The organism is Bradyrhizobium sp. SZCCHNRI3052, assembly GCF_032484895.1.
Taxonomy (GTDB): Bacteria; Pseudomonadota; Alphaproteobacteria; order Rhizobiales; family Xanthobacteraceae; genus Bradyrhizobium.
In genome coordinates this window covers 344,016-459,358 of the sequence record NZ_JAUETW010000003.1, presented here as the reverse complement: position 1 = coordinate 459,358, position 115,343 = coordinate 344,016, and the positions used below count along the sequence as shown (strand labels likewise).

99 protein-coding genes (2 of these 99 cut by a window edge) are annotated in these 115,343 nt (G+C 65.6%); 37 read left to right on the top strand and 62 right to left on the bottom strand.

Annotated features, from left to right (window positions below; genetic code table 11):
- Positions 1–332: the end of an L-histidine N(alpha)-methyltransferase gene (gene egtD / locus QW887_RS12490; protein WP_315826306.1), read on the top strand. It extends 640 nt beyond the left edge of the window; only the last 332 of its 972 coding nucleotides appear in the window; its start codon lies beyond the left edge, outside the window; the stop codon is at positions 330–332.
- On the opposite strand, the gene QW887_RS12485 is transcribed toward egtD, so the two are convergent.
- Complete coding sequence (locus tag QW887_RS12485) at positions 308–1,510, bottom strand: low temperature requirement protein A (RefSeq protein ID WP_315714833.1); 1,203 nt, start codon at positions 1,508–1,510, stop codon at positions 308–310. The genes egtD and QW887_RS12485 overlap by 25 nt on opposite strands.
- Before the next feature lie 32 nt (positions 1,511–1,542).
- Positions 1,543–1,782, bottom strand: a complete 240-nt coding sequence (locus QW887_RS12480; protein WP_315714834.1) for a BolA family transcriptional regulator — start codon at positions 1,780–1,782, stop codon at positions 1,543–1,545.
- A gap of 255 nt (positions 1,783–2,037) precedes the next feature.
- On the opposite strand from QW887_RS12480, the gene QW887_RS12475 reads away from it, so the two are divergent.
- Complete coding sequence (locus tag QW887_RS12475) at positions 2,038–2,403, top strand: DUF427 domain-containing protein (protein ID WP_315714835.1); 366 nt, start codon at positions 2,038–2,040, stop codon at positions 2,401–2,403.
- Between the two features lie 82 nt (positions 2,404–2,485).
- Here QW887_RS12475 and QW887_RS12470 read toward each other — a convergent pair whose 3' ends face one another.
- Positions 2,486–2,659, bottom strand: coding sequence for a DUF1328 domain-containing protein (locus QW887_RS12470; protein ID WP_012045337.1), 174 nt, complete (start codon positions 2,657–2,659; stop codon positions 2,486–2,488).
- A gap of 434 nt (positions 2,660–3,093) precedes the next feature.
- Here QW887_RS12470 and QW887_RS12465 point away from each other — a divergent pair, with 434 nt between their 5' ends.
- Entirely contained in the window at positions 3,094–4,290 is a 1,197-nt protein-coding gene (locus QW887_RS12465) for an acyltransferase (protein WP_316194581.1), read from the top strand.
- Between the two features lie 190 nt (positions 4,291–4,480).
- On the opposite strand, the gene purL is transcribed toward QW887_RS12465, so the two are convergent.
- Positions 4,481–6,691 (bottom strand): phosphoribosylformylglycinamidine synthase subunit PurL, encoded by a 2,211-nt coding sequence (purL, locus tag QW887_RS12460; protein ID WP_316194580.1) that lies wholly within the window; start codon positions 6,689–6,691, stop codon positions 4,481–4,483.
- A gap of 197 nt (positions 6,692–6,888) precedes the next feature.
- Between purL and QW887_RS12455 the strand changes: the two genes are divergently transcribed.
- Positions 6,889–7,371, top strand: a complete 483-nt coding sequence (locus QW887_RS12455) for a PaaI family thioesterase (RefSeq protein WP_315714838.1) — start codon at positions 6,889–6,891, stop codon at positions 7,369–7,371.
- 231 nt (positions 7,372–7,602) lie between these two features.
- Here QW887_RS12455 and QW887_RS12450 read toward each other — a convergent pair whose 3' ends face one another.
- From QW887_RS12450 to QW887_RS12430, 5 genes are all read right to left on the bottom strand, one after another.
- Entirely contained in the window at positions 7,603–8,340 is a 738-nt protein-coding gene (locus QW887_RS12450) for a tetratricopeptide repeat protein (RefSeq protein WP_315826311.1), read from the bottom strand.
- A gap of 176 nt (positions 8,341–8,516) precedes the next feature.
- Positions 8,517–9,377 carry an amidohydrolase family protein gene (locus QW887_RS12445; protein WP_316194579.1) on the bottom strand — a complete coding sequence of 287 codons (861 nt, stop codon included), beginning with the start codon at positions 9,375–9,377 and terminating at the stop codon, positions 8,517–8,519.
- Between the two features lie 16 nt (positions 9,378–9,393).
- Positions 9,394–10,194 carry an SDR family NAD(P)-dependent oxidoreductase gene (locus QW887_RS12440; protein WP_316194619.1) on the bottom strand — a complete coding sequence of 267 codons (801 nt, stop codon included), beginning with the start codon at positions 10,192–10,194 and terminating at the stop codon, positions 9,394–9,396.
- Between the two features lie 2 nt (positions 10,195–10,196).
- The gene (locus QW887_RS12435) at positions 10,197–10,745 is read right to left on the bottom strand and encodes a carboxymuconolactone decarboxylase family protein (RefSeq protein ID WP_316175504.1); all 549 of its coding nucleotides are present in this window, start codon (positions 10,743–10,745) and stop codon (positions 10,197–10,199) included.
- Positions 10,746–10,758: 13 nt separating this feature from the next.
- Positions 10,759–11,574, bottom strand: a complete 816-nt coding sequence (locus QW887_RS12430; protein ID WP_316194578.1) for an alpha/beta fold hydrolase — start codon at positions 11,572–11,574, stop codon at positions 10,759–10,761.
- A 98-nt stretch (positions 11,575–11,672) separates the two neighbouring features.
- Between QW887_RS12430 and QW887_RS12425 the strand changes: the two genes are divergently transcribed.
- Entirely contained in the window at positions 11,673–12,617 is a 945-nt protein-coding gene (locus QW887_RS12425; protein ID WP_315729347.1) for a LysR family transcriptional regulator, read from the top strand.
- Between the two features lie 2 nt (positions 12,618–12,619).
- Here the strand turns inward: QW887_RS12425 and QW887_RS12420 are convergent, their stop codons facing one another.
- From QW887_RS12420 to purC, 7 genes are all read right to left on the bottom strand, one after another.
- Positions 12,620–13,930 (bottom strand): cation:dicarboxylate symporter family transporter, encoded by a 1,311-nt coding sequence (locus QW887_RS12420; RefSeq protein WP_315714843.1) that lies wholly within the window; start codon positions 13,928–13,930, stop codon positions 12,620–12,622.
- A gap of 165 nt (positions 13,931–14,095) precedes the next feature.
- The gene (locus QW887_RS12415; protein WP_316185390.1) at positions 14,096–15,358 is read right to left on the bottom strand and encodes a DUF1236 domain-containing protein; all 1,263 of its coding nucleotides are present in this window, start codon (positions 15,356–15,358) and stop codon (positions 14,096–14,098) included.
- A gap of 214 nt (positions 15,359–15,572) precedes the next feature.
- The gene (locus tag QW887_RS12410) at positions 15,573–16,148 is read right to left on the bottom strand and encodes a hypothetical protein (RefSeq protein ID WP_316185389.1); all 576 of its coding nucleotides are present in this window, start codon (positions 16,146–16,148) and stop codon (positions 15,573–15,575) included.
- A gap of 157 nt (positions 16,149–16,305) precedes the next feature.
- Entirely contained in the window at positions 16,306–17,007 is a 702-nt protein-coding gene (gene purQ, locus QW887_RS12405; RefSeq protein ID WP_316185238.1) for a phosphoribosylformylglycinamidine synthase subunit PurQ, read from the bottom strand.
- Positions 17,008–17,011: 4 nt separating this feature from the next.
- Positions 17,012–17,191, bottom strand: a complete 180-nt coding sequence (locus QW887_RS12400; protein WP_316185236.1) for a hypothetical protein — start codon at positions 17,189–17,191, stop codon at positions 17,012–17,014.
- A 3-nt stretch (positions 17,192–17,194) separates the two neighbouring features.
- Positions 17,195–17,437 (bottom strand): phosphoribosylformylglycinamidine synthase subunit PurS, encoded by a 243-nt coding sequence (gene purS, locus QW887_RS12395; protein WP_315706343.1) that lies wholly within the window; start codon positions 17,435–17,437, stop codon positions 17,195–17,197.
- Positions 17,438–17,450: 13 nt separating this feature from the next.
- Positions 17,451–18,218 (bottom strand): phosphoribosylaminoimidazolesuccinocarboxamide synthase, encoded by a 768-nt coding sequence (gene purC, locus QW887_RS12390; protein ID WP_016843454.1) that lies wholly within the window; start codon positions 18,216–18,218, stop codon positions 17,451–17,453.
- A 310-nt stretch (positions 18,219–18,528) separates the two neighbouring features.
- Here purC and QW887_RS12385 point away from each other — a divergent pair, with 310 nt between their 5' ends.
- Positions 18,529–18,852, top strand: a complete 324-nt coding sequence (locus QW887_RS12385; protein WP_315714845.1) for a DUF1476 domain-containing protein — start codon at positions 18,529–18,531, stop codon at positions 18,850–18,852.
- Between the two features lie 74 nt (positions 18,853–18,926).
- On the opposite strand, the gene cynS is transcribed toward QW887_RS12385, so the two are convergent.
- The 7 genes from cynS to QW887_RS12350 all read right to left on the bottom strand — a co-directional run bounded on the left by cynS (position 18,927) and on the right by QW887_RS12350 (position 25,698).
- Positions 18,927–19,415: a cyanase gene (gene cynS, locus QW887_RS12380; RefSeq protein WP_315749292.1), complete on the bottom strand. Its 489-nt coding sequence runs from the start codon at positions 19,413–19,415 to the stop codon at positions 18,927–18,929.
- Positions 19,416–19,465: 50 nt separating this feature from the next.
- On the bottom strand, positions 19,466–20,368 hold the full coding sequence (locus tag QW887_RS12375) for an ABC transporter ATP-binding protein (RefSeq protein ID WP_316170534.1): 903 nt from the start codon (positions 20,366–20,368) through the stop codon (positions 19,466–19,468).
- A gap of 158 nt (positions 20,369–20,526) precedes the next feature.
- Positions 20,527–21,366, bottom strand: a complete 840-nt coding sequence (ntrB, locus tag QW887_RS12370) for a nitrate ABC transporter permease (protein ID WP_316185231.1) — start codon at positions 21,364–21,366, stop codon at positions 20,527–20,529.
- 211 nt (positions 21,367–21,577) lie between these two features.
- On the bottom strand, positions 21,578–22,963 hold the full coding sequence (locus tag QW887_RS12365) for a CmpA/NrtA family ABC transporter substrate-binding protein (RefSeq protein WP_316185230.1): 1,386 nt from the start codon (positions 22,961–22,963) through the stop codon (positions 21,578–21,580).
- 96 nt (positions 22,964–23,059) lie between these two features.
- A complete protein-coding gene (locus tag QW887_RS12360; protein ID WP_316175490.1) occupies positions 23,060–23,935 on the bottom strand; it encodes a sulfurtransferase in 876 nt (291 codons plus the stop codon).
- Positions 23,936–23,984: 49 nt separating this feature from the next.
- The gene (locus QW887_RS12355) at positions 23,985–25,121 is read right to left on the bottom strand and encodes an acyl-CoA dehydrogenase family protein (RefSeq protein WP_409998605.1); all 1,137 of its coding nucleotides are present in this window, start codon (positions 25,119–25,121) and stop codon (positions 23,985–23,987) included.
- 34 nt (positions 25,122–25,155) lie between these two features.
- On the bottom strand, positions 25,156–25,698 hold the full coding sequence (locus tag QW887_RS12350; protein ID WP_172113730.1) for an OsmC family protein: 543 nt from the start codon (positions 25,696–25,698) through the stop codon (positions 25,156–25,158).
- Between the two features lie 257 nt (positions 25,699–25,955).
- Here QW887_RS12350 and QW887_RS12345 point away from each other — a divergent pair, with 257 nt between their 5' ends.
- Positions 25,956–26,639, top strand: coding sequence for a TetR/AcrR family transcriptional regulator (locus tag QW887_RS12345; RefSeq protein ID WP_315714852.1), 684 nt, complete (start codon positions 25,956–25,958; stop codon positions 26,637–26,639).
- A 31-nt stretch (positions 26,640–26,670) separates the two neighbouring features.
- Here QW887_RS12345 and QW887_RS12340 read toward each other — a convergent pair whose 3' ends face one another.
- From QW887_RS12340 to QW887_RS12325, 4 genes are all read right to left on the bottom strand, one after another.
- Positions 26,671–26,886, bottom strand: coding sequence for a hypothetical protein (locus QW887_RS12340; RefSeq protein WP_315714853.1), 216 nt, complete (start codon positions 26,884–26,886; stop codon positions 26,671–26,673).
- Between the two features lie 39 nt (positions 26,887–26,925).
- Positions 26,926–28,044 carry a DUF2336 domain-containing protein gene (locus QW887_RS12335; RefSeq protein ID WP_315826317.1) on the bottom strand — a complete coding sequence of 373 codons (1,119 nt, stop codon included), beginning with the start codon at positions 28,042–28,044 and terminating at the stop codon, positions 26,926–26,928.
- Between the two features lie 186 nt (positions 28,045–28,230).
- The gene (locus QW887_RS12330) at positions 28,231–29,076 is read right to left on the bottom strand and encodes a hypothetical protein (RefSeq protein ID WP_316175488.1); all 846 of its coding nucleotides are present in this window, start codon (positions 29,074–29,076) and stop codon (positions 28,231–28,233) included.
- A gap of 255 nt (positions 29,077–29,331) precedes the next feature.
- Positions 29,332–30,531 carry a TrmJ/YjtD family RNA methyltransferase gene (locus QW887_RS12325; RefSeq protein WP_315749285.1) on the bottom strand — a complete coding sequence of 400 codons (1,200 nt, stop codon included), beginning with the start codon at positions 30,529–30,531 and terminating at the stop codon, positions 29,332–29,334.
- A 299-nt stretch (positions 30,532–30,830) separates the two neighbouring features.
- On the opposite strand from QW887_RS12325, the gene QW887_RS12320 reads away from it, so the two are divergent.
- Both QW887_RS12320 and QW887_RS12315 read left to right on the top strand, forming a co-directional pair.
- On the top strand, positions 30,831–32,045 hold the full coding sequence (locus QW887_RS12320; RefSeq protein ID WP_315714857.1) for an NADP-dependent isocitrate dehydrogenase: 1,215 nt from the start codon (positions 30,831–30,833) through the stop codon (positions 32,043–32,045).
- Positions 32,046–32,144: 99 nt separating this feature from the next.
- Positions 32,145–32,651 carry a DUF3455 domain-containing protein gene (locus tag QW887_RS12315; RefSeq protein WP_315826318.1) on the top strand — a complete coding sequence of 169 codons (507 nt, stop codon included), beginning with the start codon at positions 32,145–32,147 and terminating at the stop codon, positions 32,649–32,651.
- A 6-nt stretch (positions 32,652–32,657) separates the two neighbouring features.
- Here the strand turns inward: QW887_RS12315 and QW887_RS12310 are convergent, their stop codons facing one another.
- Both QW887_RS12310 and QW887_RS12305 read right to left on the bottom strand, forming a co-directional pair.
- Entirely contained in the window at positions 32,658–34,316 is a 1,659-nt protein-coding gene (locus QW887_RS12310) for a copper resistance D family protein (RefSeq protein WP_316194577.1), read from the bottom strand.
- Between the two features lie 2 nt (positions 34,317–34,318).
- Positions 34,319–34,684: a copper resistance protein CopC gene (locus QW887_RS12305; protein WP_316176612.1), complete on the bottom strand. Its 366-nt coding sequence runs from the start codon at positions 34,682–34,684 to the stop codon at positions 34,319–34,321.
- 319 nt (positions 34,685–35,003) lie between these two features.
- Here QW887_RS12305 and ilvD point away from each other — a divergent pair, with 319 nt between their 5' ends.
- From ilvD to QW887_RS12290, 3 genes are all read left to right on the top strand, one after another.
- Positions 35,004–36,845: a dihydroxy-acid dehydratase gene (gene ilvD, locus QW887_RS12300; RefSeq protein WP_316194576.1), complete on the top strand. Its 1,842-nt coding sequence runs from the start codon at positions 35,004–35,006 to the stop codon at positions 36,843–36,845.
- Positions 36,846–37,061: 216 nt separating this feature from the next.
- Positions 37,062–38,027, top strand: coding sequence for an amidohydrolase family protein (locus QW887_RS12295; RefSeq protein WP_316194575.1), 966 nt, complete (start codon positions 37,062–37,064; stop codon positions 38,025–38,027).
- Between the two features lie 413 nt (positions 38,028–38,440).
- A complete protein-coding gene (locus tag QW887_RS12290; RefSeq protein ID WP_316194574.1) occupies positions 38,441–38,944 on the top strand; it encodes a hypothetical protein in 504 nt (167 codons plus the stop codon).
- A gap of 104 nt (positions 38,945–39,048) precedes the next feature.
- Here the strand turns inward: QW887_RS12290 and QW887_RS12285 are convergent, their stop codons facing one another.
- The 3 genes from QW887_RS12285 to QW887_RS12275 form a co-directional block, all read right to left on the bottom strand.
- Positions 39,049–40,215, bottom strand: a complete 1,167-nt coding sequence (locus tag QW887_RS12285) for a fatty acid desaturase (RefSeq protein WP_410052605.1) — start codon at positions 40,213–40,215, stop codon at positions 39,049–39,051.
- A 299-nt stretch (positions 40,216–40,514) separates the two neighbouring features.
- Entirely contained in the window at positions 40,515–41,594 is a 1,080-nt protein-coding gene (locus tag QW887_RS12280; protein ID WP_316194573.1) for an AI-2E family transporter, read from the bottom strand.
- Positions 41,587–41,976, bottom strand: a complete 390-nt coding sequence (locus QW887_RS12275) for a hypothetical protein (protein WP_316194572.1) — start codon at positions 41,974–41,976, stop codon at positions 41,587–41,589. Before QW887_RS12275 ends, QW887_RS12280 begins: the two co-directional genes overlap by 8 nt.
- On the opposite strand from QW887_RS12275, the gene QW887_RS12270 reads away from it, so the two are divergent.
- Positions 41,948–42,529 carry an ATP-binding cassette domain-containing protein gene (locus QW887_RS12270; RefSeq protein ID WP_316194571.1) on the top strand — a complete coding sequence of 194 codons (582 nt, stop codon included), beginning with the start codon at positions 41,948–41,950 and terminating at the stop codon, positions 42,527–42,529. The genes QW887_RS12275 and QW887_RS12270 overlap by 29 nt on opposite strands.
- On the opposite strand, the gene QW887_RS12265 is transcribed toward QW887_RS12270, so the two are convergent.
- The 5 genes from QW887_RS12265 to QW887_RS12245 all read right to left on the bottom strand — a co-directional run bounded on the left by QW887_RS12265 (position 42,526) and on the right by QW887_RS12245 (position 54,331).
- On the bottom strand, positions 42,526–45,648 hold the full coding sequence (locus QW887_RS12265) for a CusA/CzcA family heavy metal efflux RND transporter (protein WP_315714866.1): 3,123 nt from the start codon (positions 45,646–45,648) through the stop codon (positions 42,526–42,528). The two genes, QW887_RS12270 and QW887_RS12265, sit on opposite strands and share 4 nt — an antisense overlap.
- A gap of 42 nt (positions 45,649–45,690) precedes the next feature.
- Positions 45,691–46,929 carry an efflux RND transporter periplasmic adaptor subunit gene (locus QW887_RS12260; RefSeq protein ID WP_409977890.1) on the bottom strand — a complete coding sequence of 413 codons (1,239 nt, stop codon included), beginning with the start codon at positions 46,927–46,929 and terminating at the stop codon, positions 45,691–45,693.
- A gap of 1,181 nt (positions 46,930–48,110) precedes the next feature.
- The gene (locus QW887_RS12255) at positions 48,111–51,722 is read right to left on the bottom strand and encodes an error-prone DNA polymerase (protein WP_316174653.1); all 3,612 of its coding nucleotides are present in this window, start codon (positions 51,720–51,722) and stop codon (positions 48,111–48,113) included.
- 331 nt (positions 51,723–52,053) lie between these two features.
- Complete coding sequence (locus QW887_RS12250; RefSeq protein WP_315826328.1) at positions 52,054–53,643, bottom strand: DNA polymerase Y family protein; 1,590 nt, start codon at positions 53,641–53,643, stop codon at positions 52,054–52,056.
- Positions 53,537–54,331, bottom strand: coding sequence for a DNA repair protein (locus tag QW887_RS12245; protein ID WP_316164413.1), 795 nt, complete (start codon positions 54,329–54,331; stop codon positions 53,537–53,539). Before QW887_RS12245 ends, QW887_RS12250 begins: the two co-directional genes overlap by 107 nt.
- A 183-nt stretch (positions 54,332–54,514) precedes the next feature.
- Here QW887_RS12245 and QW887_RS12240 point away from each other — a divergent pair, with 183 nt between their 5' ends.
- Both QW887_RS12240 and QW887_RS12235 read left to right on the top strand, forming a co-directional pair.
- Positions 54,515–55,753: a putative DNA modification/repair radical SAM protein gene (locus QW887_RS12240; protein ID WP_316194570.1), complete on the top strand. Its 1,239-nt coding sequence runs from the start codon at positions 54,515–54,517 to the stop codon at positions 55,751–55,753.
- A 114-nt stretch (positions 55,754–55,867) separates the two neighbouring features.
- A complete protein-coding gene (locus QW887_RS12235; protein WP_316194569.1) occupies positions 55,868–57,349 on the top strand; it encodes a UdgX family uracil-DNA binding protein in 1,482 nt (493 codons plus the stop codon).
- A gap of 48 nt (positions 57,350–57,397) precedes the next feature.
- Here the strand turns inward: QW887_RS12235 and QW887_RS12230 are convergent, their stop codons facing one another.
- The 7 genes from QW887_RS12230 to QW887_RS12200 all read right to left on the bottom strand — a co-directional run bounded on the left by QW887_RS12230 (position 57,398) and on the right by QW887_RS12200 (position 65,755).
- Positions 57,398–58,753, bottom strand: a complete 1,356-nt coding sequence (locus QW887_RS12230) for a TfuA-like protein (RefSeq protein WP_316164410.1) — start codon at positions 58,751–58,753, stop codon at positions 57,398–57,400.
- Positions 58,750–60,039 carry a YcaO-like family protein gene (locus QW887_RS12225; protein ID WP_315714874.1) on the bottom strand — a complete coding sequence of 430 codons (1,290 nt, stop codon included), beginning with the start codon at positions 60,037–60,039 and terminating at the stop codon, positions 58,750–58,752. The genes QW887_RS12230 and QW887_RS12225 overlap by 4 nt, the downstream gene beginning before the upstream one ends.
- 39 nt (positions 60,040–60,078) lie before the next feature.
- The gene (locus tag QW887_RS12220) at positions 60,079–61,194 is read right to left on the bottom strand and encodes an aKG-HExxH-type peptide beta-hydroxylase (protein ID WP_316164409.1); all 1,116 of its coding nucleotides are present in this window, start codon (positions 61,192–61,194) and stop codon (positions 60,079–60,081) included.
- 93 nt (positions 61,195–61,287) lie between these two features.
- The gene (locus QW887_RS12215; protein ID WP_316170547.1) at positions 61,288–62,493 is read right to left on the bottom strand and encodes a radical SAM protein; all 1,206 of its coding nucleotides are present in this window, start codon (positions 62,491–62,493) and stop codon (positions 61,288–61,290) included.
- Complete coding sequence (locus QW887_RS12210) at positions 62,490–63,521, bottom strand: aKG-HExxH-type peptide beta-hydroxylase (protein WP_315714877.1); 1,032 nt, start codon at positions 63,519–63,521, stop codon at positions 62,490–62,492. Before QW887_RS12210 ends, QW887_RS12215 begins: the two co-directional genes overlap by 4 nt.
- A 239-nt stretch (positions 63,522–63,760) precedes the next feature.
- Positions 63,761–64,108, bottom strand: a complete 348-nt coding sequence (locus tag QW887_RS12205; protein WP_316194568.1) for a hypothetical protein — start codon at positions 64,106–64,108, stop codon at positions 63,761–63,763.
- A 477-nt stretch (positions 64,109–64,585) separates the two neighbouring features.
- Positions 64,586–65,755, bottom strand: coding sequence for a M20 aminoacylase family protein (locus QW887_RS12200; RefSeq protein WP_316194567.1), 1,170 nt, complete (start codon positions 65,753–65,755; stop codon positions 64,586–64,588).
- Between the two features lie 173 nt (positions 65,756–65,928).
- Between QW887_RS12200 and QW887_RS12195 the strand changes: the two genes are divergently transcribed.
- On the top strand, positions 65,929–67,548 hold the full coding sequence (locus QW887_RS12195) for a GMC family oxidoreductase (protein WP_316194566.1): 1,620 nt from the start codon (positions 65,929–65,931) through the stop codon (positions 67,546–67,548).
- Between the two features lie 156 nt (positions 67,549–67,704).
- Here the strand turns inward: QW887_RS12195 and QW887_RS12190 are convergent, their stop codons facing one another.
- Positions 67,705–68,877 (bottom strand): acyltransferase, encoded by a 1,173-nt coding sequence (locus tag QW887_RS12190; RefSeq protein ID WP_316194565.1) that lies wholly within the window; start codon positions 68,875–68,877, stop codon positions 67,705–67,707.
- A gap of 223 nt (positions 68,878–69,100) precedes the next feature.
- Between QW887_RS12190 and QW887_RS12185 the strand changes: the two genes are divergently transcribed.
- The 4 genes from QW887_RS12185 (at position 69,101) to QW887_RS12170 (ending at position 71,818) form a co-directional block, all read left to right on the top strand.
- On the top strand, positions 69,101–70,045 hold the full coding sequence (locus QW887_RS12185; RefSeq protein ID WP_316194564.1) for a metallophosphoesterase family protein: 945 nt from the start codon (positions 69,101–69,103) through the stop codon (positions 70,043–70,045).
- Positions 70,046–70,059: 14 nt separating this feature from the next.
- Complete coding sequence (locus QW887_RS12180; protein WP_316194563.1) at positions 70,060–70,377, top strand: cupredoxin family copper-binding protein; 318 nt, start codon at positions 70,060–70,062, stop codon at positions 70,375–70,377.
- A gap of 97 nt (positions 70,378–70,474) precedes the next feature.
- Positions 70,475–71,023, top strand: a complete 549-nt coding sequence (locus QW887_RS12175; protein ID WP_315714997.1) for a sigma-70 family RNA polymerase sigma factor — start codon at positions 70,475–70,477, stop codon at positions 71,021–71,023.
- Between the two features lie 3 nt (positions 71,024–71,026).
- Complete coding sequence (locus QW887_RS12170; RefSeq protein WP_316170555.1) at positions 71,027–71,818, top strand: anti-sigma factor; 792 nt, start codon at positions 71,027–71,029, stop codon at positions 71,816–71,818.
- A 110-nt stretch (positions 71,819–71,928) separates the two neighbouring features.
- On the opposite strand, the gene hpnO is transcribed toward QW887_RS12170, so the two are convergent.
- Positions 71,929–73,320, bottom strand: a complete 1,392-nt coding sequence (gene hpnO, locus QW887_RS12165; protein ID WP_315714885.1) for an aminobacteriohopanetriol synthase HpnO — start codon at positions 73,318–73,320, stop codon at positions 71,929–71,931.
- 101 nt (positions 73,321–73,421) lie between these two features.
- Here hpnO and QW887_RS12160 point away from each other — a divergent pair, with 101 nt between their 5' ends.
- Complete coding sequence (locus QW887_RS12160; protein WP_409977889.1) at positions 73,422–74,048, top strand: DUF2147 domain-containing protein; 627 nt, start codon at positions 73,422–73,424, stop codon at positions 74,046–74,048.
- A gap of 62 nt (positions 74,049–74,110) precedes the next feature.
- On the opposite strand, the gene QW887_RS12155 is transcribed toward QW887_RS12160, so the two are convergent.
- On the bottom strand, positions 74,111–76,711 hold the full coding sequence (locus tag QW887_RS12155) for an MMPL family transporter (protein ID WP_316194562.1): 2,601 nt from the start codon (positions 76,709–76,711) through the stop codon (positions 74,111–74,113).
- 486 nt (positions 76,712–77,197) lie between these two features.
- Between QW887_RS12155 and ispH the strand changes: the two genes are divergently transcribed.
- The gene (gene ispH / locus QW887_RS12150) at positions 77,198–78,124 is read left to right on the top strand and encodes a 4-hydroxy-3-methylbut-2-enyl diphosphate reductase (protein WP_315714888.1); all 927 of its coding nucleotides are present in this window, start codon (positions 77,198–77,200) and stop codon (positions 78,122–78,124) included.
- Positions 78,125–78,158: 34 nt separating this feature from the next.
- Entirely contained in the window at positions 78,159–79,307 is a 1,149-nt protein-coding gene (gene hpnH, locus QW887_RS12145) for an adenosyl-hopene transferase HpnH (RefSeq protein WP_315714889.1), read from the top strand.
- A 108-nt stretch (positions 79,308–79,415) separates the two neighbouring features.
- Here hpnH and QW887_RS12140 read toward each other — a convergent pair whose 3' ends face one another.
- The 5 genes from QW887_RS12140 to QW887_RS12120 form a co-directional block, all read right to left on the bottom strand.
- A complete protein-coding gene (locus QW887_RS12140) occupies positions 79,416–80,180 on the bottom strand; it encodes a phosphorylase (RefSeq protein ID WP_409977888.1) in 765 nt (254 codons plus the stop codon).
- 343 nt (positions 80,181–80,523) lie between these two features.
- Entirely contained in the window at positions 80,524–81,774 is a 1,251-nt protein-coding gene (gene hpnE, locus QW887_RS12135) for a hydroxysqualene dehydroxylase HpnE (RefSeq protein WP_315714891.1), read from the bottom strand.
- Positions 81,774–82,613: a presqualene diphosphate synthase HpnD gene (gene hpnD / locus QW887_RS12130; RefSeq protein ID WP_315714892.1), complete on the bottom strand. Its 840-nt coding sequence runs from the start codon at positions 82,611–82,613 to the stop codon at positions 81,774–81,776. Before hpnD ends, hpnE begins: the two co-directional genes overlap by 1 nt.
- Entirely contained in the window at positions 82,610–83,488 is an 879-nt protein-coding gene (gene hpnC / locus QW887_RS12125) for a squalene synthase HpnC (protein ID WP_315714893.1), read from the bottom strand. The genes hpnD and hpnC overlap by 4 nt, the downstream gene beginning before the upstream one ends.
- Positions 83,489–83,710: 222 nt before the next feature.
- Positions 83,711–83,947: a hypothetical protein gene (locus QW887_RS12120; protein ID WP_315714894.1), complete on the bottom strand. Its 237-nt coding sequence runs from the start codon at positions 83,945–83,947 to the stop codon at positions 83,711–83,713.
- 476 nt (positions 83,948–84,423) lie between these two features.
- Here QW887_RS12120 and QW887_RS12115 point away from each other — a divergent pair, with 476 nt between their 5' ends.
- On the top strand, positions 84,424–84,918 hold the full coding sequence (locus QW887_RS12115; protein ID WP_315714895.1) for a hypothetical protein: 495 nt from the start codon (positions 84,424–84,426) through the stop codon (positions 84,916–84,918).
- A gap of 250 nt (positions 84,919–85,168) precedes the next feature.
- On the opposite strand, the gene QW887_RS12110 is transcribed toward QW887_RS12115, so the two are convergent.
- Together QW887_RS12110 and QW887_RS12105 are read right to left on the bottom strand one after the other, a co-directional pair.
- Positions 85,169–87,526, bottom strand: coding sequence for an efflux RND transporter permease subunit (locus tag QW887_RS12110; protein WP_316194561.1), 2,358 nt, complete (start codon positions 87,524–87,526; stop codon positions 85,169–85,171).
- A gap of 394 nt (positions 87,527–87,920) precedes the next feature.
- On the bottom strand, positions 87,921–89,507 hold the full coding sequence (locus QW887_RS12105) for a B12-binding domain-containing radical SAM protein (protein ID WP_315714897.1): 1,587 nt from the start codon (positions 89,505–89,507) through the stop codon (positions 87,921–87,923).
- A gap of 580 nt (positions 89,508–90,087) precedes the next feature.
- On the opposite strand from QW887_RS12105, the gene QW887_RS12100 reads away from it, so the two are divergent.
- The 9 genes from QW887_RS12100 to QW887_RS12060 all read left to right on the top strand — a co-directional run bounded on the left by QW887_RS12100 (position 90,088) and on the right by QW887_RS12060 (position 100,776).
- A complete protein-coding gene (locus QW887_RS12100; RefSeq protein ID WP_315826346.1) occupies positions 90,088–91,824 on the top strand; it encodes a methyl-accepting chemotaxis protein in 1,737 nt (578 codons plus the stop codon).
- Positions 91,825–91,914: 90 nt separating this feature from the next.
- Entirely contained in the window at positions 91,915–92,535 is a 621-nt protein-coding gene (gene folE, locus QW887_RS12095; RefSeq protein ID WP_316188174.1) for a GTP cyclohydrolase I FolE, read from the top strand.
- A gap of 205 nt (positions 92,536–92,740) precedes the next feature.
- On the top strand, positions 92,741–93,286 hold the full coding sequence (locus tag QW887_RS12090; protein WP_315826481.1) for a sigma-70 family RNA polymerase sigma factor: 546 nt from the start codon (positions 92,741–92,743) through the stop codon (positions 93,284–93,286).
- Complete coding sequence (locus QW887_RS12085) at positions 93,283–93,933, top strand: ChrR family anti-sigma-E factor (RefSeq protein WP_315749232.1); 651 nt, start codon at positions 93,283–93,285, stop codon at positions 93,931–93,933. The genes QW887_RS12090 and QW887_RS12085 overlap by 4 nt, the downstream gene beginning before the upstream one ends.
- A gap of 155 nt (positions 93,934–94,088) precedes the next feature.
- Positions 94,089–94,685, top strand: coding sequence for an RNA polymerase sigma factor (locus QW887_RS12080; RefSeq protein WP_316194560.1), 597 nt, complete (start codon positions 94,089–94,091; stop codon positions 94,683–94,685).
- A 30-nt stretch (positions 94,686–94,715) separates the two neighbouring features.
- Positions 94,716–96,242, top strand: coding sequence for a cryptochrome/photolyase family protein (locus QW887_RS12075; RefSeq protein ID WP_315826348.1), 1,527 nt, complete (start codon positions 94,716–94,718; stop codon positions 96,240–96,242).
- A gap of 113 nt (positions 96,243–96,355) precedes the next feature.
- On the top strand, positions 96,356–97,639 hold the full coding sequence (gene nhaD, locus QW887_RS12070) for a sodium:proton antiporter NhaD (protein WP_315749228.1): 1,284 nt from the start codon (positions 96,356–96,358) through the stop codon (positions 97,637–97,639).
- 13 nt (positions 97,640–97,652) lie between these two features.
- Complete coding sequence (locus QW887_RS12065; protein WP_316164396.1) at positions 97,653–99,701, top strand: PQQ-dependent sugar dehydrogenase; 2,049 nt, start codon at positions 97,653–97,655, stop codon at positions 99,699–99,701.
- Positions 99,702–99,882: 181 nt separating this feature from the next.
- The gene (locus tag QW887_RS12060) at positions 99,883–100,776 is read left to right on the top strand and encodes an SMP-30/gluconolactonase/LRE family protein (protein ID WP_316185201.1); all 894 of its coding nucleotides are present in this window, start codon (positions 99,883–99,885) and stop codon (positions 100,774–100,776) included.
- A 733-nt stretch (positions 100,777–101,509) separates the two neighbouring features.
- On the opposite strand, the gene QW887_RS12055 is transcribed toward QW887_RS12060, so the two are convergent.
- The 4 genes from QW887_RS12055 to QW887_RS12040 form a co-directional block, all read right to left on the bottom strand.
- Positions 101,510–101,890 carry a hypothetical protein gene (locus tag QW887_RS12055; protein WP_315714907.1) on the bottom strand — a complete coding sequence of 127 codons (381 nt, stop codon included), beginning with the start codon at positions 101,888–101,890 and terminating at the stop codon, positions 101,510–101,512.
- A gap of 99 nt (positions 101,891–101,989) precedes the next feature.
- The gene (locus QW887_RS12050) at positions 101,990–102,868 is read right to left on the bottom strand and encodes a transglutaminase family protein (protein ID WP_316194559.1); all 879 of its coding nucleotides are present in this window, start codon (positions 102,866–102,868) and stop codon (positions 101,990–101,992) included.
- Entirely contained in the window at positions 102,865–105,396 is a 2,532-nt protein-coding gene (locus QW887_RS12045) for a circularly permuted type 2 ATP-grasp protein (RefSeq protein WP_315826352.1), read from the bottom strand. Before QW887_RS12045 ends, QW887_RS12050 begins: the two co-directional genes overlap by 4 nt.
- A gap of 30 nt (positions 105,397–105,426) precedes the next feature.
- A complete protein-coding gene (locus tag QW887_RS12040) occupies positions 105,427–108,741 on the bottom strand; it encodes a transglutaminase family protein (RefSeq protein WP_316188173.1) in 3,315 nt (1,104 codons plus the stop codon).
- Between the two features lie 433 nt (positions 108,742–109,174).
- Here QW887_RS12040 and QW887_RS12035 point away from each other — a divergent pair, with 433 nt between their 5' ends.
- Entirely contained in the window at positions 109,175–109,372 is a 198-nt protein-coding gene (locus tag QW887_RS12035; protein ID WP_008964013.1) for a hypothetical protein, read from the top strand.
- Between the two features lie 207 nt (positions 109,373–109,579).
- On the opposite strand, the gene QW887_RS12030 is transcribed toward QW887_RS12035, so the two are convergent.
- The 4 genes from QW887_RS12030 to hpaR form a co-directional block, all read right to left on the bottom strand.
- Positions 109,580–111,103, bottom strand: coding sequence for an altronate dehydratase family protein (locus QW887_RS12030; RefSeq protein WP_316185197.1), 1,524 nt, complete (start codon positions 111,101–111,103; stop codon positions 109,580–109,582).
- 116 nt (positions 111,104–111,219) lie between these two features.
- Complete coding sequence (locus QW887_RS12025; RefSeq protein WP_315749218.1) at positions 111,220–111,999, bottom strand: HpcH/HpaI aldolase family protein; 780 nt, start codon at positions 111,997–111,999, stop codon at positions 111,220–111,222.
- A gap of 131 nt (positions 112,000–112,130) precedes the next feature.
- Positions 112,131–113,216, bottom strand: coding sequence for a malate/lactate/ureidoglycolate dehydrogenase (locus tag QW887_RS12020; RefSeq protein WP_316185195.1), 1,086 nt, complete (start codon positions 113,214–113,216; stop codon positions 112,131–112,133).
- 158 nt (positions 113,217–113,374) lie between these two features.
- Positions 113,375–113,830, bottom strand: coding sequence for a homoprotocatechuate degradation operon regulator HpaR (hpaR, locus tag QW887_RS12015; RefSeq protein WP_409977900.1), 456 nt, complete (start codon positions 113,828–113,830; stop codon positions 113,375–113,377).
- 186 nt (positions 113,831–114,016) lie between these two features.
- On the opposite strand from hpaR, the gene hpaH reads away from it, so the two are divergent.
- The 3 genes in view from hpaH to hpaE are tightly spaced (at most 24 nt apart) and all read left to right on the top strand, a layout consistent with a single transcriptional unit that may run on beyond the window.
- Positions 114,017–114,823: a 2-oxo-hept-4-ene-1,7-dioate hydratase gene (gene hpaH, locus QW887_RS12010; protein ID WP_316164391.1), complete on the top strand. Its 807-nt coding sequence runs from the start codon at positions 114,017–114,019 to the stop codon at positions 114,821–114,823.
- 24 nt (positions 114,824–114,847) lie between these two features.
- The gene (locus QW887_RS12005; protein WP_315826358.1) at positions 114,848–115,246 is read left to right on the top strand and encodes a 5-carboxymethyl-2-hydroxymuconate Delta-isomerase; all 399 of its coding nucleotides are present in this window, start codon (positions 114,848–114,850) and stop codon (positions 115,244–115,246) included.
- Positions 115,239–115,343: the 5' portion of a 5-carboxymethyl-2-hydroxymuconate semialdehyde dehydrogenase gene (gene hpaE / locus QW887_RS12000; RefSeq protein WP_316164390.1), read on the top strand. 1,434 nt of this gene lie beyond the right edge of the window; only the first 105 of its 1,539 coding nucleotides appear in the window; the start codon lies at positions 115,239–115,241; its stop codon lies beyond the right edge, outside the window. The genes QW887_RS12005 and hpaE overlap by 8 nt, the downstream gene beginning before the upstream one ends.

Below are 115,343 nucleotides of genomic sequence, written 5' to 3'. Positions count from 1 at the left end.
TGACCGCGCGCTTCAATCTCAATCTGCTGCTGCGGATCAACCGCGAACTCGGCGGCAATTTCGACCTGTCCGCCTTCGTCCACCGCGCGATCTACAATCGCGAGCAGCACCGCATCGAGATGCATCTGGTGGCGCGGAAGCCGCAAACGGTGCGGCTACTCGGCACCACCATCTCGTTCCGGGCCGGCGAGAGCATTCACACCGAGAACAGCTACAAATACAGCATCGCGCGCTTCGGCGCGCTGGCCCGCGGATCCGGCTGGAAAGTCCAGACCGTGTGGACGGATGCCGAGAAGATGTTCTCGGTTCAGGCGCTCGTCGCCGAGGCGTGAGGCTCCGGCTTCGACCGCAACGACAGCGTCTCCCACAGCGCGACGATCGCCAGTAGCGCGCTCGTCAGCGCCGAAAGCACGAGAGGCGACAGTTCGGTCGCGAACCAGCCGAGCCCGATCAGTGCGAGCAGTCCGGCGCCGTGCGACAACTGCAGGAAGCCGCGGATGTTGAACTTGAAGAGGATGGTCCCGAGCAGAAACACGAACGGACCGCCGATCGTCGTCGCCGCCGTATTCAGGTCGGTATGCCCGAGCGGGTGCTTCAGGACGATCTCGTCCGACACCGCCGAAACGATGATGCCGGCGACAATCGGCATGTGCAAGTAGGTGTAGGCCGAGCGCGCCATCAGCCCGGATTGGGCCGACTGCGAAATCACTTCCGATCCCGCCTCAGCGCCGCGGTTGAAATACACCGCCCACATCGCCACCGTGCCGATGAAGGCGCTGGCGAAAGCGGCAATGTTGGCTCCAGTCCAGTCGAGCTCGGCAAAGGTCGCGCCGGTGACGACGATGGATTCGCCGAGCGCGATGATGATGAACAGCGCACATCGCTCCGCCATGTGGCCGCCTTCGACCATCCAGTCCTCGACGGTGGATGCACCCAGCCCGGGCACCCAGAAGCGGACGGCCGGCGACACATATTCCAGGGTGAGCGCCGCCCCCCACAGCCCCATCCGCGCCGGGCCCTCGGCAAGGCCGCCGAGCAGCCAGAGCACGGCGGAGGCACTGAGCCAGGAGAGAATGCGGCCGGCGTTGCGGCGGACGGCAGATCGCTGCGGCGGCGTCGCGGTCAGCCAGAACGCGGTCCGGCCGACCTGCATGGCGGCGTAGGCCATGGCGAACCACAGGCCGCGGTCCTCGAACGCCCGCGGGATCGACATCGACAGAACGAGGCCCGCCAGCATCAGCGCGAACAAGAGACCTCGGACCAGCGCCTTCTCGGGATCGAGCCAGTTGGTAACCCAGGCGGTGTAGACCCACACCCACCAGACCGCGAGAAACAGAACGGCCGTCTGGGCGGCGCCGAGCGGCGAGAAATGGCCGATCAGATAATGCGAGATCTGCGTGACCGCGTAGACGAAGACGAGATCGAAGAACAGCTCGACGAACGTGACCCGGCTGTGCCGGTTCGGCTCGATGACGCGAAACAGCGCACCACGCGGATTGTCCACCGCCATCTCCCCCGGATGAGCGATCTCCCCCTAAGCAGTCAGCGCTGGTCCGGCACCCCGGTCTGCAGGGCCAGAGCATGCAGCACGTCACCCATCTGGCCGCGCAGCGATTGATAGACGAGCTGATGCTGCTGAACGCGGGATTTGCCGCGGAACGATTCCGAGATCACCGTCGCGGCGTAATGGTCGCCGTCGCCAGCGAGATCGCGAATCGTCACCTGTGCGTCAGGGATGGCAGACTTGATCATCTGCTCGATATCGTGGGCATCCATGGGCATCCCGGTGCATCTCCTTGTGTCGGGCAGGCGCCGCATCCCGTGGACGATGTAGCCCGCAGGGCCCGCGGCTTGGCTGCAGCTCCCATCAGTGGCCCGCGGAGCGCGGCGAATCAAGGCGTTCTCGCGGGACCGTGATAGTGAAATCTAGCGCGAACCGCTTTCGAGGTCACGCGCGGAACCACTATATACCGGGACCAGACGAGATGCGTCGGACTGGGTGACGCACCCAAATGGCCGAATCGCGAGGACGACGACATGAAGCTTCCAGGACCGGATCATCCGATCACCGTCACCCCCAATCCGAAACGCGTACGGGTGATCGCCGACGGCGTCGTGATTGCCGACACCACCCGCGCGTTGACGCTGAAGGAAGCGAGCTACCCCGCGGTTCAATACGTGCCGCGGGCCGACGCCAACATGGCGGCCTTGCACAAGACTGATCGTGTCACCCATTGTCCGTACAAGGGGGATGCGAGCTATTTCAGCGTCATCGCCAACGGCAAGACATTGGACAATGCGATCTGGAGCTACGAGGCGCCCTTCCCGGCGATGACCGAGATCTCGGGCCACCTGGCGTTCTATCCGGACAAGGTACGGATCGAGGAGGTCGCAGCTGATTGAACTGCGGTGACAGCCCGCCGCGCGGCCGGCACGAGGCCCATACCGGCGCGGCGGTCGTTTCGATCACTGACCTGATGGCGTGCTACACTCTAAAAATCGTAAGCCCGAGAATCAGCAGCACGAGGAAGATCACCAGGAAGATATAGAACAGGATCCGCGCAATGTCGGCGGAAGCTGCCGAGATGCCGGTGAAGCCGAGAATACCGGCCACCACCGAGATCACGAAGAACAGCAGCGCCCATTTGAGAATAGTCACGGTATGGTCCTCCGGTTCTGCGCCATGCCGGCGCGGCGCCTCACTAACGATGACGCGGGGAACCGGTTCCTTCGGCCATCGGTCCCGGTGCCGAAGAAATGCGCAACCCACGACAGTCCCGGCCGTAACTTCGTAGGTCGTTGGTTCGTAAGGATATCGGGAGCGGAAATCGGCAGAGTGTGTGAGAAACCGGCTTGCGGACCGCGGCACTTGCTGATTTGCAGCACCAACGACGACATCTGGTAGTCCGGCGCCGTCATTCGCTCGCTTTTGGGCGACTCCAGCGAATGGCGGTGCCAGGGGGTCACACGAGCTCATCCACTCATTCCAGCTCGCGCAGCCTGGACGACGTTTGCATGACGCCCCGCGGCGAAGGGGGGATGCGATCGTCACATCCGCTGCACGGGCCGGGCAGCAGCGACGCCGGGGGGCGTATGGTCATATCGGTTACACAATCGGCGGCGGCCGCAAAGGTCGAGCTTCAGGCCCGCCCGCGCGCCCGGGCACGCAACGCCGCGCTCGATCACGCCCGGACATTCCTGACGCTGGTGGTGCTGCTCCACCACGCCGTGATTCCCTATACCTATTTCGGGCACACCGATCCGACGTCCTTCCTCGGTTTCGACGCCATCGTGCTGGCCACCGACAGCTTCTTCATGGCCATGTTCTTCTTTCTGTCGGGCCTGTTCGTGTGGTCGGGCCTTGCCCACAAGTCGACGCTGCAGTTCCTGCGTGACCGGCTATTGCGCCTTGGCCTGCCCTTCGCCATCGCGGCCCTGACCGTCATTCCGCTTGCCTATTACGCGATCGAGCTGCGCGCCAATCCCGACGCCAGCTTCGCTGCCTTCTGGTGGAAGACGGTCACGGTCGGTCCATGGCCGAGCGGACCGATCTGGTTCATCTGGGTGCTGCTGGCGTTCGACACCTCGGCAGCCCTTTTGTACCGCGTCTCGCCGCGCCTGCTGGATCCGATCAATCGGCTGTCGCAGCGCGCCTTCGAGCATCCGCGCGACTTCTTCTTCGTCTTCCTGCTGATCACGGGCGGGCTCTACATCCCGTCCCGGCTCTATTTCGGCCCGACGTTGTGGTTCGAGGCAGGACCGCTCTCGGTGCAGGCCAGCCGCGTCTTGCTCTACGCCGCCTATTTCTACGTCGGGGCTGGCATCGGCTCGGCCAATTTCGAACGCGGCCTGCTGGCCGCAGAAGGGCAGATGTCGCAGCGCGGACTCGGGGCCTGGATCGTGGTCACGCTCGTGCCCTATGCGCTGCTCTGGGTGCTCATCACGATCAAGCGCCAAGTGCTGGGCAATCCGCCCGTGTTGCCGCAATGGTACGAGGCGGCCTATGGCTTCTTGTTCGTCATCTTCAGCGCCGCGATCCTGTTTGCGATCCTGTCCTACTTCCTCAACAACCGCCGCTCGGAATTCTCCGTGCTCGATCGCATGCAGGCCGATGCCTATGGCATGTTCCTGGTGCACTATCCGATCGTGCTGTGGATCCAGTACTGGCTGTTCGACTTCGGCCTGCCAGCCATCGCCAAGGCGACAATCGCCTTTGTCGGCAGCATGCTGCTGAGCTGGGGCGCGACCTGGGTGCTCAGGCAGATTCCGGGGGCGAAGAACGTGTTGTAGGACGGTCCTGCCTCCTCCGTCATTGCGAGGAGCGCAGCGACGACGCAATCCAGACCGCATCCGCGGATGGCCGTCTTGGATTGCTACGCTGCGCCCGCAATGACGCTGGGCGAGGCCAACGCTCTCACGACGAACTCCGTCGTCGTCGGCCAGCGTGCCTGACTGTGACAGCCGTGGCGTGCGTCCGGGGTCAGGCGGCTGACCCGCCCATGTATTTGGGCAGCCAGCTTTCGAATCCCGTCCTGAGCGCGGCGACCTCGACGGCACCATCGCCGGCGATCGCCAGCGCAGTGCCGCCTGTCGTGCCGATGCGCGTGCACGGCACGCCGGCGCCGCGCATCTTGGCGAGCACGCGGCCAGCCTCGGTCTCCGGCACCGTCACGAGATAGCGCGCCTGGTCCTCGCCGAACCAATAGGCATGCGGCACGATCGAGGCAGGCGCGGCCAGCAGCCGCGCGCCGATGCCGGAGGCCATCGCCATCTCGGCGAGCGCGACGAGCAGACCACCGTCGGCCAGATCATGCGCAGCTGTCGCCGTGCCCGCATGGATCATGCCGCGGACGACATCGCCGATGCGCTTCTCGGCGGCGAGGTCGACAGGCGGCGGAGCGCCCTCCTCCCGGCCGCAGACGTCGCGCAAGTAGACCGACTGGCCGAGCCAGCCATGGGTCTCGCCGATCAACAGGATCGCCTCGCCCTCGGCCTTGAAGGCGATGCTCGCCGACTTGGTGAAATCATCGAGCAGCCCGACGCCGCCGATCGAGGGAGTCGGCAGGATCGCGCGGCCGTTGGTCTCGTTGTAGAGCGAGACGTTCCCAGAGACGACGGGGAAGTCGAGCGCGCGGCAGGCCTCCGAAATGCCTTTCAGGCAGCCGACGAACTGGCCCATGATCTCGGGCCGCTCCGGGTTGCCGAAATTGAGATTGTCGGTGATCGCAAGCGGCCGGCCACCGACTGCGGTGATGTTGCGCCAGGCTTCGGCGACGGCCTGCTTGCCACCCTCGAAAGGGTCGGCCTCGCAATAGCGGGGCGTGACGTCGACGGTGAGCGCAAGCCCCTTCGGGCCATCCTGCACGCGCACCACGGCGGCATCGCCGCCGGGGCGCTGCACGGTGTTGCCGAGGATCACATGGTCGTACTGCTCCCAGATCCAGCGCTTGGAGCACAGATCGGGCGTTGCGACGAGCTTCTCCAGGGCCGGGATGATGTCCAGGGGCGGCTTGACCTCGCGGGCGTGGATCACCGGCAGCGCCGATGAGGCCACGTGCGGACGGTCGTACAGCGGCGCCTCGTCGCCGAGCTCCTTGATCGGCAGGTCGGCCATGACGTCGCCGCCATGCTTCACCACGAACCGCTTGCTCGGCGTGGTGTAGCCGACCACGGCGAAGTCGAGCCCCCATTTGCGGAAGATCGCTTCCGCCTCCTTCTCCTTCTCCGGCTTCAGCACCATGAGCATGCGCTCCTGACTCTCGGAGAGCATCATCTCGTAGGCGCTCATGCCGATCTCGCGGGTCGGCACGGCATCGAGATCGAGATCGACGCCGAGGTCGCCCTTGGCGCCCATCTCGACCGCCGAGCAGGTCAGGCCGGCCGCACCCATGTCCTGGATCGCGATCACGCAATCGGCGGCCATGATCTCCAGGCACGCCTCCAGCAGCAGCTTCTCGGCGAAGGGGTCGCCGACCTGCACCGTCGGGCGCTTCTCCTCCGAGGAATCGTCGAACTCGGCCGAGGCCATCGAGGCGCCGTGGATGCCGTCGCGGCCGGTCTTGGAGCCGAGATAGACGATCGGCATGTTCACGCCGGAAGCCGCCGCATAGAAGATCTTGTCGGCGTCGGCGAGGCCGACCGCCATGGCGTTGACCAGGATATTGCCGTCATAGCGGGTGTGGAAGCGGGTCTGGCCGCCGACCGTCGGAACGCCAAACGAGTTGCCATAGCCGCCGATGCCGGCCACCACCCCGGACACCAGATGCCGGGTCTTGGGATGCTCCGGTGCGCCGAACGACAGCGCGTTCAGGCAGGCGATCGGGCGTGCGCCCATGGTGAACACGTCGCGCAGGATGCCGCCGACGCCGGTGGTCGCACCCTGATACGGCTCGATGTAGCTCGGGTGGTTGTGGCTCTCCATCTTGAACACGACCGCCTGGCCGTCGCCGATGTCGATCACGCCGGCGTTCTCGCCGGGGCCCTGGATCACCCAGGGCGCCTTGGTCGGCAGTCCCCGCAGATGGATGCGGGACGACTTGTACGAGCAGTGCTCGTTCCACATCGCCGAGAAGATGCCGAGCTCGGTAAAGGTCGGCACCCGCCCGATCAGCTTCAGGATGCGCTCATATTCATCGGGCTTCAGCCCGTGGGCGGCGACGAGCTCGGGGGTGATCTGCGGTTCATTGCGCATGGAGAAATGCCTTTGCCCGTGGGCCGCTGGTCCCTTGAAGCCTGCTTCATAGAAAGATCGCCAGGGCGGGAAAAGGCCTTTTACGGCCCTATTCCGCCCTGTCCAGAGCTTTGGCCCGGACCCGCAGAGCGGGATATTTGCAGATTGGCGACCAATCGGATTTAAGACGGTAAATCAACAGTTAAAGGCCCTGACACGTGCACGACCTGTCCCGTTCCGCCTTCGAGAACCGCCCTGGCATCCACATCGCGACCGACGGCGAGTTCGCCGGCTGGCGGACCTGGATGCGCGACAGCTACGAATCCCACACCGGGCCATTCTGGCACCGGATGGAGGACGATGGCTCGATCCGCTGCGCCTTCCGGGTCGAGAAGAAGCACCTCAACGGCGGCGGCAATGTCCATGGCGGCTGCCTGATGACATTCGCCGATTACTGCCTGTTCGCCTTCGCCGCGCCGATCATGCAGGGCCCGGGTGTCACGGTCTCGTTCTCGAGCGAATTCCTCGACGCGGCGCGCGAGGGTGAATTGATCGAGGCCACAGGCGAGGTCACCCGCGCCGGCGCGTCGCTGATCTTCCTGCGCGGCATGCTGCATTCCGGCCCAAAGCCGCTGTTCTCGTTTTCCGGCACCATCAAGCGCATCAGGCGGCGGACACCGGAGGCGGCGAACTCGCCGTAGGGACGGAGCAAGGGGGATCGCGCTCAACTCTCTCCGCCGTTCCGGGGCATTCGCGCGCAAAATGGCGTAGCCATTTTGAAGCAGCGCGAATGAGCCGGCAGCCGCAAAATGGTCGAAGAACAGCGCCACGCGCATCCCGCCTCCCAAGACATGCGTGGTTATGGATTCCGGGCTCGCGCTTCGCGCGCCCCGGAATGACGCGCGGAGAAGATGTACCCTGCCGTTGCGGAGCTACCCCGCGATCTGCTTCTCGGCGATCGCGATCCACTCGGCCTGCGCCTTGCGCACATGTCGTGGCGCGCGCTTCATCTGGATCAGCAGCTCCGTGAACACGACCTTGGCTTCATCGATCCGGCCGACCAGCTTGAGCAGCGTGCCGTAGCGGACCTTCGCCTCGCTGCCCGGCGCATAGTCCAGCAGCGCCTGGTACTCCTCGATGGCCTCATCGATGCGGCCGGCTTCCTGCAAAGCCCGTGCATAGAGCAGATGCGCCTCGGCCGAATTGTAGTCCGGCCAGCTCTTCTGCAGCTCGTCGAGCGTCGCCAGCGCATCCGCTGGGCGGCGGCGCGCGAACTGCGCCTTGGCCTTGCCCAGCGCGAACAGCGGCTCGTGGCCCATCGGCAGGCTCAGGATGTGATCGTAATGCTGCTCGGCCTCGTCATAACGCCCGACCGCAACGCATTCCTCGGCCAGCGCCGCGCGGTTGGCGATCGTGTCCGTGATCGCGACACGATCGGACAGCTCGCGGTAGTCTTTCTCGGGGTCCAGCTTGTTGGCGACGCGCTTGCGCGCCTTCTGGACGTCGTGGCTGCCGAGCCATTCAGGCACCAGCTCGACGACGATGTAGGCGAGCGCGCCGATCATCGGCACCATCAGGATGATGAAGGCCCAGGGCTGCAGACGGCCGGTCCGCGACGCATGGTAGATCAGCGAAATGTCGAGCAGAAGTACGACGAGCGCGATAGGCACGGCAGATCCCCAACTCACGGCGAGATTTTACACGCCGACGTTGATAGCGTGGCCGGCCAGCCCGGACAATCCCGCGCTCACGCAGGCCGTTGCGGACGATCCCGTTTTGACGCATCACGGCCACAGCAGGTTCAATGGACGCACGCCTGTGGCGTCGGCCTCCGCGACGCTCGTGGCTAAGCTCCCACGGGGCCCCGGCGAGATTCATCGAAGCGAAAGAACGCCGAGGGATTGTCGACCAGAAGCCGCTGTCGCGCCGTCTCCGACGGCGCGATCTCGGCCACGAGGTCGGCCAGCACCGCATCGTCCGGCATTTGTCCCTTGATGTTGACGTGCGGCCAGTCGCTGCCCCACAGCACGCGCTCAGGGGCGTGCGCGGCAAGGCTTCGGGCGAACGGCACAACGTCATGATAGGGCGCGCCCTCGCGCGAGATGCGATCGGCACCGCTGAGCTTGATCCAGACCCGCCCGCTGTCGAGCAAGCGGCACAGAATCTCCTGACAGGCGCCGAGATTCCGGCCGAGGTCCGGCCGGGCCATGTGGTCGATCACCACACGCACCTCGATGGCCGCGATCAGCTCGGCATAGCGGATGAGATCGGCGCCCGTGACATGAATGGCGACATGCCAGTCGAGCGGCCTCACCAGCGCGAGCACGGCCCGCATGTGCTCCGCCGACGGCGCGCCGCCGAGATGCGCAAGGAAGTTGAAGCGGGCACCGCAGACGCCGGCTGCATCGAGGCGCGCGACCTCCGCAGCCGTGACCTCTGCGCCGAGCACGGCGACGCCGCGGTAGCGGCCTTCTCCAACAGCCAGCGCATCGAGCAGCGGGCGATGGTCGCGGCCATGACCCTGGCTGTGCACGATGACGGCGCGATCGGTGCCCAGCCGATCGTGCAGACGGCGCAGCGCCGTTTCCGACGCCTCCGGCGGCGTGAAGCTGCGATCGTCGGGCAGCGGAAAGCGGTCGAACGGACCGAAGATGTGACAATGCGCATCGCAGGCCCCTGCCGGCCATGCGCGGGAAACGGCAGCCATGCCCGTGCTCATGGGTTCAGTCACAGCGGGCGCTCATGCCGCCATCGACAACGATCTCGGTGCCGGTGACGAAGCGCGCCTCGTCGCAGGCGAGGAACAGCGCGGCGTGGGCGGTGTCGCGGCCGTCGCCCATGAAGCCGAGCGGGATGCGAGCCTGCCGCGTCCGCAGCAGCGCCGCGACATCGCCGCCGGCGCGCTGCCCAGCGAGGCGCGCCTCGACCATCGGCGTGTGCATCTGGCCAGGCACCACCGTGTTCACGCGCACGCGCTGCGGGGCATACTGCACGGCAACGACGCGCGAGAACTGGATCACCGCGGCCTTGGCCGAGGCGTAGCCGACCTGCGCCGATCCGGTCCAACGGATGCCCGAGGTGGAGGCCGTGTTGACGATGGCCCCGCCGCCCTGCGCCGCCATGTGCGGCAGCACCGCCTTGCAGGTGAGGAAGACGCTCTTCACGTTGAGATCGAGCTGCGCGTCCCAGCCCTGCTCGCTCAGCTCGACCGGGCCTCCCGGCGCCGAGCCGCCGACGTTGTTGACCAGAATATCGACGCGGCCGAACGCTGCGATACAGGCGTCGACCATCGCGGCGACATCCGCCGCATCGGTGACGTCGCAGCGGTGGGCCTGGATGATGCCGCCGTGGTCCCGGGCGCGCGCCAGCGTCTCGTCCATGCGGCCGCCATCGCGGTCGACGGCGAGGACCCTGGCGCCCTCGCGCGCGAAGATGACCGCCGCGGCGCGGCCGTTGCCCCAGCCCGGACCGACGCAGCCGGCACCGGTGATGATCGCGACCTTGCCCTCCAGGCGCTTCGTCATGGTCATGGCTCCAGCTCCGGCGTCTCGCCATCGGGCAGGCCGATGTCGAACGCGTTGAGGGTCAGCGCCACCAGCCCGTAGTAGCCGATGATGCCGACGAGATCGACGACGCCGCGCGTGCCGAGGGTTGCGGCCGCCAGCGCGTGCAGATCGTCCGGCACGCGGCCGCTGGCGAGCAGCAGCCGGGTGTAGTCGTGAACGAGCTTCGCGGCGGGATCGGTGAACTCTGGATCACACCGTTGCGCGATCGCGTCGATGACCGACGGGGCGATGCCCGCCGCGAGCCCATCCCGCTTGTGGGCATACCATTCGACATGCGAGGTCCAGTGACGTGCCGTCACGAGGATCGCGAGCTCGGACAGCGCAGGCGGCAATGACGTCTCGTAGCGGGCGAACTCGCCGAGCTTCTGGGCCCGGCGTCCGAGCTCCGGACTGTGCAGCCAGGCCCGCAGCGGCGCCGGGATCCGGCCGCGCCGGCCGGCGATGGCCTCTTCGGCCACCGCGCGCTGCGTCTCGTCCATCTCGGCCGGGGCAAGGTCCTTGATGCGCATGCGATGCTCCTGGTCACGAGGCGCGAGGAATCGGCTGTGTCGCGGGCGTGGCAAGAAAAGCCGTCAGCCGCCCCGCCAGCTCGGCCGGGGCCTGCACCTGCATCAGATGACCGGCCATGTCGATGGTCGCGAACGCCGCGCCGGGAATGAGACGGGCGAGCGCCTCGACCTGCGCCTGCGGCCGCAACAGATCATGCGCGCCGGCAAGCAGCAGGCAGCGCTGCCGAACCTCCGCGAGCCGCTCGCGCAGATCGACCTCGGCGAACGCCAGGTTGTTATGGGCATATCCGACCGGATCGTTGCCGAGGAAGCGGCCGAGATAAGCGAGGTAGGCATTGCGGTCGGTTCGCAGCACCGGCGGATAGGAACGCTCGAGCGTATCCGCCGCCACGGCGCGCATGCCGGCGCGCATGCAGAGCGCGGAGCGCGCCGCCAGATACTGCACGCGACCAGCATCGACGCTGAGGGCCGGCGCGCACAGCGCCAGCGCGCTCACGCGCTGCGGATGCGCCAGCGCGAAGCTGACGGCGAGCGCCGCACCGGCGGCGACGCCGGCGATATCGACCGGTCCGTCGGTGCCGAGCGCCCTCAGCAGCCGGTCGAGGTCGCCGACGTGATCGGCGAAGCCGAACGGCGCGCGCGGCTTTTCCGACAGGCCGGCGCCGCGCAGATCATAGCGCAGCACCCGCAGGTCGTCGGGCAGCTCGGGCATCAAGGCATCGAAGCTTTCGAGGCTGCCGCCGAGCTCATGCAGCAACACCAACGTCCTCGCGCCACCGCCGCGCAGCTCATAGCGCAGCGTCAAGCCGTCGAGATGGATGAAGTTCATCGGCAAGGCGCCCGTCTCATCGTTGTCGGCGCGCGGTTTGACTCGCCCTGGGCCGCTTGCAATAAACTGCGGCGGGCAGCGGCGCGGAGGACACGGCCATCGACATCCGCGAGCTTCGTTACTTCGTGCAGGTGGCGCGCGCCGGTAGCCTGAGCCGGGCATCGGCATTGCTTAATGTCGCGCAATCCGCGCTCAGCCGGCAGCTGATGAAGCTGGAGGACGAGCTTGGCGTCGCGCTGCTGGTGCGGCACGGCCGCGGCGTCCGCCTGACCCGCGCCGGCACGACGTTCCTCGAGCACGCCCATGCCGTCCTGCTGCAGATCGACCAGATGCCCGGCGCGGTGCGCTCGCCGGATTCGAGCTTCGCCGGTCACATCGCGCTCGGGGTGCCGCCGGTCGCGGGCCTGCGCATCGCGCCGTCCGTGGTGGTCGAACTGCGCCGGCGCTGGCCGCAGGCCTCCGTGCAGGTCCGCGAGGGCATCAGTTCGTCGCTGGAGGAATGGCTGCTGGACCGCCGGCTCGACATCGCCGTGCTCTACAATCCCCCGCCGCTCGACGGCATCGCGCTGACCCCCATCCTGCACGAGCGGATGGTCGTCGCCCTGCCGCCGGCCAAGCGCGGCGACACCGTGGCCGAGACGATCGGCTGGCGCGAGCTGGCCGGCCTGTCGCTGATCCTGCCGAGTCTTCCGCACAGCAACCGGCGGCTGATCGAGCAGGCGGCGATCCAGAACGGCACGCGGCTCAACGTCGCCTTCGAGGTCGACAGCGTGAGCATGACGAAGGCCATGGTTCGGCGCGGTCTCGGCGCAACGATCCTCGCCCATGCCGCGGTCGTCGCCGAGGCGAAGCGCGGCGAGCTCACCGTGCGGTCGATCGAGCGGCCGCCGCTGATCTCGACCGTCTCGATCGGCATGCCGCGGGAACGCCAGCCGACCTGGCTGGCCGACGAGCTGCTGGCGCTGATGCGCGAGGTGATCGCGCAGAGCGTGGCGGACGGCGCCTGGCCCGGCGCCAAGATCATCGGCGACTACGTGCGCTGAGCTCATTCGCCCGCACCGGCGATTGCAGCGTGGCCCTCGTCGACGGCCGCCTCCGCGACCGTCGCCGCGGTGCCGCCCGCGAGATAGGCATCGAGCCTGGCGGCATCCAGCGCATTTTCCCAGCGCGCGATGACGAACACGGCAACGGTGTTGCCGACGACGTTGGTGAGCGCGGTGCAGGTCGCCATCAGGCGGTCGATGCCGAACAGCAGGCCGAGGCCGTTGAGCGGCAGCACGCGGACGGATTGCAGGGTCGCCGCGAGCTTGATGAAGGCGCCGCCCGCGACGGTGGTGCCGCCCTTCGAGGTCAGCAGCATGACCGCGAGCACCGCCAGCTGCTGGCCGTAGCTGAATGGCGTGTCGGTGGCCTGGGCGATGAAGCCGACGGCAATCGCCATGTAGATGCCCGTGCCGTCGAGATTGAAGCTGTAGCCGGCCGGCAGCACGAAACCGACGATGGCGCCGTCGCAGCCGGCCTGCTCGAGCTTCTGCATCAGCCGCGGCAGCGCAACCTCGCCGGACGCGGTCCCGAGCACCAGCAGCAGCTCCTCGCGGATCAGCCGCAGCAGCTTGAGCAGCGACAGCCGCATGATGGCGCACACGCCGCCGAGCACGACTGCGACGAAGACGACCGCCGTGATCCAGTACAGCAGCACGACCTTGCCGAGATAGAGCAGCGTGGCGCCGCCATGCGTGCCGATCGCCGCCGCCATGGCGCCGAACGCCCCGAGTGGCGCCAGCTTCATGATGAAACCCAGCATGCGGAACAGCACGTCCTGCCCCTCCTCGATGCCGCGCAGGATCGCCGACTCCGTCTTCAGGCCGACGCTCAGCGCCGCGCCCACCATCACCGAGATGAACAGGATCTGGAGAATCTCGCCCTTGGCGAAGGCGTCGACGATCGTGGTCGGGATGATGCTGAGGAAGAAGCCGATAGCCGTGAAATTGCTCGCGGCGTTGGAGATGCGCGTCACGCTGTCATTGAGCGCGAGGTTGCCGGCATGGAGCCCGTCGCCGGGCTGGAACACGTTGACCGCGATGAAGCCGACGACCATGCCGAGCGTGGTCAGGATCTCGAAATACAGCAGCGACTTGAACGCGAGCCGGCCGAGCTGCCTCATATCGCGGACATGCGTCAGCCCGAGCACCACCGAGCAGAAGATGATCGGCCCGAGCATCATGCGCAGAAGTGCGATGAACGCATCGCCGAGCGGCTTCATCTGAACGGCCGCCTCTGGCGCCAGCAGGCCGACGGCGATCGCGAGCAGGATCGCGATCAGGACTTGGACATACAGCTGGCGGATGATCGCCATGGCTCGTTTCGCTCCCCTTGTGGACGAGATGGAATCTCGTTCCCCGTTGTGAGCGAACTGAAGCAGAGCCGGACGTGCTATGTCCAAATCAATCTTTCGATGGCCTCCCATGCCGCAGCGGCAAGGGAGGCCATCGATGAGACAAGGCGCAGCCGCGCCTCGGCCCTACTGCTGCTGGTCGATGACCTGCACCACCTTCTGATCGCGCGGGTCGACCAGCACGACCTGCTCGCCGATCGCTAGATACTGGTAGTTGGCGAGCTCCGGATTGCTGCGCGCGAGCTCATCGGGCACGCGGCGCAGGCTCAGGCAGCTCGATCCGGACGAGGACGACGACGATGTCGTCGAGCCCACAGTGCCCGTCTCGGTGGCGGCGCGGCGCAGAATCTGGCGCTGATCGTCCGACAGCACGATGCGGGTCGAGCCGACGCCATAGCCGCCGCGATCATAGCCGCGGTCCGCGCGCATGCCGTTCTGCGGGATTACGTCGACGATCTCGCGGCTGCGCGGGTCGACGATCGCGATCTCGTCATGGATCACGGTGTACTCGTAGCCGCGATATTCCGGCACGATCGTCACGATGTCCGACGGCAGCGGACGCGGCCGCACGCGCTCGGGCAGGCGCTCGCCGACGTTGATGTTGATGTTGAGATTGGTACGCGCCTGGTCGAAGTCGTGATCGCGCTTGAGCTGATCGACCACGCGGGTCTTCTGCTGCTCGTTGACCGACAACTGCGTGCTGGAGCGGCTGCCATTGGGCTGGGTCTGATTGTTGGCCTGCCCGGTCTGATCACGCTGACCGGCGCCGGTCGGCTGGTTCTGCTGCGCGGTCGTGTTCTTGCTGTCGGCCGCGTTCGGCTGGTTGGCCTGCTTGTTGCGGTCGCCGGTCTGCTTGTCCGCGGCCTCGTCGGACGTGCCGGTCTTGCGCTCGTCCTGGCTCTGCCGGGTCTTGTCCTTATCGTGATCATTGCGATCGGCCTCACGGTCGGACTTCCGATCCGTCGCCCCCGACTTACTCTCGGCGGCGCGATCCTCGCCCTTGCGCGGCTCGTCGGCGCGCCCCTGCTGTTGCTTCGACTCAGCCTTGCTCTTGCTGTCAGACTGCTTGTCGGCCTGCTTACTGTCAGTCGACGACTTCGACTCGGCGTTCTCCTTGGCCTCGCGGCCACGCTCGGCGGCCGCACCGCCCTTGCTCTCGGCGCTCTGCTTGGCATCATGTGCCGACCGCTCGGAGGACCTTTCCTGAGCCTGCTCGCGTCCTGCTGCGGATGAAAGCTCGCCACGGCGCTGCTCCTGCGCGCTCTGCTTTGCCTCGGCGCCGGCACGTTCCGCCGCGGCGGCGCCGCCCTTTGCCTCTCCCTTCGCCTCGGCAGCCGGACGCGTGGCCTCGTGCGCCGTCGCAGCGGCCGGGCCTCCCTCGCGCTTCATGTCGCCTTGCGCCGATGCAGCACCTGATGCCGTTCCGATCGCCAGGATGATCGCGGCCGTTCCCAGCCAATGTTTCGTCGTCATATGAGAACCTCCTTGGATCCCTGCCCCATTCGCTGGCGGACAACGCAAACAGCCGCCCGGCGTTGCCGGACGGCGCGAGAAAAAACTCCGGAACGATTTTGATGAACGGCTTCGGCGCGCCGTCACGCGATCATTTTGACCGTGGCGCGAGCAGAAGCATGACCGGGACCGCGAATTGCTTGAAGTTGGCCGTGCTGTTCGCCTCGCCAGTCGCGGAGCTGATCAGGCTGGCACTGCCTCTCGCGCCGAACAGCATGCCGCTCACTTGATATTCCTTCTCTCCGCCTGGCGACACTTTCAGGCGCCGTGCATAGAACATGCGCGGCAGCCCGCTGCCCTTGCCGCCCTCGACGCCCAGAATCGTCGTGGTCTGACCCGGCACGCGCTGGTCGAGCAGCTTGACGGTCTGGTCCTGGGAGGCGCGGAATTGCTCGATCGTCATCGTCGTGTTGGGTCCGTAGAGCCGGTAGCTCACCTTCGAGCCAGGGCCGCATTTCGCATCGTCGCACAGGAAGAAGGTCACATCGGTGCCGTTCGGCCGCTGCGGTTTCCAGCCGCCCACGGTGAACGGCAGAGGCGGTGTGGCGACCGACGGCGTCGTCGACGGGGTCTCGGCCCGAGCGGCGCCAACGCCCGTGACGAGCGAGAGCGACACGGACAGGAGAAGCCAGCGCAGGGCGCGCTGAGTGAGAGGCAGCGTCGACATCAAGGCACCGTCGGGATCGAGGAAGTGGCAGGCAGGACGGACGTCAGGGACGATCCGGGAGATGGAGGACGTCCCGCAACCTCGATCACCAATCGGTCGTTTGTGGGTCGGGCCGGGCGAGCGGCCCGACGGAAACGTCACGGGCGCAGCCCGCCGATCAGGCTGCGCGGTCGAGATGGGCGACGAGGCCGGCGAACAGGCCACGGCCGTCGGTGCAGCCCATGATGTCCTCGACGTGATTCTCGGGATGCGGCATCATGCCGAGCACATTCCCGTTCTCGTTGACGATGCCGGCGATGGAATGCGCAGCGCCATTGATGTTGCTGATGTCGCCGACCTCGCCATCGGCTGAGCAGTAACGATAGAGCACGCGCCCATCGCCATTGAGCCGCTTCAAGGTCTCCTCGTCGGCCGCATAATTGCCCTCGCCGTGAGCGACCGGCACGCGGATGACCTGACCCGCATTGTAGCCGCGGGTGAACGGCGAATCGGAGCGCTCGACCCGCAGATGCACGTCCTTGCAGATGAACTTCAGCTTATCGTTGCGCATCAGCACGCCCGGCAGCAGGCCGGACTCGCACAGGATCTGGAAGCCGTTGCAGACGCCGAGCACCAAGCCGCCCTTGGCGGCGAAATCGCGTACTGCGTCCATCACCGGGGCCCGTGCCGCGATCGCGCCACAGCGCAGATAGTCGCCATAGGAGAAGCCGCCGGGCACCACGACGAGGTCGGTGCCCTTCGGCAGCGACGTCTCGGCGTGCCAGACCATCGCAGGCTCATGGCCGGAGATCATGCGCAGCGCGCGGGCCATGTCGCGTTCGCGGTTGATGCCGGGGAAGACGAGGACGGCGGATTTCATGATGCTACGTGTTTGCCCGATAATGATCCCCTCGCAGCTTCGCGAGAGTGTGTGAGTCCGACGAGAGCTCTCTGTTCAACGCTCGCGCACCAGCAAGCAGCTCATCGACAGAATGTTCGACACGGACCTGATCACGCGGGATTTCCAGCAGAAGCTCGTAGATCTCGCGGTCGATCACGGCCATTGCCTACCCCAGCAACTCCACCCGGTAATTCTCGATCACCGTATTCGCCAGCAGCTTGTCGGCGGCCGCCTTCAGGGCGGCCTCCGCCTTGGCCTTGTCGGCACCGGCGAGCTCGATGTCGAACACCTTGCCCTGCCGCACGCTGGCGACGCCGTCGACGCCGAGCGATTTCAGGGCGCCCTCGATCGCCTTGCCCTGCGGATCGAGGATGCCGGATTTCAGCGTCACCGTGACACGCGCTTTCACGTCTTGTTCCCTTTTAGCTCTTGACCAGGACCGGGCCGGAGCCCGCCGGGCGCTCGTTCTCGATGAGGATGCCGAGCCGCTTGGCGACCTCGGTATAGGCCTCCAGAAGGCCGCCAAGATCACGACGGAAGCGGTCCTTGTCGAGCTTCTCGTTCGACTTGATGTCCCACAGCCGGCAGGAATCGGGGGAAATCTCGTCGGCGACGATGATGCGCATCATCTCGTTCTCGAACAGCCGGCCGCATTCCATCTTGAAGTCGACCAGGCGGATGCCGATGCCGAGGAAAAGCCCGGTCAGGAAGTCGTTGACGCGAATGGCGAGCGCCATGATGTCGTCGATTTCCTGGGGCGTCGCCCAGCCGAACGCAGTGATGTGCTCCTCCGACACCATGGGGTCGTTGAGCTGGTCGTTCTTGTAATAGAATTCGATGATCGAACGCGGCAGCTGGGTGCCTTCCTCGATGCCGAGGCGCTGCGACAGCGAGCCCGCCGCCACATTGCGGACGACGACCTCGAGCGGCACGATCTCGACCTCGCGAATCAACTGCTCGCGCATGTTGAGCCGGCGGATGAAGTGAGTCGGAACCCCGATGTCGTTGAGGTGCTGAAACAGGTACTCCGAGATCCGGTTGTTGAGGACGCCCTTGCCTTCAATCACCTGGTGCTTCTTGGCATTGAAGGCGGTGGCGTCGTCCTTGAAGTGCTGGATCAGGGTGCCCGGCTCGGGGCCTTCATACAGGACCTTGGCCTTGCCTTCATAAATGCGACGCCGACGGCTCATTGGGATGTACCGTGTTTTGTTGAAATCCATGAAATGGTGGGCTCCGGATGACTTTGGACAGGACCACGACGGAGCTGCCGCGAGGGCCCGGACGGACGGAAACAGAACAAGAACCGGGCCTGTGGGAAACCTATCTCATTGGTGTCCCGAGCACAATCGATCCGGGCCTCGGGAGCGGAGTTTTACCGCCCTTCCCTGCGGCCTCGTACCCGTTGTATTGGCAAGATGTTCCAATTATTTAGGCGTGCGGCCACCGCCCCGCAACCGCCTGCGCGGTTAACCCTCTTCGGCAACACTGGAAGTTCCGACCATGACCACGTTCGACAAGCGCGAGGACGCCTTCGAGAAGCAATTCGCCCATGACGAGGAATTGAAGTTCAAGGCAGAAGCCCGCCGCAACAAGCTGCTCGGCCTGTGGGCAGCCGAAAAGCTCGGCAAGTCCGGCGCTGACGCCGACGCCTACGCCAAGGAGGTCGTCGCGGCCGATTTCGAGGAAGCGGGCGATGCCGACGTGCTGCGCAAGGTGCTGGGAGACCTCACCGCCAAGGGCGCGGCCGTCACCGAGGCCGACGTGCGCGCGAAGATGAGCGAGCTGCTGGTGACCGCCGTGGCGCAGGTCAAGGCGGGGCAGTGAGAGGCGAATAGCGAATAGGGAGTGGCGAATAGGGATCTCCTGCCCCTATTCGCTACTCGCAATTCGCTACTCGCTTACTCTTCCTTGAAGCCGTATTCCGGCACGTTGCCGCTGGCGCCGTAATATTTGTAAGGCAGGAACTTGCCCGACATCGTGATCTTGACGCGGTCTCCCTTGGCATTGGGCAGGCGCTCCATCACCATGTCGAAATCGATCGCCGACATGATGCCGTCGCCGAATTCCTCCTGGATCAGCTCCTTCCACGCCGGGCCGTTGATCATCACGAGTTCGTAGAAGCGGTAGATCAAGGGATCGGTCGGGGGCATCTGCACGCCCTCGCCGCGCATCGGCGTCTCGTTCAGCATCGCGATCTCGGATTTGGACAGGCCGAACAGCTCGCCGGCGTTCGCCGCCTGCGGCTTGGTCAGCTTCATCTGGCCGAGAACGGCGCCGACGATCAGCACCTCGGAATAGCCGCCGATCTGTTCGCAGATGTACTTCCAGCTCCATCCTTTCTCGCGCTTGATATCGAGCAGCTTCTCGGTGAGGTCGGATCGCTTCATGCTTGGTCTCCCTTGAAAGTCTTCGTTGATGGGTTTCTTCCGGCTGGGCGTCAGCGGGCGATCGCCTGCGGCGCGTCGTTCTCGACCGGGTTGGACGCGACGATCGTCGGCTCGCTGCGCCCGATCTTCACCACCGGCACCTTGCGCGGGTCGTAATCGGGCGTCTCGGCGGTGAAGGTCTTGCTGCGGCTGACCAGGAAATCGATGATGTGGTTGCGCAGCGCGTAGTACAGCGGATGGCGATGCAGGTCGCCGCGCAGCCGGTCCTTCGGCAGCGGGTTCTCGACGATCTCCGCGAGCACCGCGCCGGGTCCGTTGGTCATCAGCACGATCTTGTCGGCGAGATAGATCGCTTCGTCCACGTCGTGGGTGATCATGAACACGGTCTGCCCGGTCTCGACGCAGATGCGGCGGACCTCGTCCTGCAGGGTGCCGCGCGTCAGCGCATCGAGCGCGGAGAACGGCTCGTCCATCAGCATGATCTTCGGCGTGATCGAGAGCGCGCGGGCAATCCCGACGCGCTGCTTCATGCCGCCGGACAGCTCCGACGGCCGCTTGTGCTCGGAGCCGGACAGGCCGACGAGCTCGATGTATTTCAGCGCATGCGCCTTGACCTTGGCGCGATCCCATTTGCGCCATTTCGACGAGACGGCATAGGCGACGTTGCCGAGCACCGTCCGCCACGGCAGCAGCGCATGGCTCTGGAAGATGACCGCGCGGTCGAGACTCGGACCTTCGATGGCCTGGCCGTCGACGATGACGGCGCCTTCGCTCGGCACGTCGAGGCCGGCAAGAACATTCAGCACCGTGGTCTTGCCGCAGCCGGAATGCCCGATCACGCAGACGAACTCGCCGCGCGCCATCGCGAGCCAGAGATTCTCGAAGATCGTCGTGCTGCGCGCCCCATCATAGCGCTTGGCGATCCCTTCGATGGAGATGAACTTGTCGGTCATAGGAAGGTCTTTCCGTTCCCTCCCCCCTTGTGGGGGAGGGTCAGGGAGGGGGGTCCCCCACGAAGACTCGCGCGTGGGGCACCCCCACCCCTAACCCCTCCCCGCAAGGGGGAGGGGAACGGAGTTGCGCACCTTGCAGCCGTTCGCCTGATCATGCCCTACTCCGGAAACGTCACGAGCCGCGACACGCGGGCCAGGATCTGATCCAGCACCATGCCGACCAGGCCGATCAGCAGGATCGCGATGATCACGTTGGTGATCGAGAGGTTGTTCCACTCGTTCCAGACGAAGTAGCCGATGCCGGTGCCCCCGACGAGCATCTCGGCGGCGACGATGACGAGCCAGGCGATGCCGATCGAGATCCGCATGCCGGTGAGGATCGTCGGCGCCGCAGCCGGCAGGATGACCGTGAAGGCCCGGCGGAAATTCCCGACCTCGAGCGTGCGGGCGACGTTGATCCATTCCTTGCGCACGCTGGCGACGCCGAAGGCGGTGTTGATGAGCATCGGCCACACCGAGCAGATGAAGATCACGAAGATCGCCGACAGGCTGGAATCCTTGATGGTGTAGAGCGCGAGCGGCATCCAGGCGAGCGGCGAGATCGGTTTGAGAATCTGGATGAACGGATCGAGCGCCTTGCTCATCAAGGGCGACATGCCGATCAGGAAGCCGAGCGGGATCGCGACCGCGACTGCGATCAAATAGCCGAGCATGACCCGCCCGAGCGAGAAGGCGAGCTGGATGCCGAGCCCCTTGTCGTTCGGACCATTGTCGTAGAACGGCCGCCGCAGATGCTCCCACAGCTTGGCACCGACATCGAGCGGCCCGGGCATCGCCGACTTGCCCTGCGTGGCCGTCATGCCCATCAGCTTGGCGTATTCCGGGCTCATGTTGGCCGCGGCGCCCGTGCTGCGCGTCGCGATATGCCAGGCGCCGAGGAACACGGCGACCAGCACGATGGAAACCACGGCGGCGCGGAGGCGAAGAGAGGCGGTCATGCCGGCGCTCCACTCACGGTGTCGTCCCTGCGAACGCAGGGACCCATAACCACCGTCGGCAGTTGGTGGAAACGATTGTCGCTACCGCCCCCGCCCCAAGACAGGTCACGGCGTATGGGTCCCCGCGTTCGCGGGGACGACACCGGTGGTGTGGTTGGCGGCGTGTTCATCACCATGGGTGGGATCAGCAGCGTCGCGCCCATTCCCCCCATCACGACGCCTTCTTGATCTTGAAGCTGGCGACGTAGTCGTCCGGCTTGGTCGGATCGAACGGCTTGCCCATCACCGAGAACGATTTGTAGGAGTCCTTCGGCGGCGTCAGGCCCATGTCGGTCATGACCTTGCGGGTGTCGGTGGCGAGATAGATCTGCTCCGCGACCGCCTTGTAGTCGACGTCGCCCTTGATCTGGCCCCAGCGCTTCATCTGCGTCAGCATCCACACCGCGAAGGACTGCCACGGGAACGGATCGAAATCGACGCGCTTCGGATCGGTCTTCACGCTGCCGAGGCCATCGGCGTAGGTGCCGGTCAAGACCTGCTCCATGACGGTCACCGGCGCATTGATGTAATTCGCCGGAGCGATCGCCTCCGCGATCTGCTTGCGGTTCTCAGCCTTCGACGCGTACGCGGTGGCATCGACGATGGCGCGGGTGAGAGCGGCAAAGCTGTTCGGCGCCGTCGTGATGAACTCGCGGCTCGCCGCGAAGCTGCAGCAGGGGTGACCGTCCCAGATCTCCTTCGACAGGATGTGCAGGAAACCGACGCCGTCAAAGATCGCGCGCTGGCAGATGTTGTCGGGCGCGAGGAAGCCGTCGATGTTGTCGGCGCGCAGGTTCGCGACCATCTCCGGCGGCGGCACCGAGCGCAGTTGCACGTCGGTGTCGGGATCGATGCCGTGCTCGGCGAGATAATAGCGCAGGAGATAGTTGTGCATCGAATAGTCGAACGGAATGGCGAGCTTCATGCCCTTCCAGTCCTTCGGATTGCGCTTGTCCTTGTGCTTCATCGCAAGCGTAATGCCCTGCCCGTTGATGTTCTCGATCGCGGGCACGGTGAACGGGATCGGCTGTGCACCGAGGCCGAGCGAGATCGCGATCGGCATCGGCGCCAGCATGTGCGAGGCGTCGTATTCCTTGTTGATGGTCTTGTCGCGGATGACGGCCCAGCCGGCGGTCTTGACGACCTCGACGTTCAGCCCGGCCTTGGCATAGAAGCCGAGCGGCGCCGCCATGATGATCGGGGTCGCGCAGGTGATCGGGATGAAGCCGACCTTGAGATCCTTCTTCTCGGGCGCGCCCGCTTCGGCGAACGCCTCGGTCGCGGTCTTCAGCGGGAAGAACTGGGACACTGCGGCGAGCGCGGTGGCGGCGCCGACCGACTTCAGAAACGCGCGGCGGGTGGCAGCTTGCGGAAACACCGCGCGCAGCACGGCTGACGCGACCACGTTCTCGTAGCGCTTCTCGGTGGAGTCCGCCACGGGCTCGCAGCGCAGCGCCAGCGCGGCGTGCTCATGTTCGGCCGGGCTGCGATGCTGGCCGCAGATACAACCGGCATTCACGCGTGAATCGGCATCGAACGGATCATCGAAAATCGACATGTGCTGCGCCCCTTTGTCACACCTGCGCTGTCAGCGCCTTCGAACTGCTCGTCCGGCCGCATTTTTCAGCGGCCGGACGTGCTTAACATGCAGCTTCTATGCCGCCTTGCTGGTCATCGCCGGCATCGGAAGTCCTTCCTCGATCGGCAGCGACGGGTCGCGCGACCACTCGTTCCACGAGCCGAAGTACATCCGCACATCCTTCACGCCGGCGTTCTTCAGCGCCAGGAAGGTGTTCGAGGCCCGTGCGCCCTTGAAGCAGTAAAGATAAACCGGCGTGTCGACCGTGATGCCGACGGTGGCGCATTCGGCGAGGATCTCGTCCTGCGACTTGAAGCGCGGGCCTTCGGCGGTCGGCTTCATCATGCGGTACCATTCGAGCCAGACGGCGCCGGGGATGCGGCCTTTGCGCGGACAGAAATCCTTGCCGTAGGGCGAGGAGGAATCGCCGATCCACTCATCGACATCGCGGACGTCGAGGATCGCGATAGCGGGATTGCCAACCGCCGCCAGCATCGCCTTGGCGTCGATCAGGATGCTGCCCGCCTCCGGCACGATGGCGAACGAGGCCTTGGCCGGCGACGGCACGTCGGTCGTCACCGGCATGCCGGCGGCCACCCAGGCATCGTAGCCGCCATGCAGCACCTTGACCTTGGGATAGCCGAGCATCGTGAGCAGGAAATAGCCGCGGCACGACTGGCCGAAGCCGGAGTTCATCGACTGTTCGTAGACGACGGCGGTCTCGGCGCCCGAAAGGCCGGCGGCGCCGAACGCGTCCGCAAACTTCGTCTTCAATTCCTCCATGCCTTCCGGTGTGGACGTCGCGAGATAGGTGAATATCTCGTGGACGTTGACGGCGCCGGGAAGATGTCCCGCGGCGTAGGCATCGGGATTGCGGGTGTCGATCACGACACACGGCTCGGTCTTGATGAACTCAGCGAGTTCGCCGGCTGTAATCAGAACGTCCGTCATGGCAGGCCTCTCCTGGTTGGGATTTGTTGGTTTGCCGTTCTCGCCGGCGTCAGCCGTCGGCGAGCATCTTGCGGAGCTGCTTGGTCGCGGGAGTCACGATCGCGACGAAATAGGCCTCGCGCAGGCGACGTTCGGCGCGATTGCCCTTGAGGTAGCCGCGGGCTCCGCAATGGAGCATCGCGGCATGAGCGGCAGCGACGCTGGCCTCGCCGGCACGCAGGCGCAGCGCCACGACCTTGCGCCAATAGGTCTCGTCGGGGTTGAACGGATCGCTGGCGAGTTCAGCCGTCTCCTTCGCGAGTTCATCGGCGAGCGCGCTGAAATCGACCGGCTGCTGCGGCAGATAGCGGTTGACGTGGCCGAGCGGCGCCTCGACCTCCTGCATGATCTTGATGCAGTCCTTGATCAGGCCGAGCGCCATGCCGGCCTGCAACATGATGAATCCGGCACGGATCTTCTTGACGAAGGGACCGGCGGGATCGGCCAGGATCAGTTCGTCCGGCACGAACAGGTCGCGAAACTGGATGCCGTAGGTGCCGGTGCCGTCCATCGCCAGGAACGGCTGGCATGGCTGCAGGGTCACCGCCGGATCGGCACAGTCGGCGATGAACATCACGATCTCGCCGGGCGCGTCCTCACGCTCGAAGATCGTACCGAACATGTGGTCCGGCCCGAGGTTCGAGACCCAGGGCAGCACGCCGCGCACGACGTAGCCGCCCTCGACCTTGCGACCCCTGAGCTTGAGCTTCTCGATGCCGAAGAAGCTCTTCATCGGATTGGACAAGCCGGTGCCACCGAGCAACCGGCCGCTGGCGGCGTCGTCGAGAAGACGGCCGACGAGCGCCTTGTTGGGCGAGTTGGCGATGTACCAGACCAGCGTGTTCTGGCACCACGCCATGAAGGCAGAGGCGCCGCAGACCTCACCGATCGCGCCGATGGTGTCGATCGCGCAGTTGAGATCCGCCGCGCCATTTTCCGGCACGTGGCTGCTCCACGCGCCGACCTCGCCGAAGCGGCGGAGCACGTCGGCCGGGTACACCGTCCCGGCGTCGATGCCAGCGGCCAGCGGCGCGAGTTCCTTGCGCGCGATCGCCGTGACCTGCTCCACGGTCGACGGTATGGGCATGACGCCCGCGCCATCGACCGCCAGATGCTGTCCGAGTGAACCCGAGACTACTGAGTTCATGACGTCCTCCGCTACGCCGACCTCGAGGGCCGCCTCAGATCCCGACCTCGAGATTGACCGGACGCGTGAAGGTGTTGGCGACCGGCGACCACTTCTTGACGTGGTCGATCAGCGCCTTGACCTCCTCCTGCGGAATGCCCTCGCACTCCATGTCGACCTTGACGCGGACGTCGGTGAAGCCGACCGGCTTCTCGCTGACGTCGCCGGTGCCCCAGACTGCGGTGATGTTGAGATCGCCCTCGAGCTCCAGCTCGAGCTTGTTGACGATCCAGCCGCGATGCACCGCATTGGCATGCAGGCCGACGGCCAGGCAGGAGCCGAGCGCGGCGAGCGAGGCTTCCGACGGATTTGGCGCGGTGTCGTCACCGAGCAGCCCCGGCGGCTCGTCGACGATGTAGGGCGCGAGGTTGCGGATGTAGTTGGCGTGACGAAACTTGCCCTCGGCGACGGTCTTGCACTTCAGGGTCTTGATGACCTTGGGGTTGGCCTTGCCGTTGACGATGAGCTGTTCAAGCCCGTTCTTGTCGATGGGTGCGAGGCAGCCCGTCAGCGCCGTCTTCTGAACCACAGCGGTCATCTCATTTCTCTCCCTGGGATGAGGATACCGAACGGTCTGTATCCTGCACGAAGCGTGCCAGAGAGGCCGAAAATCAAAAGCCGGAGTGATCCTCGCGGCTTACGCGGTCATCGCGGCAAGTGGCGAGCCGCTGCGTCCCCTCCGCTGCCCAAGCGCAGTGCAGAATGCCGCCTTCGGAGATCAAATTGAGCGCAACGCTGCCTCGAGCACATCAGCAGTCTTGCTGACTCACGCGCACAGCGATTAAGCTTGCACGCATGGCAAAGTCAGTTGCGGGCAAACAAACCGGCAAGAAGCAGGCGATCGCGAGGACGATCTCGGCTGGCGATGACGAATCCGCGCGCGGCCGTCTGCTCGGCGCCGCCACGCGGCTGTTCTGCAAGAACGGCATCAATGCCACCGGGATCGATGCGATCATCAGCGAGGCCGGCACCGCGAAGACCACGCTCTACAAGCTGTTCGGATCGAAGACCGCGCTGGTCACCGCCGTGCTGGAAAGCGAAGGCAAGCAGTGGCGCGAATGGTTCATCGCGGAAATGGAGAGCGGCGGCGGTGACGCCGAGACCAAGCTGGCACGCATCTTTCCGGCGCTGAAGAGCTGGTTCGGCGAGGAGCGCTTCTACGGCTGCCCCTTCATCAATGCGGTCGGCGAGCACGACAAGGACCAGAAGCAGTTTCGCACCATCGCAATGCGCCACAAGAAAGTGGTGCTGGCGCATATCGAGAAGCTCGCCCGTGAGATGGGCGCTGCCGAGCCGGAGAGCTTCTCGCATCAGCTTGCACTGCTGATCGACGGCGCGATCGTGGCGGCGATGGTGTCGCGCAATCCCGAGGTCGCGGACACCGCCGGGCTGGCGGCGAAGGCGCTGATCGAGCCGGCGAAGCTGAAGGCGGGCCAGCGCAACAGCAAGGCGGCGGGCCCGCAGCTCGCTGCGGTCTGAGCCGCCCTGCCCCGCGAACCGAGCGACAGAACTAGCGGAAATACTCCGTCACCAGCTTCAGGTCCGCCTGGTCTGCGCCCGCGCCGTTGAGGCTCGCATCGATGACGCGGCGGCAGGCGGCCACCGCAGCCTCATCGCCGAGCTCGTTGGCCGCTTCGAGCACGTGCCAGGCCGCATCGACCGCCGCGCGGTCCGCAGGCGCCTCGCGATGGCCGAGCCGTTGCTCTCTGCGAAGAGGAAGTCCCATACCCTTCATCCGCGATCACCTCCATCCGTCGCTGCAGGTTCAATAGGCCACGGCGCGCGGCGCGGATGCCTTGCCGCCTTTGCCTGGATTCTTGCGGGACTGATAGAATTCGAGCACGCTGCGCGATGTCAGCGACTGGAGCTTGGCATAGTCACGCTCCAGCTCCTGCAACTCGCCGGCCGTGATGCGGTGGTCGCGGGCGCCGAGGAACGCGAGCGCCATCATCGTATCCCAGGTAAAGCCAAGCGCCTTGGCGAGCATCAGCAGCATCTCGCGGTTGCGGTCGAACAAGGCACGCTCGACGACGTCGACCGGCAATCCCGACAGCAGCGCGAGGCCGATCGTCACCTCCTCGACCTTGTGCGCGGTCGCATAGCCGGCGATGGTGCTCTCGTGCAGATTGCCGAGGCGGTGCTGGATCGTCACGGTCCGCTTGGCGACGAAGTAGTTGCGCGAGCCGGGTCCGAACTTCGACTGCAGGTCGCCGGCGATGTTGGCGACCGAGCTGTTGATCTCGCCGAGCAGTTCGGGGCGCTCGCTGGCCAGCCGCTTGCCGACATCGTCCGAGGCCTTGGCGATGAGTTGCTGGAACAGATGGCGGGGGATGTCGAGCCGGCGGCCGAGATGCTCGGCGAGAATCGAGTCGTTCTCGGCCCGCTTGACCATGTGCAGGAATCCGGCGCCGGAGAACTGGGCGCCCTGATTGCGCGCCACCGCCGTGGCGACGGCACGGTCGCCGCGCGTCGCCAGCACGTCGGTCACGGCGGGGCTCAACGTCTTTCGTTCGGCGATCGCGAGCAGATGGTCCTGGCTCTTGGTGCTGGCGTTCTCGACCAGCGTGGCGTCATCGAGCCGCTCGGATTCGCGCAACACCGGGCCGGCGACCCAGATCTCGTCGTCGAAGGCGAGCTTGCGGATGACGCTGGCCGGCGAATATTCGATCCTGGCGAGGCGATCCGCGAGCTTGGCGCGCGCTTCGATCTCGATCTCGTCGGCGAGCCGGCCGATCACCTCGCCGAAGGTGGCGATCTCCTCCTCGCAGTAGCGCCCCGCGATCAGCAGGTCGGTCGCATGCCACAGCGCGCGCTCGCGGCTGTCCGCGGTCCCCCGCGCAATCGCATCCTCGAGGTCCCGCAACACGGATCTGGTTTCGTTCATGATGAAAGGCCGCACAGTTGCAACGATGAAAGGGCAATGCGCAGACCATACCGTTCGAACCCGAGCGTTCCGTAACCCGCCGCGTGCGGATTTGACCGGGCATTTTCACTCAAATGCGCACGCGCGCGTTAAGCATGCGGCCGGAGAACAGCTCGCTGCGGGATTGCCGTGCCTCTCCGCATGACTTTACGGCATGATGCGGAGCGCGCGCGCCTCCGCCTCGGCGACCGAGCGTTCGCGCGATGTCAACGGACACTCGGCGAGAGCCCGGTCGATCAGTTGCATGGCGTCGCGCTCACGACTCTGGTCGAGCATCAGCTCGGCGGCGAAGAAGCTCGCCTCGCAACGCCGTGCCCGGCGCGTGACGGGAGCACCGCGGTCGGCCGCCGCAAGCACAGCCTCTGGCGTTTCCTGCCCGAGGAAGAGACGGACGATCGGGGCCGGCCATTTACCCATGTCGAGCCGCTTCGCGTGGTCGGCGAGCTCGCTCCCCAGCCCGGCACGGCGGCGCGCCAGATCCAGCCACAAGGCCGCCTCGGCATTGTGGGGATCGATCTCGCTGAGCCATCTGAAATCGTCCTGCGCCTCCTCCAGGAGACCGGCCTGGAAGCTTGCGATCCCCAGCGCGCGATAGGCCTGCGCGCGGTAGCCGTTGCGACCGAACGCCCGCCCGAAACCCGACCCCGGCTGCGGCTCGCTCTCGCGCAGATCAGGAGCGGCGCGATCGAATGCGGCAAGGAGACCAGCCGAGGACTGCTCGATGACGATCTTGTAGTCGTCGATCGCATGCTCGACATCTCCCTTGTGGAAGTAGGCGCCGGCGCGTGCGAAACGGGCTTCGATCACCTGCGGCGTCGCCGGCTTGCCGTGCTCGATCACGACAGTGCAGCCGGCGATGCGCTCGTCGGCACCGAGATCGGCCGCGGTCGTGCAACGCTTCGGTGCCGCCGGTTCGGCGCTTGCCGACAAGCCGAAGATCGAGCCGATGATCAACGCACAACACAGAATCGAGCGCCATCGTCGCGTAGCCATGAATGCCCCCTTAGGTCTTGCTCTTGGTGCTGCGATCTAACCAGAACCGATTGGGAGAACCACAATCTGGAATTGCGTTCACAAATCATCGTTCAGCCGGTGTAAACGAGATCGCAGACTCGGGGCCTGCCGGGCGCGGATGAGTTGCGAGGGCCGCGCATGCCACGCGGCAACTCAATCGACGCTTGCGCGTGATGAACGGACGCGCGAAGCCATTGATAGCCGCCACGCGGCTCGCGATGCGACCGTCGGCGACTACTTGGCTGCGGCGATCACCGCCTGCAGCCGCACCAGCTCGGCCTCCAGATTCGCCTCGACATCCGCCGCCTTCACCTCGGTGACGCGGTAGTCGCGGCTTTCCAGCCACGCCCGCCTTGCGCTGCGATCCGCCACCACGCCTTCGCTCTCGTCCGGGCCGACCAGCTCGATCGCGAGGCGGTGGATGAAGGAGACGAAGTCGGGGATGTGGCGGCCGACCGGGGTCTGGCGCTTGAACTGGCCGGCGAAGCGGCGGTCGCGCGACAGCGCGTGCCACAGCGCGCGCTCGGCGTCGGTCGGGTTGCGGCGGAGCAGCCGCGCCAGCCCGCGCAGCGAGCCGCGCGAATCCGGCAGGTTGGCCACCGTGCCCTGCTCGGCGATCAGCGCCCGCAGCCGCGTCGCCTGCTCGCTGTCGAGCACGCCGCCCTTGGCCGGCCCCTTGCGCCCCTCGGCGATCGCCATGACCACGCCGTGCAGGGTGTGGATGTCCTGCCGCGACGGCTCCATGCGGAAGAAGATGTTGCGCAGGTTGACCAGCATGGTCTCGCGCTTCTCGGCGGGCCGCAGGAATTCGACCCGGTCGAGCTCGCGCACCAGGTTCTCGAAGAACGCCTCCATCTGTCCCTGGCTGGCGCGCTCCGAGCGTTCGGGCATGGCGAAGGGCAGCGCGCCCGATGTCACCAGCTTGAACCATTCATAGCCCATCAGCAGCACCGCCTGGGCGAGGTTCAGCGAGGCAAAGCCGGGGTTGACCGGGTAGGTGATGATGCGGTTGGCGCGGGCGACCTCCTCGTTGGTGAGCCCCGCCCGCTCGCGGCCGAACAGGATGCCGGCCCGGCCGCCGCCGGCGATCTGGCCCTGCATCTCGCGGGCGGCCGCCTCTGGTCCCATCACCGGCTTGGCCTGGTCGTGGGCTCGGGCGGTGGTCGCGAACACCAGGTCGAGGTCGGCGATCGCCTCCGGCAGGGTGTCGAACAGCCGGACATGATCGATGATGTGGTCGGCCCCGGCCGCCGCCCGCTGGGCGGCGATGTTCGGCCAGCCGTCGCGCGGGTTGACCAGTCGCAGCTCCGACAACGCAAAATTGCCCATGGCGCGCGCGGCCATGCCGATGTTCTCGCCGAGCTGCGGCTCGACCAGGATCACCACTGGCCCTGCGATCTCCACGCCCGCCTTCGTCTTGTCGGTGCCCGACACGCTCAATCCTCGACTTCCAGATCCGGTTGAAGCGCCGATCGCGCCCTGCCCGCTCGTTGGCCCGGCCGATGAGAATTCTCAAGCAAAATAATCGGCTTACGCCTGAATTTTGCAGTTTGCGCGAAACGGCAGGCCGGCCCGCGGCCTGCCGTTGCCCACCGCATGAGCGGGCTGCGAAAATCAGCACCGGACGCATACCGGGTGCGCTTCCGCCCGCGGTGCAGCAGTGCTATGACGCGCTTGATTTCACAAGCGCTTTCCATTCCTGGCGCGCTGTTCCCAAGAAGGCCCCATCGATCATGGCAAAAATCAAGGTGACCAACCCGGTCGTCGAGCTCGACGGCGACGAGATGACCCGGATCATCTGGCAGTACATCAAGGACAAGCTGATCAACCCCTTCCTTGATATCGACCTGATGTATTTCGACCTGGGGATGGAAAGCCGCGACAAGACCAACGACCAGATCACGATCGATGCGGCCAACGCCATCAAGAAGGTCGGCGTCGGCGTGAAGTGCGCCACCATCACCCCGGACGAGGCCCGGGTGAAGGAGTTCGGCCTCAAGGAGATGTGGAAGTCGCCGAACGGCACCATCCGCAACATCCTCGGCGGCGTCGTGTTCCGCGAGCCGATCATCTGCAAGAACGTGCCGCGCCTCGTTCCCGGCTGGACCAAGCCGATCATCATCGGCCGCCACGCCTATGGCGACCAGTACCGCGCCACCGACTTCAAGTTCCCCGGCAAGGGCGTGCTGACGATGAAGTTCGTCGGCGACGACGGCACCGTGATCGAGAAGGAGGTCTTCAAGGCGCCCGGCGCCGGCGTCGCGATGGAGATGTACAACCTCGACGAGTCGATCTACGACTTCGCCCGCGCCTCGCTCAACATGGGCCTCGCCAAGAACTACTCGGTCTACCTGTCGACCAAGAACACCATCCTGAAGGTCTATGACGGCCGCTTCAAGGACATCTTCCAGGAGGTGTACGAGAAGGAGTTCAAGGACAAGTTCGAGGCCAAGAAGATCACCTATGAGCACCGCCTGATCGACGACATGGTCGCCGCGGCGCTGAAGTGGTCGGGCGGCTATGTCTGGGCCTGCAAGAACTATGACGGCGACGTGCAGTCCGACACCGTGGCGCAGGGCTACGGCTCGCTCGGCCTGATGACCTCGGTGCTGATGACCCCGGACGGCCAGACCGTCGAGGCCGAGGCGGCCCACGGCACGGTGACCCGCCACTTCCGCGAGCACCAGAAGGGCAAGGAGACCTCGACCAACTCGATCGCCTCGATCTTCGCCTGGACCCGCGGCCTGTCGCACCGCGCCAAGCTCGACAACAATGCCGAACTGGCGAAGTTCGCCGCCACCCTGGAGAAGGTCTGCGTCGACACCGTCGAGTCCGGCTACATGACCAAGGACCTCGCGCTCCTGGTCGGCGCCGATCAGCGCTGGCTCTCGACCACCGGCTTCCTCGACAAGATCGCCGAGAACCTGACCAAGGCGATGGCGGCGTAAGTTTCCCCACTTTCGCCTTCTGGTTTCGTCACCTATCAACGGGCCGCGCCACGAGCGTGGCCCGTTTCTGTTTCACTTCTGCTGTCGAGGAACCTGATCATGCGCTTGACCTCATCGCTCGCCCTGCTGTTGCTCGGGGCCCAGATCGGCTCCTCCTACGCTGCAGAGACCACGATTCCCGACGCGCTGATCGCCGCCGGCGAAAAGGCCGTACTGACGCTGCATGCCGAAGGCGCGCAGGTCTACGACTGCAAGACCGACAAGGACGGCAAGCTCGCCTGGACCTTTCGCGAACCGATCGCCAGTCTATTCGAGGACGGCAAGACCGTCGGTCGGCACTACGCCGGCCCGAGCTGGGAGCACCAGGACGGCTCGATCGTCGGCGGCCGCGTCCAGGGCACCGCCATCGGCGCCACCGACAACGACATCCCCTGGCTGAAGCTCGCCGTCGTCTCCCACCGCGGCAGCAAGGGCGTGCTGTCGGACGTCACCACCGTGCAGCGGATCAACACGTCGGGCGGCAAGCTGGAGGGCGCCTGCGAGACCGCCGGGCAACTCCGCAGCGTGGCCTATTCCGCGGACTACGTGTTCCTGCAGAAGCAGTAAGGCTGCTCACGCCTCGCGATAATCCAGCAGGATCAGCCCGACCAGCACGAAGGCCACCGGCCAGACCCAGGCGGCGGCGCGGCTGATGCGGCCGTCCAGGCGCAGCTCGAGCCAGCGCGCCCAGCCGGCGATGATGCCGCACAGCGCCAGCGGCGTGTGGCTCATCTCGATCAGGAGCTGATCCTTGATGTTGGCGATGGCGTGCGAATGGGTCAGCAGCAGCGCGCCGCCGGCGGCGACCGTCAGCGGAAACACCAGCGCCGCCCGCCCCGCCTGTTGCCCGCGCAGCCGCACCCGCCATTCGAACAGGCCGAACAGGACGATCAGCACCACGAACAGCCGGTGCTGCGCCACTTCGGGATCGCGCAGCGACGCGAAGAAGCCGATCGGGCCGAGCGGCCAGGCCATCTCGTCGGCGCGGAGAAACAGGAACGCCGCCATCACCAGGAACAGCAACGGCCAGTGCCGTGCCCAGCGTCCCCAGGCGAAGCGTTCGATCAGCGCGAGCAGCCCGATCAGCACGACGAAGATGCCGGCCCAATGGTGGTTGTATTCCGACCAGGCGATTTCGGCGGCGCTGCGCGGCAGGATCACGCCCTCGCCCGGCACGTAGGCTTGCGGCGCCGTCACGCGCTGCGCGTCGGCGGCGTCGATCCTCGCCTGCAACTGCGAGATCGTGAGCTGGTCGACCGAGGGGCTGGTCAGCCGCGGCCGTTGCGGCGCGGCGCGCTCGACGATCTCGGCCCAGTTCAGGCGGTCCTGGCTGAGGTCGATGCCCGGCGGCAGCGAGGTCAGCGAGCCCGCCGTCAGGAGCACCGTCAACCCGATGCCGAGTTCGACCTCGACGAAGCGCTTCATCCGCAGCAGCGGCGCTGCGGGATCACGGCGACGCAGGCGCTCCACGGCCAGGAAATTGCCCGCCCCGAGCGCGAGCAGCATCAGCAGCATCGCGACCTTGGCCGAGGTCATCACACCATAGGCCGTACCGTAGATCGCCGCGAACGAGCCGAGATAGGCGATCGCCATCACGATGCCGCCGAGCACGATCGCCGCCACCGAGACCATCGACATCAACGAGTAGCGCCGTCCGATTCTGCGCTGATCGTCATCCGCCTTGCAGCCGTTCAGCGCCATCAGGAAATACGGCAGGCCGCCGATCCAGACGCCGGCGCCGAGCATGTGAAGGAAGTCGGCGGCGAGCAGCGGCCAGCGTACCTCGAGCCGGCTCACCGCGTGCGTCAGGTTGAGCTGCAGCAGCAGCGCTGAGACGGCCAGCACGGTCAGTGTCAGGACGCGCCAGGCGGCCCAACTGCCGGTCCGGGCGAGCACGGCGATGCCGAGCGCGCACGCGGCAACAGCCAGGCCGGAGCGCGCGAAATCTGCGCTCGCCGCCGCGCCGAGCGACAGATCGAGCGTCCCGATCAGCGCGCCCATGTTGACTGCGAGCGAAGCCAGCACGACCGCGAACCAGCCGAATGCGCTTCGGCGCAGGAAGCGCTGGCCGCGCTTCCCGACCACGATCGCGTCAGCGGACAGCCTTTGCTGTAGCGGGCGCAGCAGCAACAGCAGAAATGCCAAGCCGCCGATGGTGAACGACTGTGCCAGCAGGGTCAGGCCGCGCAGCACCACCGAGAGATAGCCGAAGATGTCGAGCAACAGCGACACGGCTAGCGCACGTTGAAAGGAATGTCGCCGCGGGTGATGTGGCCATCGACGCTGAGCACCTGCCATTGCAGGTGCCAGGCGCCAGGGCTGAGCGCCTTGGCCTCGGCGTCGATCTCGTCGGCCGGCGCATCGACTGCCGGAGTAAGCGCCTGCTCGGCACCGTCGGGCGCGCGCAGCTTCAGCCGCGAGCGGGCGTGATCGATGCGGCTGTTGAAGCGCAGCCGGATCATTGTCGCCTGCGTCTCGATGGTGCCACCCGCCGCGGGCTGCGACGAGACGATGATGGCATGGGCCGAGGCGGCGCCGGGAACGCCCAGAAGCAGCGCGGCAAGGGTCGGCAGGTGGCGGAAGCGGATGACGGACGGCATGGGACGCGCGGGCGGCGGAGGCTGCGGCAGGAACGTTCGGGCTGGATCGGGGCGAACAAAACTCGACCGTTCTAATCTAAGCGACCTTCCTGTTCCCCACGTAGCCACAAACGCGTGACCGGGGCCGGCCGGCCCCTGCGGCAGCGGCACGAGGCCCCGGCCCTGCCCGCAGGGCATCCCGGAACAGCGAAATTTAGGGTCGAATCATCAAGCACTTCGCTGTATGCCTCGCCGCATCATTGCCGTCCGTCGGTTGGCGGGACCCTTCCGCCCGCGGACCAACATTGCCTGATCCCGAGGAACGCCTAAGGAAACCGTCATGCCCGCCTATCGCTCCCGCACCTCCACCCATGGCCGCAACATGGCCGGCGCCCGTGGCCTGTGGCGCGCCACCGGCATGACCAACGAGGATTTCGGCAAGCCGATCATCGCCGTCGTCAACTCCTTCACCCAGTTCGTGCCCGGCCATGTCCACCTCAAGGACCTCGGCCAGCTGGTCGCCCGCGAGATCGAGAAGGCCGGCGGCGTCGCCAAGGAGTTCAACACGATCGCCGTCGACGACGGCATCGCGATGGGCCATGACGGCATGCTCTACAGCCTGCCGTCGCGCGAGCTGATCGCCGACAGCGTCGAATACATGGTCAACGCGCACTGCGCCGACGCCATGGTCTGCATCTCCAACTGCGACAAGATCACGCCCGGCATGCTGATGGCCGCGATGCGCCTCAACATCCCCGCGGTATTCGTCTCCGGCGGCCCGATGGAGGCCGGCAAGGTCAACATCGAAGGCAAGCTGCGCAAGGTCGACCTGATCGACGCGATGATCGTGGCCGCCGACGACAAGGTGTCGGATGCCGATGTCGAGGTGATGGAGCGCTCGGCCTGCCCGACCTGCGGCTCCTGCTCGGGCATGTTCACGGCGAATTCGATGAACTGCCTGACCGAGGCGCTCGGCCTGTCGCTGCCCGGCAACGGCTCGGTGCTGGCGACCCATGCCGACCGCCGCGGCCTGTTCGTCGAGGCCGGTCATCTCGTCGTCGACCTCGCCCGCCGCTATTACGAGCAGGACGATGCGTCCGTGCTCCCCCGCAACATCGCCAACTTCAAGGCGTTCGAGAACGCGATGAGCATGGACATCGCGATGGGCGGCTCGACCAACACCGTGCTGCATCTGCTCGCCGCCGCCCATGAGGGCGAGATCCCGTTCACCATGACCGACATCGATCGCCTCTCGCGCAAGGTCCCCTGCCTGTGCAAGGTCGCGCCGGCCGTGGCCGACGTGCACATGGAGGACGTGCATCGCGCCGGCGGCGTGATGGGCATCCTCGGCGAGCTCGCCCGCGCCGGCCTGCTGCACACCGAATTGCCGAGCGTGCATTCGGCCTCGCTGGCAGCAGCGCTGGAGCGCTGGGACGTCCGCCAAACGTCGAGCGAGAGCGTGAAGAACTTCTACATGGCCGCCCCCGGCGGTGTGCCGACGCAGGTGGCGTTCAGCCAGGACCGCCGCTATCAGGAGCTCGATCTCGATCGCGAGAAGGGCTGCATCCGCGACCTCGCGCATGCCTATTCCAAGGATGGCGGCCTCGCGGTGCTGACCGGCAACATCGCGCGCGACGGCTGCATCGTGAAGACCGCGGGCGTCGATGCCTCGATCCTGAAGTTCTCGGGTCCTGCGCGCGTGATGGAGAGCCAGGACGCCGCGGTCGAAGCGATCCTGACCAACAAGATCAAGGCCGGCGACGTCGTCGTCATCATCTATGAGGGCCCGCGCGGCGGCCCGGGCATGCAGGAGATGCTGTATCCGACCAGCTATCTGAAGTCGAAGGGCCTCGGCAAGGCCTGTGCACTGATCACCGACGGCCGCTTCTCCGGCGGCACCTCGGGGCTGTCGATCGGCCACGTCTCGCCGGAAGCCGCCGAGGGCGGCCTGATCGGCCTGGTGCAGGACGGCGACCGCATCGAGATCGACATTCCCAGCCGCACCATTCATCTCGCAGTGTCCGACGAGGAGCTCGCCAACCGCCGCGCCGCGATGGAGGCGAAGGGCGATCAAGCCTGGAAGCCGAAGACGCGCGCCCGCAAGGTCTCGACCGCGCTGAAGGCCTACGCCGCGTTCGCGTCGAGCGCCGCCAAGGGCGCGGTGCGGATCGTCAAGGAGTAAGACCGATCTGTTCGGTCGGCAGCACCGGTCCTTTCCGACCGGTTGCTGCGGCCGGCGGCCGCGGCCTCACCATAGACTTCCTCGTCTCGCTCTCGTCCTGCGAACAGCCATGCCGCACTTCGTTGTTGCCCACTGACGACAGCGGGTTCAGGCTCCCTTCATCGACAATGAGCGCGTCAGCCACAATGCACGCGCCAGGCCCTGGGAAGGATCGCCATGCTGAACCGCCGCAGCCTGCTGCTCGCCTCGCTTGCCGCCGGAGTGACGATGACCACGACAGCCGCCCGCGCCAAGCCGGCGCAACCTTCGACCCCGGTCGATTTCGACGTGCCGGCGCAAGCCTGCGACTGCCACACCCATATCCACGGTGATCCGAAACAATTCCCGTTTGCAGCGAACCGCGTCTACACGCCGGAGCCGGCCCTGCCCGAGGAGATGGCGGCGCTGCACAAGGCCCTGCACATCCAGCGCGTGGTGATCGTGACGCCAAGCGTCTACGGCACCGACAACTCCGCGACGCTGTACGGGATGAAGGCGCGCGGCAATGACGCGCGCGGCGTCGCCGTCATCGACGACAAGACCACCGAGGCGCAATTGGATGCCATGCATGCCGAGGGCTTCCGCGGCATCCGCCTCAATCTCGCGACCGGTGGCATCAATGACCCCAATGTCGGCCGCGCCCGCTTCCAGGCCGCGCTCGAGCGGATGAAGGCGCGGGGCTGGCACGTCCAGCTCTACACCAACACGGCGATGATCGCGGCCATCAAGGACCTCGTGATGCAATCGCCCGTGCCGGCCGTGTTCGACCATTTCGGCGGCGCGCAGGCCGATCTCGGCCTCGGGCAGCCGGGCTTTGCCGATCTGGTCGAGCTCGTCCGCAGCGGCAAGGCCTATGTGAAGATCTCCGGCGCCTACCGCGCCTCGACCCGCGGTCCCGACTACACCGATGTGATCCCGTTCGCGAAGGCCCTGATCGAAGCCAACCCGGACCGCATCGTCTGGGGCACCGACTGGCCCCACCCGGATTCGTCGCCGCATCCCGAACTGAAGGTCACGGATATCAGGCCCTTCTATCCGATCGACGACGGCCGCCTGATGAACCAGCTCCCGGTCTGGGCGCCGGACGCCGCGGTCCGCAAGAAGATCCTGGTCGATAATCCGGCGAAGCTGTACGGGTTTTGATGGCGTTGTTAGTCCGTAGGGCGGGTTAGCGCAGCGTAACCCGCCGCACGACGCTACGCCGCCCTGAAGGCCTACGCCGCGTTCGCCTCAGGCGCCGCGAAGGGCGCCGTGCGCGTGGTGAGGGATTGAGCCTTTAGCCCGCAGGACGGACAAGGCATCTGCCTTCGCTCGACAGAGTGAAGGGAGATGCGTGCCCGCCGTCCTACTATGAGGTCGATTACTACGACCGACGGGCGGTGGGCACGGCGCGTCCGCGACACTCCGCACCAGCCCTTACTCAATCTGAAATTGCATTCCACTCGTGATGGTTGATTCAGATCAACGCCCGATCTAGCGCCGTGCCGATACTGCGTCAGCATAGGGCCGCACGTGTCCCGGCGGTCACGCCCGGCCCGCATGGATGGGAGACGATCATGTCACAAAAGCCGCTCCTCGACGAGCCGCGCCTCGCCTACCAGATCATCGTCACTGCGCCGGGCACGAAATCGCAGAACTGGCACAGCGTGCTGTACGATCAGAAAGGCGAGCCCGTGACGATCGCCGCCGGCGCGACGGTCAAGACCGGCGTCGGCGTGTTCGTCGGCGTCCCCGAGGACCGTCCTTTCCATCCCTTTGGTGCGATCCACGCCGACACCATTGCCTGGATGAAGACGGCGCAGGGCAACGTCATCATGGACACCGAACCCTGGGCCTACCGGCTTCATGTCGGCGCGGAAGGCTCCAAGAACGAAGGCTGGCAGGGCGAGCTGCTGCATGGTCGGGGTGTGGTCGGGCCCCAGCCCGGCAAGTTTGAAACGCCGATGGGACCGTTCATCTGGTTGGAACGGACTCACCCCTGGGGCCTCGGCGGCTGGTTCCACGCATCCTGGTCGGCGGCCCAACGACAGGCACCGGCCAAACAAAGCGGCGCGGCCTGAGACGCGCGCGGTTGTCGCGCCTGGGTTTCCATCTGACGGCTCAATCCGCCGGCTCAGAACTTGTATGTGGCAGGTTGTTCGCGCGCCTCTGCCTAATCTACGTACTATCGTTGTGGCCCAGCGAGCTTCGGTGTCGTTGTCCGAAGCTCCAATGCTGCCGCTCCGGCTTCGCGGAACGACACCAGCCGGCGCTGCGACTCGTCCCACAGCACCAGCCGGACGCAGCGCAGGCTCTCGGGCAGCGTGATGCGGCCGATCTCGCGCAGCTCGGGATGATCGCGCAGCACCACCGGCAGCCGGTAATAGGGAATCCGGCTCGAGAGATGGTGGACGTGGTGGATGCCGATATTGGCGGTGAGCCAGTGCAGCCATGCCGGCAGGTCGTAATGTGAGCTGCCGTAGAGCGCGGCCTGCTGCTGCGTCCAGCGCTCGCTCCGCTCCCAGACGGTGTGCTCGAACTGATGCTGGACATAGAACAGCCACACCCCGGCCATGGCGGCGAGCAGCATGATCGGGAGATGCACGACCAGGAACGCCTGGATGCCGATCAGCCACACCAGCCCGGCGACGATCAGGGCGATGCCGAAATTGGTCGCCATCGTGCTGACCCAGGGCGACCAGCCGGCGCGCATGAGGCCGAACGGCAGGCGGTGCTGCAGGAAGAACAGGTAGGCGGGTCCGGCGACGAACATGACCAGCGGGTGGCGGTACAGCCGGTAGCGCAGACGGCCCCAGGTCGATCGCGCCTGATATTCCCGCACCGTCAACGTATCGATGTCGCCGATGCCGCGCCGGTCGAGGTTGCCGCTGCTGGCGTGGTGGATCGCGTGGGTGCGCCGCCACCAGTCGTAAGGTGTCAGGGTCAGCACGCCGAGGACGCGGCCGACCCAGTCGTTCGCCTGACGCCCGGCGAAGAAGGTGCCGTGGCCGCAATCGTGCTGGATCATGAACAGGCGCACCAGGAAGGCGCCAGCAGGAATCGCGATGAGCAACGACGCCCAGGCATGGCCGAGCGAGAATGCGAACCAGGCTGCCGCCCACAGCGCCACCAGCGGCACCGCCGTGATCACCAGCTCGGTGACGCTGCGGACGCGGTTTGGCGTGCGATAGCTGCTGAGAATCTGCATCCAGTAGCGGGCGTCGGCCGCCGCGCGGCCCTCGTCGTCGCCGGCGCGCAGCGTGGCGCGGTCCTTGGGCGGCACAGTCGCCATCGCGACTGGCTGATCGAACTGCAATGTCGTCTCCACCTTGTGTTCTTGGCGATCGCGCATGGCGCGACCGCGGCCAAATGGACCCCTGCGCAGCGCCGAACGGGCTGCAGGAGTTCGAAATCACGAGCTTTCGTCGGTTTAACCGCCGTCGAAGCCAAATGGTTCATCGTGCGCCCGGCGATGAACCGCTCTGGACGAGAAAGTCTGGGATGCGGACGCCCGTCAGGAGACGGGTAAAGAGCGCGTGCGGCGGATCAATGAAACTTAACCCGTCGAACGCCTCATTGCTAGGAGAGGACGGGTTACGATCCGTTAATCCGCCCGATGAAATGCCGCTTCGATTGTGCACCGCGTTCCCTTCACCCCGTCCCGCGCGAGGCATCCTGCGCCACGGCGCCCTCGTGACGCGAGGTGGAGAAAATGTCCCAGATTGCGATGAACATTGCCGCGATCACGGGCCCGATGACGAACCCGTTGAGGCCGAATGCCTCGATCCCGCCCAATGTCGAAATCAGCACCACATAGTCGGGCATCTTGGTGTCCTGTCCGACCAGGATCGGACGCAGGACATTGTCGACGAGGCCGATGACGAGGGCGCCATAGGCGATCAGGACCACGCCCTGCCAAATCGATCCGGTGGCCAGGAGATAGAGCGCGACCGGAAACCAGACGAGGCCCGCTCCCACTGCCGGAAGCAGGGACAGGAAGGCCATCACGACCGCCCACAGCAGGGGCGCGTTGATGCCGAGGAACCAGAACATCAGGCCGCCCAGCGCGCCTTGCGCCAGAGCGACGAGCAGACTGCCCTTCACCGTCGCGCGGATGACCACCGTGAATTTGCGCAGCAGCGCATCGCGTTGCTCCGGGCGCAGGGGAATGGCGCTCTTGATGCGCTCCGATAGCGTCTCTTCGTCACGCAGCAGGAAGAACAGCAGATAGACCATGATGAACAGATTGACGAAGACCTCGAATGTCCCCTGACCGATCGTGAGCGCCTGGCTCGCAATGACCTCGCTGCCCTTCAGCAGGCCAGCTGACAGCTTGTCCTTCATTCCGGCGAGGCTGCCGAGCCCGAAGCGGTTGAGCAGATCGACCACCCATGTCGGAAGCGCGGCCAGCATCTTCCGAAAGTACTGTCCGATGTCGAGCTGACCGGACTGCATCTGTTTGTAGACTCCGGAGGCCTCCTGCGCCAGCGACGCCCCGATCAGTGACAGCGGAAGGATGACGATCACGACGAAGATCAACACCACGACGGCCGCCGCCAGGCCGTTTCGGCCGTGCATCGATCGCGACAGCCAGCGGTGCAGCGGAACGAAGACGATGACGCCGATGACGCCCCACAGAACCGCGCCGTAGAACGGCAGCAGGATCCACCCGAACATCAGCGATATCGCGACGAGCAAGAGAAGCAGGGCTCGGTCTTCGAGGCTACGCATCTGGCTTTCCTATCGGACCGGGACCGTGAGTTGGACCGTTCCTTCCTCCACGGCGGACGGTTTGCCGCCTGGTCGCGAGATGGTCAACGTTCGAATTCGGCTTTGGCCCCTGCCACGACGCGATGTTGCTGGCGAAAACATGCTCCAGAATGCCGAATTTGCCTGCCGTTCCAGCAACAACGCCGATTTCAAGAGCCTGCGCGAAAAATAAATAGATTCTGAAAATCAGCAAATGAGCAGCGTTCTGGACGTCGACGAGCTGGCAAGCGGCGACGGCTCGTGGGAGGTGATCAGCAACGTCGGTTTTGCGCTCGGCAAAGCCGAAACCCTCCGCCATCGTCGGCAAGAACGGCATGGGCAAGACCTCGCTGCTCAAGGCCATCGTCGGCTTCCTGCCGGCCTGGCGCGGCCGAGTGAAACTTGCAGGCAAGGACGTAACGCGAATACCGCCGCATCTGAAGCGGAAGATGGGGCTGGTCTATGTTCCCCAGGAACATGCGCTGTTCCAGGACCTGTCGGTCCGCGACAATCTCAGGCTTGGCGTGCTCACGGACGATGACATGACCGCGCGTTTCGAGCAGGCCGGCGGCTGGTTTCCGGTGCTGACCAAGCGGCCGAGCCAGCGGGCCGGCACGCTGTCCGGCGGCGAGCAGAAGATGCTGATCGTGGCGCGCGCGCTGATGGCGAAGCCTGACGTGCTGCTGCTCGACGAGGTCACGGAAGGTCTGCAGCCGTCCGTCGTCGACCGGCTGTCCGAGGTGCTGGTGCGCGTCCGGCGCGAGATCGGCACCTCCATGATCGTGGTCGAGCAGCATCTGCCATTCGCGCTCTCGATCAGCGACAGATACCTCGTGTTCAAGCGCGGCGAGATCGTCGATGCCGCCGCGGTCGATCGTGACTCCGCCGCGCGCATCGACGAGCACATGCGCATCTAGCGGACCCGTCGCCGCGAGAACAGCGAGATCAGGACCGGCAGCGTGATGAGGATGACCACCGGCGCCAGCATCATGCCGGTGACCACGACGATCGCGAGCGGCTTCTGCACCTGCGAGCCGATGCCGGTCGACACCGCGGCCGGCATCAGCCCGATGCCGGCGACGACGCAGGTCATCAGCACCGGACGAAGCTGCAATTCGCCGGTGCGGATGACCGCCTCGATGCGGTCGACGCCCTCGTCGATCAGCTGGTTGAACTGCGAAAGGATGATGATGCCGTCCATCACGGCGATGCCGAACAGCGCGATGAAGCCGATCGCCGCGGACACGCTGAACGGAATGCCGGTCAAAACGAGGCCGACCACGCCACCGAAGATCGCCATCGGGATCACGCTCATGGCGAGCAAGGTGTCGGCCATCGAGCCGAAATTGAACCACAGGAGCACGCCGATCAGCGCGAGGCTGATCGGCACCACGATCGACAGCCGTTTGATCGCGTCCTGGAGATTGCCGAACTCGCCGACCCACTCGACGCGCGAGCCCGGCGGCAGCTGCACCTGCTCGGCGACCTTCTGCTGCGCCTCCTGGATCGCGCTGCCGAGGTCGCGCTCGCGCACCGAGAACTTGATCGGCAGATAGCGCTCCTGCTGCTCGCGATAGATATAGGCTGCGCCCGAGACCAGCTTGATGGTCGCGACCTCGCTCAGCGGAATCTGGGTGATGCCGTTCGGCCCCTGCGCGCCGATGCGCAAATTCTCGATCGCCTCCGCGCTCTTGCGATATTCCGGCGCCAGACGAACGATGATCGGGAAATGCCGGTCGGAGCCGGGCTCGTAGAGATCGCCCGCAGTGTCGCCGCCGATCGCCACCTTGATGGTGGCGTTGATGTCACCGGGCGCCAGCCCGTAGCGCGCAGCCTTGGCCCGATCGATGTCGATCTGCACCGTCGGCTGGCCGAGCGAGGTGAACACCGCAAGATCGGTGACGCCCTGCACCGTCGACAGCACCTGCTTGATCTTGTTCGCGGTGTCGGTCAGCGCCTGCAGATCATTGCCATAGAGCTTGATCGAGTTCTCGCCCTTCACGCCGGACACGGCTTCCGAGACGTTGTCCTGCAGATATTGCGAGAAGTTGAACTCGACGCCGGGAAAGCGGTCGTCGAGCTGCTTCAAGAGCTCCGCGGTGAGCTGGTCCTTGTCCTTGGTGCCGGGCCAGTCCTTGACCGGCTTCAGCGGCGCGAAGAACTCGGCATTGAAGAAGCCGGCCGCGTCCGTGCCATCGTCGGGACGGCCGTGCTGCGAGACCACCGCCTCGACCTCGGGCCGCGCGCGGATGATCTTGCGCATCTCGTTGACATAGGCATTGCCCTCCTGCAGCGAGATCGTCGGCGGCAGGGTCGCGCGGATCCAGAGATTGCCCTCCTCCAGCTTGGGCAGGAATTCGAGCCCGAGCAGCCGGCCGACCACCGCGGTCAGCAGCACGAGACCGATCGCGCCGGTCATCACCAGATTGCGGTTGCCCACCGCCCAGCGCAGCACCGGCGAATAGATCGCGTGCAGCAGCCGCATCAGCCGGGTCTCGGTCTCCTCGACATGTGCCGGCAGGATGATCGCGCTCAGCGCCGGCGTCACGGTGAAGGTCGCAAGCAGACCGCCGGCGAGCGCATAGGCATAGGTGCGCGCCATCGGCCCGAAGATGTTGCCCTCGACGCCGCTCAGGGTGAACAGCGGCAGGAAGGCGGCGATGATGATCGCCGCGGCAAAGAAGATCGAGCGCGACACGTCGGCAGCCGCCGACAGGATCGCGTGGCTCTTCATGCCCATCATCGTCTCCGGCGAGATGTGGCTCTCCTCGGCCTCGGACAATGGCGTGGTTTGCGTCAGCCGGCGGAAGATCGCCTCGACCATGATGACGGTGGCATCGACGATCAGGCCGAAATCGATCGCGCCGACCGACAGCAGGTTGGCGGACTCGCCGCGCAGCACCAGGATGATGACGGCGAAGAACAACGCAAACGGAATCGTGGCGCCGACGATCAGCGCGCTGCGCAGATTGCCGAGAAACACCCACTGCAGCAGCACGATCAGGCCGATGCCGACCACCATGTTGTGGAGCACAGTGTGCGTCGTGGTATCGATCAGGTCCTTGCGGTCGTAGATGCGCTCGATCCGCACGCCGGGCGGCAGGATGCTGGAGCTGTTGATCTGGTCGACCAGTTGCTCGACCCGCGCGATGGTCGGCGAGCTCTGCTCGCCGCGCCGCATCAGCACGATGCCCTGGACGATGTCGTCGTTGTTGTTGAGGCCGGCGATACCGAGCCGTGGCTTCTCCGCCACCGTGACATTGGCGACGTCCTTCACCAGCACCGGATTGCCGCCGCTCTGCGACACCATGGTGCTGGCAAGGTCCTCCATCGAGCGGATCAGGCCGACGCCGCGCACGACCGCCGACTGCGTGCCGATCTCGACCGTGTTGCCGCCGACATTGATGTTGGAGTTGCCGACCGCCTGCAGGAGCTGCGGCAGGGTCAGGCCGTTGGCGACCAGCTTGTTGAAGTCGACCTGGATCTCATAGGTCTTGGTCTTGCCGCCCCAGCCGGTAACGTCGATGACACCCGGCACGGCGCGGAAGCGCCGCTGCAGCACCCAGTCCTGCAAGGTCTTGAGGTCGAGCACGCTGTAGCCGGGCGGACCGCGCAGCCGGTAGCGATAGATCTCGCCGACCGCGCTCAAGGGCGAGATTTGCGGCGTGACGTTGCCGGGCAGCGGCGACAATTGCGACAGGCGGTTCAGCACCTGCTGCAGGGCCTCGTCGTAGGTGTAGTCGAACGAGAACTGCAGCTTGACGTCGGACAGGCCGTACAGCGAGATCGTCCGAATGGTGCGCAGGTTCTTGATGCCGGCGACCTGGGTCTCGATCGGGATCGTGATGTAACGCTCGATCTCCTCGGCCGAGAGGCCGGGGCTCTGCGTCACGATGTCGACCATCGGCGGGGTCGGATCGGGATAGGCCTCGATGTTGAGCTGGCGGAATGCGATCAGACCCCCGATCAGGACGGCGACGAACATTCCGACCATCAGGAAGCGCCGCTGAACGGCGATGGCGACGAGACGGTCCATTCAGATCGGCACTTTCAGGAAGGCATGCAGGAGAAGCGCATCTCAGCTGCCCGAGGCTGCGCGATCGATGAACAGGCTGCCCTTGGTGACGATCTGCTCGCCCGCGCTCAGATTGCTTTCGACCGCGACCTGGTCGCCGTTGATCAAACCGGTCTTGATCTTGCGCAGCTCGATCGACTTGTCGGGACGGGCGACCCAGACGCGGACCTGATTGCCTTCGTAGATCAGTGCCTGGCGGGGCACCGCGACCGCGGGCTGTTCGCCCGGCGAATAGATCGTCACATTGGCGAACATCTCGGGCTTCAGCAGGCCATCCTTGTTGTCGATGGTCGCGCGGACGAGCAGCCTGCGGCTCGCCGGATCGATCGAAGCGGCGACGTAGTTGATGCTGGCCTTGAGCGGTCGGCCGGGCAGCGCCAGCACGTTGACGAGAATCTCCTCGCCGATGTTCACAAGCGCCGCGTCGCTCTCGCGGACGAACGCCGTGAGCCAGACGGTGGAGAGATCGCCGATCACGAAGACCGGGTCGCTCGCGCCGGAGTTGACATATTGTCCGGGGCCGACCTTGCGCTGCACGACCGTACCGGTGATCGGCGAGTAGATCGTGATCTCGCGGTCGATCACGCCCTTGCTCTGAAAATCGGTGATCGCAGCATCCGTGAAGCCGAGGATGCGCAGCTTGTTGCGCGCCGCCTCCAGGGCCGTTTGTGACGACCGCATGTCGTTCTGGGCCTGAACGGAGGTCGCCTCCGCCTGCTGAAAATCCTTCAGCGGGATCGCCCGGCCTTCGAACAGGTCCTTGGCGCGCTTGTACTGGATATCGGCGAGGTCGAGCGCGGACTTCGCCTTGTTCATCGCGGTGATGGCGGCGATGAAATCGTTCTGGGCCTGCACGGTGTCGGCGGCCTCGATCACGAACAGCGGCTGGCCCTGGCGCACCGTCTCACCCGGGCGCGCCAGCAGCTTGGTGACGCGGCCGGCATAGGGCGAGAAAACCGGTGTCGAGCGATCCTCGTCGACGGCAACCTTGCCCTCGGTAACATGCTCGGCACGAAATATCTTCTCACACACCGGCTCGATCGTCAGCGTCGACCATTCCGCTGCCGACGGCGTAAAGGTGGTGCCGTTGCGTTTGGACTGGCTGGAGAGCTCGATATTGTCTTTCGCAGCCGTCTCCGACCGGACTTGCATGTAGCCATAGCCGCCCGCGCCGGCCATCGCCAGGGCAGCAAGGCCGATCAGCAACCGCTTGGTGCTGAGCATCTGGGGGGATGGGTTCATGTCAGACGCCATGGCTGGTCAGATCGGCTCGCGTGATCGGTCGACGATTCCGGCTCTGGCGGTCTCATCGTCGCGCTAATAGTGCGGAACTGGAGCTTTAAACAACCTAAAAATCGCCCAACTCGCCTCCGTTTTGCTTTAAAAATTTGAAAGTTGAACGACAGCCGTTCAGCTTGCATTCAGCTCGTTTTGGGCAATCGCGGTTCCACCGCGACGCACCATGAAAGCATCGGGCCGCAGGGGATCGCCGTGACGGTGTTGCCGGCCTGCAGGCCAACCTCCGCGGGTACGCACCTACTCCGGCCTCACGTCCATGCTCCGGGTTTGCGTTCCGGCTCGGACGAGATCGCGACGTCGCGCTTTTCCTCCAAAATCGAGTCATGGTTTCCATGGCCCTGCGATGGGCGACGGTCCATCGTGCGATCATCGAGTGCAGCCTCGATCAGGTGACTGTGACGCGCACATGAATACGTAGTCTCGCGGCGCAGATGCGTCCGAGTCTTGCCGACCGTTTCACCCTCTCGTGAGGAGGGCGCAGGGAAGGCCAGGCGTCGGCTGACGCCTGCGGCCCGCCTGCGAAAAAAAATGCAGGCGGCAGGAACCACAGGTGCAGCCGAGATCGCCCGGCCTTCCCTGCGCGATGGTTTTCACGCTTACTGCGCGCTCTCCCCGGTGTCCGGCTTGTTAGCCACCGTCGTCGGCGGGATCATCGCCCGCAGACTTGGCGCCAGCATCGGGGCGCCAGGACCACACGCCTTCGCGTCCGCAAGCTGCCGTTCGTCCGCGCAAGGCCTCGCCCCGCGCTGCGACATCTCGCAGCCATCGCTCCCCGCCCCGCGTGTCGTGACGATCGCGCGCTACGCCCCTTCTCGGTGGAGCGGGATGGCGACAATAGAGCATGATTTCGGAAAAATTGAAAGTAGAATTTTGGGGCGAGACGCGATTATTCTGAATTTCTGAATCGCGTCACTGCACTCATATGAATATGACGGTGAGTACCGTGTGACGGCCGGTGGGCACGTCACGACGCGCGATGCGCGTCGCGCCTTTGCCCACCCTACAATTCGTGGCGCCCATCTCTCAACTCATAAAGAACCATAGGGTAGGCAAAGGCGCTTAGTCGATGCGAAGGATCGCACGAAGTGCCGTGCCCACCATGTCGCAACAAGTCCGCGGTCCCCTCAATGAAAATCCCGCGAGCGCGGCAGGATGCGGACGTTGCGGGGGTGGCTGACGCGCTGGGAGGGAGTGTCGGGATGATCGCGGCGGTCGTCGTTGAGCGGCTCGGCGGGCATCGGGCCGTGTGGCACGGCGCCGAGGCGGTCGTCCGACAGCAGCGCGAGATCGGCGCTGCGGTCGACCAGGCGCTCGGCGACGAGATGGACCACTTTCTCCGGGCTGCTCTGGATGCTGCCTTCGACCAGCACCAGGCGCGCGCCCATCACCTCCTTGCGGAAGGTCTCCATCACCTTCGGCCACACCACGATGTTGGCGATGCCGGTCTCGTCCTCCAGGGTCATGAACACGACGCCCTTGGCGCTGCCCGGCCGCTGCCGCACCAGCACCACGCCGGCGCACCGGACGCGACGGCGGTCGTTGGCATCATTGACGTCGCAGCAGGCCAGCACGCCTTCGGCAGCGAAACGCTCGCGCAGGAACTCCATCGGGTGCCCCTTCAACGACAGGCGGATGGTCTGATAGTCCGCGACGACGTGCTCCGGTAGAGGCATCTCGGGCAGCGGCCTGGCGCCCTCGTCCGGCTGCTCGCGGGCGATGGCAGCCTCGAACAGCGGCAGCGGCACGTCGTCGGGCAGCCGGCGCACGGCCCAGAGCGCGGCGCGACGGTCGAGCCCGAGCGAGCGGAACGCATCCGCATCGGCCAGCAGCAGCAGCGCGCGCTTGGGCAGAGCGGTGTCGCGAGCGAAGTCTTCCAGCGAGGTGAAGGGGCCGCGGCCGCGCGCCTGGATGATGCGGTCGGCCCAGTCGTCCTCGCGGTCGAAGATGTCGGCTTGTGTCTCGTTATCGTTGCGGGGCGATGCGTTTGCATGCTCTCCAAATGCACCAAGCGTTTGCGAGTTAGAAACAACTCCACCCACGCCGTCATTCCGGGGCGCCCGGAGGGCGAGCCCGGAATCCATAACCACGATCGGGAGTATGGATTCCGGGCTCGCGCTGCGCGCGCCCCGGAATGACGATGGGGAGAGAGCCTCCCCAGCACCTTTTGAAGATGTTGGAGCAGGCTGCGCCTTCCTCCGCAGCGCCTCCGACAATTTCCTGATCCGCTCCTCGTCGCGGTCGATCCAGCGGAAGCCGTCGATCTGGCGGAAGCCGAGGCGAACGGCGCAGTATTTGCCACCCATTTCCTCCAGCGTGTTGTCGGCGAAGCTGTAGGACACGTCGATGTTCCGGATCTCGACGCCGTTCTTGCGGGCGTCACCGACGATCTGGGCCGGCGCATAGAAACCCATCGGCTGCGAGTTCAAGAGCGCGCAGCAGAACGCGTCGGGGTGGAAGCATTTCAGCCAGGACGAGACATAGACGAGCTGGGCGAAGCTCGCAGCATGGCTTTCCGGAAAGCCGTAGGAACCAAAGCCCTTGATCTGGTCGAAGCAGCTCTTGGCGAAGGCGGGATCGTAGCCGCGCGCGATCATGCTGCTGACCATCTTCTCTTCATAAGAGCCGATGGTGCCGACGTTGCGGAAGGTCGCCATCGCGCGGCGCAGGCCGTTGGCCTCCTCGGGCGAGAATTTGGCGGCTTCGATCGCGATCCGCATCGCCTGCTCCTGGAACAAGGGCACGCCGAGCGTCTTGTGCAGCACCTTGTAGAGCTCATCCGCCGGGCCGTGATCCGGCGACGGCGACGGATAGCTCACCTTCTCCAGTTTGTTGCGGCGGCGCAGATAGGGATGCACCATGTCGCCCTGGATCGGCCCGGGCCGGACGATCGCGACCTCGATGACGAGATCATAGAAGGTCCGCGGCTTCAGCCGCGGCAGCATGTTCATCTGCGCGCGGCTCTCGACCTGGAACACGCCGAGCGACTCGCCTCGCTGCAGCATCCGGTAGACTTCGTTATCGTCCTCCGAGCGGATATCGGAGAGCACGTATCGCTTGCCCTTGTGATCGGCGATCAGGTCGAAGCATTTGCGGATGCAGGTCAGCATGCCCAGCGCGAGCACGTCGACCTTCATCATCGACAACGCATCGACGTCGTCCTTGTCCCATTCGATGAAGGTGCGGTCGTCCATCGCGGCATTGCCGATCGGGACGTAACTATCAAGTCTATCCTGCGTCAGCACGTAGCCGCCGACATGCTGCGACAGATGACGCGGGAAGGTGATCAGCTCCGATGCCAGCTCCACGGCGCGGCGGATCATCGGATTGGCGGGATCGAGCCCGGCCTGGCGCACCTGCATGTCGGAGAGGCCGTCGCCCCAGCTGCCCCACACGGTGTCGGCGAGCACCGAGGTGACGTCCTCGGTCAGGCCCAGCGCCTTGCCGACGTCGCGAATGGCGCTGCGCGGACGATAATGGATGACAGTGGCGATGATCGCCGCGCGGTGCCGGCCGTAGCGGCGATAGACATATTGCATCACCTCCTCGCGTCGCGAATGCTCGAAATCGACGTCGATATCGGGCGGCTCCAGCCGCTCCTTGGAGATGAAGCGCTCGAACAGCAGGTCGATCTTGGTCGGATCGACCGAGGTGATGCCGAGCACGTAGCACACGGCCGAATTGGCCGCCGAGCCACGGCCCTGGCACAGGATGCCTTGGCTGCGGGCGTAGCGCACGATGTCGTGGACGGTGAGGAAGTAATGCGCGTAGTTGAGCTCGGCGATCAGCGCCAGCTCCTTGTCGAGGACAGCGCGCAGTTTGTCATCGAGATGGTCGCCGAAATAGGTCTTGGCGCCGACCCAGGTCAAATCCTGCAGATGCCCCTGCGCGGTCTTGCCCGGCGGCACCGGCTCGTCGGGATATTGATATTTGAGCTGGTCGAGCGAGAACACGATGCGGTCGGTGAAACGGAGCGTCTCGGTCACGGCGTCGGGGTGGTCACGGAACAGCCGCGCCATCTCGTGTCCCGGCTTGAGATGGCGCTCGGCATTGGCCTGGAGCCTTCGGCCGATGGCCTCGATCGAGGCTTTCTCGCGGATGCAGGTCAGCACATCCTGCAGCATCCGCTGTCGAGGATGATGATAGAGCACGTCATTGGTGGCGATCAGCGGCACCTTGCTTGAAGCTGCGAGGCGCGACAGCCGCGCCAGCCGGCGCCGGTCGTCGCCGCGATACAGCAGGCTGCCGGCCAGCCACACGCCTTCGGCGGGGCTGTCTTTCAGCCGCGTGAGAATGGTGGTGAGCGCGGCTTCGTCGAAGCGATGCGGCGGCATCAGCACCAGCAACTGTCCCTCGATGAACTCAAACAGGTCCTCGAAGCTCAGGCGGCAATCGCCCTTGGCGACCTTGTCCGCGTCACTGCCGCGCTTGCCGCGGGTGAGCAGCTGGCACAGCCGGCCGTAGGCCGCGCGGTCGCGCGGATAGACCAGGATGTCCGGCGTGCCGCAGGTGAACACCAGCCGCGCGCCGTAGAGCAGCTTCGGCTTGTAGCTGAGCCGGTCGTTATTCAGCTCGCTATAGGCGCGCACGACGCCGGCCAGCGTGTTGTGGTCGGCGATGCCGATGGCGGTGAGGCCATATTCGGCGGCCTGGTGCACATAGTCCTGCGGATGCGAACCACCATGCAGGAAGGAGAAATTGGTGGTGACGCCGATCTCGGCATAGGGGATGGGAGTCATGGCGCGGCTGCGAAGGCTGGGGCGGCGCGTTGCCCATGCGATACGAAAGACAGCCCCTCACCAAGCGGCTTGCGCAGCTGCCCACCCTCCCCTGGAGGGGGAGGGTCGACGCGCGCACAGCGCGCGGCGGGGTGGGGTGAGCCCAACAATCGGTCGTCCTGACGTCGACACGTTAGGGCTGTGGGCGTCTCGGCTCCGGCGAAAATCGGCACCGTGCACGCGGATGGTCTGTCACCCCACCCCGGCTCGCATGCGCGCATGCGAGCCCACCCTCCCCCTCCAGGGGAGGGTGAGCAGCGAGATCGCCGCGAGAGATGTGCGATCCCGACCCTCATGCGAACAGGCCATGCATGTACCAGGCGGGCTGCACCGGCAGGCCCTCCGGCTGCTCGAACTCACGATCATACAACCCGTCGCGATAGAGCCAGAAGCGCAGGCCGTGCTCGTCCTCGACGCGGAAATAATCGCGCGTGAGGCCCTGCCCGTCCGGCCGCCACCATTCCATCGCGATGCGCTCCGGGCCCTCGGCGCGGACCACGGCATGCGCGGCACGGCGCCAGACGAAGCGCGCGGGCGGGCCGTCCGGCACGCCGGCAATGACTTGGATCGCCTCGGGGTGCGCGAACAGCCGCAGAGGTCGCAGCGGCGGCTCGCCCTCGGCGCGCTCCGGCCAGGCGGCAGCAGTGGCGGCGGCGAGATTTTGCTGCGCCGGCAGCGGCAGCGCCACGCGCTCCGGAACATGGGTATCGACCGGCAGATGCACGACCACGCGCTTGCCGCCGATGCGCGCGGCGATGCGGTCGATCAGTGCCGACAGCTCGTCATTGTCGTGGACATGGGCATCGAGATCGCGCTGCTGCTGCACCACGATCTCGCTGCGGCCAGCAGCGAGCCGGATCATGTCGAAGCCGAAGCCGGGATCGAGCGGATCGTTCAGCGCCTCGAGCCGCTCGCGGAACAGCCGGTCGATGATTGCGGCCTCGGTGACCGGCTGGCCGGTGTCGACCGTGATCACGCGCACCATTCCATCGGTGCGGAAGAAGCAGGCCTCCAGCCGCCGCGCGCCCTTGCCCTGCTGCGCCATCGCCGCCACCAGCATCGCGGCCAGACGGGAGAGGCTGGCCGCAATCACCGTGTCGGTCGCGACCGGCTCGGCAAAACGCTTGTCGACGATGTAGTCCGGCGGGACCTTGCGCGGGCTGATCGGCGCATCGGCCTCGCCCAGCGCCTGCGCCAGCACGCGGGTGAAGGCGGCGCCGAACCGCGCGGTGATCTCGTTGCGGCCGCGCGCGGCGACGTCGCCGATGGTCTTGAGGCCGGCTCGGCGCAGGCCGAGCGTAATGGCCTCGCTGCCGCCGAGGGCGGCCACCGGCAGCGGCGCCACCGCGGCCGCCTCCTCGCCGTCGGGCACGATGCGGCCATGCACCTGGCGGTTCAGCGTACGCGCACAGACGGCGTTGGAGGCGATCGCCGCCGACACAATGAGGCCATGCGCGGTCAGCGCGTCGCAGACCGACTGCATCAGCCTGGCTTCGCCGCCGAACAGATGCACGCAGCCGGTGATGTCGAGCGACAACCCATGCGGCGGGTCGAGCGCCACCAGCGGCGTGAAGCGGTCGCACCAGTCGGCGATGCTCTCCAGCATCTTTGCATCAGCCGCCAAATCGGCTTCGTGCGCGACGAGGTCGGGACAGACCGCGCGGGCATTCGCCAAGGGCTGGTCGAGCGACACACCGTGGCACGCCGCCGCTTCGTCCAGCGAATGGATCAAGAGCGCATTGGCGTCCTTGATGACGACGACCTGCGGCTTGCTCTCAGGCGGAGCGCCTGTGAGTGCCCGCTGTCTTTTGATGCGATCGATGGGCAGGCGCGGCAGCCACAGGCTGAGGATCCGCCGCCGGTTCGTTGAAACGGCATGCATCGGGGGTCCACTCCATGATCCATCGTCCGGTCTGGCCGTGACGGTTGCGAATGAGCTCGACATCGAGGCGCGGCGCGCCCCACGCCATCCACGGGGCAACGAGCGGTGACGGCGCGGTGCGCACGATCCAGCGCGTCTCCGCGGTCGACGGCTCGGGCGCAGCCGCAATGCGCAACATGAGCGCGGTGACGCCGGATTCCTGCGCCGCCAGGGTCAGCTTGCGGCTGGCGACGAGATCGAGCTTTTGCGTCTCCCCCCACACCTCCAGCATCACGCTGCCGAGCGCATCGCAGGCGAGCGCGTCGGCGGCGGTGCGCAAGGCGTGGTCGAGATCGGGCGCGCGCACGATGACGATGCGGCGCGGATCGAGGCCGAGCTCGGCGAGCCCGCTCATCGACAGCGCGCCCATCTCGCGCTCGGCGAAATCCTGCCGGATCCAGATCAGGGGCCGGTGCGCGGCGACACGCGCGGCAAGCCCGCACAGGAAGCCGGTCGCGGCTGCCGCCTGGCGGCCGGTCTCGGCGAACACCTCGTGCAGCGCGCCGGTAGCGAGCCCGCCCTGCAAGGTCGCGTCGGCCTCGTCATGGCCGAGCGCGACCCGGCGCAAATCATGTGCGCCATCTCCCGCCTCGAGACGGGCAATGCGGCCGCGCAGACGCGCGAGCGTATCCATGCGTGCGCCGGTCATCCGTCGCCGCTCCTCTTCAATCCATCGTGCGGGCGCTGCCGTTGTTTCAGTGATCAGGCAGTGAACCCGCGACGACCCTCTTTGTTCATGATACGTTCTAATATAAAGCTAACGCCTTCGAGAGAGTCAATCGGGATTGACCCGGGTGTGATTCAACGAATGGAATCAAAGGGATTCAAAGCCATGGAGCTGTTGCGCAAACTGGAGATCCTGGCCGATGCCGCCAAGTACGACGCGTCCTGCGCCTCCAGCGGTACCGAGATGCGGGATTCCCGCGACGGCAAGGGCCTCGGCTCGACCTCGCCCGGCATGGGCATCTGCCATTCCTATGCGCCGGACGGACGCTGCATCTCGCTGCTCAAGATTCTGCTGACCAATGCCTGCAACTTCGACTGCCTGTATTGCGTCAACCGCGCCTCCTCCAACGTGGCCCGCGCGCGCTTCACGGTCGACGAGGTGGTGAAGCTGACCATCGACTTCTATCGCCGCAACTACATCGAGGGACTGTTCCTGTCGTCGGGCATCATCCGCAGCCCCGACTACACGATGGAGCAGGTCGTGAGCGTCGCGCGCAAATTGCGCGAGGAGCATCGCTTCCGCGGCTACATCCATCTGAAGACGATTCCGGAGGCTGACGAGGCGCTGATCGCCGAGGCCGGCCGCTATGCCGACCGGCTCAGCATCAACATCGAGACGCCGCTGGAGGCGAGCCTGACGACGCTCGCGCCGGAAAAGGACCAGCGCGCCATCCGCCGTACCATGGGCCGTCTCCGGCTCAAGCTCGACGAGACGGCGGAGGCGAAGAAGACGGTGCGCCGGGCCAAGCCGCCGCGCTTCGCGCCGGCCGGCCAGAGCACGCAGATGATCGTCGGCGCCGACGACGCCAACGACCGCGTCATCCTGTCGACCTCTGCCAATCTCTACGGCGCCTACAAGCTCAAGCGCGTCTATTACTCCGCCTTCAGCCCGATCCCCGATGCCAGCCGCGCGCTGCCGCTGCAGGCACCGCCTCTGGTGCGCGAGCACCGGCTGTACCAGGCCGACTGGCTGATGCGGTTCTACGGCTTCGATGCCGACGAGATCGTCGAGGAGAACGAAGGCATGCTGCCGCTCGACATCGACCCCAAGCTCGCCTGGGCCTTGCGCCATCGCGACCGCTTCCCGCTCGACATCAACAAAGCGAGCCGCGAGGAGCTGTTGCGCGTGCCCGGCTTCGGCACCCGCACCGTGCAGCGCATCCTCGCCACCCGCCGCACCACCACGATCCGCTTTGCGGATCTCGCCCGGCTCAACGTGATCCGGAACAAGGTCCTGCCGTTCATCGTTCTCTCCGACCACCGGCCACAGCCGTCCCTGCTCGACGGTGCCAGCCTCAGAGCCCGGCTGCGGCCCAAACCGCAGCAGCTGGGATTTGGGTTCTAATTGAACGTCGTGGCGAAGACCGAAGCCAGGAAACAGCCGTCATTCCGGGGCGATACGAAGCATCGAACCCCGGAATGACGCGGCGGATTCGCTCGCAATGACGAGAGAGGTGAAATGCACGTCGTAACCCTCGACAGCGACACTGATTTCGACGGCTGGCGTCAGGCGGCGCGGGCGCTGGCGATGAACGACGTCAAGCCGGCCGACGTCAGCTGGCGCGTCAAGGGCGCAGCGCCCGACCTGTTCGACGATCAGGCCGACACGCAGCTTCCCGAGGTGCCAAAGGGCGCGTTCTCAGTGCCGGCGAGCTTCATGGAGCTCGCCGAGAGCGCGATTCTGCACAATGATCCCAACCGCTTCGCCCTGCTCTACCGGCTGCTGTGGCGTCTGCGGACCAACCACGATCTCATGGAGATCGCGACCGATCCTGATGTCGCCCAGGCCAACGCGCTGGCGCGGGCGGTGCGCCGCGACGTCCACAAGATGCATGCCTTCGTCCGCTTCCGCGAGGTCGGCCGCGAGCGCGAGGCGCGCTACGTCGCCTGGTTCGAGCCCGAGCACCACATCGTCGAGCGCGCCGCGCCATTTTTCGCCCGCCGCTTCGCCGACATGCCGTGGTCGATCCTGACGCCCGAACTCTGTGCGCATTGGGACGGCAGCCGCGTCAGCTTCACGCCCGGTGTGAGCAAGGCTGAAGCGCCGTCGGAGGACCGGCTCGAAGAGGTCTGGCTGCGTTACTATGCCAGCATTTTCAATCCGGCACGGCTGAAAGTGAAGGCGATGGAAAAGGAGATGCCGAAGAAATATTGGCAGAACCTGCCCGAGGCCAAGCTGATCCAGCCGCTGATCGCGGCCGCCTCCAGGCGCACGTCATCGATGATCGCCGAAGCCGGCACCGAACCCCACAAGCCGCAGAAACGCGTCGAGGAGATCGCGATGAGCCGCAAGCCGAAAGCCCACGCGCCCGCTGCTGAGACCTCGCGTGATGTCGAGGCCACCGATCTTGAGACCTTGCGCGAAGAAGCCGCTTCCTGCCGCGCCTGCCCGCTGTGGAAGGACGCCACGCAGACCGTGTTCGGCGAAGGCCCCGCGCATGCGCCGCTGATGCTGGTCGGCGAGCAGCCCGGCGACAAGGAGGACCTTGCCGGCCATCCGTTCGTCGGCCCGGCCGGCCAGATGCTGGACCGCGCGCTTGAGGAGGCCGGCATCGACCGGTCCAAGGTCTACGTCACCAATGCGGTGAAGCACTTCAAGTTCGTGCCGCGCGGCAAGATCCGGCTGCACCAGAAGCCGAACACGCCGGAGATCAAGGCCTGCCGGCAATGGTACGAGCGCGAGCTCGCCGCCGTGCGTCCGGCGCTGGTGGTGGCGATGGGCGCGACCGCCGCGCAAGCGGTGTTCGGCAAGATCACGCAGGTCACCAAGAACCGCGGTCATGTCGCCGACCTGCCCGACGGCCCCAAGGCGATGGTGACGGTGCACCCGTCCTACCTGCTGCGGCTGCCGGATGCCGACGCCAAGGCGCGGGAGTATGAGCGCTTCGTCGAGGACCTGAAGATTGCCGCGGCCGCGATCAAGCGCGCACATGCGGCGTGACGGGCCGGCATGGCCTCGACCGGGCCGCCCCCACGCGACAACGGGGCCTCAGGATTTGCGCGACGTGTAGACGTGCTCACGCAGCAAGGCCTGGATCAGCGCTGCTCGGTCGGGAAAGCCGAGCGACACCGCCACGTCCGTCTCGTCCCGGTCGGGTGCGCCGGCCTGCATCGCGGGCAGGTATCTCGCCATCAGCTCGTCCTCGCCGAGGCCATAGTCCGCCGGACTGCCACCGCCGTCGAGTTCCGTCTGCTTCAGCACGTCGCATTTGTCGCGTGCGCGCGCCAGCAGATCCTCGAAATGGCCGTCGATCCGCGCCCAGTCGGCCAGCGCATTCAGAGCCGAGCCGTTGAGCCCCTTCCTGAACGATCGAATGCGCGCCTCGTCCAGCATCAGCTCCAGAAATTCCGACCGGGTCAGGCCGTTGCGCGCGATCCATGCCTCGAGCTCAGCCGGGTCCATCAAATCCCTGCTCTGGCGAAACCGGATGATCTCCGCGCTCAGCGCCTGGGCGTCGACCCTGATGCCGCGGCGCTTCGCCTCCGATGCCGCGAGAAATCGCGCGATCGCCTTGTCGGACAGGTCGCTGCCGCGCACGGCCAGCAGGCGCAGCTCGTCCAGCAGGTGCGGCGTTCCGTCCGGCATCACCGTCTCGCGCGCTGCGGCCGCCGAACGCTGCGCGTCCTGCATCAGGCCGTCCCATAGCTGGGTGTGCTCGAAGGCGTAATCGACCGCCTTGGGCACCGTGTCTCCGGCAAACCGGCGCCGCATCGTCTGCAGCATCTCCAGCGCATCCTCGCGCTTCTGGTCGACGCGGTGATCCGGCAGCCACGCCTTCAGCGCGTCGATCTCCTCCGCGGCCAGGCTGCCGTCGGACCGCGCGCCCTGCAGCAGCGCCGGGTAGCTGCGCTCGGGATAGAAGCTCGCCTTGCCGAGCGCCTCCAGGACCAGGCGGGACGCCTCCGAGATCACGCCATGGTCGACCGCCTTCTGCAGGGTGAAGCGGATGTTGACCAGCGGCTCGGACAGCGCGGGAAAGCCGAGCTCAGCCGGTCCGTGAATCAGGGCGACCTCGTCGTCGGCCTCGAACACGCCGTCGCGATACGCCGCGAACACCTTGCCGACGCCTTCCATGCCGAACGCGTGCAGCTCGGCCGCGCGCAGCGCGCCCATGCTGGCGCTGCCGAACACGTGGATGCCGTTGGCCATCGCCCACAGGATCTCCTTGTGCCACACCGAGGGCACCTGCTCGAAATAGCCGTCGATGATTCCGATCGCCGCAGGCTTCGCCAGCGCGGCACGATAGACGTCGCCCTGCTGCACCGGCGGGAGATACTCGGCCTCCAATTCGAGCGCCGCGTCGCGCGGATGCAGCGTCGGCCCGGTGAATACGATGCACGTCATAGCGGATGCCCCGATGGCTGATGCCGCGAGATCTGATCGCCGGCGAACGCCCGCGCTCTGCGCCCCGGGCTGTAGTCAGGATTCTTGTCGAAGGTTTCGAGCCCCGGAATGATGATCCTCACCACGGGGATCTCGAACCTGCTCTTGGTGAGATCGACCGCAATCACCTGCCGGACACCGGCGGATTGCAGCCGTTCGAGAACCACGGCGAGATCATCGTTGAACGTCTCCGCTGCCAGCGACGGAGTTTCGCGCAGGCTTCGCGTCGGCGGGCTGTTTCGCAGCAGCGCCCGCTGCTCGCCGAGAAACTGTGCGGCCAATGCCTTCTCGTCATATTCCTCGCGGAACACGTCGTCGCGCGCGCCCGCGATCAGCGTCAGCCGGCTCTGCGCGGCTTCCGTCAGCGCCCGCAGGAAGGCGATCTCTGGCGACAGATGCGCGCCCATGCCCAACGCCGCGTAGAGATCCCGCCCCAGCTCCTCGTCACGATCGAAGATCAGGCACTGGCAGGCGGCGAGCCCGACATCGGAGCTGATGTCCCACGCCACGACCTCGAGGCCCGCGCGCTCGCACATCTCCAGCAGCCGCCGGTTGCCTTCGTCCTGAACCGTCTCGAGCGCGACGCGCCGGCTCTGCTGCTCGTCCGGACTGCGGAGGTGCCAGAGCGTGGTCGCATCGCGCTCCACGACCTCGCAGATGCCGTGCAGGACCGCCTCGATCAGCTGGTTGCCGGACGCCAGCCCGTTCGACGACGAGATGAAGCTGCCGGCCGGCATCTCCGGCCGCGAGGTCGACAAGTTCACCATCTCGAAGGGCACCCAGACGTCGGCATCGGCCATGAGATCGCGCCCTTCGATCCACAGCATCTGCAGATCGGGATGGAAACGCCCGCCGGCGATCAGCGGCAAGTCCGCCACGTCGACCACCTCATGGTCGCTGATCAGCTCGGCATAGGTCGCAAGCTTCAGCGGCAATGTGATCGTCTCGGCGTGAAACAGCTCGATCGATTCCATCACGCCCGACGCCTTCGCAGCATCGAGGGTCAGCCCCTTGCCCTGCGACACCGAGACCGAGCGCGAGTTCGGCCGGCAGACCATGGTGACGGGAATGCCGACGCGGTCGAGACCCGTGACGTCAGCAATGCGCGTGATTCCCATTTCTCCCAGGAACGGACGCACCCGCTCGACCGTCTGCGACGGCGGCACCGACCGCTGAGTTCCCCATCGAAAGCTCTTCGGGACCGGACGCGCCAGACGATCCCGATGCAGTGCCGTTCCATTCGCCATCCGCAGCCTCCACACTCAACCGCCGCTGACGTCGTCGCATCAGCCCGCATGGCGGACATCGGCAAAGGCGCCGACCACGACGTTCTGCATCTCCTCGATCGTCTTCTGCACGTCGGCGTCGACCACCGATGAAAACCCCGCGATGCTGTCGAGCAGCGGCTGCTTGCAGAAGCCGCGCAGGCAGAGTTGGATGCGCTTCATCGCGACGCCCTGCTCGAACGCGCCGGACTGCATCGCCAGGCTCCAGAAGTGCAGCAGGCCGTACCAGACGAAACAGGCCTGTAAAAAAGACGGAAACGGCAGCCGGCTGCCGCTCCAGGGCGAGGTGATGCGCGGCAGCGAGCCCTTCGCCGTTGAATCGAGGAACCAAGGCTGTTCCTGCTCCTGCATGTAGAGCAGCGCGTGGATGCCCTCATGGACGAGCGCATCGGCGATGTGGGATTCGTCGATCTCGGGAAGATGCGGGTTGGCGAGGAAGGTGCGGCCGATGTAGTAGCCGTTCGATCCTGACGAGAAGCTGCCCGGGCTCTCCGGATCCTTCTGCAGGATGAGCGCGATGTTGAAGCGCGCGACGAAGCGGGGAAGCCCCGCTTCGGTCCGTTCGAGCGCATCCCGGGACCGGTGCAGCAGATCGTGCAGCCGGTCGATTTCGTCCTCGGAGAACGGCGGGCGCTGCGGCGGGACCGGCCGGTCCTGGCCGGACAGATCCACCTTGACCGCATGCGGGCTGCCGTAATCGGTCACGGGCATGCCCTCGATCTGCGGCCAGATGCAGGCGCCGTCACGCCGATAGCCGCGATCGCCGAGCGCGGTCCACAGCTCCCGATCGGCGGTGATCTCGAGTCCCTGGCGCAAGGCCTCAGCCACGAATGAATCGCGCAGAAATCGTCCCTTGTCCTCGGCGTACCGGCCCGGCGCCGACAGCAGACGGAACGAGGTCTCGGGGGCATCGAGAACCCGCATGAAGCCGTCGTCCGCCACGCGATCCATCAGGCTGCGCAGTTCGTCCCCGCCCGCAGGGTCGTCGCGGCCGATCTCGCCGAGGGCTTCGCCCAGCTTCTGCGCGAGCCGGTCGCCATAGGTCGCAAGCACGCCGTCACACACCGCCTCGTAGTCATTCCAGCGCAGAACGTCAGGCATCAGGGTGATCGTCATCGTGCGCACTCCTTCCACGTTCCACTCTCGACCACGCCGCCTTGCAGCAGGCCCGCGCGACAGCGCGCATAAGTCGGCGATCGAGGTCCGACCTCAGCCGATGGCCGGAGATTCCTGCTGCAGCCCCACCGCCCGCCGCAGGGCGGTGTCGAGGAGATGGGCCCGGCGCAGCTTGGTTTCCTCCACCGACGTTCCCAGCCGCTCGCGGACGTGATCGAACAGTTTCAGGAGATCGGCGCACCACACCGTCGGATTGTTGAAGCCCGTCCGCGATGCATAGCGATGCGGAAGATAGCCGCCGGCACACGTGTCGCGCTCGCGGCACGCGCGACAGCCGTCGGGCAGCGGCATGCCCTCGAACACCGCCGCACGATGGAATTCGCCGGCGTGCCGGACGTCCATGAAGTCGGACGTCCGCACATTCAGGCCGGTGCGCGCGGCGCCGTCGTAGCAGACCCGCAGCACATCCAGCCCTTCGATCTCGCCATCGGTGTTGACGAACAGGAAGGTCAGCGGCTGGTTGCCGAGCATGTCGATGCGGCTCTCCCCGCCCTGGACCAGCCAAGCGATGTTCCAGAAGATCTTGATCCGGAGATCCAGCGTGCCGTCCCGCCACCAATCCTCGAAGATCGGGATCAGGAAATCGGCACAGGGTGTCGGTCCATACCGGTCGCGAACCGCCGCGATGGTGTCGTGGGTGAAATCCGGCAGCAGATAGTCGATGGAGGCCGGGCCCAGGCTCGTCAGATGGCGATGCACCGCGGCACCGCTCGCCCCGAGCTGGATCACCGACAGGAAGCGCAGCGGAATCCCGGCGCGGCGCAGCACGGCAAGGCCCTGCTCGACATCGCGATAGGAGCCACGCCCGGCATGATCGACGCGCAGGGCATCATGCACCTCGGGGGTTCCGTCGATGCTGATCCCGAGATCGATGTCGAACCTCTTGATGATCTCGGCCCAGCCGTCGTCGAGCAGCGTGCCGTTGGTCTGCATGCAGAGCTGCACCCGCGCGACGCCCGCCAGCCCCTCCTTGATCTTCCGGCACCATGAGCTGAACCGCTCCTGCTTGACCAGGCACGGCTCGCCGCCATGAAAGGTGATCGTCAGATAGCTCTGACCTGTTGCCTGGCAATGGCGGCGGATGCGGTCGATCGCGATCTCGACGACCTCATCATCCATGATCGCGGGCCGCTCTCTCCACGTGCTGTCGCCCTTGTTGTAGACGTAGCAATAGGAGCAGTTCAGATTGCAGCGCGACGCGACCTTGAACACGAAGTGAAGATGGGGACCGTCGTTCATTGGTACGCAATCTCGGCGGTGCGATCGACGAAGATGCGGCCGTCCTCGGTCAGGAACGGCCGGGCACCGTCCAGTACGACCTGCGCCTCCTTGAGCTTGGTCAGCATATTGGCAAGCTCGGCCTGATACTCGGCTGATCCGCCGAACCCTTGCTTCTCGGCCTCACGATAGAAGGCGCAGATGTAGGCGATGGCGTGAAAGGCCAGCAGGATCCCGCGCAAGGGCCGCGGCTCCGGCCGCAACGGCGATGCGTAGCGCCCCTGGTGCTGCGGATCCACCAGGGGTCCCGACGCCTCCGCCATGAACAGATGCAGATGCGCGGATTCGTGGACGATGGCCTCCATCACCTGCATCAGGCCGCCGAACAGGTCGGCGTAAACCATCCCGGGCACATCGGCTTGCGACCCGCTGCGGAAATAGGATCGCTCGCTGCTGCGCAGGGGGATCAGGACCCGCGTCACATCGGACACCCAATTCACGCACTCGGGAAACTTCTTCGCGGCGGTCACGAGGATCTCGAGCGCGTTCGTCACCTCGCGCGTCATCCGGGCCTGCTCGTCGGCCGAGAGATCGGTGTGCTCGGCCCAGGTGTCGGGAATCGGAAATCCGAGGGAGTGGCACCCCACGTCGACCGATATGTCGTAGGGCCATTCCTTCATCGGGAGCAGCCCAGCGAGCTCGTTCAGGTCATAGCTGCCGGCCTCGATCCGGTAGCCTCCGACCGGCGACCACAAGGTCAACGGCTCCGGCGTCGTCAGCGACGTGGATGCGGTCGGCGCATTCGCCGCCGTCCAGATCGCCACCTGCAGATCACGCTGCGGGCTCTTGTCATGCCCTTCATAGGTGATGGAGTTCATGCAGGGATGACGAAGCCAGTCCGCTTCACGCGCGTTGGCTTCGATGAGCGACGCCTTGAGCGGCTCGCAGTCGAGGCCGAGGCGATCCTCCGGCTGCCATCTCAGGATCCTGTCGTTGAATTTTTCATGCCAGGCAGATTTCGACGGTCGCCAGGTCCACGCGTCACTCATGATCGAGCATGCCTCCGGAAATACGCCAACGAAGCCGGCCGCAAGCTGTCCCGCCGTCAGACAGGACCGCAACCGATGCCGGAATCAAGAGCAGCTATCAGGAAAGGTCACGCTGATGACGGCGACCATTGCCCGTCATCCGCACCAGCGAGTCGCGGGCGGGCCCACGACACGTCACGTCGGAAAGATCCGACATCGCAGGCCCGCTTCGCTCCGTCTTAGCCGAACGATCGATCCATTCACCTGACCGATTTCGGCGCGCCCCCCACCTGCGGCACGCTAAATTGACCCTTGAGGTCCTTCACCGCCCGTACCTGCGTGAGACGCTCCGCAAGAGCCCCCAACACCGCGGGATCGTTGGCGATTTCACGTTCCATCTCGTCCGGACGCTCCATCGCCGCAAGGCGGCTGAAGACGATGCCGCGCGAGAATGGATTGGTCTTGCTGAAGATCGCTCCACGCGAGAATGGAACGCCTTCTGCCATGATGTCGATCTTCAGAGACGCGCGTGCGATCTCTGAGTCGACTACGGATTTCAGCGCCAGATCGACCTTCTTGCGCATTTCCGCCGGATCGCGATCAGCCATTCCTATACTCCCAGTCGGTTGAGAACCGCCATCGTTCAGAAAGGAAATAGCAACGTCCCGGTACAAGCTCTGTGATCTCGCGCCCTGAACTCACAGAACCTGAAGCAATGTAGCTGTGCTAAGCACTTCGCTCAGGCTGTCCCAATTCGCCAGTCGTCGAAGCCAGAAAAAAACTAACATGAAGCTAGTTCTTTAACAATAGAGTAGTTTGTCAGATACACCTGTTGATTGCTCGAATGAGCGACGCACTGCGGTCGTCTCAGGCCGGCAGTGACCACGCGTGATGACGTCTTGCGCTCTCGGATGTCACCCGCCAGGCATATTGTCGCACCTCATTCCGCGGCAGCGCACATTCTCGCGTAGCTCATGAAGCTCGACGTGCATATGGAAAGCAAAAGGCCCGCGCTCATCGCACGGGCCCTGCCAGTCCACTTTCGTGCCTGATCGCGGCGGTGCCGCTGCACGCGGCCGCGAGCCTCACGCCGCCAGCGTATTCTCCACCACCTTGATGAAGAACGAGGTGCCGTAGACGATCGCCTCGTCATTGAAGTTGTAGGCGGGGTGATGCAGGCCGGCGCTGTCGCCATTGCCGACGAAGATGAAGGCGCCGGGGCGCGCCTCGAGCATGTAGGCGAAGTCCTCGCCGCCCATCATCGGCGGCATCTCGTGCACATTGGCGTCGCCCGCGACCTCCCTGGCGGCGCGGATCGCGATCTCGGTCTGCTCGGCGTGATTGATGACGACAGGATAGCCGCGTGCATAGTTCAGGTCGATCTTGGCGCCAGTCATCTGGGCGACGCCGGTCACGACCTCGCGCACGCGCTTCTCCATCAGCTCACGTACCTTCGGCGTCAGCGTCCGCACGGTGCCGCGCAGCACCGCGCTCTGCGGAATCACATTACGGGCATTGCCGGCGTGGAACTCGCAGATCGACAACACCGCGGCCTCCAGCGGGTCGACGCTGCGCGACACGATCTGCTGCAGCGCGGTGACAAGCTGGGCGCCGACCAGCAGGGAGTCGATGCAATTGTGCGGCTTGGCGGCATGACCGCCATGACCCTCGATCGTGATGTCGACCGCATCGGTCGATGCCATCAGCGGCCCCTGGCGAATGGCAAACGCGCCGACCGGCAGGCCGGGCCCGTTGTGCATTCCGTAAACCTGGTCGATCTTGAAACGGTCGATCAGCCCGTCCTTGATCATCGCGTCCGCTCCCCCGCCGCCCTCCTCGGCGGGCTGGAAGATCACCGCGACCTCGCCGGCGAAGTTGCGGGTCTCGGCGAGATAGCGCGCGGCGCCGAGCAGCATCGCGGTGTGACCGTCGTGGCCGCAGGCATGCATCATGCCCGGGGTCTTCGAGGCATAGGGCAGCCCTGTCGCCTCCTCGATCGGCAGCGCGTCCATGTCGGCGCGCAGTCCGAGCACCTTCACCTCGCCGTGGCCGGGCTTGCGGCCCTTGATGACGCCGACCACGCCGGTCTTGCCGAGGCCCGTCACGACCTCATCGCAGCCGAACTCGCGCAGCCGCTCGGTGACGAAGGCCGCCGTCCGGTGCACGTCGTAGAGCAGCTCCGGATGCGAATGGATATCCCGCCTCCAGGCCTGGATATCGGGCTGCAGATCGGCGACGCGGTTGACGATGGGCATGGGGAATCTCGTAACTCCGGTGGGACTTTGCGCCTGTTTAGCATGCAAAAGCCGCACCGCCCAAGATAAGGGCTGCGCCCGTCTCATGGCTCGGTCAACCAGCCATGAACGTGGCGCTTGTCCGGTCCCGTCTGAGCTGACTAAAAGCTGGCAACGATGGGAAGGGAATGCCGATGCCGAGACAGCTCGAGGGGGATTACGACTATATCGTGGTGGGCGCCGGCACCGCCGGCTGCATCCTCGCCAACCGGTTGTCGGCCGATCCGAAGCGCCGCGTCCTGATTCTCGAGGCCGGCGGCAATGACAACTGGATCTGGTTCCATATTCCGGTCGGCTACCTCTTCGCGATCGGCAATCCGCGCTCGGACTGGATGTTTCGCACCGAGGCCGAGCCGGGGCTGAACGGCCGCTCGCTGGCCTACCCCCGCGGCAAGGTGATCGGCGGCTGCTCGGCGATCAACGCCATGATCTCGATGCGCGGCCAGGCCGCTGACTACGACCATTGGCGCCAGCTCGGTCTCGCCGGTTGGAGCTATGCCGACGTGCTCCCGGTGTTCAAACGGCTGGAGGATCATTTTCTCGGCGAGAGCGAGCATCACGGCACCGGCGGCGGCTGGCGCATCGAGGCCCCCCGGCTGTCCTGGGCGGTGCTTGACGCGGTCGGCGATGCCGCCGAGCAGATGGGCCTCCGCCGCATCCCCGACTTCAATACCGGCGACAATGAAGGCATCAGCTATTTCCACGTCAACCAGAAGCGCGGCCGGCGCTGGTCGTCGGCGCGCGGCTTCCTCAAGCCGGCGCTGAACCGCGCCAATCTGCGGCTGGAAACCAACGTCCTCGTCGACCGCCTGATCGTCAAGAACGGCCGCGCCGTCGGCGTGCGCTACCGGCAGAATGGCGAGACCATCGAGGCGCGCAGCAGGGGCGAGGTCATCCTCAGCGCCGGCTCGATCGGCTCGGTGCAGGTGTTGCAGCGCTCGGGCATCGGCCCGGCCGACTGGCTCGGCGCGCTCGGCATCGATGTCGCCCTCGACAAGCCGGGCGTGGGACGCAACCTGCAGGACCATCTGCAGCAGCGCGCGATCTACAAGGTCACGGGCGTGAAGACGCTGAACGAGACGTACTACTCGCTGGTGCGGCGCGGCCTGATGGGGCTCGACTACGCGTTCCGGCGCCGCGGGCCGCTGACCATGGCGCCGTCGCAGCTCGGCATCTTCACGCGCTCGGATGCGACGCGCGACCGCGCCAACATCCAGTTCCACGTGCAGCCGCTGTCGCTCGACAAGTTCGGCGATCCCCTGCATCGCTTTCCCGCGATCACGGTCAGCGCCTGCAACCTGCGTCCGACCTCGCGCGGCACGGTCCGGATCAGGTCGGCGGGGATAGACGAGGCGCCATCGATCGCGCCGAACTACCTGGCGACCGAGGACGACCGCCAGGTGGCGGCCGACGCCATCCGCGTCACCCGCCGGCTGATGAAGCAGAATGCGCTCGCCGCCTACAGGCCGGAGGAATATCTGCCCGGCCCATCCGTCGGCGATGACGACGCGGCGCTGGCCAAGGCCGCCGGTGACATCGGCACGACGATCTTTCATCCGGTCGGCACGGCGAAGATGGGCTCCGCTGATGATCCGATGGCCGTGGTCGACGAGCGGCTGCGCTTTCGCGGCATCGACCGCCTGCGCGTCGCCGATGCCTCGATCATGCCGACGATCACCTCAGGCAACACCAACACGCCGACGGCGATGATCGCGGAGAAGGCGGCGTCGATGATCTTGGAGGATGGGCGCTAGGCGCTCACGTCCAAAAACCACCGCTGCCGTCATTGGGAGCGAAGCGGCGAAGCGAAGCAATCCAGAGCCTCGTCCCGACTCCGGATTGCTTCGTCGGCTTCGCTCGCAATGACATCATCAATGAACGGTGGCCTTTGACGTCAGAGAGGTTCAGCTTCAAATGATCCGCGCCACCAGCGGAACCCGGCGCAACAGTGCTGCGGCGAGCCAGCTCACCGACAGCGTGCCGATCAGCACGATCGCGAACTTCACTCCCGCCGGCCACGCCGGGTCGTAGACCAGATATTGCAGCCACAGCAGCGGCAGGAAGTGCAGCAGGTAGATGCCGTAGGCCGACGGCTGCAGGCGATCCATCAGCGTCAGCGGCGCCTTCGCCCAGCGCAGGAAGAAGGTCGGCACGCCGAACGCCATCGCGGCGCAGAAGCTCGCCACCGCCATGCCATAGGCCGCGCGCCACCACAGTGGCGGGGAATCGAAATCGGCGATCCAGTTGTGATGCGCGTAGGCCAGCAACAGGATCGCGCCATAGCAGCCGTAGGAAAGACCGAACCAGATCGACCAGCGCCGCACCAGCGCGCCGTCGGCTGCGAACGGCCCCGTCCGCAGCCCGGCTGCGCCGATCGCGACGCCGCCGACGAAGAAGGCCGGATAGAGCAGCACCCGGCTCGCCTGCAGCGGCAGCGGAAAATGTCCGGGCATGAACCAGAATCCGTCACCGAAGCCGAGATGCGGCGGCAGATAGACCAGGTTGGCGATCACGAGGAAGATCAGGAAGCCAGTGAGCGGATAGTGCAGCACCATTCCCGCCCAACGCCCGAGTGCGCCGACCGCCTGCGGTGCCAGGACCCAGACGAACGCAGCCAGCATATCAAACCCCAGCAGCACGCCGAGAAACCAGGCCGAGCCGGACGGCCACGGCCCCTCGCTGATCATCCGCCACCACACCGCGCTGAACTGATCCTCCGCCACGTAGTAGCGGTAGTAGGCGATCGGCATGATCACGAAGATCGACACGATATAGGGCACGCCGAGCCGCAGCGCACGGCGCCCGACATAGTCCGACGCGCCCCTGCCCGCCAGGCTTGCCGGCACGAACAGGCCGGAGATGAAGAACATGCACGACATGAAGTAGCTGTCGTTGAACAGCGCGACGAGATCGAAGCCGAGCCAGTGCATGCGGTCGCCGCCCTGGCCGAAATCGGTGTAGTTGATGGCGGAGTGATAGAGCACGACCGAGAGCGTGATGAAGGTCCTGGCGCGGTCGAGCGGCACGATCCGATCGCGCGACGTCTCGGTTCGTTGCAGGGTCGGGGTCACGCGCTCATGCATCGACGTCGCATCCAGTCCATCAGCCGCCCCACGGCGGCGCGCGCCGCTCATATCATTCGCGCGGCCCTGCGCCGACATCCTGCGTGACCAGGTGAGCCGCCGGCCATTGCCGGCATGATCACGAACACGTCATCGCGTTTCGATGACGAGAAGCCGGGAATAAAACCGGGCAGCGACCGCTCTTCTCACCCGCAAGCCCGATGACGGGCAACGGGAGATGACGATGAGCCTTGGTGATCATGACGAGAACGGCGTCAGCCGCCGCAAGGTGCTGGAGTGCATGACATGGGCGGGCACGGGCGTGCTCTGGACGCTGTCGGGCGGCGTGCCACGTTCGCTCGGCCTGGTCGACGCGGCGCGGGCGGCCGAGCAGCCCGCCTCCGGCCTGACCTTCCTGCAGATCAGCGACAGCCATGTCGGCTTCGACAAGCCAGCCAATCCCAACGCGACCGGCACGCTCGAGGAGGCCGTCAACCGCATCAAGGCGATGCCGGTGAAGCCCGCCTTCATGATCCATACCGGCGACATCTCGCATCTGTCGAAGGCAGCCGAGTTCGACGATGCCGACCGCATCATCTCGCAGTCCAGGCTCGACGTGCACTACGTGCCGGGCGAGCACGACTTCCTCGACGAGGACGTCAAGCTCTACAAGGAGCGCTACGGCAAGGGCACGCGCGGTTCCGGCTGGTATTCGTTCGATGCCAATGGCGTGCACTTCGTCGGGCTCGTCAACGTGGTCGATCTCAAGGCCGGCGGGCTCGGCAATCTCGGCGCCGAGCAGCTTGCCTGGCTCGAGCAGGATCTCAAGGGCCGCTCGAAATCGACGCCGATCGTTGTGTTCGCGCACATCCCGCTGTGGACGGTGTATCCGCAATGGGGCTGGGGGACCGAGGATGGCGGGCGCGCGCTCGACAGCCTGAAGGGCTTCGGCTCGGTGACGGTGCTGAACGGCCATATCCATCAGGTGATGCAGAAGGTCGAAGGCAACGTCACCTTCCATACCGCGCGCTCGACCGCCTTTCCGCAGCCGGCGCCGGGCACGGCGCCCTCGCCCGGCCCGATGAAGGTCGAGGACGCCAGGCTGCGCAGCCTGCTCGGCATCGCCAGTATCGACTTCAAGGTCGGTGACGAGCGGCTCGCGATCATCGACACGCCGCTTGCGGGCTGAGGGACGAAAACGCGATGATCCAGCCTGTTCTTCGCGGTGCCGGCTTGGCCGCCGTACTGCTTGTTTGCGCCACGCCGCTGCGCGCCGAGACCATCAAGGTCACGATCGACAATTTCACCTTCACCCCGGCCGAAGTGATGGTGAAGGTCGGCGACACCGTCACCTGGACCAACCACGACGACATTCCGCACACGGTGGTGTCGGCCGGGAAATACCGATCGAAAACGCTCGACACCGACGACAGCTTCTCCTTCACGTTCGCAGCCGCCGGCGACTACAAATATTTCTGTTCGCTGCATCCGCACATGACGGGGCTGGTCAAGGTTGAGTAGCATCGCGAACCAGGGCATGAGCATCGTCGGATGGGCCGGTCGGCGGCGTACCGCCGGCCGCGCCGTGCGACCGCGAACCGGGCCGGAGACCTCGCCGGTGACGACAGCCAGTGACGATCCCGAGAAGGCGCGACGCTTCCGCGAGGCGGCGCTGCCCTATCTCGACGATGTCTACACGCTGGCGCGCTATCTGCTGCGCAACGCCGCCGATGCGGAAGACGCGGTGCAGGAATGCTACCTGCGCGCGCTGAAGCATTTCGACACCTATCGCGGCCCGGCGATGAAACCGTGGCTGTTCGCGATCCTGCGCAATGTCTGCCACGCCGAATTCGCGCGCCGGGCCGGCGCGCCGGTCAAGGCGCTCGATGACGCGCCGGAAGCGGCCGAGCAGCCCCCGCTGTGGCAGGAGAGCGCCGAGACGCCGGAAGGCGCCGTGTTGCGGGAACGTGATGCCTCGGCGATCCGCCGGCTGATCGACACGCTGGCCGAGCCGTTTCGCGAGACGTTCGTCATGCGCGAGGTCAACAATCTGTCCTATCGCGAGATCGCGGAGGCCGCCGGCGTGCCGGTCGGCACCGTGATGTCGCGTCTTGCCCGCGCCCGCGCGATGCTGCGCGCCGCCTGGCTCGCGCAGGAGGAGCCTTAAGCCATGACCTGCGATGAAGCCGAGATCCTGATCCACGCGCTGGCCGATGGCGAGCTCGATGCCGGCCACGCTCGTGAGGTCGAAGCCCATGTTGCGACCTGCCCGCGCTGCGCCGCGGAGCTTGCCGCGGTCAGGCAGATGAAGCAGATGCTCGCCGGCACCGACCTCGGCTACAGGGCGTCCCCTGCCTTGCGCCAGCGCATCGAAGCCGCCCTGCCGCCGGCCGATGCGGCCTCCATCATCCCGCTCGCTGCCGTGCCGCCGAGCCGCCGCACGCTGCTGCGAGGCTTCGCCCTGGGCTCGGCGGTGTCGGCGCTGGCCGCCACCGGCCTCGTCGCCATCGTGCTGCGCAATGACGACCAGCAGCGGATCGAGGCCGAGATCGTCTCGGCGCATCTGCGCTCGCTACAGGCCGGCCACCTCACCGACGTCATCTCGACCGACCAGCACACCGTCAAGCCCTGGTTCAACGGCAAGCTCGACGTCGCGCCGCCGGTGATCGATCTGACCGCGCAGGGCTTCACCCTCATCGGCGGGCGGCTCGATTACGTCGACGCACGCGCGATCGGCGCGGTGGTCTATCGCCGCCGCCAGCACGTGATCAATCTGTTCGTGGCGCAGACCTCGTCCACCGAGCGCCGCGCCGCACGGATGGACACGATCCAGGGCTTCAACATCCGCTCTTGGCGCGACCGCGGCCTGAGCTATTGGGCGGTCAGCGATATCGGCGCCGACGAACTCAACGAGTTCGGCGAGCGGTTCGAGCGCGCGATGGGTGCGAACAAGGAGGGGTGACGCGCTCTTGCGCTTCAGTCATTGCGAGCGAAGCGTGCCCACGGTCTGTCCGGAGACGAACTGAAACGGTGGGCACGGCGCCACGCGCCTTTGCCCACCCGACGCGAACATCACGCGGACTTGCGGATCGCGTTGTCGACCAGGGTTTTGCCGAGCGACCAGATCGCGCCGGGGACCTTGTGGCTCTGCGCGATGACGTCGTCGAAGGCGCGCTCGATCCAGGCGCAGTCCTCTTCGGTGATGGTCAGCGGCGGCAGCAGCTTGATCGTATGCAAGCCGTGGCCGGCGACCTGGGTCAGGATCTTGTGATCCTTGAACAGCGGCACCGTGATAAGCTGGCAGAACAGGCCCTTGTTGGCGCTCTCCAGCATGGTCCACGACGCCTTGAGGCGCAGCGATTTCGGCGGACCGAACTCGACGCCGATCATCAGTCCCTTGCCGCGCACTTCCTTGAGCAGCTCGTAGCCCGGCACCATCCGCGTCAGCGCCAACCGCAGCTCGGCGCCGCGCTTGGCTGCGGCCTCCACCAGCTTCTCGGCCTTCATCACCTCGAGCGTGGCAATGCCGGCGGCCATCGCGAGGTCGTTCTTGGCGAAGGTCGAGCCGTGCACCACGGCGCGGTCCATGCGGTTGAAGATCTTGTCGAAGATCTGCTTGCGCGTCAGCAGCGCGCCGACCGGAACATGGCCCCCGGACAGCGCCTTCGACAGCAGCACCATGTCGGGTTCGACGTTCCAATGTTCCACCGCAAGGAACCGCCCGGTGCGGCCCATGCCGGTCTGGATCTCGTCGGCGATGAAGATGGTGCCGTATTTCTTGCAGAGCGCCGCGGCGCCGGGCAGGAACTCGTCGGAGGGCATGTTGACGCCCTTGCCCTGGATTGGCTCGACGATGAACGCTGCGATCTCGCGCGACGACAGCGCCTGCTCGAGCGCGGCGAGATCGTTGAAGGGGATCGCCGTGCAGCCCGGCAGCAGCGGCTCGAAGCCGTTGCGGAAGTTCGAATCATCGGTCAGCGACAGCGCGCCGTAGGTGAGACCGTGATAGGAGTGCCCGCAATAGACGATGCCGGGCCGGCCGGTCGCGCCACGCGCGAATTTGATCGCGGCTTCCACCGTCTCGGCGCCGGAATTGGCGAAGAACACTTTGTCCAGATACGGGACATATTCCAGCAGCCGCTCGGCAAGAACGCCCGCCAAGGTCGAGACGTCGAGCTGAACGAGATTCGGCAGATCGGTGTCGAGGACGCTTTTCAGCGCGGCGCGCAAGGTCGGATGATTGCGGCCGATTGCAAAGACGCCAAAACCGCTGAGCAGGTCAAGATAACGGGCGCCATCACGATCGTAGAGATATTGCCCTTGTCCCTTCTGGAACCCAACATCATATCCAATCGTCTTTAGAACGCGGACAAGCTGCTCGTTCAGATGCCGAGAGTGCATCGTGCTGCGCTGCGCTTGGCGCTCCACAAACATCTCGGAAACGTCTAGATTGGGTTTTAGCATCGGCTACATACTTCGGTTGATGGACGTGACGTCAACTGAAAACGCGCAATGCGGCGTTTTGCCCTCATTCGCACCATCAAAGCAAGCACGGGTTTCTGCCAATGTTGCATCGCCTTAGATATCTCATGTCGACGACACTAGCATACTCCGCAGTCGTGTTCGCAGCAGGAATTTCTTCCGCGCTCGCGGCCGACCCCACCGGCGACTGGCGGGTCGCCGACGGCGTCGCTAACATCCGAGTCGCACAATGTAATGGCAGCATGTGGGGCGTCGTGGCCTGGGAGAAGACCCCGGGCGGACGCGACAGCAACAACCCCGATCCGGCCCGCCAGAGCCGGCCGACGCTCGGCATGCCGATCCTGATCGATATGAAGAAGAAGCCCGGCGCAGACGCGTGGGAAGGCCAAGTCTACAACGCCAAGGATGGGCAGCTCTACAGCTCCACCATCACGCCGGTCGACCCCGATCACCTGGAGATCAAGGGCTGCGTGCTCGGCTTCCTGTGCGGCGGCGAGACCTGGACGCGGGTTGCTCCGCCGATCCCGTCGAGCCCCGTAAACAGCATGGCCAAAGGTACACAGAAACCAATCGCGCCGGCCCCTGCCCCGGCGGCCAAGACCACGACCGGCGTCGGCAGTGGCGCAACCGCATCGGCCAAGCCGGGACACAAGCCCGCGGACCAGGTCGGCGATATCTGCCTGCTGCCCGATATTGCGCGCGCCCGCTAGTTGGCGTCCGTCACCCGAACAAAAAAGCGGCCGAGAGATCGGCCGCTTTTTCTATTCGGTGATCAAGAGCCCTCTTGCTCCTTGACCTCGCGAGGCTTGCCCATCAGGGCCGGCTGGAACAGCAGCACGGCGGCGAGCGTGGTGACCAGCGACAGCGCCAGCAGCTTGCCCATGCTGGACGTGCCGGGATGGCTCGACAGCCACAGGCTGCCGAATGCGGTCGCCGTCGTCAGTGCGCTGAAGAAGATCGCCCGGGTCAGGCTGGTCTGGAGCAAATTGGTGCGACCGCCGCGCCACGCCACCACGTAGTAGATCTTGAACGCGACGCCAATGCCAAGCAGGAGCGGCAGAGCGACGATGTTGGCGAAGTTCAGCGGCAGCTTGATCAGCACGCAGATCTCCAACGTCACGGCGCCTGCGACCAGCAGCGGCACGATCGTCATCAGCACGTCGGTGAAGCGCTTCAAGGTCACCCACAGCAGCAGGCTGATCACGACCAGCGAGTAGATGCCGGCGTGGATGAATGCCTTAACGATCGTGTCACCGGACTTCAGGATCGAGACCGGCCCGCCGATCGCGTTGGGCTCGGCCGTCAGGACGGCGTTGGCGAATCGCCTGAGATTGTCGTTGTCGTTCGGATCGCCCTTGGGCTGGGCCTCGACCCGAATCAGTCCGTCCTTGCTCTTCCACTGCGACACCAGTTCCGGCGGCAGGTTCGCGAGGCTGACCGGCTGCGCCTGCAGGGTGGCGCTGAGCTGCGTCAGCGTGATCTTCCACGGCTCGACGAACACCGCCTGTGCCTTGTTGCGAACCGCCTCGCTCGCGCCCGCGAGCCTGGCAAGCGCATCTGCGAGCCGCCGCGACGCGACCGCGCCCGGCCCATTGCTCTCGCCCGCGGTGCGCCGGAGATTGTCGACGGTCGAGTTCAGGGCGTCGACATTCTCCTTGTCGCTCGGCGCCGCATCGACCTGATCCGGATTGAGCGCAGGCCCCAACACCTTCGCGCCCTGCGCGATCAGCTTCAGCTTGGCCGGCTGGTCCTCGGGGACGAAGCTGTCGAGCGACATCACGCGCGCTACTTCGGGGAGCTTCTCGAGCTTGGCCTCGATCGCCTTGGCCTCGGTCTCGGAGCGCGTCAGCACGTCGATCGCGTTGGCGCCCGTGTTCGGATCCTTTCGCAGGTCGAGATAGGTCGCGATCGACTCGGCGCGCGGATTGCGCAGGTTCATCGGGTTGAAGTCGAACTTCATGTAGTAGAGCAGCGGCAGGCCGGCGACGACCAGGCCGAGCGTGCCGACGATGATCGGCACGCGGTGCTTCTCGAGGAAATGATCGACCGGCGCCAGGAAGGCATAGCCGACCGGCTCCTTCTCGCCGGGCGGATTGAGAATCCTCAGCAGCGCCGGCAGCACCGTGATCGACGACAGGAACGCGATGATCATGCCGGCGCCGGCGATGGCGCCGAGCTCGGAGATGCCCTTGTAGTCGGTCGGCAGGAAGCACAGGAAGCCGGCAGCCGTCGCCATCGCCGCGAGCGACAGCGGCACCGCGGAGCGGCGCGCGGCTTCCGCCAGCGCCTCCGGCAGATTGTCGTTCTTGAATCGCTCGGAGCGGTAGCGCACGCTGAACTGGATGCCGAAATCGACGCCCAGGCCGATGAACAGCACGGCGAACGCAACCGACAGCAGATTGAGCGAGCCGACCATCATCAGGCCGACGGCCGTGGTGAGGGCGAGGCCGATGAACAGGTTGATGAACACGGCCGAGATGATCTTGGCCGAATGCAGCGCCAGCCACAGGATGATCAGCACGACGACCACGGTGCCGATGCCGTTGACGACGGCGCCCTCCTGCACGGTGGCGTATTCCTCGTTGGCGATCGGCACCGGACCGGTCAGCCGCACGCGCGCGTGAAAGCGGTTGGGGAAATCGAGCTCGGCCGCGGCCTGCCGGATCGCATCGGTGGCGGCCTTGCCGGGCTCCAGGGCCTGGTAGTCGAGGATCGGCTTGAACTGGATGAAGGCGCGCTTGTCGCTGTCTTCGAGCGGCTTGTCGGAGATCAGCTGGCGCCAGGAAAAGGTCGCATCACCCTTGTCGAGCACGGTCTCCACCGTCTGGGAGATGTAGTCGAACGGCCGTGCGGCATTGTCGAGCTTGACCTGGCCGCGCTTGACGCCGGCAAGGCCGGTCTCCAGCGCACCGGTCAGGCCGCGGATCGAGGGGTCCCCGGCCATGATCTCGACGAGCGGCGCTGCCGCCGCGAACTGGTCCGTGAGCTGCTTGACCTCCTCGGTCGGCAGGAACAGCAGGCCGTTCCTGGCGAAGAACTCGCCGCCGCCGAGCAACTCGACCGATGAGAAGTTCGCGGTGTCGCCCTTGAGCTTCTTGGCGAGCGCATCGGCCGCCACACCTGTCATCTCGGGCGTCGCCGCTTCGACCACCGCCAGGATCATCCGATCGCGATCGAAGGCCTGCTCATATTGCTGGTCGCGCTTGCGCCAGTCGAGATCAGGCGAAATCAGCTTGTTGATGTCGGTATTGATCGAGAAATGACGCGCCGTATAGAAGCCCGCACCTACGGAGAGCAGCAGGGCCGCAATCAATGTCGGCCAGGCAAACCGGGTGCAGGCCTTGACGATCGAGACGACAAACGTGGTCAGCACTTCGTGACTTTCTAATGTTTAGAGAGCTGGGCGGAAACGTCCGCTTCATGGCGGAGTTCCCCGATCAGGGCGAGCCCCGGACGCACACATCCTGAGCGGCGCCCCGACCCGGCCTGGCCCAACCTTGAAGACGAGGGTGGTCCGTCGACGGCGGATCAGGTCGAACGATGCACGGAACCGTCGGGGCGGCTGATATAGCGGCTGTTCTCGGCGGTAAAGTGACGAACGAGTGAGAGCATAACCAACTCAATTGATTGATCTAATTTATAATTACTAAATTACCGGTGACCTATTGCGGGCTGTGTGCGACGTGTCACATGCGAGCCACTTGCAGACCGGCTTTCTTCTTCGCTCGATTTTTGACACAAAGTCCTGCGTTTCCATCCGTGTGGCGGGCCATTGGGCATTCGCTGGTGCGATTATTGCAACCCTGTCGCACGCACGGAGGTGCCAGGTCGAAAGTGAGGCAACGTGGCTGGACGTCCAATGCAGGTGTATCTCGCGCAGCCGCGCGGTTTTTGTGCTGGAGTCGTGCGTGCGATCGAGATCGTGGAGCGCGCGCTGGAGAAGTATGGCCCGCCGGTCTATGTGCGTCATGAGATCGTCCACAACAAGCACGTGGTCGAGAGCCTGAAGGCCAAGGGCGCCATCTTCGTCGAGGACCTCTCCGAGGTCCCCCCGCGCGCCGTCACCGTGTTCAGCGCCCACGGCGTCGCCCGGACGGTGGAGGAGGAAGCGGCCGCCCGCGGGCTGCCGGTGCTCAATGCCACCTGCCCGCTGGTGACGAAGGTCCACAACCAGGGCAAGCGCTACATGTCCAAAGGCCGTACCCTGGTACTTATCGGCCATGCCGGCCACCCGGAAGTCGAGGGAACCATGGGCCAGGTTCCCGGCCCGGTCCACCTGGTGCAGAACGTGGCCGATGTGGCCACCCTGCCCCTGCCGGTCGATACCCCGCTGGCCTATATTACCCAGACTACGCTCAGCGTGGACGACACAAGAGACATCATTTTAGCCCTCCAAGCCCGCTTTACAGACCTTCAAGGTCCCGATATCCGGGATATCTGCTATGCGACACAGAACCGGCAATCTGCGGTAAGGGACTTAAGCAAGCTGGTGGACGTCATCCTGGTGGTGGGCGCCGCCAACAGCTCCAACTCGAACAGACTGCGCGAGATCGGCACCGAGGCCGGGGTCGCAAGCTATCTGATCGCTGATGGCAGCGAGCTCGATCCGGTTTGGCTGAAGGATGCCAAGGCCGTCGGCATCACCGCCGGCGCCTCGGCTCCCGAAGTTCTCGTCGACGACGTCATCGAAGCCCTGCGGCGCATCGGACCGGTCGAGGTCGCGGTGGTCCCGGGGCGGGAAGAAAACATCGAATTCCGCCTGCCGGCCGAATTGGTCGCGGGCTGATCGGTCCTCGTTTGGTCCAGAAAGAAGAGACGTAATGGCAATCCCCTTCCATAAGGAACTGCGTATCGGGGCCTATCTGATGAAGCAGAAGCTTCTCGGCCGGAAACGCTATCCGCTCGTGCTGATGCTGGAGCCGCTGTTCCGCTGCAACCTGGCGTGCGCCGGCTGCGGCAAGATCGACTATCCCGACGCGATCCTCAACCGCCGCATGAGCGCGCAGGAGTGCTGGGACGCGGCCGACGAGTGCGGCGCGCCGATGGTCGCGATCCCCGGCGGCGAGCCGCTGATCCACAAGGAGATCGGCGAGATCGTGCGCGGCCTGGTCGCCCGCAAGAAGTTCGTCTCGCTCTGCACCAACGCGCTGCTGCTGGAGAAGAAGCTCGACCTGTTCGAGCCGTCGCCATATTTGTTCTTCTCGGTGCACCTCGACGGCCTGCGCGAGCATCACGACAAGGCGGTGTCGCAGAAGGGCGTGTTCGACCGCGCCGTCTCCGCGATCAAGGCCGCCAAGGCGCGCGGCTTCACCGTCAACGTCAACGCCACGGTGTTCGACGGCCATCCCGCCGAGGAGATCGCCAAGTTCCTGGACTTCACGACCGAGCTCGGCGTCGGCGTGACCATGTCGCCCGGCTATGCCTATGAGCGCGCGCCGGACCAGGAGCACTTCCTCAACCGCACCAAGACCAAGCAGCTGTTCCGCGACGTCTTCAAGCTCGGCAAGGGCAAGAAGTGGAATTTCATGCATTCCGGTCTGTTCCTCGACTTCCTGGCCGGCAACCAGGAGTTCGAGTGCACCCCCTGGGGCATGCCTGCGCGCAACATCTTCGGCTGGCAGAAGCCCTGCTATCTGCTCGGCGAAGGCTACACCAAGACCTTCAAGGAGCTGATGGAGACCACCGACTGGGACTCCTACGGCACCGGCAAGTACGAGAAGTGTGCCGACTGCATGGCGCATTGCGGCTACGAGGCGACCGCCGCCAATGCGGCGTTGACCAACCCGATCAAGGCGATGTTCGTGTCGCTGCGCGGCATCAAGACCGAAGGCCCGATGGCGCCGGAGATCGACCTCTCCAAGCAGCGCCCGGCGCAGTACGTGTTCTCGTCGGAGGTGCAGAAGCGCCTCTCCGAGATCCGTCACGACGAGGCGATCGAGGCGCAGCAGAAGGCCTCGACGGCCGCCTGATCTTCACGGCTCTGATCAATCAAAAGGCCGCCGAGTGATCGGCGGCCTTTTTCATTGAACTGATCTGTGGATCGGGATGGACGCTACGCTCCGCGATGAGCAAACGGCTCACGCCTCGGCAGCGGCCAGCGTCTCGGTCTCGAGGAAATGCTCAGCCGCCAGCATGCCGCTCAGCAGCAGGTCGCGGGCGCCGCGCAGCGAGCGCAGGGCGCGATTGAACTCGATGCCCGTCGACACCAGGCCGCGCAGCACGGCCGGATTGCGGGCGACGCCGCGCAGGATCATCGGCAGGTCGATGTCGCCGTTGGGCTTGATGGCGTCCTTGGCAAGCGACGGGAGGGTGCGATGGGCGGGATCGGAGATCACCCGCAGCGCCGCGAACGGCAGCCCGTACTCGGCGGCATAGGCGGCGGCGATGTGGCTCTCCATGTCGACCGCGGCCGCGCCGGTCTTCATGCGCAGCGCCGCCTTGCGGGCCTGGGCCACCACCACCTCTTCGGCCCCGGCGAGCACGCCGCGCACGACGCGGCGCTTCTTCAGGGCGGCGCGGGCGATGTGCTCCTCGCGCAGCGACAGGCCCGACAGCCAGCGGGCATCGCCGGCGGTCACTTCGGTGGCGACGACGATGTCGCCGGCCTTGAGGCTCGGATCGAGACCGCCGGCCACGCCGAAGCTGACGACGCCGCGGATCGAGGTCGGATCGAACACGGTGAGCAGCGAGCGCAACTGCCTGGGGTCGCTCGAGCTGCAGATCACCATCATGCCGGGCCCGGCAGCAATCCGGGCCTCCTGCACCAAGCCCGTCACGACCAAGACCGGCCGCGAATCAATCGGGCGATCCGCGGACGTGTCGTCCCCCATCCCCAACTTCACAATCCGACCCCTGACACCTTCTCGGACGTCGCCTGATCCGACGTCTCCGTCTCTTGTTCCAAAGCCTCAGCCACGGCGGCGCCAGAGCGGAAAGGCCTTAACAAACCGAGGATTACGCAGAAAAAATCCGCGAGGAAACCCCGTTTGCGCCGCACTGCACCGGCACCTGATGCGTTTTTTGCCCGGTGTTGCCATTTGGCCCCGCCGATCCCTGTTCCGTCCTGGAACAGATTGCGCCGGTGCCACCGGGCGTGGAACTTTAAGCAAGAACCACGCCACGAAAATGTGAGACTCACGGCAAGCGGCATGACGGCGCGGGCAGATCCGGCCGCCCCTGCGCCGGTCAGCCGTGCCCGAGCAGGAGATTCGCAGCGCGGTCGCCGGAGCGCACCGAGCCTTCGATTGTTGCCGGCAGGCCGGTATCGGTCCAGTCCCCCGCCAGAGCGAGATTGCCGAACGCCGTCTTCGCTCCCGGTCGGAGCGCGTTCTGCTCGGGCGTCGCCTCGAAGGTGGCGCGACGCTCGCGCACGATCTGCCACGGCGGCAGCTCCGCCGTGATCCCGGCGGCCTTGCAGACGTCGGCCCAGATCGCGGCGGCGAGCTCCTCGCGCGGCACGTCGACGAGGCGATCGCCATTGCTGATGGTGACCGAGAGCCGCTGCGGGAAGGCGAACAGCCACTCGACCAGGCCGCCGACAACCCCGAGAAGAGCTGGTGCATCGCGCGGCGGCGTGATGCGGAAATGGGCATTGACGATGGCACGATATTTCGTCGGCCCCGTGAGCCCCGGCAGCAGGGCCATCGCCGGCCGCGGCGGCACGGCGAGCACCACGACATCGGACGGACCGAGCGCGACGGTTTCATCGCCGCCGAACCTGAGCCCGGTGACGCGACCGCCCCCATCGTCGAGGCCGCGCAGCTCGCGGCCGATCCGCACGCTGCCGCCCTTGCCTTCCAGGAATTTCACGGCCGGATCGATCAGCACGCCCGACAGGCCGTCGCGCGCGATCAACGGCCGGCAGGCCTGGCCGCCGGCGAGCAAGGTCTCGCGAACGATGGCGCCGGCCAGCCCCGCCGACCCCTCCGGCGGATCGCAGTTGAGCGCCGCAAGCAGCAGCGGCTGCACCAGACGGTCATACAGCGTACCCTTGCAGGGGATCGTGCTGCCGATCGTCCTGGACGTACCGGCCCAGATCAGCGGCGACAGCGCGAGATAGTCGCCTAGCTTGGTATCCGGCACGCGGCGGCCCTCGTCGAACACCCACAGCGGCAGCCGGCCGTTGCCGAGATCGAGCAGCCAGCGCTGGCCGCTCCGGATGTCGACGAAGGCGAACTGCGCCTTCTCCGGCCCGACCAGCCCCGCTTCCGAGCCGATCGCGCGGGCATAGGACAGCACGTGATGATTGGCCGACAGCAGCAAATGGTTGCCGTTGTCGATCACCAGGTCGGTCGCGGCGTCGTAATAGGACCGGCAGCGGCCGCCGAGCTGCTGCGTCGCCTCGTGGACATGGACGATGTAGCCCGCATTGGCGAGCCGCACGCCGGCGGAAAGGCCGGACACGCCGGCGCCGATGATGTGAGCTGTCTTCTGCATCAGATGATTGCGTAACGAAGGATGATGCCGATCTTCGTGAGCTTGCTCACGCGGACGGGCTCGCGCGGCAGCGCGAAGCCTCGCTCGAGCAAGAGGTCGAACACGGCACGATAGTATTTTGACATGATCCGCGGCGCCCGCACGGCGCGCCGGCGATTTCGCCGCATGATCTCGTCGGCCTTCTCGAAATGCGTCTTGGCCCTGACCGCAACCGAGTTGCAGACCTTGGGCAGCGCGCGCTCCTGCGTGACCTTGGCCGGATCGTCGCCGGTGATGCCGGCGAACAGCAGCGCCTCGCGCGGCAGGTACAGCCGGCCGATCGCCGCGTCCTCGTCGATGTCGCGCAGGATGTTGGTGAGTTGCAGCGCGCGGCCGAGATGATGGGCAAGCAGGATGCCGTCCTCCTCGGGCATGCCGAAGATGCGCACCGAGAGCCGGCCAACCGCGCTCGCCACGCGATCGCAGTAGAGGTCGAGCGTCGCGAGATCGGGCGCGCGGATCTCCTGCGGCACGTCCATCTCCATGCCGTCGATGATGGCGAGGAAGTCCTCGCGCTTCAGCCCGAAGGTCTTCACCGAGCTGACATAGTCGCGCAGCCGCGGCGGCGGGTTGCCCTGGTACAGCGCGTCGATGTCGTCGCGCCATTTCTGCAGCGCCGCGAGCCGCTCGGGCCGCGGGCCGTCGGAATCGGCGATGTCGTCGACCTCGCGGCAGAAACTGTAGACCTGGAACATCGCGTCGCGCTGGGCGCGCGGCAGGATGCGCATGGCGGCATAGAACGAGCTGCCGGAGGCTGCCGTGCCGTGATCGATATTGTCTGCGGTTGCCTCGAGGGTCATGCGCCGGCTGCCGATTTGGTGACGGGATGACGCCCGGCCACGCGGCGGCCGATCTCGCCCATGACCGACGTGAAGGTGAGACCGAGCATGCCGACGGGCGACAGGTGCACGCGCTCGCTCAGCGGATCGCGCACCTTCAGCAACGCCACGATGCGGTCGGCGAAAGCCTGGATCACGGCGATCTCCAGTCCGAAGCGGAAATCCTTGACGCCGCTGTTGAGGTCCCTGCCCTCATCGAGCAGCGCCGCGTTGCGCACCGCGAGCTTCTGCAGGCAGGTCAGCAGAGGCGGCGGCGACTTGGCCTCGCCGAGCATCTCGACGGTCGCGCCGGCTTCCGCCAGCGCATCGCGCGGCAGATACACGCGGTTGAGCGCCTTGTAGTCCTTGCCGCAGTCCTGCAAATGATTGTTGATCTGCAGGCCCGCACAGATCGCGTCCGAGGCCGGCCAGGTCGCGGTGGACTCGCCGTGCACGTCGAGCATGAAGCGTCCGACCGGCATCGCCGAGTAGCGGCAGTAGTGGATGACCTCGTCCCAGTTCTCGTAGCGCAGCTTGGTCACGTCCATCCGGAAGGCAACCAGCAGATCGAGCGCGTGCCGGGGCGGCATGCCGCGCTCGGCGAGCGCCCGGCGCAGGCTGACGGCGACGTCCTGGGTCTCGCCGGTCCCGGTCAGCTCGGCTTCGAGCAGATCGAGCAGCCCCAGCTTCTCGTCGCCCGGCAGGCTCGGATGGTCGGCGATGTCGTCGGCGGTGCGCACGAAATTGTAGAAGGCGAGGATCAGCGCCCGGTGCTCGGGACGGATGATCCACGACGCCACCGGAAAGTTCTCGTCCCGGTGTGTCTTGCCGGATCGCAAATCGCTCGCGGTGGTCATGGACGAAACAGCTATCAGGTTGAAAGGGCGCTACCGAAAACAATGCCCGCCGCTTCGCTCATGCGAACGGATTGCTCGCCCCATATAGGCGAAGATCCCGCCAAAACCAATGCAATCGATGTCGGGCAGTCCATAGGACCGAACCGCCGGCCTCCCCTGAGGGGCGGGCCGGCGGTCGTTAACCAAGGGAGTTCGGAAACAACCGTTCCGAACGGCAACCGCTTACTGGTTGTGGGTCTTCAGAACCTGGTCGCAGGCCGGGCTGATCTTGGGCCGGTTCTCCTTGAGGCACGCCAGAATGGTGAAGTCACCCTGATCGATGACGGCACGGCAGAACTTCTGAACGTCACGCGTGCAGGCCGCCTGCTCTTCGGGCGTGCCGCCGCGGCCTTGCGCGAACGCACCGGTGGAAACGGACACCGACGACAGCAGGGAAAGTGCCAGGAAAATCTTACGCATCGTGTTCCTTCATTTTGACAGCGGAGGAGACCTCCCGGATCGCCGATGCTGCCCGGGAAACACCTGTTTGGTTTGGCAAGGACCGCAAGCCCCCCAGCGCCGGAGGTACGCTGCCAAATGCGGCCAAATTTGCGCCCTATGATCCCGAGCGGATCAAGCTCGGAGATCACAGCTTTGGCACAAACAAGGCGTTGATACTAGGGCGTTATTCTCGGAACACGTTTTTCGCATTTGGCTGTTGCAAGCATGCCGCGCGGACCGTTAGATGCAGCGCCGTCGAGGCGGCTTGCGTGCAGCCGTCTTGCGAGGACGACCATTCGGCGCCGACCGGTCGCACGGCGTCGGCGGGCATCATGGCATCCGGTCGCAGCGCCCGACCGGCCGTCATTTGAACCTAACCTTCGGCGAGAACACCAAGTGTTCGAAGCGGCGGCATACGCCGACACAGCGGTGTCATTTTGGATGGGAAACTCGATATGAAACTGTTCGGCTCATCTTTCTCGGGGCACGTCATCAAGGCCGCCGGTCTCGGAGCGGCACTGTTCGTGGCGGCGACCGCAGTTCAGGCTCAGTCGGGCCCCTTCGCCGGCTTCGACGGCTCGTGGTCGGGCAACGGCACGGTCGCGCTGTCGGACGGCACCACCGAGCGCATCCGCTGCAAGGCCAGCTACAAGGTGGCCGGCGCCAATCTGAAGCAGAGCCTGCAATGCGCCAGCGACAGCTACAAGTTCCTCCTGTCCAGTGACGTCACCAGCCAGGGCGACCGCATCTCCGGCAACTGGAGCGAATCCAGCCGCAACGTGAACGGCGAATTGCAGGGCACCGCCGGCAACGGCCAGATCGACGTGTTCGTGCAGGCCGCCGGCTTCGCCGCCAGCATCACCCTGAGGACCAGCGGCAACAAGCAGGTCGTGCAGATCTCCTCCAAGGGCGAGATCCGCGGCGTCAACATCACGATGTCGAAGACCTGATCCTTGGACCGGAGCGCGTCGCGCGCTGACGGGCAGTCGAATGCGCAAACGGCCCTGACAATGTCAGGGCCGTTTTGTTTTGCGGTGCTTCCGCAACCCTCGGATACGAATGAGACCCGCCGCTGTCGTCGCCCGGCTTGAGGGCGACCCAGTCTTCCGGAGGCTGTCGTGATTGAACCGATAGGCCGCGGCGTACTGAATCACCTGCTTTCGCGGGTGATGACGGCCCTGGTTGACGCAACAGCCTGGGCTAAAGCGGCTTGCGCTTCAGCTTCTGCGACAGGTTGATGAGGAACATCGCGGTCGGGCGGAGGATGAAGAGGTCGGCAAACAGCGCCGCCACCATCGAGAACGCGCTGAGCCAACCGAACAGCCGCAGCGACGGCAGATCCGAGAACACGGTGACGACCAGGCCGCAGGCCAGCACCACGGTGGTGAGGATCAGCGCCGGTCCGACCAGCACGGTGGCGCGCTCCACTGCGACTGCGGCACTGACGCCGGGCGCGCTCTCCATCCGCAGCCGGTTCAGGAAGTGGATGGTGGCCGACAGGCCAAGGCCGAAGGAGACCGTGAGCGCCACCACGCTGGCAAATTGCAGCCCCTCCCCCATTGCCCACAGCACAGTGCCCGACATCACGACAGGGAAAATGCCGGGCAGGATGCAGGCGAGCATGACGACCCAGGACCGGAAGGCCAGCCCGATGAACATCGCCACCAGCGCGAACTCGATCGTCAGCCCATGGTTGAGCTTTTCGATCATGCCGGCGGAGTTGCGCGCGGCGATGGCGGCGAGACCGGTAACGGCGATTTCATAGCCGGGATGCTTCTTTCTCACCGCATCGAGCTCGCGGTCGAGCTTGTCGACCACCGGCAGCAGCTGGCTGGAATCGACATCCGGCACACGGCCGGCGACCACGACGGCGTCCTGCTCCTTGTCGATGAAGCGGCGCACGAGGTGCTCGGGGATCAGATTGACGTATTCCTGCAACGTCGCCGTATCCGACGAGCCGGCCTTCTCGGCCAGCCAGCGCCGGAGCGTCTCGACCGACCAGACGTTGCCGACACCAGCAGTCTTTTCGACGGTGGCATGGACGTCGGCGATCGTCTGCAACGTCTCCGGCGCATAGAGCGAGGCGCCCTTCGGAAACTGGATGAGCACGTTGACCGGGTTGGCGCCGGTCAGCTTGGCATCGAGCCGGTTGCTTGCTGCAACCGCCTGCTGCTTGTCCGGCACCTGGTCGGCGAGGCGATAGCGCGGCTCCAGGGTCGAATACACCACCGCGAGCGAGCCGACGAACAGCACCGCGATCAGGCTGAACAGGCCGGGACGGCCGACCATGCGCACCGCGATCCAGTAGCAGAAATTGCGCAGCGCCTGGACGCCGGCGTCGGCGCCCTGGAATTTGACCGCGAATGTCTTCTCGTTGCGCACCAGCAGCACGCCGAACACCGGCACCAGCGACAGCACCGCGACCAGCGCGATGATGGTGGCTGCGAGCCCCGCCTCACCGAACTTGCGGATCAGGTCGCTGTCGGAAAACTGCAGAGCGATGAAGGAAATGCCGGCGGTGGCGTGGGTCAGCACGCAAGCCGGGCCGACGACCAGCACGGCGTTCTTGAACGCCGTCACCTTGTCCTGCCCCGCGATCAGGCGGTCGCGGGCGGCGAAGGTAAGCTGCATCGAATCGGAGAAGCTGATGACCATGATGAGCGGCGTCATCACGTTCAGGAACATGTTGAGATTGAAATTGGCCCAGCCGAGCGCGCCGAGCGCGAGCATGATCGCGATCAGCGGCGGAAACGCCGCTGCGATCATGAAGGAGACCTTGCGGAAGAAGATGATGGCGATGATGCAGCCGGCGAGAATGCCGAGAATGTTGTAGGTCAGCCCGTCGCGTTCCACCGCGTTGCGGATCTCGAGCTGCATGACCGGCACGCCGGAAAGCTGGAAATTCAGGCCGGTGTCGGCGAGGTCCTCCGCCATCAGCTTCCGGATGTCGCCCACCACCTTCCCGAGATCGTTCGAGGCGACCACCTTGGGCTCGAGCGACAGCACGATCAGGGCGAGCGTGCCGTCCTCCGACAACAGCTTGCCGCGGATGATCTCGTTCGACTTCACCGTTTCGATGAACTTGTCGTAGGCCTCGCCCTCCGGCAGATCCGACGGAAACAGCGCCGCCGGCAGCTTGCCGGGCGCCGGCGCCTGACGGGCCGAGAACAGCGACACCAGGCCACGGGTACCCTCGACCAGTTGCAGGTCGGTCACGAAGTCGCGAAGCTTCTCGAGGTTCTGGCGGGCCAGCAAGGTCTGGCCCTCGACCACGACGAGGACGTCGAATTCCTCGGCCGGGAACTTCTTCGTCACCTCCTCGTACTGGTGGAATTCCCTGCTGTCGGAGCGAAACAGCTGGCTGAGCGAATCGTCGATCTGGATGCGCTTGATGCCGAACACCGCCGCCACGATGAGGACGAGCAGGACGACGCAGGAGAAGATCGGCGCCTTGACCGCGAGGAGGCCGAGTCGTTCGATGCCAAAAGCGATGCTGTCGGCCGGCCGGTGCTCGACCTTCTCGACATGGACTTCGTTGTCGTGCCTGACTTCCAGCATGTGGTGTCCAGTGGTTGGGGTGCGGCCCAATTCGGAGGGCCTGAGCGCATAGGGCAGAAATAAGGCCGCTCAGCGAAGCAGAGATGACCGCATTGTGGCCCGCAGCCCAAGCTAATCCTTGAAAACACGTGAAAATTCGTCGAGGCGGTCTAGCAGGGTTCACTCCCCGGCCGCAACCTTGCGCGGCCACACAAGACAGCGAGCCGCCACGGCTTCCGATCACGCCACGATTCTGCCGTGCTTGAAAAGAGCGTGGATGGCCCCGGCGGACGCGAGGCTCGAAACCTGAACGACTCAAGGACCGGTATCCGACCGAGCCGTCCCCTTGCTCTGGGCAGGCCGCGAGCCAGTGCTGGCGAGCACCACTCGCCGCACCAAGTTCCACAGAGGACCATCACCCTGCGGGAAGGGCGGCCTCGCGCAGCCGGATCGAGTAGTTCGACGCGTTCTGATGCCCGCGCGAGGCGGCGCGCGCAAACATGATGAGGTGATGCGCGATCAGCGCCACGGCGATGAAATTCTCGATCTCGCCTCGCTTGAGCTGGCTCCAGGCAAAGCGCCAGAACGGCCGCTTGTAGTCGCCGAGCACGCCCACCTTCCAGAAGATCTTGCCCATCATGACCAGGCCGCGCCTGATGTTCGGCCAACTCTTCATCTCGTCGCTGACCGGCACCTCGATGCGGTTGGCATAGGTGGTGTCGCATTGGTGCTTGTAGCGCGCGAACAGCCGCTCCGGCTCATAGGCCACCTCCATGCAGCGCCGCCACGCCGTGACCACCTCGTCATAGGGCATCAGGAATTTCACGTTGGAGTCGCGACCGTCATCGTGGACCAGCCTGCCCTCGCGCTCGAGGCGATCCCACAGGGGCGTCTTCGGCAGCGCCTGCAGCAGATTGATCGTGAGCAGCGGGATCCGGCTCTCCTCGACGAACTGCAGCAGCGCGTCCGCGGTCTGCGGCGTGTCGGTGTCCAGCCCCATGATGATACCGGAGACGACCTCCATGCCGTAGCTGTTGATGGTCCTGATCCCCTCCAGGATCGGCACCATCATGTTGTGATCTTTCTGCATCGCCGTCAGCGCATCCGGATCGGGCGTCTCGATGCCGCAGAAGATGGTGATGAAATAGGCCTCACGCATCTTCTCCAGGATCTCGGGCCGCTTGGCGATGTTGAGCGTGGCCTCGCAGGCGAGCCGCATCACATAGCCGGTGCGCTTCTGCCATTCGATCAGATGCGGCAGCAGCTCCGTCGCGGCTTTGCGGTTGCCGATGAAGTTGTCGTCGACGAAATAGACCGAGCCGGTGACGCCGCATTCCCTGAGCTTGTCCAGCTCGGCGATGATCTGCTGCGGCGACTTGATGCGCGGGTTGCGCCCATAGAGGCCGGGGATGTCGCAGAACTCGCACTGATAGGGGCAGCCGCTGGAATACTGGATACTGCCGAGAAAGTACTTCTTCACCTCGGCGAGCTCGTAGGCCGGCACCGGGAAATCCGTCATCGCCACCCGCTCGTTGGTCCGCAGCACGACCTGCTGCGCAGGCCGTGACGGATCCCGCGCCAGCCGCGCGATCAGCTCGTCGGTCGCATCACCGAGCTCGCCGACATGCAGATAGTCGAAGCTCGGGTAGTAGTCCGGACAGGCGCTGACCGAGGGGCCGCCGAGCGCGACCGGCAGGTCGAACGCGTGCGCCCGCTGGCAGATGTCGTTCATCTGCTGACGCTGGATGTGCATGCCGCTGACGAACACCGCTTCGGCCCATGAGAAATCCTCGTCCTGCGCCGGGCGGATGTTCTCATCGATGAAGCGCACCTGCCAGGAACCCGGAAGATAGGCCGCGATCAGCAGCAGCCCCTGCGGCGGCATGAAAGCCTGGATGCCGTCGGTGAGCGGATAGGCATGCTCGAAGGTTCCGAACGACGAGGTGTAGCGCGGAAACACACAGAGAATGCGACGTACCGTTTCGATGCCCTCGAATCTCATCGACTGCCCCTCGCGACAACCCGCTAACCGGTTACCTTACGGCCGAAGATAAGGCTTCGCTACCCCTTCCGGAAAAGTTGAGTGCGATCGCGCCTTCCGCTCCTGTCGCAAGGCGCGAGGTCCCGCCGCGTGCCAGATGCTCACGCTGCCTGGCATGATCAGACGCGACCTGACGAGGCAACCTGATCCGATGCATCGCAATACGGATGGCGGAATGCGAAGGGCGATCCAAAGTTCCAATCGGATGGATAATTGATCGGTCGAGCGCGACGACTGCTCCCGCCTGTCTCCGACCGACGAACCAATTGCGGAGCGCGCGTGCGCGGCCACTGGTTTGCAATGCATTTGCAGGGGAACGAGGAGCCTCGAAATGGCGCATGCCCTCCGTAGTCGACCGGATGCCCCGGCGCCCGCCCCTGCTGCGGAGCACCAACTAATCGATTGAAACGCCAAGCAAAGTACGCTGTGGTTGCATAATACTGACGGTGTCCACTTAACGCTTTCTCCATGAAGGTTTTGCATAACTATTAACAATCAAGCGCCTCCTCCGTCGTAGCAAAAACTCGCGGTATCTCACCTCATGACCTCAAGCCCGACGTCAACGAAGACGGCCACGCGCCAATCCATCGCAGTCAAGCTCTACGCAATCTTTGCGTTGTTTGCGCTATTGACCGCCGCAATCACCTGGCTGTCCGACTACAACTCGCGGCGAGCCACGGAGCTCATCAAAGCCATCGAGACAGCCAATCTCGCCGCTCACAACGTTCAGCTGGTCAACGGCCTTGTCTATGCCGTCGTCATGGAGTCGCGCGGCGTCTATATGTCGACAGACCCCGCCGTCGTGAAGCAATACGGCAACGGCTTGCTCAAGTTCAATGCCGACATCCTGAAGGTCGTCGACAAGTGGCAGGCGATCGTCCAGGCCGACGACGCCCAGCAATTCGCAACGTTCAAGAAGCGGATCGAGCAATTCGTCGAATTCCGCGCCGAACTGGTCCGCCGCGCCAATGAAATCAGCCCGGCTGCGGGACGCGAGTGGGGCGACAACGATGCCAATCGCTCCGTGCGCAAGGCGCTCAACACGGATCTCGAGGCGCTGTCCAAAGTCTATGTCGAGCGCGCAGGAAAGATCGCCGAGGAAACGGCGCTGAACAACAAGCTCTCGCTCGTGCTGACCGGTCTTGGCGGCCTGATGCTGGTTCTGGTCGCAGCCGGCGTGGTGATCATCGCCCGCTCGATCGCTCGGCCGCTGTCGCAGATCACCGATACGATCCGCCAGGTCGCGACCGGCGCCGAGAACGTCGAGGTGCCGCATGCCGGACGGGCCGACGAGATCGGCGAGCTCGCCCGCGCCATCGGCGTGTTCCAGCAGGCGATGGCCCATAACCGCGACCTCAATGTCCAGGTCTCGCAGGACTCGGAAATCCGCGAAGCCCGGGCCCGCCACATCGAGACCGCGGTCGAGCAATTCCGCACCGCGATCGGCAGCGTGATGCGGACCGTCACCGAGAACGCCGCCGCGATGCGCCAAACCGCCGAGATGATCACGCGGCTGACGGCCGACGCCAACGAGCGCGCGGTCACCGCGGCCGGCGCCACGTCGCAGGCCTCGACCAACGTCTCCGCCGTCGCCAGCGCCGCAGAGGAGCTGTCGACGTCGGTCGAGGAGATCGGCCGGCAGATCCGGCAGTCGGCCGGCGCCGTCGAGCAGACCGGCCAACGCACCGAGAAGTCGGTCACGGAGATCGAGGGCCTTGCCGCCGCCACCCAGCGCATCGACGGCGTACTGACCCTGATCCAGACCATCGCCGAGCAGACCAATCTCCTCGCGCTGAATGCGACCATCGAGGCCGCCCGCGCCGGCGAGGCCGGCCGTGGCTTTGCCGTGGTCGCTCACGAGGTCAAGGCGCTGGCCGGGCAGACGGCCAAGGCGACCGAGGAGATCAGCCAGAACGTCGGCCTGATCCAGGCCTCGACCAAGACCGCGGTCGACGCCGTCCGCGAGATTGGCCAGGCGGTCCGCGGCATCAACGAGATCACCTCGAACATCTCCAATGCCATCCAGCAGCAGGACCAGGCGACGCGGGAGATCTCGACCAACGCGCAGTCGACCGCCCAGGGCAACCAGACGCTGGTCATGAACATCGACTCGCTGCGCGACGCCATCAGCGAGACCTCGACGGCCGCCGCCTCCGTCCTGTCGGCGTCCGGCGACCTCAACGCGACCGCGCAGACGCTCGCTAACGAGGTCGAGAAGTTCTTCCAGAACCTGCGCTCGGGTCCGTCTGCGGAGATGCGGCTGCGCAAGGCGAGCTGACGGCGGCGAGCCATCGGTTGCGGAAATCGCCCCCACAAGACGTGATCCGTTCCGACACCGGAACCGTTTCTTGGTTTTTGGAGAGCCATCGTGCGCCAGACAGCCAAGAAACTTCCGTTCGCCTGCGACCCGGTTGAGGTCACCCAGGATGACGTCGAGGACGCCATCCGCACCATCCTGACCTGGATCGGCGAGGACCCGTCACGCGAGGGTCTCTCCGAGACCCCGGCCCGCGTCGCGCGGGCCTACAAGAGCTATTTTTCCGGCTATGAGCAGAACCCCGAGGAGTATCTGCGCAAGACGTTCGAGGAGACCGCCGGCTACGACGAGATGGTGCTGTTGCGGAACATCCCGTTCCAGAGCCATTGCGAGCACCACATGGCGCCCATCATCGGCCGCGCCTGGGTCGGCTACGTGCCGCGCAACCGCGTGGTCGGGATTTCCAAGCTCGCCCGGGTCGTCGAGGCCTATGCCAGCCGGCTGCAGATCCAGGAACGCATGACCGCCGAGATCGCCAACATCATCGACGAGGTGCTGCAGCCGCAGGGCGTGGCGGTCGTGATCAAGGCAGCCCATCACTGCATCAGCTCGCGCGGCGTCAAGAAGCACGGCGTCGATCTCACCACCAGCCGCATGCTCGGCTGCTTCCGCACCGACCCGATGAGCCGCCAGGAGTTCCTGGCGATGGTCAATTCCGACCTGAAGGATTGAGGGGCACGGAAAATCGTCCGCCCGCTGTGATCCAGCCGTCCATGAGCCACGTTATCCGGGATCAAGCATGCGTGCCGGGGACCATGACCACGCGATGAGAGCGGCTGGATTAGCGCAATGGAACGTGGCATCGTCCCGGCATCGATTTGCACGGGCCTTGGGCGCCCGTACCAAGGTGAATGTGAGCAGAGGGCCGAAGGCGACTGTGGATTGGGCTGAATTGATCGGACGCGTCGCCGCGCGCGGCGACCGCGAGGCGTTCAAGGCCCTGTTCGCGCATTTTGCGCCCCGCATCAAAGGTTTCCTCATCAAGACCGGCTGCAACGCCGACGACGCCGAGGAAATCGCCCAATCCACCATGGTGGCGGTGTGGACGAAGGCGGGGCAATTCGATCCGTCGACGGCCGGCGCGGCCGCCTGGATCTTCACGATCGCGCGCAACCAGCGGATCGACGCCGTGCGCAAGGCCGCCCGCGACAGCCGGCTGAGCAGAGAAGTGGGGCGCGACGAGGAAGCCGATCCGACGCTCGCAGCCGACCAGATCGTCTCGCGTGTCGAAGATGCCACACGGGTAGCGGCCGCGATCGAAAGATTATCGGCGGAGCAATCCACCGTGATCCGCCTGTCGTTCGTTGAGGAACGACCGCATTCGGAAATCGCGGCGGTGCTCGGCCTGCCGCTGGGTACGGTAAAGTCACGAATCAGACTGGCGATGAATCGCCTGAGAGACCTGTTGGACGACGCGACATGACGATCAGCCACCACCCGCCGGAAGACCTGCTGGCCGACTTCGCCACTGGTGCGCTCGACGAGGCCGAGCGGCTGGTCGTCGGTGTCCATGTCGCCGATTGCGGCCGATGCCAGCGCTTCGTCCGCGCCATCGAGCAGCTCGCCGGCGCCTCGCTGGACGCGGCCGAGCCGATCGCGACGGGCGCGGATGCTTTCGATGCCGTGATGGCCCGCATCGATCGACGCCCGCAGGCGGCGCCGCAGGTGAGCGAGGTCGCCGAGCACGATCCCGAGCTCGCGGACCTGCCCGAGATGGTCAAGCGCTGCAAGATCGGCAAGCGCCGGCGCGTGGCACCCGGCATCAGCATGCGCCCGATCCTGCTGCCTGGCACCGGCAAATCGCGCGCCTTCTTGCTGCGCTCGGAGCCAGGGGCGCGGATGCTGGAGCATACGCATTCCGGCAATGAGCTGACCTGCGTGCTGAAGGGCAGCTTCAGCCATCTCGGCGGCTATTACGGACCCGGCGACTTCGACTATGGCGACGACGAGGTCGACCATCGTCCGGTGGTCGGTGACGAGGGCCCCTGCCTCTGCCTCGTCGCCATGACCGGCGACCTGCGCATGCACGGCCTGCTCGGCCGCCTCATCAGCCCCTTCGTCCGGCTCTGATCGCATCGTGGCGTGCCGCCGCGGAGCAATCAAGACGAGCTAGATCGGCTGGACGATTCGCCACTTCCCTCCGCGCGATACCGACAGCACGCTGGCGGTGATCCGCATCTGACTCTGCCCCGTTTCCGTTCAGAGAGAGCGCATGGAGGAGAATGATGCGATCAGCAAGCGCGGATCAGAAGGGTTGCGTCGCGCATCTTGGCAGCCTGCTGGCCCGTGCCGGACGCAACGATGAGCAAGCCTTTGCCGAGCTCCATGCTGCAACGATCTTGAAGATGCGGAAGACCGTGCGCGCCTTGCTGCCGTCCGCGGCTGACCTCGACGACATCCTGCAGGATGGCTACCTGAAGATCTGGCGGCATGCCGCGAGCTTCGACCCGACGCGCGCCTCGCCCATCACCTGGATGTGCAGCATCATGCGCAACACCGCGATCGACGCGCTGCGCGCCACCGGCGTGCCGACCTCGGAGCTCGATGAGGCCCTCGCGATCCCCGATTCCGCCGACAGCGCCGCCGACGAATTCGACTACGCGCTGGCGGAACCGATCGCCCGCGAGGCGCTTGGGCGGCTGCCGGAGGAGCGCCGACGGCTGCTGGCGCTCGCCTATCTCGAGGGCGAAAGCCGGACGCGTCTGTCGGAACGGTTTGGCGTGCCGGTCGGCACCATCAAGACCTGGCTGCATCGCAGCCTGCTCACGGTGCGCAAGGACTGTCTTGGCCAGGCCCACGCGGTTACCGCGGCGGCCGCCTGATCGGCTGCATGGCGTGATGACCAAGGTCCCATGACCAGGACACGTGCCGTAAGACACCTTGTCATCGTGCTGGGCGACCAGCTCGATGCGGACTCGGCGGCCTTCGACGGTTTCGACCCGGAGCAGGACGCCGTGCTGCAGATGGAGGTCAGCGACGAGGCCAGCTACGTTCCGCAGCACAAGATGCGCATCGCGTATTTCTTCGCGGCGATGCGCCACTTCCGCGCCGATCTCGAGAGCCGCGGCCGCACCGTCCATTACGTCCGGCTCGATGATCCCGCCAACACCGGCGCACTCGACAGCGAGATCGCGCGGCATCAGGCGGCGCTGCGGCCTGCGGCGACCATCGTGCTGGAGCCCGGCGATTTTCGCGTGCGCGAGGGCTTGCGCAAGCTGCCGCAGCGGCCCGACATCCGCGCCGACCGCCACTTCCTGTGCACGGCGGAGGAGTTCGACGCCTTCACCGAGCGCCATCCGCGCCCGATCATGGAGACGTTCTACCGCGCGATGCGGCGCAAGACCGGCATCCTGATCGACGAGAGCGGCCGCCCGGTCGGCGGCAGCTGGAATTTCGACGCCGAGAACCGCAAGGGATTCGGCAAGTCGCGCCCGCCGATCCCCGTCGCCAGATCCTATGCGCCCGACGCGATCACGCGCGACGTGCTCAAGCTGGTCGCGGCGCGCTTCTCCAACAGTCCCGGCAAGCTCGACCGCTTCGACCTGCCGGTGTCGCGCGTCGACGCGCTGACCGAGCTTTCCGATTTCGTCGCCTGGCGCCTCTCCTTGTTCGGCACCTATCAGGACGCGATGCTGAGCGACGAGCCGTTCCTGTATCACTCGCGGCTGTCGGGCGCGCTGAACCTGCACATGCTGAATCCGCGCGAAGTGGTCGCGGCCGCGCTTCAGAGCCGCAACGCGCCGCTGAACGCGCTCGAGGGCTTCGTCCGCCAGATCATCGGCTGGCGGGAATTCGTGCGCGGCATCTATTGGCAGCGCATGCCTCACTACGCCGATGAGAACGCGCTCGACGCCGGCCTGCCGATGCCGCGCTTCTACTGGACCGGCGAGACCGACATGCGCTGCCTGGCGCAGGCGATCGGCCACACCATCGACCATGCCTATGCGCATCACATCGAGCGGCTGATGGTGCTCGGCCTGTTCGCGATGCTGCTCGGCGTCCGGCCCTACGATGTGCACCTCTGGCACATGTCGATGTTTCACGACGCCATCGACTGGGTGTCGCTGCCCAACACGCTCGGCATGAGCCAGCATGGCGACGGCGGCGTGGTCGGCACCAAGCCCTATGCGGCGTCGGGCCACTACATCGACCGCATGAGCGACCATTGCCGCAACTGCCGCTACGATCCGAAGCAGGCGACCGGCGACAGGGCCTGCCCGCTCACGACGCTGTATTGGAGCTTCCTTGCCAAGCACCGCCGGCGCTTCGCCAATAATGGCCGCATGCGCAACCAGTACGTCAATCTCGAGCGCCGCAGCGCGGCGGAGATCCGCGCCATCCGGAGCCACGCCGACGCGATCGCGTCGGCCCTGGTGTAATCCGGCGTTCGCCGGTCTGAACAGCGCTCACGGCTTGCTGGCCGGACGCCGATCGGTCATATCTTGGGCAGTTCCATCCGTCTCCCGCCGATCCAGCCCGGAATGCCCTGCCCATGACCGCCGCCATCGTCGCCGTCTTCACACTCGCCTATGCCGTGGTGGCGCTGGAGCATCCATTCCGGATCAACAAGGCAGCCACCGCCCTGGTCGGTGCCGGCCTGATGTGGACCATCTACGCCGTCATGGGCGGGACCGCGCCGGCCGTTGCGGCTGAGCTCAACGAGTCCGTGGCCTCGACCGCGCAGATCATCTTCTTCCTGATCGGGGCGATGACCATCGTCGAGGTCATCGACGCGCACAACGGCTTCGAGGTCGTGACCTCGCTGATCAGCACCAGGAATCAGGTCACGCTGGTCTGGCTGGTCGGCTTCGTGACCTTCTTCCTCAGCGCCATGCTCGACAACCTCACCACCGCGATCGTGATGGTGTCGCTGATGAAGAAGCTGTCGGGGCGTGACGAAGATCGTCTCGTGTTCGCCGCCATCATCGTGATTGCCGCCAATGCCGGCGGCGCGTGGTCGGCGATCGGCGACGTCACCACCACCATGCTGTGGATCGGCGGCCAGATCACGCCGCTCGCGATCATGAAGTCGGTCTTCATCCCCTCGCTCCTGAACCTGCTGGTGCCGCTCGCGGTCGTCAGCGTCACGCTGCGCGGCAAGCAGCTCGCGCCTCCGGCGAGCGCAGGGCTCGCCTCGATCAGCCCGATCCTGCCGTTCGAGCGCAATCTGATGTTCTTCATGGGCCTTGGCATCCTGGTCGCCGTGCCGGTGTTCAAGGCGCTGACGCACCTGCCGCCGTTCATGGGCATCCTGTTCGGCCTCGGCCTGCTCTGGATGGTCGGCGAGATCATCCATCGCGAGAAGGCCTCGGAGCAGAAGCAGCGCCTGACGCTCGTGCATGCGCTGACCCGCATCGACATGCCCTCGATCGTGTTCTTCATCGGCATCCTGCTGGCCGTCGCAGCGCTGGAGCACACCCACATCCTGCAGGCGCTGGCGCAATGGCTCGATCGCACCGTCGGCCGGCTCGACCTGATCGTGATCGTGCTCGGCCTCGCCAGCGCGGTCATCGACAACGTGCCGCTGGTCGCAGCATCCATGGGCATGTACAGCCTGAGCCAGTTTCCGCCCGACAGTTTCCTGTGGGAGTTCGTCGCCTACTGCGCCGGCACCGGCGGCTCGATCCTGATCATCGGCTCGGCGGCCGGCGTCGCCGCGATGGGGCTCGAGAACATCCACTTCTTCTGGTACGTCCGCCGCATCAGCGGCATCGCCCTGCTCGGCTATTTTGCCGGCGCCGCCGCCTACATCATCCAATACAATCTGCTTCACTGAGCGGGACCGACGCATGGAATGGTCGTGGCACAGTCTTGCAGCCGTCGCGACCGCCATGCTCATCGGCATCGGAGCTGGCCACGCCGACGACGCGACGATCCGCAGTGGCTACGCGCTCGGCCCGGCCAGTTGCGGCGACGGCGCCCTCACCTTTCCGCGCCTCCAGATCGACATGAAGCCCGGCTTCTGCGCCGGCCTCGTCGCCAGTCGCGACGACGGCCTGCGATTTCCCCGCAGCATCGTGCAGATTCCCGGCCATCAACTGTTCGTGGTCGCGGACATGGGCGGCTGGGGCCATGACGACGGCCGCCTCCTCATCCTCGATCCCGTAGCGCCCGCGGGCCAGCGCATCCGCGAGGCGGTCACGCGACTGTCCTATCCATTCGGCCTCGCCGCGGGCCTCGACGGCAGGATCTACGCCTCGACCGACACCGCGATCTTCCGCTTCGATCCGCTCGCCGCGAACCCGAGAGCGACCATCGAGACCATCATCCGCGATCTGCCTGGGCGCCGCCTGACCTTGCCGGACGGCACCCGGATCGCGGAGAGTGCGCATCCGCTGAAGGCCTTCGCTTTCGACCGCAACGGGCGGCTGTTCGTCAACATCGGCTCGCACAGCGACAATTGCCTGTCGCCGGCGCCGATCACGCGACCCTGCGCGGCGGGCGACGGCACCTCGCCGCTGGCTTCCATCTGGTTGTTCACGCCGCCCGCCGGCGGCCTCTTTCCAGCGCTGAAACCCGGCGATTCCGCTCCGCCTCATGAGGTGTTCGCGCGCGGCTTGCGCAACTCGATGGCGCTGGCGCTGCATCCGCGCTTTCCCGATCCCGGCACCGCGTTCCTGCAGGGCGAGAACGCGCGCGACCTGCAGGACATCTTCGCGCCCAACGAGGAGATCAACGCGATCGAGCAAGGCCGCCACTATGGCTGGCCCTATTGCTACGACCTGACGACGCCGAGCCCGGAATTCAAGCGTGTGCTGCAGTCCGGCGCGCTCAAGAACCTCTGCAACACCACCACGCTCTACAAGCAGCCCTGGTCGCTGCTGCCGCCGCATGGCGCGCCGCTCGGCATGCTCTACTACACCGGCGATCGCTTCGACGACCTGAAGGGCAAGCTGCTGGTCGGCCTGCATGGCTATCGGCCGACCGGCAGCCGGCTACTCGCCTTCGAGGTCGACGACCACGGCTTCCCCAAGCTGAGCCCGGCGCCGGTGCGCTACCATGTGAGCTGCGCCGCCGAGCCAAGCCGCGCTTTCCAGACCGCAGCCGGTCCCGCGCCGGCCGCGGCGTTCGACGAGATCATCACGGGGTGGCATCGCGTCAACGGCATCCGGCCGCAGGGCGCGCCGGTCGGCATGACCATCGCCGACGACGGCGCGATCTGGCTGGTCGAGGACAAGAACCAGACCGTGATCCGCATCGACCGCTCAGGCGAGGCGGCCCCCGACCCCCTGCCCTGCGACATCAGGAACGAGGCGCTGATCGACCGGCTCGCGGCTTTCGTGATGCAGGACGCGGCGAGTCGCGCGCGGCTCACGACCGTGCGCAGGAGCCTGATCGAAAAACATTGCAGCGGCTGCCATTCGGATTTCGGCCTCAAGGCCGGGCAATCCGATGACGACAAGGACCGCGCCGTGCTGCGCTTCATGCTGGCGCAAGACGGCTGGATCTACCCGGGCGATCCCGAAGCCGGCCGGCTGCGTCAACGATTGCGCGGATTGGGTGCCGAGCGGCAGATGCCGCCGGGCGCCAACCTCATCAAGACGGAACCAGGCTACGCCAGGGTGCTTGATGTGGCGGACGATCTGGTCGCGCGCATGATTCCAGGAACCAGGATGCGGGTGAAACCGGGCGGCCCTCCGCATCGCAAGTTCTTCGCCGGCGACGGCCGCGAATGCGGCGAGATCCCGTTCGGCAAGGTCGTCGTGATGACCGAGAGGTCTGCCGTCAATAAGCCCGGCTTCAGCCGTTTCTTCCGGCCCGCCGATACCTACCTCAACGGCACCTGTACGGACGACAATGGCTATTACATCCAACAGCAGTTTCTGGTGCCGCTCTGACCGGCTTGCAATGGCCCGTAGGGCGGGCAAAGCGACCGCCGCAGGCGGCGCGTGCCCACCGGCCGCGCGCACCGGTGCTGATGCTGGTGGGCACGGCGCGAACGAGCGTGCGTTCGGGCGCAAGCGGCGTCGCCCTGCGCCTTTGTCCACCCTACGCATCTCGGGTTTGGCGACTGTTCTCATGCTCTTGCTTGCGAGCGCGCCCACCCTCGCCGCACCAAAGCTGTTCGAGAGCACCCAGCTCACTCCATCCGGCGAATACACCTTCGGCATCGAGGGGCCCGCCGTCGACCGCGACGGCAATCTGTTCGTCGTCAATCTCGGCAAGGCCGGCACGATCGGCAAGCTCGCGCCGGAGGCGACGGCCTCCGAAAAGTTCACCGAGCTGCCCGACAACAGCATTGGCAACGCCATCCGCATCGACGCCACAGGCACGATGTTCGTCGCCGACTACAAGCGCCACAACATCTTCGCCATCGCCCCCGGCACGACCGAGCCCCGCCTCGTCTTCCATGCCGATGACATGAGCCAGCCCAACGACATCACGCTGGCGCGCGACGGCACGATCTATGCGAGCGATCCCAACTGGAAGGCGCGCAGCGGCCGCATCTGGCGGATCGCGAAAGGACCCGACGGATCCCTGCAAGGCGCAGCCATGTCGGCGCCGCGTGCCATGGGCACCGCCAACGGCATCGATCTCAGCCCAGACGGCCGCACGCTCTATGTCGGCGAATCCAACAGCGGCGAGCTCTGGTCCTATGCGATCGACGGCGACGCGCTGACACGGCCCAAGCTGATCAAGACCTTCGAGCCGAACACGATCGACGGACTGCGCACCGACGCCAGCGGCCGGCTGCTGGTCGCGCACATCCTCAAGGGCAGCATCGCCATGCTGGCGCCGGATGGGCGCATGATCCGGGAGATCGCGCTGAAAGCCAGGGAGCCGACCAACCTCGCCTTCGGCGGCAGCGACGGCAAGACCGTGTATGTGACCCAGCGCCAGGGCGGCTTCATCGAGTCGTTTCGGACTGATGTCGAGGGGCGAGAGCATTGTTTGCAGATGCGGAAGTGCTGAGCTTCTCTGCTGGTGCCGGATTCAGCATGGCGCTCGCTGTCTGAACGACAACTAATAGATCGCGCATATCCGCCATGCCCGAATTGCCCGTCGTGCCAGTTTGTCGCACGCTTGCCCACTTGTGTCGTCGGGCACATCAGACCGATGTTTCCGGCCATCCCGGGCTCGTGAGAGGGGCGTATCGCGATCGTCACGAACGTGGAGCCTGGGGAGCGGTGGGCGTGTGGTGCTGCAGCGTGATCAGTCGCGCGGACGAACGGCATGATGCGCACGGTGAAGTCGTGATGTCCCGACACCCCGATGCTGGTGTCAACCTGGCGCAATACGATCGCGCTGGGGATGGTGGCCAGAAAGCCCGGCGCACCAGGGAGACCACGTATAAGCCGTAAAGCCATCGCGCAGGGAATGCCGGGTTGATCCGGCTGCACCTGTGGTTCCTGCCGCCTGCATTCTTTTCGCAGGCGGGCCATGGGTGAGGCCATCACCCGGCATTCCCTGCGCCCTCTTGTTCTCAGAGGGTTCGAGCTATCCTTCATGACTCGGACAGATCGTGTCGCGAGAACGCCGCCCCGTACCCCGTGTCATGTCCGCGCAGGCGGGCATCCGGTACGCCGCGGCGTCTCGATTCATCACCCCTTCCGGCGAGTACTGGATCGTGAGGCCGGCACCTTTCATCTCACCCGCAAATCAAGGCCCCCGCGTGCGCGAGAGCCTCGATAGCAATGGCGATCGCTTATCGCCCGTACACCACCGGCGCGCGGCGCACGATGAGCGGCGGCGGCAGGTCGCGCTCCCAGACACGGCCGTCGTCGAACTGGATGCGCATGCCGTCGGGCGAATACACTGCGCTTTCGTCACGTGCGTCGATCCAAAGCCGGCTATTGGGAGCATTCCAGTCCGGCCAGGCCTGGAGGGACTCGCCGGTTTCGGTGGTCAGGTTCACGGCATCGCCGTTCTGCGTCACGAAGGCCGGCGCGCCGATCATTCCGTCGCGGCACATCTGGATGCAGCGGTAGGTGCCGGTGAGGTTCGCACTCGGCTGGGCCGAGGCGCTGCCGGCGACGCAGGCGCCGACCAGGCCAATGACGATTGCAACACGTTTCATGTCGATCACTCCATCGCTCGAAAGGGTCAGCCAGCCCCCATTCGGGCCCCTCGGGCGGATCAAGTGCGATGCGGGAAAAATGTTCCGACCGTTCCCGGTCAGGGAACCCTACTCGACCATCACGACATCGACGGCGACGCCGAGCTTCTGCTTGCGCGAGCCGACGATGATGCCATCGACCGGCGAGACGTCGGAGAAGTCGCGGCCCATGCCGAGGATGATGTGATCATTGCCGACCAGGAGATCGTTGGTCGGATCGAAGCCGATCCAGCCGAGGTCGTCGCCGCACCACAGCAACACCCAGGCATGGGTGGCGTCGGCGCCCTGCAGCGGCGGCCGGCCCTCGGGCGGGATGGTGCGCAGATAGCCGCTGACATAGGCCGCGGGGAGACCGAGACCGCGCAGGCCGGCAATCATGACGTGAGCAAAGTCCTGGCAGACGCCGTGGCGATTGTCGAACACCTCGCGCAGCGGGGTCGAGATCACGGTCGCCTTCGGATCGTATCTGAACTCCTTGCGGATGCGCCGCATCAGATCGGCGGCGCCGGCTACGATCCCCGTCTCGGCGGAGAAGCTCGCCGCGGCGTAGTCCGTCACCGGCTCCAGCACCGGCGCCAGCGCGCTGGCGAAGACGTAGCCGATCGGCGACGACGGGCCGAGGCTCGTCGCCTCGAAAGCTGCATCGCGCACCTGCTCCCACTCCGCACTCGGCGCATCGCGCTCGGGCGGCGTGCGCGACAGCTTCACCCGCGAGCGCGAGTCGATGCGCAGGTGGCGGTGCTGAGTGTCGATCACGATGCTCTCGGTCAGTGTGCCGAAGAAATCGCGCCGCGCCGTCCGCTCCGAGGGACGCGGGCGGATGTCAACGCTGTGCGAGATCAACTCCTGGCCGTCGCCGCTGAGCGGCTCCAGGCGCAGCGAGCAGCGCGCGAAGCTGACGGCACTCCCGTATTCGTAGGTGGTGACATGGCGGATGTCGTAGATCACGCGAGGCCCGTCAGCTTTTCCGGCCGCGTCGCGTTCGGACCGTGTGGGAAGTAGTGCTGACCGATCGCCTCCGCCAGATTGAGCAGGTCCTGCTCCAGTGCAAACAAGGCGCGGCCATCGAGATGGGCCGCCTCCGCCGCGGTCAGCCGCGCGCCCAGCGAGATCGCGAGGCGTTGCGGCCGCTCGATCAGCCCGTTCTCCTTCAGCACCGGGAGGCTCGCGATGTGCTCGTTGAGCAGCTCGACCTGGAACGCGACCGAGCGCGGATTGTAGAGGTCGAGCACGACGAGATCGCGGATCGGCGCCAGCGACGGGCCGATCAAATAGCGCGAGCGGTAGGTGATCTGGCAGTCGACCAGCGTGAGCAGGACGTCGAGATCCTCGGGCGTCGCCTCGTCATAGCCGAACTGCCGCGCGAACCGCGCGGTGTTGATGGCGCGTTCGGCGCGGCGCCCCATGTCGAGGAAGCGCCAGCCGGCGGCGCGGTTCATGTTCTCCTGGGCAAGGCCGGCGAAGCTCGCAAGCCGGTCGAGCGTGAGCTCGGCGATGCTGACGACGGCGTCCTCATCCTCGGCCTCCTGCGCCAGGCGATTCGGCATCTCGGTGATGACCTGCCAAGCGTCGGGCGAGAGGCGCTCGCGCAGCGAGGTCGCGGTGCGCTGAGCCGATCTGAGCAGCGACAGCGCCGAGCCGAACTGCGCCTCGGCCTGCAGGGCCTCAGCCGCCACCTGAAATCCCTTGCTGCGCGAGGTCTGCTCAACCGCGCCCCACGCCAGCAACAGCCGCTGGATACGCTCGGAGGTGTTGAGCTGCGCCGGCGATCCCTTGCCGGGATCACGATGCTGGGCTGCGAGCGCCCGGATCAGCCGCACGGTGGCCTCGGCGCGCTCCAGATAGCGTCCGAGCCAGAACAGATTGTCGGCGGCGCGGCTCGGCAGCACGCCGGCGATGCGGCGTATCCGCACATTGTCGGAGCCCGGCAGCAAGGTGCGCGCCGCCACCGCCTTGTCGGCGACCACCCAGACGTCGGCGGCGCGCGCGCCATCGCCCATCGACACCGCGCGCGCATCGAGCTTGTCGGCGATGCGACAGAAGCCGCCGGGCATGACGGTCCAGCCGTCGGGCGTGGCGGCCGCGAACACCCGCAGCACGAACGGCCGCGGCGCGATCCGACCGTCCTCCCACACCGGCGTGGTCGACAGCCGCACCACCTCCTGTCCGACATAATCGATGCCGCGCTGGCTGATCGCAGCGCGCAGCCGCTCGCGCTCGGCGGCCGAGAGCTCACCAGCCAGCACCGGACCGCTGCTTGCGAAGCCCGGCACGGCGCGGCCATAGGCGCCTTCGATCGCGAACTCCTCGAGCCGCGACAGCACCTCGTCGCGTGCGGACTTCTGGCCGCACCACCAGGTCGCGATGTGCGGGATCTTGAGATCCTCACCGAGCACGCGCCGCGCAAGGCTCGGCAGGAAGCCGAGCAGCGCGCGCGCCTCGAGCACACCAGAACCCGGCATGTTGGCGATCACCACACCGCCCTTGCGCACGACGTCCATCAGGCCGGCGACGCCGAGTCGCGAGCCGGCATCGAGTTCGAGCGGATCGAGCGAGTTGGAATCGAGCCGCCGCAGCAGCACGTCGACGCGCTTCAGGCCGGCGACGGTGCGGATATGCACGCGGTCGCCGCTGACAGCGAGATCGTCGCCCTCGACCAACAGAAAGCCGAGATAGCGCGCCAGCGTCGCGTGCTCGAAATAGGTCTCGCTGAACATGCCCGGCGTGAGCACGCCGATGCGCGGCTCGTCACGATCGGCGCTGGCGCGCAGAGCATCGCGGAATGCTTCGAAGAACGGCGCGAGCCGCTCCACGTTCATGGACTTGTAGATCGAGGAGAAGGCGCGCGACAGCACGAGCCGATTTTCCAGCGCATAGCCCATGCCGGACGGCGCCTGGGTGCGGTCGTTGAGCACCCACCAGCCGCCGTCGGGCCCGCGGCCGATATCGGCGGCGTAGATGCTGAGGAAGCGGCCGCCGGGCGGTTTGACGCCGCAGACCGGGCGCAGATATTCGCTGGACCCGGCGACGGCGGCTGCCGGCAGCGCGCCGCTCGCCACCAGCCGTCCCTCGCCATAGATGTCCTGCAGCACCCGTTCGAACAGTTCGGCGCGCTGGACGATGCCCTGGGACAGTTGCGCCCATTCGGACTCGTCGATCAGCAGCGGCAGATGGCTCAGCGGCCACGATCGCTCGGCGTTGTCGCCCGGCGAGCGATAGGTGACGCCGGCTTCGCGCAGATGGCGATCGGCGGAGGCGAAGCGGCGCTCGATGTCACTCGGCGCGAGTGCGGCGAAGGTCTCGGCAAAGCGGGTCCAGACCGGTCGCGGACGGCCGTCGGCCCCGATGAACTCATCGGGGATGCCGGGGAGCCGGGCATAGTCGCGGGCCCAATGCTCGGCCCGGCGCAGCGGAGAACGTGCCGCCGGCCGACCGGCGGCGCTCGCTCCCTGGTCCTGGCCGCTCGAGCCGTCCATACCCTGGTCCTCCGCACAAACTCCGTGCCATCAATGCAGGAGCGGCCTGCGCAAGTCGAGGGTCATCGGGAATTCATTTGTGCGTTCCTCCGGCGGCAGCGCGATTCGTCCCGGAGTGTGGCCGTGATCCTGGAAGCGGGCGAGCCGCCGTGCCTCCGCCTCGTAGGAGTTGATCGGCTTGGTATCGTAGTTGCGGCCGCCGGGATGGGCGACGTGATAGACGCAGCCGCCCAGCGAACGGCCGTTCCAGGTGTCGATCAGGTCGAAGGTCAGCGGCGCATGCACCGGGATCGTCGGGTGCAGGCCGGAGGCCGGCTGCCATGCCTTGAAACGAACCGCCGCCACCGCTTCCGCCGACCGTCCGGTCGAGGTCATCGGCATCCTCCTACCATTGCAGGTGATGAGGTGGCGGCCTTCGATGAAACCTTCGGCTTTGACTTGAAGTCGCTCGACCGAGGAATCGACATAGCGCACGGTGCCGCCCGCGGCGCCTTCCTCGCCCAGCACATGCCAGGGCTCCAACGCCTGCCGCAGCTCCAGGGTCACGCCGCCATGCTGCACGCGGCCGAAGGTCGGAAAGCGAAATTCAAGCTGCGCCTGGTACCATTCCGGCGAGAAGTCGTAGCCGGACGACCGCAGCTCATCCAGGACATCAACAAAGTCTTCCCAGATGAAGTGCGGCAGCATGAAGCGGTCGTGCAGCGCCGTGCCCCAGCGCACGAACCGGCCGTCCTGCGGCTCGCGCCACAATTTGGCGATCAGCGCACGGATGAGAAGCTGCTGCGCCAGCGACATCCGCGGATCCGGCGGCATTTCCAGTGCGCGGAACTCCACGAGTCCGAGCCGGCCCGTCGGTCCCTCCGGCGAGTACAGCTTGTCGATGCAGATCTCCGAGCGGTGGGTATTGCCGGTGATGTCGACGAGCAGATGCCTGAACAGCCGGTCGACCAGCCACAGCGGCACGCTCTGCCCGATCCGAGGCACGTTGGCGAGCGCGATCTCGAGCTCATAAAGGCTGTCGTGGCGCGCCTCATCGATGCGCGGAGCCTGGCTGGTCGGCCCGATGAACATGCCGGAGAACAAATAAGACAGCGACGGGTGCCGCTGCCAATACAGGACGAGACTCTTCAGCAGATCGGGGCGACGCAGGAAGGGCGAATCCTGCGGCGAGCTGCCGCCGACGACGACATGATTGCCGCCGCCGGTGCCGGTGTGGCGGCCATCGATCAGGAAGCGATTGGCGCCGAGCCGCACCTTCGCGGCATCCTCATACAGCCCGAAAGTGATGTCGACCGATTGCCGCCAGCTCGCGGCCGGCTGGATGTTGACCTCGATGACGCCGGGATCGGGCGTCACCTTGATGACCTCGATGCGCGGATCGAACGGCGGTGCATAGCCCTCCACGTGAACCTTGATCTGCATCGACTCGGCCGTCGCTTCGACCGTTGCGACCAGCTCCAGGTAGTCCTCGATGGTTTCGACCGGCGGCATGAACACGCAGAGAATGCCATCGCGGATCTCGACCGACATCGCAGTGCGGACGCCGAGCCCTCCCCAGTACTGATACTGAACATCCTGCTGCGGCTTCGGCGCGCGATCGAGCTTCGGCAGCGGCGGTACCTGCGGCACGATCACCGGACGCCCCTGCGTGAACATCGGCAGCGGCCCGCGCTGCTCCATCGGGTCCTGCTCGTGGATGTACGGGAAATCTTCCGGCGGAATGTAGGCCAGCGAGCCGATCGGCAACCGCAGGCCGAGCGGCGAGTCGCCGGGAATCAGGAACAGGCGCTTGCGCCGCAGGCCCCAGCGCTCGCTGCGCCAGCGCCGGGGCTGCGCATTCCAGCGCTGGATCGGCAGCACGAAGCCGCGCGGGATGTGCAGGCCTTCGTCGAACACCCGCGCCATGCGCGCGCGCTCTTCGGGATCGGCGAGCTTGGAGTCGAGCGCGTCGACGTTCTCGGGCAGCGCGGCTTCCTTCTGCAGCCAATGCGCGGGATCCTCGAACGCGGGCAGCACGTAGTCCGGCTCGAGCCCGAGCGTCTCGGCCGCCGTGTCCAGGAAACGCTCTGCATCCTGGATCGTCGCCCTGCGCGGGCCATCGACGCTGGCGATCAGATCCGGATTGCGCCAGATCGGCTCACCGTCCTTGCGCCAATACAGTCCGAACGCCCAGCGCGGCAGGCTTTCGCCGGGATACCACTTGCCCTGTCCGTAATGCAGCAGGCCACCGGGCGCGAAACGCGCGCGCAGACGCCGGATCAGGCTGTCCGCGAGCCCGCGCTTGGCCGGGCCGACGGCAGCCGTATTCCACTCCGCCGATTCCATGTCGTCGATCGACACGAAGGTCGGCTCGCCGCCCATCGTGAGGCGCACGTCGTTTTCGGCGAGATCGGCATCGACGGCTTCGCCGAGGCGGTCGAGCCGGTCCCACGCCTCATCCGAAAATGGCCGGGTAATCCGCGGCGCTTCGCGGATGCGCCTCACATTCATCTCGAAGTTGAAGTTGACCTCGGCGACTCCGGCACTGCCGCTGATCGGCGCGGCCGAGTGATAGTGGGGAGTCGCAGCAACGGGGATGTGTCCTTCGCCCGCCAGCATGCCCGAGGTGACGTCGAAGCCTATCCATCCAGCGCCGGGCAGATAGACCTCGGCCCAGGCATGCAGATCGGTGAAATCATTCTCGACCTCGACCGGCCCCTCGATCGGATCGATGTCGGGACGAAGCTGAATCAAATAGCCGGAGACGAAGCGGGCGGCGAGCCCGAGATGCCGCAGCGTCTGGATCAGCAGCCACGCCGAGTCGCGGCAGGAGCCGGCGGCCGACGACAGCGTCTCCTCCGGCGTTTGAACGCCAGGCTCCATCCGGATGATATAACGAATCTTTTTCTGCAACTGCGCATTGAGTTCGACGAGATAGTTGACCGTGTTGTCCGCATCGCGGGGAATCGACTTCAAGTATTCCGCGAACAACGGCCCCGGCTCGATCGTCTCGAGATAGGGCGCCAGTTCCACCTTGAGGCCCTCCGGATAGGCGAAGGGAAAACTGTCGGCGTAAGGCTCGACGAAGAAGTCGAACGGATTGATCACGGTCATCTGCGCCGTGAAGTCGACCTCGATTTTGAGTTCGTTCACCTTCTCAGGGAAAACGTAGCGGGCCAGCCAATTGCCTTGCGGATCCTGCTGCCAGTTCACGAAATGGTTGGGCGGCGTGACCTTGAGCGAATAGCTCAGCACGGGGGTCCTGGTATGTGGTGCAGGGCGCAGGCGGATGGTCTGCGGGCCCAGTTCGACCGGACGATCGTATTTGTAATGGGTGACGTGATGTAATGCGACGTAGATTGACACGAGGCTTCGGCGCTCCAGCAACTTTTTTAAGCAGAACATTGCTGTGCTTAGGGATCAAGCACTAACAAAGGGCAGAGCTGCCTATTGGACGATCCTAAGCCCAAAAGGCGGCATTTGGACCGCGCCGGTCCAGTTGAGCCGCCCTATCAGGTGTCTCCGCTGCACGCACCGGTCGCTTTCCGGCCGCTGCGCGCCTCAATCAGGCCCGTCACGAAGAACGAGAGAAGAACAAACAACCTCTCCAGCCGCGTCGGCAAGAGTTGTCCACAGGAAGGCGCCGCCGGCGCTCACGGAAGATTGACCAGTCCCTCAAAGCAGGGATTAACCCCGAATGATGAACTAACAAGAACTAATAGCGTTGCATTTGCCGCAATCGCTTGATAGCTCGACTACACATGCTATTTAGGACCATCATTGCCAAAAGGAGAATCAAGTGGCGAAGACAGCTAAGAAGGCAGCTACCAAGAAGTTGGCGCGGAAACCCTACACGCCCGCCGACATCAAGCTGCTGAAGCAGCACTCGAAGTCCAAGACCCCGGTCGCCAAGATCGCCAAGGCGATGAAGCGGACCGAAGGCTCGCTCCGTCAGAAGGCTCTGGCGCTCGGCATCGGCCTGGGCCACCAGCGGTAAATTGCTCGGCGCCGCTGTCACGCGAGCGTCGGCAGGGCCAGCCCATGACGGACTGCCCACGACAGCCAGCCCGTGGCGGCGCGCTCACCTGTCATCTGATCTCAGTTGCGATCCAGTCTCAGTTAACTTGCGATCTCAGCTGCGATCAGATGCCGGGGCACCGGACCGCAGCCCCGATAGGGGCCGCCGAATAGCTGAGTTATCCAGCTACATCGTCGCGCCGAGCACCCAGGGCGCGAACTCGGCCCCGCCGAAATCGAAGCTCTCGCTCTTGGTCGGCTGCCCCGAGGCGGTCTTCAACATCAATTCGAAGATGCGCTGGCCGCATTCCTGCACCGTCTCCTCGCCGTCGAGGATGGTGCCGCAATTCACGTCCATGTCGTCTTCCATCCGCTTGTACATCGGCGTGTTGGTCGCGAGCTTGATGGACGGCGCCGGTTTGCAGCCGAACACGCTGCCGCGGCCGGTGGTGAAGCAGACGAGATTGGCGCCGCCGGCCACCTGCCCCGTCGCCGCAACCGGGTCGTAACCGGGCGTGTCCATGAACACGAAGCCCTTCTTGGTGACGGCTTCCGCATAATGCAGCACGTCGACCAGATTGGTGCTGCCGGCCTTGGCCATCGCGCCGAGCGACTTCTCGAGAATCGTCGTCAGGCCGCCGGCCTTGTTGCCCGGGCTGGGATTGGCGTTCATCTCCGCGCCCTCGCGCGCCGTATACTCTTCCCACCAGCGCATCAGGGAGACGAGTTTCTCGCCGACGTCGCGGCTGACTGCGCGGCGCGTCAGCAGATGCTCGGCGCCGTAGGTCTCGGGCGTCTCCGACAGGATCACTGTGCCACCATGTCGCACCAGCAGATCGCTTGCCGCACCGAGCGCCGGATTGGCCGAGATGCCGGAATAGCCGTCGGACCCACCACATTGAAGGGCGACCGTCAGTTCGCTGGCCGGAACCGTCTCGCGCTTGACCCTGTTGGCGTCGGTGAGCGCTTCCCTGACGAAAGCGATGCCGGCCTCGACGGTCTTGCGGGTGCCGCCGACCTCCTGGATGTCCATGGCGCGCAGGCGGCCGGCGAGCTTCTGCTCCTCCATCAATCCGCCGATCTGATTGGCCTCGCAACCAAGGCCGAGCACGATCACCGCAGAGAAGTTCGCGTGCCGCGCGTAGCCGCCGAGGGTTCGCCGCAGCAGCTTCAACGGCTCGTCGAGCGTCATGCCGCAGCCGGTCTTGTGCGTCAGCGCCACGACGCCGTCGACGTTCGAGAAGTCGGCGAGCGGATCGTCACCGGTGAAGGGATTGCGCTTGAACACGTCGGCAACGAGGCCCGCGACATGCGCGCTGCAGTTCACCGAGGTCAGAATGCCGATGTAGTTGCGGGTCGCGACCCGGCCATCGGGCCGGCGAATGCCCTCGAACGTCGCCGGAAGATCGAAATTCGGCGTCGGCTTCACGTCAACGCCATAGGCGTAGTCCTTGGCGAAATCGCCCATGCCGCAGTTCTGCGTATGAACGTGCTGCCCGGGCGCGATCGGCGCGGTCGCGAAGCCGATGATCTGGCCGTAGCGGCGGATGGGCTCGCCCTGTGCGATCGGACGCACCGCGACCTTGTGACCGGCCGGAATCCGGTCGGTCGTGGTGACCCCATCGGCGATCGACAGCCCCGGGGGCAGGCTGGCGCGCGCGATCAGGACGCTGTCCTCGGGATGAAGACGGATGACGGGGGTGGGAGCCATGGCTGTCTCTCTCGTATCAATACGACGATCGCGAACACATATGCGAATGGCGAGCGGCGCATAGCGAATGGACGGATCCCCGTTCGCTACGCCCTCCTCGCCACTCGCCTTTCTCGTTACGCTTTGCCGCCGGATTCCTTGCGGGTCTGCGCGACCTGCTGGCGGGCATAGACCTGCATCAGGCCGACCTCGTTCGACAAGGTCACGAGCTTGAAGCCCATGTTGATGGCGCGGACCGCACCCTCGGCGCCGCTGCAGTGAATGCCGGGATTGAGCCCACGCTTGCCACACTCCTTCACGATCTTCTCATAGATCTTGAGGATTTCCGGCTCGTCACGATCGAGCTTCGGCACCAGGCCATAGGAAAAGCCGAGATCGGAGGGCCCGATATAGACGCCGTCGATGCCTTCGACATCGAGAATGGCTTCCATGTTCTCGACCGCGGTCCTGGTCTCCATCATCGGCAGCAGCACGATCTCGTCGTTGGCCGTCTTCTGATACTCGCCCGCACCACCATACATGCCCGAGCGGATCGGACCGTTGGAGCGCACACCCTTCGGCGGATATTTGGAATAGGAAACGAGGTTGCGCGCTTCCTGCGCTGTGTTGACCATCGGGCAGATGACACCATAGGCACCGCCATCGAGCACCTTGCCGATGATGCCGGGCTCATTCCACGGCACGCGCACCATCGGCGTGACCGGATGGCCATGCATCGCTTGGAAGCATTGCACCATCGACAGATAGTCCTGCACCCCGTGCTGCATGTCCACGGTGACGCTGTCGAAGCCGCACTGAGCCACGACCTCCGCGGAGAAGCCCGAGGGGATCGCGAGCCAGGCATTCACCACCGTCTTGCCTTCGGCCCAGAGTTGCTTGACCTTATTGTTCGCCACGACTGCGTTTCCTTCCCTTGTTGTTCAACCGATCCGTCTCGTTAGAATTCGTTCTCGCCGATGGCGCAACGCAATGCAATCCCGCTCAATCTGAGCATGGATGCTTCGCACCACCCGCAGTCACACTGATTTCACGATGTCGCCCGCTGAATGCTCGCTTCGCTGACACCCACTTCGCGTGCCGTGTTCACTATTGCCGCCCAGGTGTCATCGGGCAAGGGCACGCCATTGGCCGTACGCTCGGCCCGCATCTTGCGCTCGGGATCGCCCGGCACCAGCACCTGATCAACGCCGGAGACCGGCTTGGTCGCCCGGATGAAATCCGTGTAGCGGGTGATCTCACCATCAAAGAAGCTCGCCGGATCGACCACCTTCGGGTCGATGTAGATCGCGAGCATGCCGTTGGCAAAGCGCCGATTTGCCGACGTCGCCCCGGTGCCGGTCAAGGCGCCGCCGAGCAGCTCGCAGATGAAGGCGAGACCGGAGCCCTTGTGCTCGCCGAAGGCGCGGATCGCTCCCGTCCCCTTGGTGTGGTCGCGCGTCCCCTCGGCCTCATAGGGTCCATAGAGCACCGCCGGATCCTCGCTGAGCGTCCCGTCGGCATCGATCAAGGCGCCCTTGGGCAGCTTCTTGCCGCCGCGGCTCGCCACCAAGACCTTGCCCTCGGCCACGATCGAGGTCGCGAAATCGAGCACGATGGGATCCTTTCCCTGGCGCGGGATGCCGACACAATAGGGCGCGGTGGAGAACCGCTTCTCGACTCCGCCATAGGGCGCCACCAGCAGTGAACCTGCGGCCGTGACGAAATGAATGGAGACGAGCCCCTCGGCGGCGGCCATTTCCGCCCAGTCGCCGACCCGGCCGAGATGGCCGGAATTGCGCAGCGCCAACGCAGCCAAGCCGCTCTTCTTGCAACGCTCGATGCCGATCCTCACGGCCTGTGGTGTCACGGTCTGACCGTAGCCGAACTTGCCGTCGACGACCACCAGCGACGGGGTGTCGACCACGACCTCTGCGGTCTGGTTGGGCACGATCGAACCCATCTTCTGCCAACGGATATAGACGGGCACGCGGATCACACCGTGGCTGTCATGCCCTGTCAGGTTGGCCGTCGTCAGATAGGTCGCGATCCGGCGGGCCTCCTCCGGCGAGGAATTGGCGTGTTCAAAGACGTCGGCAACGAAATCGATGAGATGCGCAACCTTGATAGTGACCATGACAACTCGCGGGTTCGATCAGCATGCGAAAACAGAGTTAGCATGGTTTGCCATGCCTGCGACGCACGCCCTCTCCGCTGGACTGCATCGCTTCTTATCAAAACGCCGAACGGCCTGCCAAGCATGAGACCGCGTCATTGCGCTTGGTCCGCGGCAGATCAGCCATCGCCGTCGTCGGAGGCGTCGAGATCGCCGCCGATGCTCTGCTCCAGCTCGCCCAGCATCTTGTGCAATGCGGCAAGCTTGCGGGCGCCATACCGGCTGGCAATCGATGCATAGATCGCCTCTGAGCTCGGCGCGACCTGTGCGATCAGCTTCATGCCCTTGGCCGAGATCGACAACACGCCCCTGCGCATGTCGCGGCTATCGACTTCGCGCTGAATCAGGCCGCGCGCCTCGAGATCGCGCAGGATGCGGGACAGGCTGGGCCCGAGCAGGAACGCGACCCTCGCCAGCTCCGTCACCTCGATCACATCGACCGCCGCCAGCGCGCGCAAGATACGCCATTGCTGCTCGGTCAGGCCGTGCTGTCGCAGATTGGGGCGAAACTGCCGCATCACGGCCTCACGCGCCCGCAACAAGGCCATCGGCAGCGACTGCGAGAAGTCGCGCATCGGCACCTTGCGCGCTTCCTTCGCAGCCTGCCTGGCGACCTTGGCCCTGGTCTCGCTCACATCAATCTCCTCAATCTCCCGTGGGCCATCCTGAACATTTGCACTGCAGCAAACGTCCTTTCGGTTTGCCGACTGAAACTTAACATGTTAATCATCTGTCGCCATCTCTTTTCTGAGCGATAGACCATGCCTCTTGCGAGCGACCAGATTCATAGCTGCGCCTTACGCCTGGATCAGGCCGAAAAGAGCCGCCGCCAGATCAGGCAGTTGTCGCAGGAGTTTCCCGATATCACCATCGCAGATGCCTATGCGATCCAGGAGGCCTGGATCAGCATCAAGGTGGCCGCGGGCCGCGTCATCAAGGGTCACAAGATCGGGTTGACATCGAAGGCGATGCAGAGCGCGCTGAACATCGATGAACCGGATTCGGGCGTGCTGCTCGACGACATGTTCTTTGCCGATGGCGGGCTGGTGCCGTCCGACCGCTTCATCGCGACGCGTATCGAGGCGGAGCTTGCCTTCGTCATGAAGCACCGTCTGTCTGGACCGGACTGCACCTTGTTCGACGTACTCAACGCGACGGATTTCGTGGTGCCGGCACTCGAGATCCTGGATACGCGGATCGAGCGGGTGGATCCCGCGACCAAGGCGACCCGCAAGATCTTCGATACGATCGCCGACAACGCCGCAAATGCCGGCATCGTGCTCGGCGGCCGGCCGCTGCGGCCGCTCGATGCCGACCTGCGCTGGATCGGCGCACTCTGTTATAAGAACGGTCAACTGGAAGAGACCGGCTTGGCCGCCGGCGTGCTGAACAACCCGGCAACGGCCGTTGCGTGGCTCGCCAACAAGATCGCGGCAAATGGATTCGCGCTGGAGCCGGGACAGGTGGTCCTTGCCGGCTCGTTCATCCGGCCGATCGAGGCGCGCAAGGGCGACACGATCCAGGCCGACTACGGCCCGTATGGGACGGTGAGCTGTTACTTCGCCTGAAGCCTGCCCCGGAGCGACCGCATCATGCCGCATTTCAGCATCGAATACTCCGCCAATCTCGACGCCTTTGTCGTGATGGCCAACGTCTGCGAAGTGGTCCGCAAGGCCGCCAGCGAGACCGGGATCTTTCCGATCGGCGGCATCCGCGTGCGCGCGATCCGCTGCGAGCACTACGCGATCGCCGACGGCAAGCCCGACTCCGCCTTCCTCGCCATGCTGCTGCGGCTCGGCGAAGGCCGCGACCTCGCGGCACGGCAGAAGGCCGGCGAGCACGTCTTCAAGGCACTCTCGGCGTATCTCGATCCGGTCTTCGCAAGCACCAAGTTCGCATTGTCCTTCGACATGCAGATCAACGACGCCGCGACCAGCTGGAAGCGCAACAACATCCACGACGCCCTGAAAGCGGAGGCATCCCATGGATAAGGCCAGCCCCAAGACCGACATCTACAAGGCCAATCTCGACCGTGCCGCTCCCCTGCTCGCGAAGCTGAAGGACGAGGGCATCGGCCACTTCATCGAC

What these genes read in the sequence shown, in the direction of transcription:
- hpaR (WP_409977900.1), bottom strand. Translation starts at nt 113,830, where the DNA reads ATGCGCGACTTCTCGCAGTCGCTGCCGATGGCCTTGTTGCGGGCGCGT.
- QW887_RS12110 (WP_316194561.1), bottom strand. Translation starts at nt 87,526, where the DNA reads ATGCTGGAAGTCAGGCACGACAACGAAGTCCATGTCGAGAAGGTCGAG.
- QW887_RS12375 (WP_316170534.1), bottom strand. Translation starts at nt 20,368, where the DNA reads ATGACCGACAAGTTCATCTCCATCGAAGGGATCGCCAAGCGCTATGAT.
- QW887_RS12335 (WP_315826317.1), bottom strand. Translation starts at nt 28,044, where the DNA reads ATGAACGAAACCAGATCCGTGTTGCGGGACCTCGAGGATGCGATTGCG.
- QW887_RS12080 (WP_316194560.1), top strand. Translation starts at nt 94,089, where the DNA reads ATGCGATCAGCAAGCGCGGATCAGAAGGGTTGCGTCGCGCATCTTGGC.
- QW887_RS12285 (WP_410052605.1), bottom strand. Translation starts at nt 40,215, where the DNA reads ATGCGCGATCGCCAAGAACACAAGGTGGAGACGACATTGCAGTTCGAT.
- nhaD (WP_315749228.1), top strand. Translation starts at nt 96,356, where the DNA reads ATGACCGCCGCCATCGTCGCCGTCTTCACACTCGCCTATGCCGTGGTG.
- QW887_RS12230 (WP_316164410.1), bottom strand. Translation starts at nt 58,753, where the DNA reads ATGACGTGCATCGTATTCACCGGGCCGACGCTGCATCCGCGCGACGCG.
- QW887_RS12415 (WP_316185390.1), bottom strand. Translation starts at nt 15,358, where the DNA reads ATGAAGCGCGAGGGAGGCCCGGCCGCTGCGACGGCGCACGAGGCCACG.
- QW887_RS12105 (WP_315714897.1), bottom strand. Translation starts at nt 89,507, where the DNA reads ATGAGATTCGAGGGCATCGAAACGGTACGTCGCATTCTCTGTGTGTTT.
- QW887_RS12060 (WP_316185201.1), top strand. Translation starts at nt 99,883, where the DNA reads ATGCTCTTGCTTGCGAGCGCGCCCACCCTCGCCGCACCAAAGCTGTTC.
- QW887_RS12030 (WP_316185197.1), bottom strand. Translation starts at nt 111,103, where the DNA reads ATGGCTCCCACCCCCGTCATCCGTCTTCATCCCGAGGACAGCGTCCTG.
- ntrB (WP_316185231.1), bottom strand. Translation starts at nt 21,366, where the DNA reads ATGACCGCCTCTCTTCGCCTCCGCGCCGCCGTGGTTTCCATCGTGCTG.
- QW887_RS12290 (WP_316194574.1), top strand. Translation starts at nt 38,441, where the DNA reads ATGTCACAAAAGCCGCTCCTCGACGAGCCGCGCCTCGCCTACCAGATC.
- QW887_RS12480 (WP_315714834.1), bottom strand. Translation starts at nt 1,782, where the DNA reads ATGCCCATGGATGCCCACGATATCGAGCAGATGATCAAGTCTGCCATC.
- hpnH (WP_315714889.1), top strand. Translation starts at nt 78,159, where the DNA reads ATGGCAATCCCCTTCCATAAGGAACTGCGTATCGGGGCCTATCTGATG.
- QW887_RS12340 (WP_315714853.1), bottom strand. Translation starts at nt 26,886, where the DNA reads ATGGGACTTCCTCTTCGCAGAGAGCAACGGCTCGGCCATCGCGAGGCG.
- QW887_RS12225 (WP_315714874.1), bottom strand. Translation starts at nt 60,039, where the DNA reads ATGGCGAATGGAACGGCACTGCATCGGGATCGTCTGGCGCGTCCGGTC.
- QW887_RS12320 (WP_315714857.1), top strand. Translation starts at nt 30,831, where the DNA reads ATGGCAAAAATCAAGGTGACCAACCCGGTCGTCGAGCTCGACGGCGAC.
- QW887_RS12200 (WP_316194567.1), bottom strand. Translation starts at nt 65,755, where the DNA reads ATGCCCATCGTCAACCGCGTCGCCGATCTGCAGCCCGATATCCAGGCC.
- QW887_RS12445 (WP_316194579.1), bottom strand. Translation starts at nt 9,377, where the DNA reads ATGGCTGCCGTTTCCCGCGCATGGCCGGCAGGGGCCTGCGATGCGCAT.
- QW887_RS12215 (WP_316170547.1), bottom strand. Translation starts at nt 62,493, where the DNA reads ATGAACGACGGTCCCCATCTTCACTTCGTGTTCAAGGTCGCGTCGCGC.
- QW887_RS12185 (WP_316194564.1), top strand. Translation starts at nt 69,101, where the DNA reads ATGAGCCTTGGTGATCATGACGAGAACGGCGTCAGCCGCCGCAAGGTG.
- QW887_RS12440 (WP_316194619.1), bottom strand. Translation starts at nt 10,194, where the DNA reads ATGACGAAGCGCCTGGAGGGCAAGGTCGCGATCATCACCGGTGCCGGC.
- QW887_RS12275 (WP_316194572.1), bottom strand. Translation starts at nt 41,976, where the DNA reads ATGGCCTTGAGCAGCGAGGTCTTGCCCATGCCGTTCTTGCCGACGATG.
- QW887_RS12350 (WP_172113730.1), bottom strand. Translation starts at nt 25,698, where the DNA reads ATGACCGCTGTGGTTCAGAAGACGGCGCTGACGGGCTGCCTCGCACCC.
- QW887_RS12315 (WP_315826318.1), top strand. Translation starts at nt 32,145, where the DNA reads ATGCGCTTGACCTCATCGCTCGCCCTGCTGTTGCTCGGGGCCCAGATC.
- QW887_RS12420 (WP_315714843.1), bottom strand. Translation starts at nt 13,930, where the DNA reads ATGGCGATCATCCGCCAGCTGTATGTCCAAGTCCTGATCGCGATCCTG.
- purC (WP_016843454.1), bottom strand. Translation starts at nt 18,218, where the DNA reads ATGAGCCGTCGGCGTCGCATTTATGAAGGCAAGGCCAAGGTCCTGTAT.
- QW887_RS12400 (WP_316185236.1), bottom strand. Translation starts at nt 17,191, where the DNA reads ATGGCCGTGATCGACCGCGAGATCTACGAGCTTCTGCTGGAAATCCCG.
- cynS (WP_315749292.1), bottom strand. Translation starts at nt 19,415, where the DNA reads ATGAAGCGATCCGACCTCACCGAGAAGCTGCTCGATATCAAGCGCGAG.
- QW887_RS12120 (WP_315714894.1), bottom strand. Translation starts at nt 83,947, where the DNA reads ATGCGTAAGATTTTCCTGGCACTTTCCCTGCTGTCGTCGGTGTCCGTT.
- QW887_RS12085 (WP_315749232.1), top strand. Translation starts at nt 93,283, where the DNA reads ATGACGATCAGCCACCACCCGCCGGAAGACCTGCTGGCCGACTTCGCC.
- QW887_RS12360 (WP_316175490.1), bottom strand. Translation starts at nt 23,935, where the DNA reads ATGACGGACGTTCTGATTACAGCCGGCGAACTCGCTGAGTTCATCAAG.
- QW887_RS12210 (WP_315714877.1), bottom strand. Translation starts at nt 63,521, where the DNA reads ATGAGTGACGCGTGGACCTGGCGACCGTCGAAATCTGCCTGGCATGAA.
- QW887_RS12365 (WP_316185230.1), bottom strand. Translation starts at nt 22,963, where the DNA reads ATGTCGATTTTCGATGATCCGTTCGATGCCGATTCACGCGTGAATGCC.
- ilvD (WP_316194576.1), top strand. Translation starts at nt 35,004, where the DNA reads ATGCCCGCCTATCGCTCCCGCACCTCCACCCATGGCCGCAACATGGCC.
- QW887_RS12240 (WP_316194570.1), top strand. Translation starts at nt 54,515, where the DNA reads ATGGAGCTGTTGCGCAAACTGGAGATCCTGGCCGATGCCGCCAAGTAC.
- QW887_RS12465 (WP_316194581.1), top strand. Translation starts at nt 3,094, where the DNA reads ATGGTCATATCGGTTACACAATCGGCGGCGGCCGCAAAGGTCGAGCTT.
- purQ (WP_316185238.1), bottom strand. Translation starts at nt 17,007, where the DNA reads ATGAAATCCGCCGTCCTCGTCTTCCCCGGCATCAACCGCGAACGCGAC.
- QW887_RS12295 (WP_316194575.1), top strand. Translation starts at nt 37,062, where the DNA reads ATGCTGAACCGCCGCAGCCTGCTGCTCGCCTCGCTTGCCGCCGGAGTG.
- QW887_RS12205 (WP_316194568.1), bottom strand. Translation starts at nt 64,108, where the DNA reads ATGGCTGATCGCGATCCGGCGGAAATGCGCAAGAAGGTCGATCTGGCG.
- QW887_RS12355 (WP_409998605.1), bottom strand. Translation starts at nt 25,121, where the DNA reads ATGAACTCAGTAGTCTCGGGTTCACTCGGACAGCATCTGGCGGTCGAT.
- QW887_RS12345 (WP_315714852.1), top strand. Translation starts at nt 25,956, where the DNA reads ATGGCAAAGTCAGTTGCGGGCAAACAAACCGGCAAGAAGCAGGCGATC.
- QW887_RS12270 (WP_316194571.1), top strand. Translation starts at nt 41,948, where the DNA reads ATGGGCAAGACCTCGCTGCTCAAGGCCATCGTCGGCTTCCTGCCGGCC.
- QW887_RS12435 (WP_316175504.1), bottom strand. Translation starts at nt 10,745, where the DNA reads ATGCGCATCAAGGACCTTGCCCCGGCCGAGATGGACGAGACGCAGCGC.
- hpnD (WP_315714892.1), bottom strand. Translation starts at nt 82,613, where the DNA reads ATGACCCTCGAGGCAACCGCAGACAATATCGATCACGGCACGGCAGCC.
- QW887_RS12160 (WP_409977889.1), top strand. Translation starts at nt 73,422, where the DNA reads ATGTTGCATCGCCTTAGATATCTCATGTCGACGACACTAGCATACTCC.
- QW887_RS12100 (WP_315826346.1), top strand. Translation starts at nt 90,088, where the DNA reads ATGACCTCAAGCCCGACGTCAACGAAGACGGCCACGCGCCAATCCATC.
- QW887_RS12075 (WP_315826348.1), top strand. Translation starts at nt 94,716, where the DNA reads ATGACCAGGACACGTGCCGTAAGACACCTTGTCATCGTGCTGGGCGAC.
- QW887_RS12330 (WP_316175488.1), bottom strand. Translation starts at nt 29,076, where the DNA reads ATGGCTACGCGACGATGGCGCTCGATTCTGTGTTGTGCGTTGATCATC.
- QW887_RS12280 (WP_316194573.1), bottom strand. Translation starts at nt 41,594, where the DNA reads ATGCGTAGCCTCGAAGACCGAGCCCTGCTTCTCTTGCTCGTCGCGATA.
- QW887_RS12235 (WP_316194569.1), top strand. Translation starts at nt 55,868, where the DNA reads ATGCACGTCGTAACCCTCGACAGCGACACTGATTTCGACGGCTGGCGT.
- QW887_RS12020 (WP_316185195.1), bottom strand. Translation starts at nt 113,216, where the DNA reads ATGGTCACTATCAAGGTTGCGCATCTCATCGATTTCGTTGCCGACGTC.
- QW887_RS12115 (WP_315714895.1), top strand. Translation starts at nt 84,424, where the DNA reads ATGAAACTGTTCGGCTCATCTTTCTCGGGGCACGTCATCAAGGCCGCC.
- QW887_RS12385 (WP_315714845.1), top strand. Translation starts at nt 18,529, where the DNA reads ATGACCACGTTCGACAAGCGCGAGGACGCCTTCGAGAAGCAATTCGCC.
- hpaH (WP_316164391.1), top strand. Translation starts at nt 114,017, where the DNA reads ATGCCTCTTGCGAGCGACCAGATTCATAGCTGCGCCTTACGCCTGGAT.
- hpnE (WP_315714891.1), bottom strand. Translation starts at nt 81,774, where the DNA reads ATGCAGAAGACAGCTCACATCATCGGCGCCGGCGTGTCCGGCCTTTCC.
- QW887_RS12260 (WP_409977890.1), bottom strand. Translation starts at nt 46,929, where the DNA reads ATGAACCCATCCCCCCAGATGCTCAGCACCAAGCGGTTGCTGATCGGC.
- QW887_RS12485 (WP_315714833.1), bottom strand. Translation starts at nt 1,510, where the DNA reads ATGGCGGTGGACAATCCGCGTGGTGCGCTGTTTCGCGTCATCGAGCCG.
- QW887_RS12065 (WP_316164396.1), top strand. Translation starts at nt 97,653, where the DNA reads ATGGAATGGTCGTGGCACAGTCTTGCAGCCGTCGCGACCGCCATGCTC.
- QW887_RS12305 (WP_316176612.1), bottom strand. Translation starts at nt 34,684, where the DNA reads ATGCCGTCCGTCATCCGCTTCCGCCACCTGCCGACCCTTGCCGCGCTG.
- purL (WP_316194580.1), bottom strand. Translation starts at nt 6,691, where the DNA reads ATGCGCAATGAACCGCAGATCACCCCCGAGCTCGTCGCCGCCCACGGG.
- QW887_RS12220 (WP_316164409.1), bottom strand. Translation starts at nt 61,194, where the DNA reads ATGACGATCACCCTGATGCCTGACGTTCTGCGCTGGAATGACTACGAG.
- QW887_RS12245 (WP_316164413.1), bottom strand. Translation starts at nt 54,331, where the DNA reads ATGACCGGCGCACGCATGGATACGCTCGCGCGTCTGCGCGGCCGCATT.
- QW887_RS12265 (WP_315714866.1), bottom strand. Translation starts at nt 45,648, where the DNA reads ATGGACCGTCTCGTCGCCATCGCCGTTCAGCGGCGCTTCCTGATGGTC.
- hpnO (WP_315714885.1), bottom strand. Translation starts at nt 73,320, where the DNA reads ATGCTAAAACCCAATCTAGACGTTTCCGAGATGTTTGTGGAGCGCCAA.
- hpnC (WP_315714893.1), bottom strand. Translation starts at nt 83,488, where the DNA reads ATGACCACCGCGAGCGATTTGCGATCCGGCAAGACACACCGGGACGAG.
- QW887_RS12195 (WP_316194566.1), top strand. Translation starts at nt 65,929, where the DNA reads ATGCCGAGACAGCTCGAGGGGGATTACGACTATATCGTGGTGGGCGCC.
- QW887_RS12475 (WP_315714835.1), top strand. Translation starts at nt 2,038, where the DNA reads ATGAAGCTTCCAGGACCGGATCATCCGATCACCGTCACCCCCAATCCG.
- QW887_RS12430 (WP_316194578.1), bottom strand. Translation starts at nt 11,574, where the DNA reads ATGAACTTCATCCATCTCGACGGCTTGACGCTGCGCTATGAGCTGCGC.
- QW887_RS12045 (WP_315826352.1), bottom strand. Translation starts at nt 105,396, where the DNA reads ATGGACGGCTCGAGCGGCCAGGACCAGGGAGCGAGCGCCGCCGGTCGG.
- QW887_RS12410 (WP_316185389.1), bottom strand. Translation starts at nt 16,148, where the DNA reads ATGTCGACGCTGCCTCTCACTCAGCGCGCCCTGCGCTGGCTTCTCCTG.
- QW887_RS12180 (WP_316194563.1), top strand. Translation starts at nt 70,060, where the DNA reads ATGATCCAGCCTGTTCTTCGCGGTGCCGGCTTGGCCGCCGTACTGCTT.
- ispH (WP_315714888.1), top strand. Translation starts at nt 77,198, where the DNA reads ATGCAGGTGTATCTCGCGCAGCCGCGCGGTTTTTGTGCTGGAGTCGTG.
- QW887_RS12005 (WP_315826358.1), top strand. Translation starts at nt 114,848, where the DNA reads ATGCCGCATTTCAGCATCGAATACTCCGCCAATCTCGACGCCTTTGTC.
- QW887_RS12255 (WP_316174653.1), bottom strand. Translation starts at nt 51,722, where the DNA reads ATGACTCCCATCCCCTATGCCGAGATCGGCGTCACCACCAATTTCTCC.
- QW887_RS12250 (WP_315826328.1), bottom strand. Translation starts at nt 53,643, where the DNA reads ATGCATGCCGTTTCAACGAACCGGCGGCGGATCCTCAGCCTGTGGCTG.
- QW887_RS12170 (WP_316170555.1), top strand. Translation starts at nt 71,027, where the DNA reads ATGACCTGCGATGAAGCCGAGATCCTGATCCACGCGCTGGCCGATGGC.
- QW887_RS12190 (WP_316194565.1), bottom strand. Translation starts at nt 68,877, where the DNA reads ATGCATGAGCGCGTGACCCCGACCCTGCAACGAACCGAGACGTCGCGC.